The 94191-nt window shown below is 64.3% G+C and carries 97 protein-coding genes and 1 tRNA gene (1 of these 98 cut by a window edge); 45 read left to right on the top strand and 53 right to left on the bottom strand.

Features of this window, described 5'->3' with window-relative positions; translation table 11 throughout:
- Positions 1-226, top strand: a 226-nt coding sequence (locus BLP76_RS12860; RefSeq protein ID WP_171904403.1) for a transposase, incomplete at its 5' end; no start/stop codon positions are given.
- Positions 227-591: 365 nt separating this feature from the next.
- Here BLP76_RS12860 and BLP76_RS12855 read toward each other — a convergent pair.
- The gene (locus BLP76_RS12855; RefSeq protein ID WP_092813723.1) at positions 592-1374 is read right to left on the bottom strand and encodes a response regulator; all 783 of its coding nucleotides are present in this window, start codon (positions 1372-1374) and stop codon (positions 592-594) included.
- 346 nt (positions 1375-1720) lie between these two features.
- Here BLP76_RS12855 and BLP76_RS12850 point away from each other — a divergent pair, with 346 nt between their 5' ends.
- The gene (locus BLP76_RS12850) at positions 1721-2212 is read left to right on the top strand and encodes a GFA family protein (RefSeq protein WP_092813815.1); all 492 of its coding nucleotides are present in this window, start codon (positions 1721-1723) and stop codon (positions 2210-2212) included.
- Positions 2213-2294: 82 nt separating this feature from the next.
- Here the strand turns inward: BLP76_RS12850 and hutU are convergent, their stop codons facing one another.
- The 4 genes from hutU to hutI are packed head-to-tail and all read right to left on the bottom strand — an operon-like array spanning position 2295 to position 7532.
- Positions 2295-3965 carry a urocanate hydratase gene (hutU, locus tag BLP76_RS12845; protein ID WP_092813720.1) on the bottom strand — a complete coding sequence of 557 codons (1671 nt, stop codon included), beginning with the start codon at positions 3963-3965 and terminating at the stop codon, positions 2295-2297.
- 4 nt (positions 3966-3969) lie between these two features.
- A complete protein-coding gene (gene hutG, locus BLP76_RS12840; protein WP_092813717.1) occupies positions 3970-4773 on the bottom strand; it encodes an N-formylglutamate deformylase in 804 nt (267 codons plus the stop codon).
- A 3-nt stretch (positions 4774-4776) separates the two neighbouring features.
- Complete coding sequence (hutH, locus tag BLP76_RS12835) at positions 4777-6318, bottom strand: histidine ammonia-lyase (protein WP_092813714.1); 1542 nt, start codon at positions 6316-6318, stop codon at positions 4777-4779.
- A complete protein-coding gene (gene hutI / locus BLP76_RS12830; RefSeq protein ID WP_092813711.1) occupies positions 6315-7532 on the bottom strand; it encodes an imidazolonepropionase in 1218 nt (405 codons plus the stop codon). The genes hutH and hutI overlap by 4 nt, the downstream gene beginning before the upstream one ends.
- 59 nt (positions 7533-7591) lie before the next feature.
- On the opposite strand from hutI, the gene BLP76_RS12825 reads away from it, so the two are divergent.
- Entirely contained in the window at positions 7592-8944 is a 1353-nt protein-coding gene (locus tag BLP76_RS12825) for a formimidoylglutamate deiminase (protein ID WP_092813708.1), read from the top strand.
- Complete coding sequence (hutC, locus tag BLP76_RS12820; RefSeq protein ID WP_092813705.1) at positions 8941-9672, top strand: histidine utilization repressor; 732 nt, start codon at positions 8941-8943, stop codon at positions 9670-9672. Before BLP76_RS12825 ends, hutC begins: the two co-directional genes overlap by 4 nt.
- A 42-nt stretch (positions 9673-9714) precedes the next feature.
- Here the strand turns inward: hutC and BLP76_RS12815 are convergent, their stop codons facing one another.
- From BLP76_RS12815 to BLP76_RS12795, 4 genes are all read right to left on the bottom strand, one after another.
- On the bottom strand, positions 9715-10242 hold the full coding sequence (locus BLP76_RS12815) for an AAA family ATPase (protein ID WP_092813702.1): 528 nt from the start codon (positions 10240-10242) through the stop codon (positions 9715-9717).
- 71 nt (positions 10243-10313) lie between these two features.
- Positions 10314-11900, bottom strand: coding sequence for an ABC-F family ATP-binding cassette domain-containing protein (locus BLP76_RS12810; RefSeq protein ID WP_092813699.1), 1587 nt, complete (start codon positions 11898-11900; stop codon positions 10314-10316).
- 239 nt (positions 11901-12139) lie between these two features.
- A tRNA-Ala gene (locus BLP76_RS12800) sits at positions 12140-12215 on the bottom strand.
- Positions 12216-12383: 168 nt separating this feature from the next.
- A complete protein-coding gene (locus tag BLP76_RS12795; RefSeq protein ID WP_092813692.1) occupies positions 12384-12821 on the bottom strand; it encodes a TIGR02300 family protein in 438 nt (145 codons plus the stop codon).
- Between the two features lie 220 nt (positions 12822-13041).
- On the opposite strand from BLP76_RS12795, the gene aroA reads away from it, so the two are divergent.
- The 8 genes from aroA to BLP76_RS12755 all read left to right on the top strand — a co-directional run bounded on the left by aroA (position 13042) and on the right by BLP76_RS12755 (position 23294).
- Positions 13042-14409, top strand: coding sequence for a 3-phosphoshikimate 1-carboxyvinyltransferase (gene aroA, locus BLP76_RS12790; RefSeq protein ID WP_092813689.1), 1368 nt, complete (start codon positions 13042-13044; stop codon positions 14407-14409).
- Positions 14406-15065 carry a (d)CMP kinase gene (cmk, locus tag BLP76_RS12785; RefSeq protein WP_092813686.1) on the top strand — a complete coding sequence of 220 codons (660 nt, stop codon included), beginning with the start codon at positions 14406-14408 and terminating at the stop codon, positions 15063-15065. Before aroA ends, cmk begins: the two co-directional genes overlap by 4 nt.
- A gap of 187 nt (positions 15066-15252) precedes the next feature.
- The gene (rpsA, locus tag BLP76_RS12780) at positions 15253-16971 is read left to right on the top strand and encodes a 30S ribosomal protein S1 (protein WP_409977007.1); all 1719 of its coding nucleotides are present in this window, start codon (positions 15253-15255) and stop codon (positions 16969-16971) included.
- 172 nt (positions 16972-17143) lie between these two features.
- Entirely contained in the window at positions 17144-17884 is a 741-nt protein-coding gene (otsB, locus tag BLP76_RS12775) for a trehalose-phosphatase (protein WP_092813680.1), read from the top strand.
- A gap of 100 nt (positions 17885-17984) precedes the next feature.
- Positions 17985-19529, top strand: a complete 1545-nt coding sequence (locus BLP76_RS12770) for an alpha,alpha-trehalose-phosphate synthase (UDP-forming) (RefSeq protein ID WP_092813677.1) — start codon at positions 17985-17987, stop codon at positions 19527-19529.
- A 329-nt stretch (positions 19530-19858) separates the two neighbouring features.
- Positions 19859-20863: a DctP family TRAP transporter solute-binding subunit gene (locus tag BLP76_RS12765; protein ID WP_092813674.1), complete on the top strand. Its 1005-nt coding sequence runs from the start codon at positions 19859-19861 to the stop codon at positions 20861-20863.
- A gap of 112 nt (positions 20864-20975) precedes the next feature.
- A complete protein-coding gene (locus BLP76_RS12760) occupies positions 20976-21683 on the top strand; it encodes a TRAP transporter small permease (protein ID WP_092813671.1) in 708 nt (235 codons plus the stop codon).
- Positions 21684-21695: 12 nt separating this feature from the next.
- Complete coding sequence (locus tag BLP76_RS12755; RefSeq protein WP_092813668.1) at positions 21696-23294, top strand: TRAP transporter large permease; 1599 nt, start codon at positions 21696-21698, stop codon at positions 23292-23294.
- Here the strand turns inward: BLP76_RS12755 and BLP76_RS12750 are convergent.
- Entirely contained in the window at positions 23284-24480 is a 1197-nt protein-coding gene (locus BLP76_RS12750) for a pyridoxal phosphate-dependent aminotransferase (RefSeq protein WP_092813666.1), read from the bottom strand. The two genes, BLP76_RS12755 and BLP76_RS12750, sit on opposite strands and share 11 nt — an antisense overlap.
- Before the next feature lie 109 nt (positions 24481-24589).
- On the opposite strand from BLP76_RS12750, the gene BLP76_RS12745 reads away from it, so the two are divergent.
- The 5 genes from BLP76_RS12745 to denD are packed head-to-tail and all read left to right on the top strand — an operon-like array spanning position 24590 to position 27780.
- Positions 24590-24832, top strand: a complete 243-nt coding sequence (locus BLP76_RS12745) for a type II toxin-antitoxin system Phd/YefM family antitoxin (protein ID WP_092813663.1) — start codon at positions 24590-24592, stop codon at positions 24830-24832.
- Positions 24829-25242 carry a type II toxin-antitoxin system VapC family toxin gene (locus BLP76_RS12740; protein WP_092813660.1) on the top strand — a complete coding sequence of 138 codons (414 nt, stop codon included), beginning with the start codon at positions 24829-24831 and terminating at the stop codon, positions 25240-25242. The genes BLP76_RS12745 and BLP76_RS12740 overlap by 4 nt, the downstream gene beginning before the upstream one ends.
- 15 nt (positions 25243-25257) lie before the next feature.
- Positions 25258-26082 carry an isocitrate lyase/PEP mutase family protein gene (locus tag BLP76_RS12735; protein WP_092813657.1) on the top strand — a complete coding sequence of 275 codons (825 nt, stop codon included), beginning with the start codon at positions 25258-25260 and terminating at the stop codon, positions 26080-26082.
- The gene (locus BLP76_RS12730; protein ID WP_092813812.1) at positions 26075-26752 is read left to right on the top strand and encodes a GNAT family N-acetyltransferase; all 678 of its coding nucleotides are present in this window, start codon (positions 26075-26077) and stop codon (positions 26750-26752) included. Before BLP76_RS12735 ends, BLP76_RS12730 begins: the two co-directional genes overlap by 8 nt.
- Positions 26753-26796: 44 nt before the next feature.
- The gene (denD, locus tag BLP76_RS12725) at positions 26797-27780 is read left to right on the top strand and encodes a D-erythronate dehydrogenase (RefSeq protein WP_092813654.1); all 984 of its coding nucleotides are present in this window, start codon (positions 26797-26799) and stop codon (positions 27778-27780) included.
- Positions 27781-27872: 92 nt separating this feature from the next.
- Here the strand turns inward: denD and BLP76_RS12720 are convergent, their stop codons facing one another.
- Positions 27873-28823, bottom strand: coding sequence for an aldo/keto reductase (locus tag BLP76_RS12720; RefSeq protein WP_092813809.1), 951 nt, complete (start codon positions 28821-28823; stop codon positions 27873-27875).
- Between the two features lie 276 nt (positions 28824-29099).
- A complete protein-coding gene (locus BLP76_RS12715; RefSeq protein ID WP_092813651.1) occupies positions 29100-30023 on the bottom strand; it encodes a polyprenyl synthetase family protein in 924 nt (307 codons plus the stop codon).
- A 52-nt stretch (positions 30024-30075) separates the two neighbouring features.
- Here BLP76_RS12715 and mtgA point away from each other — a divergent pair, with 52 nt between their 5' ends.
- The 3 genes from mtgA (at position 30076) to BLP76_RS12700 (ending at position 33120) form a co-directional block, all read left to right on the top strand.
- Entirely contained in the window at positions 30076-30816 is a 741-nt protein-coding gene (mtgA, locus tag BLP76_RS12710) for a monofunctional biosynthetic peptidoglycan transglycosylase (protein ID WP_200170608.1), read from the top strand.
- A gap of 133 nt (positions 30817-30949) precedes the next feature.
- A complete protein-coding gene (gene rpmF / locus BLP76_RS12705; RefSeq protein WP_092813648.1) occupies positions 30950-31135 on the top strand; it encodes a 50S ribosomal protein L32 in 186 nt (61 codons plus the stop codon).
- Between the two features lie 266 nt (positions 31136-31401).
- A complete protein-coding gene (locus BLP76_RS12700) occupies positions 31402-33120 on the top strand; it encodes a diguanylate cyclase domain-containing protein (protein WP_092813645.1) in 1719 nt (572 codons plus the stop codon).
- A gap of 159 nt (positions 33121-33279) precedes the next feature.
- Here BLP76_RS12700 and phaR read toward each other — a convergent pair whose 3' ends face one another.
- Positions 33280-33861, bottom strand: coding sequence for a polyhydroxyalkanoate synthesis repressor PhaR (gene phaR, locus BLP76_RS12695; protein ID WP_092813642.1), 582 nt, complete (start codon positions 33859-33861; stop codon positions 33280-33282).
- A gap of 278 nt (positions 33862-34139) precedes the next feature.
- On the opposite strand from phaR, the gene BLP76_RS12690 reads away from it, so the two are divergent.
- From BLP76_RS12690 to yddG, 4 genes are all read left to right on the top strand, one after another.
- Positions 34140-35315, top strand: a complete 1176-nt coding sequence (locus tag BLP76_RS12690) for an acetyl-CoA C-acetyltransferase (protein ID WP_092813639.1) — start codon at positions 34140-34142, stop codon at positions 35313-35315.
- A 245-nt stretch (positions 35316-35560) separates the two neighbouring features.
- Positions 35561-36286, top strand: coding sequence for a beta-ketoacyl-ACP reductase (gene phbB / locus BLP76_RS12685; protein ID WP_092813636.1), 726 nt, complete (start codon positions 35561-35563; stop codon positions 36284-36286).
- 71 nt (positions 36287-36357) lie between these two features.
- Entirely contained in the window at positions 36358-37299 is a 942-nt protein-coding gene (locus BLP76_RS12680; RefSeq protein WP_092813632.1) for a YihY/virulence factor BrkB family protein, read from the top strand.
- 11 nt (positions 37300-37310) lie between these two features.
- The gene (gene yddG, locus BLP76_RS12675) at positions 37311-38225 is read left to right on the top strand and encodes an aromatic amino acid exporter YddG (protein ID WP_092813629.1); all 915 of its coding nucleotides are present in this window, start codon (positions 37311-37313) and stop codon (positions 38223-38225) included.
- On the opposite strand, the gene BLP76_RS12670 is transcribed toward yddG, so the two are convergent.
- Positions 38174-38605, bottom strand: a complete 432-nt coding sequence (locus tag BLP76_RS12670) for a cupin domain-containing protein (RefSeq protein ID WP_092813627.1) — start codon at positions 38603-38605, stop codon at positions 38174-38176. The two genes, yddG and BLP76_RS12670, sit on opposite strands and share 52 nt — an antisense overlap.
- A 46-nt stretch (positions 38606-38651) precedes the next feature.
- On the bottom strand, positions 38652-39422 hold the full coding sequence (gloB, locus tag BLP76_RS12665; protein WP_092813624.1) for a hydroxyacylglutathione hydrolase: 771 nt from the start codon (positions 39420-39422) through the stop codon (positions 38652-38654).
- A 182-nt stretch (positions 39423-39604) separates the two neighbouring features.
- On the opposite strand from gloB, the gene BLP76_RS12660 reads away from it, so the two are divergent.
- Positions 39605-40345, top strand: coding sequence for a class I SAM-dependent methyltransferase (locus tag BLP76_RS12660; protein ID WP_092813621.1), 741 nt, complete (start codon positions 39605-39607; stop codon positions 40343-40345).
- A 19-nt stretch (positions 40346-40364) separates the two neighbouring features.
- Here the strand turns inward: BLP76_RS12660 and metW are convergent, their stop codons facing one another.
- Positions 40365-41003 (bottom strand): methionine biosynthesis protein MetW, encoded by a 639-nt coding sequence (metW, locus tag BLP76_RS12655; protein ID WP_420867634.1) that lies wholly within the window; start codon positions 41001-41003, stop codon positions 40365-40367.
- Positions 41000-42172, bottom strand: coding sequence for a homoserine O-acetyltransferase MetX (metX, locus tag BLP76_RS12650; protein WP_092813618.1), 1173 nt, complete (start codon positions 42170-42172; stop codon positions 41000-41002). Before metX ends, metW begins: the two co-directional genes overlap by 4 nt.
- Before the next feature lie 136 nt (positions 42173-42308).
- On the opposite strand from metX, the gene BLP76_RS12645 reads away from it, so the two are divergent.
- From BLP76_RS12645 to BLP76_RS12635, 3 genes are read left to right on the top strand one after another with little or no spacing between them, the layout of a single operon-like run.
- Positions 42309-43142, top strand: a complete 834-nt coding sequence (locus BLP76_RS12645; RefSeq protein WP_092813615.1) for a chorismate mutase — start codon at positions 42309-42311, stop codon at positions 43140-43142.
- Positions 43139-44230, top strand: a complete 1092-nt coding sequence (gene hisC, locus BLP76_RS12640; protein ID WP_092813611.1) for a histidinol-phosphate transaminase — start codon at positions 43139-43141, stop codon at positions 44228-44230. The genes BLP76_RS12645 and hisC overlap by 4 nt, the downstream gene beginning before the upstream one ends.
- A 13-nt stretch (positions 44231-44243) precedes the next feature.
- Entirely contained in the window at positions 44244-45152 is a 909-nt protein-coding gene (locus BLP76_RS12635; RefSeq protein ID WP_092813608.1) for a prephenate/arogenate dehydrogenase family protein, read from the top strand.
- A 3-nt stretch (positions 45153-45155) separates the two neighbouring features.
- Here BLP76_RS12635 and BLP76_RS12630 read toward each other — a convergent pair whose 3' ends face one another.
- Entirely contained in the window at positions 45156-46130 is a 975-nt protein-coding gene (locus BLP76_RS12630) for a DUF2125 domain-containing protein (RefSeq protein ID WP_092813605.1), read from the bottom strand.
- Positions 46131-46190: 60 nt separating this feature from the next.
- On the opposite strand from BLP76_RS12630, the gene BLP76_RS12625 reads away from it, so the two are divergent.
- The gene (locus BLP76_RS12625; protein WP_092813602.1) at positions 46191-46775 is read left to right on the top strand and encodes a gamma-glutamylcyclotransferase; all 585 of its coding nucleotides are present in this window, start codon (positions 46191-46193) and stop codon (positions 46773-46775) included.
- Here BLP76_RS12625 and BLP76_RS12620 read toward each other — a convergent pair.
- The 6 genes from BLP76_RS12620 to ftsE all read right to left on the bottom strand — a co-directional run bounded on the left by BLP76_RS12620 (position 46757) and on the right by ftsE (position 51692).
- The gene (locus BLP76_RS12620; protein WP_139163748.1) at positions 46757-47116 is read right to left on the bottom strand and encodes a hypothetical protein; all 360 of its coding nucleotides are present in this window, start codon (positions 47114-47116) and stop codon (positions 46757-46759) included. The genes BLP76_RS12625 and BLP76_RS12620 overlap by 19 nt on opposite strands.
- A 30-nt stretch (positions 47117-47146) precedes the next feature.
- Positions 47147-47914, bottom strand: coding sequence for a lysophospholipid acyltransferase family protein (locus tag BLP76_RS12615; protein ID WP_092813595.1), 768 nt, complete (start codon positions 47912-47914; stop codon positions 47147-47149).
- Between the two features lie 198 nt (positions 47915-48112).
- Positions 48113-49084 carry an SLAC1 anion channel family protein gene (locus BLP76_RS12610; RefSeq protein ID WP_092813592.1) on the bottom strand — a complete coding sequence of 324 codons (972 nt, stop codon included), beginning with the start codon at positions 49082-49084 and terminating at the stop codon, positions 48113-48115.
- Positions 49085-49292: 208 nt separating this feature from the next.
- Positions 49293-49928 carry a YdcF family protein gene (locus BLP76_RS12605; RefSeq protein WP_092813589.1) on the bottom strand — a complete coding sequence of 212 codons (636 nt, stop codon included), beginning with the start codon at positions 49926-49928 and terminating at the stop codon, positions 49293-49295.
- A gap of 65 nt (positions 49929-49993) precedes the next feature.
- Positions 49994-51037: a cell division protein FtsX gene (locus BLP76_RS12600; protein ID WP_092813585.1), complete on the bottom strand. Its 1044-nt coding sequence runs from the start codon at positions 51035-51037 to the stop codon at positions 49994-49996.
- A complete protein-coding gene (gene ftsE / locus BLP76_RS12595) occupies positions 51027-51692 on the bottom strand; it encodes a cell division ATP-binding protein FtsE (protein WP_092813800.1) in 666 nt (221 codons plus the stop codon). The genes BLP76_RS12600 and ftsE overlap by 11 nt, the downstream gene beginning before the upstream one ends.
- A 164-nt stretch (positions 51693-51856) precedes the next feature.
- Between ftsE and BLP76_RS12590 the strand changes: the two genes are divergently transcribed.
- Genes BLP76_RS12590 through BLP76_RS12580 form a run of 3 tightly spaced genes read left to right on the top strand, consistent with a single transcriptional unit; the run spans position 51857 to position 53589 of the window.
- Positions 51857-52645: a hypothetical protein gene (locus BLP76_RS12590; RefSeq protein ID WP_092813582.1), complete on the top strand. Its 789-nt coding sequence runs from the start codon at positions 51857-51859 to the stop codon at positions 52643-52645.
- Positions 52642-53199 (top strand): hypoxanthine phosphoribosyltransferase, encoded by a 558-nt coding sequence (gene hpt / locus BLP76_RS12585; protein ID WP_092813580.1) that lies wholly within the window; start codon positions 52642-52644, stop codon positions 53197-53199. Before BLP76_RS12590 ends, hpt begins: the two co-directional genes overlap by 4 nt.
- Positions 53200-53211: 12 nt before the next feature.
- The gene (locus BLP76_RS12580) at positions 53212-53589 is read left to right on the top strand and encodes a response regulator (protein ID WP_092813577.1); all 378 of its coding nucleotides are present in this window, start codon (positions 53212-53214) and stop codon (positions 53587-53589) included.
- A gap of 177 nt (positions 53590-53766) precedes the next feature.
- On the opposite strand, the gene BLP76_RS12575 is transcribed toward BLP76_RS12580, so the two are convergent.
- From BLP76_RS12575 to argH, 4 genes are all read right to left on the bottom strand, one after another.
- Positions 53767-56493 (bottom strand): TIGR02302 family protein, encoded by a 2727-nt coding sequence (locus BLP76_RS12575; protein ID WP_092813574.1) that lies wholly within the window; start codon positions 56491-56493, stop codon positions 53767-53769.
- A 213-nt stretch (positions 56494-56706) separates the two neighbouring features.
- Positions 56707-57981: a diaminopimelate decarboxylase gene (lysA, locus tag BLP76_RS12570; RefSeq protein ID WP_092813571.1), complete on the bottom strand. Its 1275-nt coding sequence runs from the start codon at positions 57979-57981 to the stop codon at positions 56707-56709.
- A gap of 40 nt (positions 57982-58021) precedes the next feature.
- Positions 58022-58303, bottom strand: coding sequence for an LPS translocon maturation chaperone LptM (gene lptM / locus BLP76_RS12565; RefSeq protein ID WP_092813568.1), 282 nt, complete (start codon positions 58301-58303; stop codon positions 58022-58024).
- A 23-nt stretch (positions 58304-58326) separates the two neighbouring features.
- Positions 58327-59757, bottom strand: a complete 1431-nt coding sequence (argH, locus tag BLP76_RS12560; protein ID WP_092813565.1) for an argininosuccinate lyase — start codon at positions 59755-59757, stop codon at positions 58327-58329.
- 40 nt (positions 59758-59797) lie between these two features.
- On the opposite strand from argH, the gene tlpA reads away from it, so the two are divergent.
- Positions 59798-60490: a thiol:disulfide interchange protein TlpA gene (gene tlpA, locus BLP76_RS12555; protein ID WP_092813561.1), complete on the top strand. Its 693-nt coding sequence runs from the start codon at positions 59798-59800 to the stop codon at positions 60488-60490.
- 60 nt (positions 60491-60550) lie between these two features.
- Here the strand turns inward: tlpA and BLP76_RS12550 are convergent, their stop codons facing one another.
- A complete protein-coding gene (locus tag BLP76_RS12550) occupies positions 60551-61453 on the bottom strand; it encodes a LysR family transcriptional regulator (RefSeq protein ID WP_170130471.1) in 903 nt (300 codons plus the stop codon).
- 166 nt (positions 61454-61619) lie between these two features.
- Between BLP76_RS12550 and BLP76_RS12545 the strand changes: the two genes are divergently transcribed.
- The 3 genes from BLP76_RS12545 (at position 61620) to BLP76_RS12535 (ending at position 63405) form a co-directional block, all read left to right on the top strand.
- Complete coding sequence (locus BLP76_RS12545; protein WP_092813555.1) at positions 61620-61931, top strand: YjiS-like domain-containing protein; 312 nt, start codon at positions 61620-61622, stop codon at positions 61929-61931.
- Positions 61932-62069: 138 nt separating this feature from the next.
- Complete coding sequence (locus tag BLP76_RS12540) at positions 62070-62948, top strand: PfkB family carbohydrate kinase (RefSeq protein ID WP_092813552.1); 879 nt, start codon at positions 62070-62072, stop codon at positions 62946-62948.
- Positions 62949-63063: 115 nt separating this feature from the next.
- Positions 63064-63405 (top strand): DUF2147 domain-containing protein, encoded by a 342-nt coding sequence (locus BLP76_RS12535; protein ID WP_092813549.1) that lies wholly within the window; start codon positions 63064-63066, stop codon positions 63403-63405.
- Here BLP76_RS12535 and BLP76_RS12530 read toward each other — a convergent pair.
- The 9 genes from BLP76_RS12530 to BLP76_RS12490 form a co-directional block, all read right to left on the bottom strand.
- Complete coding sequence (locus BLP76_RS12530; RefSeq protein WP_092813546.1) at positions 63402-64157, bottom strand: pyroglutamyl-peptidase I; 756 nt, start codon at positions 64155-64157, stop codon at positions 63402-63404. The two genes, BLP76_RS12535 and BLP76_RS12530, sit on opposite strands and share 4 nt — an antisense overlap.
- Positions 64157-65188: an aspartate-semialdehyde dehydrogenase gene (locus tag BLP76_RS12525; RefSeq protein ID WP_092813543.1), complete on the bottom strand. Its 1032-nt coding sequence runs from the start codon at positions 65186-65188 to the stop codon at positions 64157-64159. Before BLP76_RS12525 ends, BLP76_RS12530 begins: the two co-directional genes overlap by 1 nt.
- 139 nt (positions 65189-65327) lie before the next feature.
- Positions 65328-66569, bottom strand: a complete 1242-nt coding sequence (locus tag BLP76_RS12520; RefSeq protein WP_139163747.1) for a GNAT family N-acetyltransferase — start codon at positions 66567-66569, stop codon at positions 65328-65330.
- Between the two features lie 176 nt (positions 66570-66745).
- A complete protein-coding gene (gene leuB, locus BLP76_RS12515; protein WP_092813537.1) occupies positions 66746-67870 on the bottom strand; it encodes a 3-isopropylmalate dehydrogenase in 1125 nt (374 codons plus the stop codon).
- 67 nt (positions 67871-67937) lie between these two features.
- Positions 67938-69968: a sensor histidine kinase gene (locus BLP76_RS12510; RefSeq protein WP_092813534.1), complete on the bottom strand. Its 2031-nt coding sequence runs from the start codon at positions 69966-69968 to the stop codon at positions 67938-67940.
- 217 nt (positions 69969-70185) lie between these two features.
- Positions 70186-71394, bottom strand: a complete 1209-nt coding sequence (locus tag BLP76_RS12505) for a lytic murein transglycosylase (RefSeq protein WP_171904402.1) — start codon at positions 71392-71394, stop codon at positions 70186-70188.
- Positions 71395-71653: 259 nt separating this feature from the next.
- A complete protein-coding gene (leuD, locus tag BLP76_RS12500) occupies positions 71654-72259 on the bottom strand; it encodes a 3-isopropylmalate dehydratase small subunit (protein WP_092813532.1) in 606 nt (201 codons plus the stop codon).
- 99 nt (positions 72260-72358) lie between these two features.
- Complete coding sequence (locus tag BLP76_RS12495; RefSeq protein WP_092813529.1) at positions 72359-72757, bottom strand: metallopeptidase family protein; 399 nt, start codon at positions 72755-72757, stop codon at positions 72359-72361.
- A gap of 24 nt (positions 72758-72781) precedes the next feature.
- A complete protein-coding gene (locus BLP76_RS12490; RefSeq protein ID WP_092813794.1) occupies positions 72782-73036 on the bottom strand; it encodes a hypothetical protein in 255 nt (84 codons plus the stop codon).
- Positions 73037-73407: 371 nt separating this feature from the next.
- Here BLP76_RS12490 and BLP76_RS12485 point away from each other — a divergent pair, with 371 nt between their 5' ends.
- Positions 73408-73779, top strand: coding sequence for a hypothetical protein (locus BLP76_RS12485; protein ID WP_092813526.1), 372 nt, complete (start codon positions 73408-73410; stop codon positions 73777-73779).
- Positions 73780-74018: 239 nt separating this feature from the next.
- Entirely contained in the window at positions 74019-74291 is a 273-nt protein-coding gene (locus tag BLP76_RS12480) for a hypothetical protein (RefSeq protein ID WP_092813523.1), read from the top strand.
- 215 nt (positions 74292-74506) lie between these two features.
- On the opposite strand, the gene leuC is transcribed toward BLP76_RS12480, so the two are convergent.
- Positions 74507-75913, bottom strand: a complete 1407-nt coding sequence (leuC, locus tag BLP76_RS12475; RefSeq protein WP_092813520.1) for a 3-isopropylmalate dehydratase large subunit — start codon at positions 75911-75913, stop codon at positions 74507-74509.
- 42 nt (positions 75914-75955) lie between these two features.
- Entirely contained in the window at positions 75956-76114 is a 159-nt protein-coding gene (locus BLP76_RS18805; RefSeq protein ID WP_170130472.1) for a hypothetical protein, read from the bottom strand.
- A 217-nt stretch (positions 76115-76331) separates the two neighbouring features.
- On the opposite strand from BLP76_RS18805, the gene BLP76_RS12470 reads away from it, so the two are divergent.
- On the top strand, positions 76332-77084 hold the full coding sequence (locus tag BLP76_RS12470; RefSeq protein ID WP_092813517.1) for a phosphodiester glycosidase family protein: 753 nt from the start codon (positions 76332-76334) through the stop codon (positions 77082-77084).
- A 45-nt stretch (positions 77085-77129) separates the two neighbouring features.
- Here the strand turns inward: BLP76_RS12470 and BLP76_RS12465 are convergent, their stop codons facing one another.
- The 6 genes from BLP76_RS12465 to rplS all read right to left on the bottom strand — a co-directional run bounded on the left by BLP76_RS12465 (position 77130) and on the right by rplS (position 83169).
- Entirely contained in the window at positions 77130-77861 is a 732-nt protein-coding gene (locus BLP76_RS12465; protein ID WP_200170610.1) for an ABC transporter ATP-binding protein, read from the bottom strand.
- Between the two features lie 101 nt (positions 77862-77962).
- Positions 77963-78721, bottom strand: coding sequence for an ABC transporter ATP-binding protein (locus tag BLP76_RS12460; protein ID WP_092813511.1), 759 nt, complete (start codon positions 78719-78721; stop codon positions 77963-77965).
- Positions 78722-78732: 11 nt separating this feature from the next.
- Positions 78733-79866: a branched-chain amino acid ABC transporter permease gene (locus BLP76_RS12455; protein WP_092813791.1), complete on the bottom strand. Its 1134-nt coding sequence runs from the start codon at positions 79864-79866 to the stop codon at positions 78733-78735.
- A gap of 107 nt (positions 79867-79973) precedes the next feature.
- A complete protein-coding gene (locus BLP76_RS12450) occupies positions 79974-80990 on the bottom strand; it encodes a branched-chain amino acid ABC transporter permease (RefSeq protein WP_092813508.1) in 1017 nt (338 codons plus the stop codon).
- A 95-nt stretch (positions 80991-81085) separates the two neighbouring features.
- The gene (locus BLP76_RS12445) at positions 81086-82438 is read right to left on the bottom strand and encodes a substrate-binding protein (RefSeq protein WP_092813505.1); all 1353 of its coding nucleotides are present in this window, start codon (positions 82436-82438) and stop codon (positions 81086-81088) included.
- Positions 82439-82704: 266 nt separating this feature from the next.
- Positions 82705-83169, bottom strand: coding sequence for a 50S ribosomal protein L19 (gene rplS, locus BLP76_RS12440; RefSeq protein ID WP_092813502.1), 465 nt, complete (start codon positions 83167-83169; stop codon positions 82705-82707).
- 322 nt (positions 83170-83491) lie between these two features.
- Between rplS and BLP76_RS12435 the strand changes: the two genes are divergently transcribed.
- A complete protein-coding gene (locus BLP76_RS12435) occupies positions 83492-84241 on the top strand; it encodes a sulfite exporter TauE/SafE family protein (protein WP_092813499.1) in 750 nt (249 codons plus the stop codon).
- A gap of 77 nt (positions 84242-84318) precedes the next feature.
- On the opposite strand, the gene BLP76_RS18630 is transcribed toward BLP76_RS12435, so the two are convergent.
- The 7 genes from BLP76_RS18630 to BLP76_RS12405 form a co-directional block, all read right to left on the bottom strand.
- Positions 84319-84849: a hypothetical protein gene (locus BLP76_RS18630; RefSeq protein ID WP_139163746.1), complete on the bottom strand. Its 531-nt coding sequence runs from the start codon at positions 84847-84849 to the stop codon at positions 84319-84321.
- A gap of 93 nt (positions 84850-84942) precedes the next feature.
- Positions 84943-85638 (bottom strand): tRNA (guanosine(37)-N1)-methyltransferase TrmD, encoded by a 696-nt coding sequence (gene trmD / locus BLP76_RS12430; RefSeq protein ID WP_092813496.1) that lies wholly within the window; start codon positions 85636-85638, stop codon positions 84943-84945.
- A 12-nt stretch (positions 85639-85650) separates the two neighbouring features.
- Entirely contained in the window at positions 85651-85950 is a 300-nt protein-coding gene (locus BLP76_RS12425; RefSeq protein WP_092813493.1) for a putative quinol monooxygenase, read from the bottom strand.
- Positions 85947-86564 carry a ribosome maturation factor RimM gene (gene rimM / locus BLP76_RS12420; protein WP_092813490.1) on the bottom strand — a complete coding sequence of 206 codons (618 nt, stop codon included), beginning with the start codon at positions 86562-86564 and terminating at the stop codon, positions 85947-85949. The genes BLP76_RS12425 and rimM overlap by 4 nt, the downstream gene beginning before the upstream one ends.
- A 33-nt stretch (positions 86565-86597) precedes the next feature.
- The gene (gene rpsP / locus BLP76_RS12415; RefSeq protein WP_092813487.1) at positions 86598-86981 is read right to left on the bottom strand and encodes a 30S ribosomal protein S16; all 384 of its coding nucleotides are present in this window, start codon (positions 86979-86981) and stop codon (positions 86598-86600) included.
- A 24-nt stretch (positions 86982-87005) separates the two neighbouring features.
- On the bottom strand, positions 87006-88526 hold the full coding sequence (gene ffh / locus BLP76_RS12410) for a signal recognition particle protein (RefSeq protein WP_092813483.1): 1521 nt from the start codon (positions 88524-88526) through the stop codon (positions 87006-87008).
- Positions 88527-88674: 148 nt separating this feature from the next.
- Complete coding sequence (locus BLP76_RS12405; RefSeq protein WP_170130473.1) at positions 88675-89640, bottom strand: LysR substrate-binding domain-containing protein; 966 nt, start codon at positions 89638-89640, stop codon at positions 88675-88677.
- Positions 89641-89749: 109 nt separating this feature from the next.
- Between BLP76_RS12405 and BLP76_RS12400 the strand changes: the two genes are divergently transcribed.
- From BLP76_RS12400 to BLP76_RS12380, 5 genes are all read left to right on the top strand, one after another.
- Positions 89750-90781 (top strand): ABC transporter substrate-binding protein, encoded by a 1032-nt coding sequence (locus tag BLP76_RS12400; protein ID WP_092813788.1) that lies wholly within the window; start codon positions 89750-89752, stop codon positions 90779-90781.
- Positions 90782-90852: 71 nt separating this feature from the next.
- Complete coding sequence (locus tag BLP76_RS12395; protein ID WP_092813477.1) at positions 90853-91917, top strand: ABC transporter ATP-binding protein; 1065 nt, start codon at positions 90853-90855, stop codon at positions 91915-91917.
- Positions 91914-92774 (top strand): ABC transporter permease, encoded by an 861-nt coding sequence (locus BLP76_RS12390; RefSeq protein WP_092813474.1) that lies wholly within the window; start codon positions 91914-91916, stop codon positions 92772-92774. Before BLP76_RS12395 ends, BLP76_RS12390 begins: the two co-directional genes overlap by 4 nt.
- Positions 92771-93571, top strand: coding sequence for an ABC transporter permease (locus BLP76_RS12385; protein WP_092813471.1), 801 nt, complete (start codon positions 92771-92773; stop codon positions 93569-93571). Before BLP76_RS12390 ends, BLP76_RS12385 begins: the two co-directional genes overlap by 4 nt.
- Positions 93568-94191: the 5' portion of an NAD(P)/FAD-dependent oxidoreductase gene (locus BLP76_RS12380; RefSeq protein WP_092813468.1), read on the top strand. The gene runs 486 nt beyond the window's last position; only the first 624 of its 1110 coding nucleotides appear in the window; the start codon lies at positions 93568-93570; its stop codon lies beyond the right edge, outside the window. Before BLP76_RS12385 ends, BLP76_RS12380 begins: the two co-directional genes overlap by 4 nt.

The raw sequence follows: 94191 nt of genomic DNA, 5'->3' as shown, positions 1-94191 counted from the left end.
GACCGATGCCCATCGCCTGACACCCTGGGGCAAAGCGATCTACAAGCGGCGCAAGGAGACGGTGGAACGCTCCTTTGCCGATGCAAAGCAGCTCCATGGCCACCGCTACGCCCGGTTCCGAAGTCTGAGCCGCGTCTCCAGCCAGTGCCTGCTCGCCGCCGCCGCTCAGAACATCAAGAAGATGGCCATCGCACTCAGCCGGATGCCGGCTCCGAGCCCCGCATGAGGGCCCCCAGCATCCGCTTCGACGTAGACAGACAAAATCGAGCAGCGATCCGCATCACCACAAAAAACAAACCCCGCCAAAAATGACGGGGTTCGTCAGCAGTCTGCGGCCTCCCGGAGGAGGCCTGTTCTTTGCTGCTTCTGCTGCTTTGAAAGTTGACGGAAACAGCGGACGCTGGGGCAAAGGGGGGAAGAGGAGGCGCGCCCGCCGTTTCCGTAACTCTTACTTATGGACCCACAACGGGGGGCTTGAAGGAAGGTTCCGAAAAAAAACGACGGGCTGCGATTTTTTTTTGCGAAGGCCGCCTGCAGCGCGCGCGCCCTCGCGCCGGTCGGGGTTTTGAGCCCCCTCTGGTCGCCTCGCAACTAGCTCGCGCGGCGCTCGAAAAACAAAGCCTGGCTGATCACAGCCTTCACCGTGTCCGGCTGGAACGGCTTGGTGATGAGGAAGGCCGGCTCCGGCCGCTCGCCGGTCAAAAGCCGCTCCGGATAGGCGGTGATGAAGACGACGGGCACGGAAAACGACTGCAGCATTTCGTTGACGGCATCGAGACCGGAGCTGCCGTCGGCGAGCTGAATATCGGCGAGAACGAGCCCCGGGCGATGCTCTTCCACCGCCTTGATGGCTTCCGAATGCGTGCGGGCGACACCGGTCACGCTGTGGCCGAGCGTCTTCACCAGGGTCTCGATGTCCATGGCGATCAGCGGCTCGTCCTCGATGATGAGAACGTCGGTCGCCACCTGCTCGGCGATTTCGCGTCCGGCCTGGTCGACGAGGCGGGAAACCTCCTCTTCCGACTTGCCGAGAATTTCGGCCGTCTCGCCGGCGGAGAAATCTTCCACCGACATCAACAGAAAGGCCTGGCGCGGCAGCGGCGTGATCGCCTCGAGCCGCCGCACGGACGGGTCGCCAACCGGATCGACCGTGTCTTCCTTCAGATTGATATCGACCGAATTCCAGTAGCGGCAGAAGGCTTTGAAGAGCTCGACGCGCGGGTCGTTGTCGGAATTGAAGGAATCGGGATCCTCGACGAGCGCCTCCAGCACGGAAACCACATAGGCATCTCCGCTCTTCTGCCCGCCCGTCAATGCGCGGGCGAAGCGACGCAGATAAGGAAGGTGGGGCGCGGTGTTGGCGACTAGCGACATGTCATCATCCTGAATGGAACAAAGAGGTTGCGGACAATCAAAGCGTCACCGGCAAAGGCTGCATGAGGTCCGTCCTCTGGGGTGCTGCAACGCGTCGTTATGAAATGATTGTGGCAAGAGTTGCAAGGAGGCAAGGCGCCAAACGCCGCGAAATCATTGACTTTGCCGGCTTCCGAACCGCGGCGAGAACGCCTGGGCGGGAGAAGCAACGCCAAGAGCTGCAACGCCAGAGGCGCAACGCCGCCGGGCGGCACACAAAGGCAGCATAAGAAGCGGATCCCCTCGCGGCGTCGGCTCAGCGTCCTAGATGCCGGAGAGAAACAAGGTTCTTTGCAAGGATGTTGCCATGCCGATGACCCTGAAAGGCTCGTGCCGCTGCGGCGCGGTGCACTTTTCCGTCGAAAGCCACACGCCCCAGCCCTACCAGCTCTGCTATTGCTCCATCTGCCGCAAGACGGCGGGAGGCGGCGGTTACGCCATCAATCTCGGCGGCCTTGCCGCGACGCTGAAAGTGGACGGTCGCGAGGCGATCAAGGTCTTCCGCGCCGAAATCGACCGCGGCGGCCATTGCGAGGTCTCGACAGGCGAACGCAATTTCTGCCGCCATTGCGCCACCGCGCTCTGGCTTTTCGACCCGACTTGGCCGGAGCTCATCCATCCCTTCGCCTCGGCAATCGACAGCGAGCTGCCGATCCCGCCGGAGCGCGTGCATCTGATGCTCGGCTCGAAGGCGAACTGGGTGGTGCCGGATATCGGCCCGAACGATCAGACTTTTGAGGGCTACCCGGAGGAATCGCTCGAAGGCTGGCACAAGAGCCGCGGCCTCTGGGTGGAGTGACGATCCGCCAGGCCCCTGAAACGGCGCGCAAAGAAAAGGCGGGCCGCAGCCCGCCTCCTCGAAGTCTGATGAGCTGAAAGCCTCAGCTGCCCAAAATCCCGGGCAGCTTCAGGCCTTTCTCGCGGGCGCATGCGAGCGCGTCCTCATAGCCCGCATCCGCGTGGCGCATGACGCCGGTCGCCGGATCGTTCCACAGAACCCGGGCGATGCGCCGCGCGGCCGCTTCGGTTCCATCGCAAACGATCACCTGGCCGGAATGCTGCGACCAGCCCATGCCGACGCCGCCGCCATGATGGATCGACACCCAGGTCGCCCCGGAAGCGCAGTTGAGAAGCGCGTTGAGGAGCGGCCAGTCGGAAACGGCGTCCGAGCCGTCCCGCATCGATTCCGTCTCGCGGTTCGGCGAGGCGACGGAACCGGAATCGAGATGGTCGCGGCCGATGACGACCGGCGCTTCGAGCTCGCCCTTCGCCACCATCTCGTTGAAGGCGAGACCGAGCCGGTCGCGGTCGCCGAGCCCGACCCAGCAGATGCGTGACGGCAGGCCCTGGAAGTGGATGCGCTCCTTGGCCATGTCGAGCCAGTTGTGCAGGTGCTTGTCGTCCGGCAGGAGCTCCTTCACCTTCTCATCGGTCTTGAAGATGTCCTCAGGGTTGCCGGAAAGCGCGGCCCAGCGGAATGGCCCGATGCCGCGACAGAAGAGCGGGCGGATATAGGCCGGCACGAAACCCGGAAAGTCGAACGCGCGCTCAAGCCCCACTTCCTTGGCACGCTGGCGAATGTTGTTGCCGTAATCGACGACCGGCACGCCCTGGTCCCACCAGCCGAGCATGGCTTCCACCTGCGCCCGCATGGAGTCTTTCGCCGCCTTTTCGACGCCGTCAGGGTCGCTCTCGCGCCGCTCTTCCCATTCGCCGAGCGTCCAGCCCGCCGGCAGATAACCATTGAGCGGATCATGCGCCGAGGTCTGGTCGGTCACCGCATCCGGGCGCACGCCGCGCCGCAGGAGCTCCGGAAAGACCTCTGCGGCATTGCCGAGAAGCCCGACGGAGATCGCCTTCTTCTCTTCGGCGGCGCGCTCGATCATGGCGAGAGCCTCGTCGAGGTCCTGCGTCATCTCATCGACATAGCCGGTGCGCTTGCGGAACTCGATGCGGCTTTGCTGGCATTCGACGGCCAGCATGGAGGCGCCGGCCATGGTGGCGGCGAGCGGCTGCGCGCCGCCCATGCCGCCGAGCCCGCCGGTCAGGATCCAGCGGCCGGAGAGATCGCCGCCGTAATGCTGGCGGCCCATCTCCACAAACGTCTCGTAGGTGCCCTGAACGATGCCCTGCGTGCCGATATAGATCCACGAGCCCGCCGTCATCTGGCCGTACATCATCAGCCCGGCCCGATCGAGCTTGTTGAAATGCTCCCAATTGGCGAAGGCCGGCACGAGATTGGAATTGGCGATCAAAACCCGCGGCGCGTCTTCATGCGTGCGGAAGACGCCGACCGGCTTGCCGGATTGGATGAGCAGCGTCTCGTCGGCTTCGAGCTCCTTCAGCGTCGACACGATGCGGTCGAACGATTCCCAGTCGCGTGCCGCACGCCCGATGCCGCCATAAACGACGAGGCTTTCCGGCTTTTCGGCAACCTCCTGGTCGAGATTGTTCATCAGCATGCGCATCGGCGCTTCGGTCAGCCAGGATTTGGCCGTGAGCTCGGTTCCCCGCGGGCTTGAGATTTTGCGGGCGTTGTCGAGACGGTTCATGTGCTCAGCTCTGTTCCTTGGTTTTGGCCGCCACGAGGAGAGCGGTCAGGGCTTTCGTCAGAACGGACCGCAAGGCCTCGGCCTTTTCCTCGTTCCAGGCGACGGGGTCTTCGTCCATGTAGCCGCGGCAGGCGATCTCCATCTGCAGCGCGTGCACACGCTCTTCCGGGCGGCCGTAATGGCGGGTGATCCAGCCGCCCTTGAAGCGGCCGTTGACGATGCTCGGGAAATCCGACGCCGCGCAGACATCGGCGACGGCCGTTTGCATTTCGGGCGCGCAGCTCGCCCCCTCGTTTGTGCCGAGATTGAAGACCGGCAATTCACCGTCGAAGAGACGGGGAATGACCGAGCGGATGGAATGGCAGTCATAGAGAACGGCAAAACCGTGCCGGCTCTTCGCGCGGGCGATCTCAGCGTCGAGCGCTGCGTGATAGGGCGCAAACCAGGTCTCGCGGCGGACATCGATCTCCGCCGCCTCCGGCTCTTCACCCGGGCGATAAAGCGGCTCGCCGTCGAAGGTTTCGGTCGGCACCAGCCCCGTCGTCGCCTGCCCGGGATAGAGAGAAGCACCGGACGGGTCGCGATTGACGTCGATGACGCTGCGCGACATCACCGTGTGGACGATGCTCGCATCGAGCTGCTTGGCAATCGGGCCATAGAGCCGGTCGATCCACCAATCGGTGTCGAGGATGGCCCGCTCGCGGCTGACGAGACGTGTCTCGAGCTCCGGCGGGATCGCCGTGCCGGTATGCGGGAAAGACAGGATGAGCGGTGAGCCGCCGCGTCCGACGGTGATGAAATCGCGCAAGGGTCAAGCCTCCAGATCGGGAAATGCCACGTCCCGGCATGCCTCAAGCGCCGCACCCGCTTCCACGAGGCCCGCCGCCGCACCGAGATCGGGAGCAAGATAGCGATCATCCTCAAGCGCCGGCACCGCATCCCGCAGCCGCGCCAGCGCCTTCTGCAAGGCGGGCGAGGTGTGAAGCGGCGCACGAAGCTCCACGCCCTGCGCCGCCACCAGCCATTCGATGCCGATGATGCGCGAGAGATTATGATTCATGGGACCGAGCCGCCGCGCCCCGTGCGCCGCCATGGAGACATGGTCTTCCTGGTCGGCACTCGTCGGCGTGGAATCCGTCGAGCAAGGATTGGCGCGCTGCTTGTTCTCGCTCATCAACGCCGCAGCGGTGACTTCCGCGATCATGAAGCCCGAATTCAAACCGGGCTTCGGCGTCAGGAAGGCGGGAAGGCCGAAGGAGAGCGTCGGATTGACCAGCATGGCAATGCGCCGCTGCGCGATCGAACCGAGTTCGGCGATCGCAAGCGCGATCTGGTCGGCCGCGAACGCCACCGGTTCGGCGTGGAAATTGCCGCCGGAGACGATGTCGCCGCTCTCGGTCAGAACGAGCGGATTGTCCGTCGCCGCATTCGCCTCGATACGAAGCGTGTGGCCGGCCTGGCGCAGAAGATCGAGACAGGCGCCGGCGACCTGCGGCTGACATCTGAGGCAGTAAGGGTCCTGCACGCGTTCATCGCCCTCGCGATGCGATTCGCGAATTTCCGAATCCGCCATCAGATTGCGCAGCGCCGCCGCCGCCGCGATCTGCCCGGGCTGGCCACGCAGCGTGTGCATTTCTTCGCGGAAGGGCGCGGCGGAGCCCATCGCGGCATCGGTGGAAAGCGCTCCGGTCACCAGCGACGTAAGACCCCCCCGCCAGGCGCCGAAGAGACCGGCAAGCGCCATCGCGGTCGAACATTGCGTGCCGTTGATGAGCGCGAGGCCTTCCTTCGGGCCGAGCACGACGGGCTGAAGGCCTGCGGCCCGCATGGCGGCGCCGCCTTCCATACGCGCACCGTCATAGACCGCTTCGCCCTCGCCGATCATCACCGCCGTCATATGGGCGAGCGGCGCGAGATCGCCGGAGGCGCCGACCGAGCCCTGCCGGGGCACGACGGGAACGACATTCTTCGCCATCATGTCTTCCAGACAGGCGATGATCTCCCAGCGCACGCCGGATGCGCCGCGCCCGAGCGACAGGAGCTTCAGGGCCATCATCAGCCGCACGATCGGCGCCGGCAGCACCTCGCCCACGCCGCAGCAATGCGACAAGATGAGATTGCGCTGCAGCTGCGCCGTGTCGGCGGGCGCGATGCGCGTCGAGGCGAGCTTTCCGAAGCCGGTATTGATGCCATAGACGGCGGCCTCGCCGGCGGCCGCCTTTTGCACCTGCTCCTGCGAGGCTTCCACCGCTGGGCGGCAGGCCCGATCGAGCTCCGCATCGAGACCGTCGCGGTAAAGGCGTTCAAGTTCGGCGAGCGTCACGGCGCCGGGCGTCAAAGTGAGCTGTGTCATCGTCCCTGCCTCACACGCTGCCAGAGCGGATTGAAGCCGATGCGGTAGGCAAGCTCGGCCGGATGCTCGATGTCGAAAATCGCAAGATCGCAGTCCTTTCCTTCGGCCAGCGTGCCGATCCGCGCCGCGCGCCCGAGGGCCTTCGCGGCTTCGCGGGTGACGCCGGCGATCGCCTCTTCCGGGGTGAGACGGAAGAGCGTGCAGGCCATGTTCATGGTGAGGGTCAACGAGGTCATCGGCGAGGTGCCGGGATTGCAATCGGTCGCGATCGCGATCGGCACGCCCGCCGCGCGCAAGGCGGCAACCGGCGGCGATTGTTTTTCGCGCAGGAAGTAATAGGCACCGGGCAAGAGCACGGCGACCGTGCCCGCCTTCGCCATCGCGGCAATGCCGTCATCGCCCAGATATTCCAGATGATCGGCCGACAGCGCGCCATAGCGTGCGGCCAGTGCGGCCCCGCCGAGATCGGACAGCTGTTCGGCATGGAGGCGGAGAGGCAGGCCGAAACTTTTGGCAGCATCGAAGACTCTGGCAATCTGCTCCGGCGAAAAGGCGATCCCCTCGCAGAAGCCGTCGACCGCATCGGCGAGCTTTTCCGCCGCCACAAGCGGCAGCTGCTTGTCGCAGACCTCAGCGATATAGGCGTCCTTGTCGCCCTCCGCTTCCGGCGGCAGCGCATGCGCGCCGAGGAAGGTGCGCACCACATCGACGTCCCGCAGCTCTGCGAGCCGGCCCGCGGCACGCAGCATCTTCACTTCGCTGTCGGGATTGAGCCCGTAGCCGGATTTCACCTCGATCGTCGTCACACCCTCGGCGAGAAGCGTATCGAGGCGCGGCAGCGCCGATTGGACGAGATCGTCTTCGGAGGCGGCCCGCGTGGCGGACACGGTCGAAACGATGCCGCCGCCGGCCTTGGCGATCGCCTCGTAGCTCTCGCCCTTCAGCCGCATTTCCCATTCCGCGGCGCGGTTGCCGCCGTGAACGAGATGCGTGTGGCAGTCGATGAGGCCCGGCAGAATGAACCGGCCTTCGCAGTCGATCGTTTCCTTGGGCGTGACGTCCGGCAGGTCGCTCTCGCGGCCGACGAAGACGATTTTGCCGTCTTTCGCGGCGAGCGCGCCGCCTTCGATGATGCCGAGCGCGCCATCACCCGATCCGGGTTCCAGCGTGGCGATGCGCGCATGGCCCCAGAGACGATCGACAGGTTCAGCCAAGCTCTTCCCTCGCTCTCATCATTTGTCTATACAAATAAGGATTAGCGAGGATAAAGCCGATGATCAAGCTCCGTTTCGACAAGGCTCTGTTGCCGACCGGTTGGGCCGAGAATGTTGCAATCGACGTCGCCGACGATGGCACGATCGCAAAAATCGAGACGGATCAGAGAGATACGAGCCCGTCCTCCGGCGTCGCCCTCCCCGGCCTGCCGAACCTGCACAGCCATTGTTTCCAGCGCGGCATGGCGGGGCTTGCCGAACGGCGCGGCGAGAGGGCCGATTCCTTCTGGACCTGGCGCGAGGTGATGTATTCCTTCCTGGAGCGCCTGACGCCGGATGATGTGGAGGCGATCGCCGCTCAGGCCTGCGTGGAAATGCTCGAAGGCGGTTTCACCGCGCTCGGTGAATTTCACTATCTCCACCATGCGCCGGGCGGGACCGCCTATGATGACATCGCCGAAATGGCCGGCCGCATCGTCGAGGCGACGCGCGCAACCGGCATCGGCCTCACGCTTCTTCCCGTCTTTTATGGCGAGAACGGCTTTGAAGGCGAGCCGCTGAGCCCGGCGCAGCTTCGCTTCGGCAACGACCCGGAACGCTTCGCCCGGCTTCTCGAAGCCTCCCGCACCCACCTCGCGACGCTCCCCGATGCCCAACTCGGCATCGCGCCGCATTCCTTGCGTGCCATCCGGCCGGAAATGTTCAACGACGTTCTGACGCTTTGTCCGTCCGGCCCGTTCCACATCCACGCCGCCGAACAGACGAAAGAAGTCGAGGAATGCGTGGCGGCCCTCGGCGCCCGTCCCGTCGAATGGCTCCTCGAAAATGCGGCGCTCGATCGCCGCTGGTGCCTCGTCCACGCCACGCATATGCTGCCGGAAGAAACCGAAGGGCTGGCGCGATCGGGCGCGGTGGCGGGCCTCTGCCCGATCACCGAGGCGAGCCTCGGCGACGGGATTTTCGACGGCACCCGCTTTCTGTCCGCCTCAGGCGCTTTCGGCGTCGGCAGCGACAGCAATGTCCTGATCAGCGCGGCAGAGGAACTGCGCATGCTGGAATATTCGCAGCGCCTCAAGGAGCGCGCGAGAAACGTCCTCGGCGAGCCCGCCCTCTCCACCGGCCGCCGGCTCTACGAGGGCGCTGCGACAGGCGGCGCCCAGGCGCTCGCTCGTCCGATCGGCCGTCTGAAAGTCGGATGTCGCGCCGACATCGTGGTCCTCGATCAAGACCATCCGACCCTCGTCGGGCGCGAGGACGATCGCCTTCTCGACAGCTACATCTTTACGGGCGGCCCGGCCGCGATCGCCGACGTCTATGTCGGCGGCGAGAAGAAGGTGGAATCCGGCCGTCACATTGCCCGCACCGAAATCCGGGCGCGCTTTGCCGAGACGATGCGCCGGCTCGTCCCATGACGGCGGAGTTGAAGCTCGACGGCGAAGGTCCGCTCCACGACCAGATCCGCCGGGCGATCGCCGATCCGATTCTCTCCGGCTCCTGGGAAGCGGGAAAGCGCATTCCGCCGGAAGTCAGCCTCATGGAGACTTTCGGCGCCTCGCGCATGACGGTGAACCGGGCGCTCAGAGCACTTGCCGATCAGGGCCTCATCGCCCGCCGGCGCCGTGTCGGCAGCTTCGTCGCCCCGCGCGCCGGCGAGCACGCCGTCACCTCGATCGGCGACATTCGCCACGAAATCGAGGCCCGGGGCGAGGATTACGGCTATGAATTGATGCAGCGGCAGGAAGCCCATGTCTCCGCGGCGATGAGCCTTGCGACAGGCGTCGCGGCGGAGACGCCAATCCTGCATCTCCATTGCCGGCATTTCGCAAGCTCAAAGCCCGCAGCCCTCGAAGACCGCTGGATCAATCTCGCCATCGTGCCGGAAGCCCGCGACATCCCGTTCGAGGATATTCCGCCGGGGCCCTGGCTTCTGGAAAACGTCTCCTACACCGAAGGCGAGCACCGCATTGCGGCCATCCGAGCCGGCAGCACCGCCGGCGGCCTGCTTGAGATCGCGGACGACGAGCCCTGCCTCAGCGTCGAGCGCCGCACCTGGCGCGGCAAGACCATGATCACCTTCGCCAACTTCGTCTATCCGGGCTCCAGCCACATCCTCTCCGGCCGCTTCCGCCAGGGAAGCTGACATACGCCGCCAGGATCGGCGCAACACCGGCACGCTTGCCGGTCACAGCCTCGCATGCTCCATGACGAAGGCCGCGCGGTCTTCGATGCTGACGCAAGGCAGGTGCACGACCTCGTAGCCGAGCTCCAGATAGGTTCTCTCCATCACCGCGCCGGTTTCCTGCGCTTCTGCGGCGTCCTGTTTGCGCTCCTCATCCTGCCCGAAGATCTCGGGCCACCAGGGCGCGAGAAAAACCCGCGGGTTGTACCGGTAGAGCTCAGCCGCCTTGCGCACATGATCGGGAACTCTGAGGCCGCAAAGGCGCAGATAACCCATCACGTCCGGCACGCCGCGATCCATCACGACCGGACCGGCGATGGCGAGGGCTTCGCGGTGGGAGCGCAATTCCCAAGAGAGCATGAGCTCCGCAAAGGCGTTCCGGTCCGCCCAGGGCAGAGCGGACCCGCCGATTTGAACCTGATCTTGAATGATCGCACGTCCAGCCTCCGGCATGGTGCGCAGCCCGGCCACCGCGAGCGCTCCGATAAGCGCGGTCTTTCCCGAGCCCGGCCCGCCGGTCACCACGAACATATGATCGCAAAAAGCCAAAGTCTCTCTCCTCCTCCAATGCTCATCGGTTGCACAAGCCGGTGCGAGATCGCTCAGCCGCCGGAAAGCTCCACCACCCGGTCGAGGCCGAGGCGCGCAAGAAACGCCCCGTCGTGGCTGACGACGAGGAGCGCGCCGTCATAGGCCTGGAGCGCATTCTCGAGGGCTTGAAGCGCATCGAAATCGAGATGGTTCGTCGGCTCGTCCAGAACGAGAAGGCCGGGCGGTTCGGCCTGACCGATGGTGCAGGCGAGGCCGGCGCGCAGGCGTTCGCCCCCGCTCAGGCTCCCCGCCTCCTGCAGCGCATCTTCGGCGCGGAAGCGAAACCGCGCCAGGGCCGCACGACATTGGTTCTCGTCCGCCTCAGAGTTCAACCGGCGGAAATTCTCCCGCAAGGAAAGCTCCGGACGCAGCAGGCTCACATGCTGGTCGAGAAACGCAAACGGCACGCAAAGATCGATATGACCGCTGAAGGGCTCGAGCCGACCGGTGATCAATTTGATCAGCGTGGTTTTGCCACAGCCGTTCGGCCCGGCGATCGCGACACGCTCAGGCCCGGTGATCGTCAGAGAGAAATCGCGAATGACCGGCCTTTCCGGCGCATAACCCCCGGTCACCGCATCGACCCGGAGGACGGTCTTGCCGCGGGGCAGACCGGTCGGGGCAAGCTCCATCGACAAGGGCCGCAGGATCTCGACAGACGCCCGCGCCTCGGCAAGCGTGTTCTTCGCCGTCTGAAGCCGTGCATCGCGCAGACGCGCATGTGCCCCGCCTGTCGCTTCGGCCCGCTCCTTTGCCGCATCCATCAGAATTTTGGGCTGGTCTTTCCTGGCACGGGACTTTCGTCCCCGGCTGTCCGTGCGCGCCTTGCGTTCGGCGGCCTGCTGCGCCCGTCGCCTCGTTTCGGCGAGCGTCTTCTCCGCATCCGCAAACGCGCGCTCCGCGGCCTCAGATTCGGCCGCCTTCTGCTCCCTGAAAGCGCTGTAATTTCCACCGTAGCGCACCGCTCCGAGCTGCGACAGCTCCACGATCGCATCCATCTCTTCGAGAAGCTCACGATCGTGGCTGACGATAAGGGCGCCGCTCCCCCAACCGCGGATGAGTTCGATCACCGCCTGCCGGCCTGCACGGTCGAGATTGTTCGTCGGCTCGTCGAGAAGCAGGAAATCAGGCGCCTCGAAGACGAGAGCGGCAAGGGCGACACGCGTCCGCTCACCTCCCGAAAGCGCCGCAAGCGGCGTGCGCGGATCGGCGTCGAGACCACAGCGGGAGAGTGCGGCCCGGATGCGCTCGGCAACCGTCCAATCGGCCCGAGCAAGCTCGTCGACACCGGCAAGCCCGGCTTCGGCACGATCGACCAGGTCCACGGCCGCGCCTTCGCCGAAGAAGTCCGCGATCGTCTCACCGCCGCCGACCGCCATCTCCTGGTGCATCAGACCGATCGTGCCATGGACATCGACATGACCCGATGTGGGACGCAATTCGCCCGCAATGAGCCGCAGGAGGGTCGTCTTGCCGATGCCGTTGCGCCCGACAATGCCGATACGTTCGCGGCCAAATCTCAGATGAAGGCCGCTGAAAAGCGGCGCGCTGTCAGGTGTGGACCAGGAAAGATCGGAAAGGGTGAGAAACACGGACATGGAAACAAACTTCTCGCAGCGAGACCGGAAGGGCGAAAACGGCGAGATTTTTGTCCATGTCGAAGCGGTTCCTGTCCTGTCGACATCAAGCGGGCGAAATCAGGCGGGCAAAGAACGGCAAGGCCCGCGGTCGATTGTCCCGAGAACGCTCGGGGTGATTCTCACAAACTCCTCCGTGCAGCCGATTCGGCGGGAGCGGAGGCGATGACGCATCGTAGAAAGAGAATCACATCGAAGAATGGTGGAGCCGAGGGGAATCGAACCCCTGACCTCGTGAATGCCATTCACGCGCTCTCCCAACTGAGCTACGGCCCCATTCTTTGGGATTGACCGATCACATGAGAGGATCGGCCTTCAGGCTGCCACCTTCGAGGCGGGAGCCTTGTTCGGCCGGGGAGCGATTGCCCTCCGACCGAAGCGGGCGGAAACTATGCGCGACGTCGACGTTTTGCAAGTCCCGAAAAACGCGAATTTTGCAGCGCCTCAGCGCTCCTCGTCTTCGTCGACGTCACCGAGGATGTCGGAGACGTCCTCATCGCCATCCTCATCGTCGTCGAGGAAGGTGTCATCGTCGTCGTCCCCGTCGATCTCCAACCCGTCGTCGTCGATCTCCGGAACGTCCTCGTCGTCGCTGTCGTCATCGGAAGACGTCGACTTCGTGGTCTCGCCATCTTCCTCGTCCTCGGCCTCTTCGAGGGAGACGACATCCACGTCCTCATCCTCCTCGTCGTCTTCCGCTTCGACGACGTCCTCGACCTCTTCTTCCTGCTCGGCCGCGGCCGCTTCTGCCGCCTTTTCGCGGGCGGACAGCTCATAGACGGTACCGCAATGCGGGCACACAATAGGATCACGATTGAGGTCGTAATACTTGGTGCCGCATTCCTGGCAAACGCGTTTGGTTCCAAGTTCTGGCTTGGCCACGTCGGCTAATCCTCGAATGTCAGAAAATCGCGGTCCCACTACCGGCCGGTGCTGCCCCTGTCAAACGCCTTCTCTGTGCATCTGTATCGCGCGGGGCGCCCACGGGGATGACCCCTGCCGGGGAGGATGCTAACGGGAGGGCGCCGGGGCATGCCCCGAAAGCGCTCCAGAATGCATCTGAGCGAGCACCTTGTCGCAGCATCATATGAGGACATCGCCCATGTCGGAAGCCGTTCCACGCCCGTCGACGGCACGTGCCTCCTCCGGTCTTTCGGGCCGCGTCACGGTGCCCGGCGACAAATCCATCTCGCACCGCTCCTTGATGTTCGGCGCGCTCGCTCTCGGCGAGACCAGGATCACGGGCCTGCTGGAAGCGGCCGATGTCCTCGCCACGGCCGCGGCCATGCGCAGCTTCGGCGCCAAGGTCGAGCGGCATTCCACCGGCGAATGGAGCCTCCACGGCCTCGGCACCGGCGGTTTTCTGGAGCCTGAAACCGCCCTCGACTTCGGCAATGCCGGCACCGGCGCGCGCCTCACCATGGCTCTCGCCGGCGCCCACCCCTTCGCCACGACCTTCCTCGGCGATGCGTCTTTGTCGCGCCGGCCGATGGGCCGCATCCTCGATCCGCTGCGTGAAATGGGCGTCGAGGTGATCGCCCGCTCCGGCGACCGCCTGCCTTTGACGCTCAAAGGCGCCTCGCCGATGGCGCCGATCGAATACCGCGTGCCCGTCCCCTCCGCTCAGGTCAAATCGGCCGTCCTCCTTGCAGGCCTCAACATCGCCGGCACCACGACGGTGATCGAACCCGTGCCGACGCGCGACCACACCGAAAAGATGCTCAAAGGATTTGGCGCCGATATCGAGGTGAAGACGACGGCGTCGGGCGAAACGGTGATCCGCCTTGAAGGCCTGCCCGAGCTCACGCCGCAGCCGATCGAAGTCCCGTCGGACCCGAGCTCCGCCGCCTTTTTGATCGTCGCCGGCCTCATCTGCCCCGATTCCGATATCGTCGTGGAAGGCGTTCTCCTCAACGAGCGCCGCACCGGCCTCTTGCAGGTGCTTCAGGACATGGGCGCCGATCTTTCGATCGAGAATGAGCGCGAGACGGGCGGCGAACGTCTGGGCGATGTGCGTGCCCGCACCTCACGTCTTAAAGGCGTGACGGTGCCGGCCGAACGCGCGCCCTCGATGATCGACGAATATCCGATCCTTGCCATCGCCGCCGCCTGCGCCGAAGGCAAGACGGTCATGCACGGGCTTGAGGAATTGCGCGTCAAGGAATCCGATCGCCTTGCCGCCGTCGCCGCCGGCCTCGCTGCGAACGGCGTCACCTGCGAAGAGGGCGAGGCGAGCCTCGCCGTCACCGGATGCAAGGTGCCGGGCGGCGGCAAGGTGCCGGGCGGCGCCACCGTCACCACACATCTCGATCACCGCATCGCCATGAGCTTCCTCGTTCTGGGCCTTGCGGCGGAAAAGCCGGTGACCGTCGACGACGCCAACATGATTGCAACGAGCTTCCCGAATTTCGAGGAAACTTTGCGAAAGCTCGGCGCCGATCTCAACGAACAGGAGCGGGCGCTGTCATGAGCAAGCCCCTCATCATCGCCATCGACGGCCCGGCCGCCTCCGGCAAGGGCACCCTCGCCCGCCGGCTTGCCGCCCATTACGGCCTGCGCCATCTCGATACCGGCCTCACCTACCGCGCCGTGGCGGCCGAGCTTCTGGCCTCCGGCGAGGACGAGCCGGATGTCGCCGCGGCGGTCGCCGCAGCCTCACGGCTCGATCTCGCGGCGATGGAGCGCGACCGCCTGGCCGCGCACGATATCGGCGAGGCAGCCTCGAAGATCGCCGTCATGGGCGAACTTCGCCGCGCCCTCGTCGAACGCCAGCGGCAATTCGCGGCCGAGCCGCCCGGCGCCGTGCTCGACGGGCGCGACATCGGCACGGTCGTCTGCCCCGATGCCGCCGCCAAGCTTTTCGTGACGGCAAAGCCCGAGGAACGCGCCCGCCGCCGCACAGAGGAACTGCGCGGCCGCGGACAGGATGTCGACTACGAGGCTGTCCTTGAAGATCTCAAGCGGCGCGACGCGCGCGACATGCAGCGAGCCGATTCGCCGCTGCGTCCCGCAGACGACGCCCACTTGATCGATACTAGCGCAATGACTATAGAAGCGGCATTCCGCGCAGCTGTCGCGATTATTGATCGAGCCGTTTCGGCCCGTAGCGAGGCATGCCCTTCTTGAGGGTGTGCCTTTAGGGCTATCTGGAGATCGTTAAGACGGCGCGCGGGGGAACCGCGCCGTTTCGTCCCGATGCGCCAACCGCTTAGATGCGGGGGAGGACGCGGCCAGAGCAACACGAACCGATGGCGCTGTGACCCGCAGGCGAGCCTAAGAGCCGCCCCAGATGCGGGCCCTAACAGGAGCATGAATGGCCAGTATGCAACAGGCTGCCCCGCAGCCGAGCCGTGAAGATTTTGCGGCCCTACTCGAACAATCCTTTGCCGACGCCGATGTCCAGGAGGGCACGGTTGTCGATGGGACTGTGGTCGCCATCGAAAAGGACATGGCCGTTATCGATGTCGGCCTGAAGGTCGAAGGCCGGGTGCCGCTGAAGGAATTCGGCGTTCGTGGCCGCGACGGCGAGTTGAAGCCGGGCGACCGGGTCGAGGTCTATCTGGAGCGCGTGGAAAACGCGCTCGGCGAGGCCATGCTGTCGCGCGAAAAGGCGCGTCGCGAGGAAAGCTGGGTCCGTCTTGAAGAGAGCTTCGAGAAGAACGACACCGTTCAGGGCACCATTTTCAACCAGGTGAAGGGCGGCTTCACGGTCGATCTCGATGGCGCCGTGGCGTTCCTGCCGCGCTCTCAGGTCGATGTGCGCCCGGTGAAGGATGTCGGCCCCTTGATGCAGACGCCGCAGCCCTTCCGCATCCTGAAGATGGACAAGCGGCGCGGCAACATCGTCGTCTCCCGCCGGTCCGTGCTTGAAGACACGCTCGCCGAGCAGCGCTCGGAGCTCGTCGCCAAGCTGAAGGAAGGCCAGGTCGTCGACGGCGTGGTCAAGAACATCACCGAATACGGTGCCTTCGTCGATCTCGGCGGCATCGACGGCCTCCTGCATGTCACCGACATGGCATGGCGGCGCGTCAATCACCCCTCCGAGATCCTGGCGATCGGCGAGACGGTGAAGGTGCAGATCATCCGCATCAACCCGGAGACCTTCCGTATCTCGCTCGGCATGAAGCAGCTCGAGGCGGATCCCTGGGAAGGCATCGAGGTGAAGTATCCGGTCAACGCCAAGTTCACCGGCCGCGTCACCAACATCACCGATTACGGCGCCTTCGTGGAGCTGGAGCCGGGCATCGAAGGCCTGATCCACGTCTCCGAGATGAGCTGGACCAAGAAGAACGTCCATCCGGGCAAGATCGTCTCCACCTCTCAGGAGGTCGAGGTGATGGTGCTCGAGGTCGATCCTCAGAAGCGTCGCATCTCGCTCGGCCTCAAGCAGGCCATGGGCAATCCTTGGGAAGAGTTCGCCGACAACCATCCGGTTGGCACGCTCGTCGAAGGCGAAGTCAAGAACAAGACCGAGTTCGGCCTGTTCCTCGGCCTCGACAACGACGTCGACGGCATGGTGCACCTCTCCGACCTCTCCTGGGACCGCCAGGGCGAAGAGGCGATGGAGGAGTACAAGAAGGGCGAGATGGTCAAGGCCGTCGTCCTGGAAGTCGACGTCGACAAGGAGCGCATCTCGCTCGGCATCAAGCAGGTCGAAGGCGATCCGTTTGCCGAGGCCGTTGAGGGCATCCGCAAGGGCGCCATCGTCACCGGCGAGATCGTCGAGGTGAAGGATTCCGGTATCGAGGTGAAGATCGCCGATACCGAGATGACCGCCTTCATCCGCCGCGCCGAGCTGGCGCGTGATCGTTCCGAGCAGCGCCCCGAGCGCTTTGCCGCCGGCGAGAAGGTCGATGCCCGCGTCACCAACATCGACAAGAAGGCGCGCCGTATCGCGCTGTCGATCAAGGCGCTGGAGATCGCCGAAGAGAAGGAAGCGGTTGCCCAGTACGGCTCGACCGATTCCGGCGCTTCGCTTGGCGACATCCTGGGTGCCGCGCTGAAGAAGCGCAACGCCGAGGAAAAAAATTAAGGGCGACGAATAAGCCCTTTGACGACAACTACTTGCCGGTCTTGAGACCGGCTCAAGAAATCGACCCGCGGCCGTCCTGGCCGCGGGTTTTTTCATGGTCGGAGCACAGTCAATCCTTTGCTGCAGCGCAACCAAATTTGACGCAGTTGCGCAAACACGCTACCCATTGGTCATGGGCGATCTTTCGAAACCACCCTTTCTCGACAAGACCCTCCACGCTCTCTTCCTCGATTTCGACGGCACCCTCGTCGGTTTTGCAGACGATCCCGATGGGATTACTCTGGAGCCCGGCACGCTTGAGCGCCTGAGCGCTCTGGAAGAACGCCAGGGCGGCGCCGTCGCCCTGATCAGCGGGCGGGCCCTTTCTTCAATCGACCGTTTTCTTGCACCGCTCGCCTTTCCGGCGGCCGGCGTGCACGGTCAGGAAGTGCGCTACACGGCGGGCGGCGAAGTCGTCACGGCACCGCCGCCTGATGATCTCGCCACGGCGCGCGCACGGCTTCAGGCCGCGATCGGGCCGGGCGACAAGCTCCGCATCGAAGACAAGGAGACGGCGCTCGTCGTGCATTACCGCACCGCGCCGGAAGAGGCGGACCGCGCCGAAAGGCTCGGCGAGGAGGCGGTGGCGGGCTGTTCGGATCTGCGGCTCGTCAAGGGCCATGCGATCGTCGAAATCCGGCCCGCGGGCGTCGACAAGGGCAAGGCGATCGAAAAACTGATGCAGCGCGAGCCTTTCGCCGGCCGCAAGGCGGTTTTCATCGGCGATGACACCACCGACGAGGACGGCTTCGAATGGGTCGCCTCGGCCGGAGGCTTCGGCATCAAGGTCGGTTCGGGAGAGACGACCGCGAAATATCGCCTCGACGACGTCGCCGCGGTTCACCGCTGGCTCGACGCCGTCGCACGCCAATGAAAAGTGCGTGACCAAAGGAACTTAAGAAGCAGTTCGGGGGTTCTGCCGAAAACATGATGACAATGACGAAACGCGCAATGACGGAGGCGAAAGCAGGCTCATGAGACGTCTCGTAGTCGTGTCGAATCGGGTAGGGCCGTTGCATGACGGCGGCAAAGCTGGCGGTTTGGCCGTGGGTCTGGGAGATGCGCTGCGTACGCGCGGCGGCATCTGGTTCGGTTGGTCAGGCGAAAAGAGCGACGAGGGCACGTTTGGCCCGCTCAAGATCGAAGACCACGACAAGGTACGCCTTGCCACCATCGACCTCACCCCTGAAGACGCCGAAGAATTTTACGGCGGCTATGCCAACCAGACGTTGTGGCCCCTCCTCCATTACCGCCTCGATCTCGCAAATTTCGATCAGCGCTATGAAAACGCCTACCGGCGTGTGAACGAGCGCATGGCGGCCCGCCTGACGCCGCAGCTTCAGCCGGGCGACATGGTCTGGGTCCACGATTACCACTACATCGTCCTGGGCGAACGCCTGCGCGAATCGGGCTTCACCGGCCCCCTCGCCTACTTCCTGCACGTCCCCTTCCCGAGCCCGGAGATCATGACCGCTCTGCCGAACTCGCAGAGCATCGTGCGCTCCCTCACCGCCTATGACGTGATCGGCTTCCAGACGGATTCCGATCGGCGGAACTTCGCCCGCTATGTCGTCGAAGAGCTCGGCGGACGCGAACTTCCCAATGACGAACTGGAAGCCTATGGGCGCACGTTCCGCGCCTCCACCTTCCCGATCGGCATCGACACGCAGAGCTTTGCGGAATTCGCCGTCAGCGACGAAGCCCAGGAGCATGAGGCGCAGCTGAAGGTGCTGTTGCGCGACCGCCACCAGATCATCGGCGTCGACCGTCTCGATTATTCCAAGGGCATCCCGGAACGCTTCCGCGGCTTTGAGCGGCTTCTGGAGGATTATCCGGAAAACCGCGGTCGGGTCAGCCTGATGCAGGTCGCGCCGCTGTCGCGTTCCGATCTCGAAGCCTATTCGGACCTCAGGAGCGAGCTTGAAGAGCTCGCCGGCCACATCAACGGCGCCTTCTCGGCGCTCGATTGGGTGCCGATCCGCATCATGACGCGCGGCTTCACGAGGCGGGCTCTGGCCGGCATCTATCGGGCCAGCCGCGTCGGCCTCGTCACGCCCTTGCGCGACGGAATGAACCTCGTCGCCAAGGAATATGTCGCGGCTCAAAATCCCGACGATCCGGGCGTTCTCGTCCTGTCGCGCTTTGCCGGCGCGGTGAAGGAGATGCCCGAGGCGCTGATCGTCAATCCGTACGACACGGCCTCCCTCGCGAGGGCCCTGCAGCAGGCGCTCAACATGTCACGCGAGGAGCGCAAGGAGCGCTGGCAGGCGATGTTCGATCGCATCAGCAAGGGCACGGCCCAGGCTTGGTGCGACGCCATCCTGAAGGCCCTTGAAGAACGCGCCGACAAGAAGGTGCAGGTGCGCTCCGCACCGACCGCCTCGGGCAAGAGGCCGAATGCGGTGGAGCCGAAACGTGCCCGCGCCGGGGAGAACTTCCCGACGCTGCCCAAGGGCGCACGACCTCATGCCGATGAGCCGAAGCGGCCCTTCCCCTATCTCGGAAGCCGCGTGCTTTAACGCGCTACACAGACCAACTGTCGCAGGCACAAAGGTGGGTCTTGAGGTCAATCCTCAAGGCCCACAAGTGCTTTCGAGACCCCGCAAACGTATATCCGCCGCGCCTCAGACCACCCGCGACGCCCTCTCCCGTTTCTGCCTTAATGCCTGAAAGCGTTTCATTTCCGGGCGCGTCTTCGACTTTGTGGCTAGGACAATTGGTCTAGCCAATCCACAAGAGCCAATCGTATAAGGGCCGGGGCAACGTAACGGCCCGGCAGCAGGAGACTTGCGCCGGGCCTTGCTCTTGCGCTTGTCTTCAAAAGTCAGAAGTTCAGGGAGGAACTCCAATGAATAAGCTCCTCGGCGGTCTCGCCGCAGTAGCAATGCTGGCGGCTGCCGGCCCGGCATTCGCGCAGGACGCCTGCGACGATGGCGAAATGGTCATCAAGTTCAGCCATGTCGTCGCCGCGCAGGGTCACCCGAAGGGTGAAATGGCGGCCGCCTTGGCCGAGCGCGTCAACAAGGAGATGGACGGCACCGCCTGCATGCAGGTGTTTCCGAATTCTCAGCTTTTCGACGACGACAAGGTGATGGAAGCGCTGCTTCTCGGCGACGTACAGCTTGCCGCGCCGTCCCTGGCGAAGTTCGAGGCCTACACCACGAAATATCGCATCTGGGACTTCCCGTTCCTGTTCCCCAACATGGATGCGGTGAACAAGTTCTCCAACAGCGAGGAAGGCGAGAAGCTTCTCCACGCGATCGAGGACAAGGGCTTCATCGGCCTCGGCTACATCTACAACGGTCTGAAGCAGTTCTCGGCCAACAAGCCACTGATGAAGCCGGAAGACGCCAAGGGCCTGAAATTCCGCATCCAGACCTCCGATGTCGCCGAGGCGATGATCGAGGCGCTCGGCGCCAATGCCCAGAAGCTCGCCTTCTCGGAAGTCTATGGCGCGCTGCAGACGGGTGTCGTCGACGGTCAGGAGAATTCCTGGTCCAACATCTACACCCAGAAGTTCTTTGAGGTGCAGGACGGCATCACCGAAACGAACCACCAGCTTCTGACCTATCTGGCGGTCACGTCGACGGAATGGCTGGACAGCCTTGAGCCCGACGTGCGCGACCAGTTCCTGTCGATCTTCAAGGAGGTGAGCGACGAGTACAATGCGCGCGCCGAGGAGATCAACGAAGAGGCCAAGCAGAAGATCATCAACGCGGGCGGCACCGTGCGCGAGCTGACGCCTGAAGAGCGTCAGGCCTGGGTCGACGCCATGAAGCCGGTCTGGGATCAGTTCCGCGACGATGTCGGCCAGGACGTGATCGACGCCGCCGTCGCCGCCGGCAACAGCTGATCTGAGCCGATCTGCGCCCCGCCCGCCGGGGCGCAGACTTCCGCCCGGCCGGCACGCGCTGGCCGGCACCGGTCGTCGTCTGAGACGACCGCCCGCCCCGGAGGGAAAGCCCATGCGCACGAGGGCCAAGCGCTTTGTCACCCACCTGGAAGAGAGCTTCATCGCGCTTCTCCTGGCGGCGATGACGCTCACCCAGTTCACCCAGGTCGTCGCCCGCTACGTTTTCCATTCCGGCTGGACCGGCGCGCTTGAATTCACCCGCATCCTCTTCGCCTGGCTCATCCTCTTCGGCATGGCCTATGGCGTGAAGATCGGCGCGCATCTCGGCGTCGACGTCGTGATCCGGGCGCTGCCGCGGCCATTGTTCAAAGTGGCGGCGATTTTCGGCGCCCTCACGGTGCTGCTCTATGCCGTGATCCTGCTTTATTCCGACTGGCTGCAATATCTGGGCGCCAATTCGAAGGGCGGCGCCATCGCCTATTGGACGCGTTTCTACCATCTGCCCCTCGGCCTCGACGATCTTCGCTATCCCGTCTGGGTTCAGGAGACTTTCGGCGCGCCGGAACGCGTGCAGCGCTGGGTCGCCTATCTCATGCTGCCGATCGGCCTTTTCCTTCTCGTCCTGCGCTCTCTCCAGGCGACGGTCGCCATCGTCGCCGGGCGCCGTGAACTCATCGTCGCCGCCCATGAAGCCGAAGAGCTCGTCGCCGAGAACGAAGGCTTTCTCGACGACGACGACGACGAGGAAGAGCCGTTCGAAGGCTCCATCACCCACACGCATCCGCACGGCTACGGCCGACGCCCCCACGATCCTCGCTAGAGCCGCGCCGATATGGAATCCTCGATCCTTTTTGTGCTCGTCCTCGCCCTTCTGTTTCTGGGCGTGCCGATCGCCATCGCGCTTGGCCTGTCGAGCGTCATCGTCATCGCCTTCTTCTCCACCGATTCCATGTCCTCGGTGGCGCTGCAGCTTTTCACCGCCTCGCAGAATTACACGCTCCTCGCCATCCCGTTCTTCATCCTGGCATCGGCGTTCCTGTCGACCGGTGGCGTCGCGCAGCGCATCATCCGCTTCGCCGTCGCGACCGTCGGCCATATGCGCGGCGGCCTCGCCATGGCCTCCGTCCTCGCCTGCATGCTGTTTGCCGCGCTCTCAGGCTCCTCGCCCGCGACCGTGGTAGCGATCGGCACGATCGCCATCGCGGCCATGCGCCAGACCGGCTATTCCAAGGAATTCGCCGCCGGCATCATCGCCAATGCCGGAACGCTCGGCATCCTGATCCCGCCCTCGATCGTCATGGTCGTCTATGCGGCGGCAACCGACGTCTCGGTCGGGCGCATGTTCCTCGCCGGCGTCATTCCGGGTCTTCTCGCCGGCGTCATGCTGATGGTCGGCATCTACATCAACGCCCGCATCCGCGGGCTGCAGCCCCAGCCTTTTCCGGGCTTTGGCGAGATCCTCTCCGCCGGCAAGGATGCGGCGGCCGGCCTCTTCCTGATCGTCGTCATCCTGGGCGGCATCTATGGCGGTGCCTTCACCCCGACGGAGGCTGCAGCTGTCGCCGCCGTCTACGCCTTCCTGGTCGCGCTTTTCGTCTATCGCGACATGGGTCCCCTGAAGGGCCGCAAATGGGTGCGCGAGGAGGACGGGCACGCCGCACGCAACGGCTTCCTCGGCGTCGTCTACGCCTTCACGCTCTACGTCACGATCCTGATCTTCGGCTTCTTCCTGGTGCCGGATTCCACGCTTCAGACGCGTCAGATGTTGGCGATCAGCGTCTCTCTGGTGGCGCTCGTCGCCTACCTCGCCTGGCGCGAAGGGACGAGCGCGCCGAAGGCGCTGCTGGCGAGCCTGCCGGTCTGGGCCCGCGGTCTCAAAGACATCGTCCTCGGCTTTCCGGCCGCCTGCTTCCATCGCGACACGCGCAAGGTGCTCGTCGACAGCGGCAAGACGACGATCATGCTGATGTTCATCATCGTCAACGCGCTCCTCTTCGCCCATGTGCTGACGTCAGAACGCATTCCGCAGACGATCACCGACTGGATGCTGGGAGCCGGCTTCAACTGGTTCACCTTCCTCATCGCGGTCAACCTGCTGCTTCTTCTCGGCGGTCAGTTCATGGAGCCGTCGGGCCTGCTGCTGATCGTGGCGCCCGTGGTCTTCCCGATCGCCATTCAGCTCGGCGTCGATCCGATCCATCTCGGCATCATCATGATCGTCAACATGGAGATCGGCATGATCACCCCGCCGATCGGGCTCAACCTCTTCGTGACCTCCGGCATAACGGGGATGAATCTCGTGCGCGTGGTGAAGGCGGCGCTCCCCTTCACCGGCATCTTGATGATCTTCCTGGTGATCGTGACCTACGTGCCGTGGATCTCGACTTTCCTGCCGACGATCCTGATGGGGCCGGAGCTCGTCACGCGCTGATCTGGCGGGCCTTGGCGCCCGTCAGAAAATCGCCGATCCGATCGACCGCACGGCGGATGTTCTCCTCCGAATTGGCGTAGGAGACGCGCACATAGCCTTCGCCGTGGACGCCGAAATCCGGCCCGCCGATCAACGCGACGCCCGCCTCTTCCAGAAGCGCGGACGCGAGCGGCTTCGCCTTGAAGCCCGTCTTGGAAATATTCGGAAAGGCATAGAAGGCGCCTTTCGGCGTGATGCAGGAGACGCCCGGCAGTTCGTTCAAAAGCTCGGTGACGACGCCGCGCCGGCGATCGAAAGCGGCGATCATCTCGTCTGCCGCATCCTGCGGTCCGTCGATCGCGGCAATCCCGGCATATTGCGCCGGGGCGTTGACGCAGGACCAGGCGTTGACGGCGAGCTTCCTCACCTTGTCGTAAAGCGCATCCGGCCAGATCGACCAGCCCATGCGCCAGCCGGTCATCGCCCAGGTCTTCGACCAGCCGTTGAGAAGAATGAGACGGTCGCCGATCTCCGGATAGGCGAGAAGCGAGACATGGCTCTCACCGTCATAGACCATCTGATCGTAGATCTCGTCGGAGAGGATGGCGATGTCGGGCCTCTCGGCAAGCCCCGCCACCAGCTTGTCGATCTCCGCCTTCGGCGTCACGCCGCCGGTCGGATTGGCCGGCGAATTGAGGATGACGAGCCGCGTGTCGGGCGTCAGCAGCGACAAAGTCTCCTCGGCTGAAAAGGCGAAACCGTTCTCCTCGCGGATCGGCACCGGCACCGGCCGCGCGCCGGTGAACTCGATCATCGAGCGATAGATCGGAAAACCCGGATCGGGATAGAGGATGTCCGCGCCCGGCTCGCCGAACATCAAGATCGCGGCAAACATCGTCACCTTGCCCCCCGGCACGATCATCACGTTTCCTGGCGAGACCTCGACGCCGGTGGTGGCGAGCACGCGCCGCGCCACCGCCTCCCGCAAAGGCAGGATGCCGGTCGCATCCGTATAGCCATGCGCCCCGTCCTTGAGCGCCTTCACCGCCGCCTCGACAATATGTTCGGGCGTTTTGAAATCCGGCTGGCCGATGCCGAGATTGACGATGTCGCGGCCTTCAGCGGCGAGCGCCCCGGCCCGCGCCAGGACGGCAAAGGCATTCTCTTCGCCGATGCGATCGAAGCCGGAAATGGTCGTGAGGGTCATGGAAACGCGCTTTCAGCTGGCGTGAAACGGACGAGCACTTATAGACACGCCGTCTTGTTGAACCAATGCGCCACGCTTATTCTAACAGGCATAGCCTATTGGGTGTCTGATGCGACAGACTGGGACTTTTGAGGCGAAGAATACACTTGGCAGCCTCCTGGACCGTGTCGAGAAGGGCGAAGAAATCGTCATCACGCGGCAGGGCCGGCCGGTTGCGCGTCTCATCCGCGAAACAGGCACGTCCAACCGGGATCAAATCCGCGCCGCAGTTGCCGACATCCTGGAACAGGGCAGGCAGGCCTCGCTCGGCGGATTGAACATACAAGATCTCGTCAGTGAAGGACGACGTTGAGCCTCGTCCTCGACAGCTCAGTTGCACTCTCCTGGTTCTTCAAGGACGAACAGACCGAGATATCCCGCGTGCTGCTTGAGCGCGTCGCCGCCGAAGCGGCCGTTGTCCCCTCTCTCTGGCGCTACGAGATTGCGAACGCGCTGCAGACGGCCATACGTCGACAGCGGATCGACACAGCATTCCGCGATCGGGCGCTAACCAATCTTGCGGCCCTTCCGATCGAGATCGATCCAGAATGCGACGACCAGGCCTGGACGGCGAGCACGACGCTTGCGGAGCGCCATCGGCTCACCGTCTATGATGCGGCATATCTCGAGCTCGCCCAGCGCCGCAGCCTGCCACTCGCGACATTCGACACGGACCTCATTGCTGCCGCCGGTGCGGAAATGGTACCCCTGGCCACGATGTGACCCAAGGGGGGCGAGATGAGCGACAAAGCCGCCACGTTCCGTGCTCTGCACGCCCGCGACAAGCTCTTCATCATGCCCAATCCCTGGGATGCGGGCACGGCAAAGCTCCTCGCCGATCTCGGCTTTGAGGCGCTTGCCACCTCTTCGGCCGCGCTCGCCTGGTCGCTCGGGCGCCCGGATGCCGCCGGCCGTGTGAGCCGGCGGGAGGCACTCGCCCATGCGCAATCGATCGTTTCGGCGACCTCTCTGCCGGTCAACGGCGATCTCGAATCGGGCTACGGCGACACGCCGGAAGAGGTTGGCGAAACCATCCGTCAGGCGATCGATTGCGGTCTCGCCGGCTGTTCGATCGAAGATCTAGATCAAGACGAGCTTTATCCGCTCGACGAGGCACTCCGCCGTTTCGAAGCCGCCAAAGAGGCCGCTGCGAAGGCCAATCCCGATTTCGTCCTGACCGGCCGCACCGAGACTTTTCTCGTCCGCCACGCTGATCCCATCAACGAAGCGGTGAAGCGTCTGCGCGCCTTCGAGGCTGCCGGGGCCGACGTCGTCTATGCGCCGGGCATCACCACGAAAGAGGAGGTGGAAGCCATCGCCGGCGCCGTCTCCGTTCCCGTCAACGTCCTGGGCGGCGTCGGCGGCATCTCCGACGACATCGCGGCCCTCGAAGCGCTCGGCGTGCGCCGTATCTCGATCGGCTCCGGCCTCAATAAGGTGGCACTCGGGGCCTTTCTCGACGCCGCCAATGCCCTCACCCACCGCCGCTTCGCCTTCTCCGCAGCGGCAAAATCCTCCACCCTCGACGGCGCTTTCTCACATTCTCTCGACGATGATGACTGATCTTACTTCCTGGTCTCCCCGCGCCCTCCCGGGCAACAAGGTGCTGGAGGGTCGGCGCGTTCGGCTCGAGCCGCTCGTCTGGTCGGCGCACCGCCAAGGTCTTTTTTCCGCGCTCGGCGGCGCCGCCCATGCCGCCATCTGGCGCTATATGGCGATCGGCCCTTTCGCGTCGGCCGACATCATGGAGCGCGTCTTCTCCGAGGCGATCACCGAAGGCGGCTGGCGCACGCTCGTCATCCGCCGCCTCTCCGACGGCAAGATCGTCGGCATGGCGAGTTATATGCGCAACCGCCCCGATCACGGCTCGACCGAAGTCGGCTCCATCGCCTATTCGCCGCTTCTGCAAAACAGCGCCGGCGGGACCGAGGCGATGGCGCTGATGGCGAGCCACGTCTTCGACGATCTGCGCTATCGCCGCTACGAATGGAAATGCGACGCAGCCAATGCCGCCTCCCGAAGTGCGGCTGAAAGGCTCGGCTTCACCTTCGAAGGCATCTTCCGCCAGGATCTGGTGATGAAGGGCCGCAACCGCGACACGGCCTGGTTCTCCATCATCGACAGCGAATGGCCGGCGCGCCGCGCCGCGCTCACCTCCTGGCTCGATCCGAAGAATTTTGACGAAGACGGGAAACAACTTCGCCGCCTTCAGGATTTCCGCAAGACGGCGTGAGGAAGGCTGCCCGCCCGGGCGGCCCAGAAAAACAAGGAGCCGCCATGCACATTCTCATCACCGGTGCCGCCGGCATGATCGGACGCAAGATTGCCGAGAACCTCGTCACAACGGGCTCGCTCGGCGGCAGGCCGGTGACCAAGATCACGCTTCAGGACATCGTCGAGCCGCACACTTACGGTTCTGAGGAAACCGCGATCTTCCCGGTCGTCGGGGATATGACCGATCATGCCCTGATCGAGCATGTGATGGCTGAACGCCCGGACGTCGTCATCCATCTCGCGGCCGTCGTCTCCGGCGAGGCGGAGGCCGACCTCGACAAAGGCTATCGCGTCAATCTCGATGGCACGCGGGCGCTTCTGGAAGCGATCCGCCGCGCCAATTACGCGCCCCGCGTCGTCTTCGCCTCCTCGATCGCCGTCTACGGACCGCCCTTCGCGGATCCGATCCCGGACGATGTCGAACTGCACCCCCTCACGAGCTACGGCACGGCAAAGGCGATGGGCGAATTGCTCGTCAGCGATTACAGCCGCCGCGGGATCCTCGATGGCATCTCGCTGCGCCTGCCGACGATCTGCGTGCGCCCCGGCAAACCGAACCGCGCCGCATCCGGCTTCTTCTCCTCGATCATCCGCGAGCCGTTGAAGGGCGAAGAGACGGTCCTTCCGGTCGGCGAGGATGTCCGGCACTTTTTCGCAAGCCCGCGCTCGGCGGTAGACTTTTTCCTCCACGCGGCAACGATGGATACGGAAGCGCTCAAAGGCCACCGCGCGCTCGCCATGCCAGGCGTCAGTGCCAGCGTGGGCGAGGAAATCGCCGCGCTCCGGGAGATCGGCGGCGACAAGGTCGTCGCGCTCATTCGCAAAGAGCCGGACGCGACGATCCAAGGCTTCGTCCACAATTGGCCGGCGAACATTGCGGCCCGCCGCGCCCGCGACCACGGCTTTGAGGCCGAGAGCGATTTCGCGGGCATCGTGCGCGCCCATATCGAGGACGAGCACGGCGGCAAGCCGCCAATCCTCGCCTGACGCGGCTCCCTGACGCTTTTGAGGATCAGAGAACCGCCATCGGTTCTCTGATCCCCGTCACCCCATGAAACCCAGGCCGAGAGGCCCCGGCCTCAGCGGCTCGCCTCGTCCAGCGTGCGGACATCCTCGGCCGAAAGCTGCAACTCCGCCGCCTTGGCGAGGCTCTGCAGCTGCTCGCGGCTCGTTGCACTGGCAATCGGCGCCGTCACGCCCTTTCGCGCGATCACCCAGGCAAGCGCCACCTCGGCCGGCTTCGCCTCATGGGCCGCGCCCACTTTGTCGAGCGCATCGAGAATGCGCATGCCGCGATCATCGAGATATTTTTCGACACCGGCGCCGCGCTTGCTCTTCGAGAGATCCTCTTTGGAGCGGTACTTGCCCGAAAGGAAACCGGAAGCGAGGCTGAAATAGGTCACGACACCGATCTCTTCGCGCATGACGAGATCGCGCAATGCCCCGTCGAATTTCGAGCGATCGTAGAGATTGTATTCCGGCTGCAGCACGTCGTAGCGCGGCAGGCCCTTGTCTTCGGCCACCTTCAGCGCTTCGCCAAGCTGCGCGGCGTCGAGATTGGAGGCCCCGACGGCACGGATCTTGCCCGCCTTCAGAAGCTTGTCATAGGCGCCGAGCGTCTCCTCATAGGGCGTGTCGGCATCCGGCCAGTGCGAGAAATAAAGGTCGATATGATCGGTGTTGAGACGTGCGAGCGAATCCTCGACCGCCTGCGTGATCCAGCGCTCCGACAGGCCCTTCTTGCCCTCGCCCATCTCCGAGCCGACCTTGGTGAAGAGAACGATCTTGTCGCGCCGTGACGGGTCGGCCTTCAGCCATTTGCCGATGATCGCTTCCGATTCACCGCCCTTGTTGCCGTCCACCCAGGCCGAATAGACATCCGCCGTATCGATCGTGTTGAGGCCGAGATCGAGCATCCTGTCGAGAAGGTCGAAGCTCGTCGCCTCGTCCGCCGTCCATCCGAAGACGTTGCCGCCGAAGACGACGGGAGAAATCTCAAGCCCGGTTCGTCCCAAAAGCCGCTTGTTCATCTGAAAACTCCATTGCTGGCGGCCGGCATCGAGCTGATCGATGCGGCCGCAAAATGTCCGATGGCAAGAGAGATAGACCGCCCCAGCGGTTACGGAACCGACCGCCCCATTAAAAAAATTCAACAAAAACGCTCCTCACAAAATCCGCAGGAACGTTGTTGCCGGGCGCGTAGAGCCGCGCCCTGGCCGGCCGAAGAGACCCGCCTCAGGCCCCGAACGCCATGCCAGACGAACGCCATGCCGGGCGAACGCCGCAGCAGGCGGAATCTCGACAGCTCAGTGGCTGCGCTGGGCGATGAAGCGGGCGGCCGCCACCAGCGTTTCGCCGCGTTCGCCGTAGCGGCCCATCATCGTCTCCGCCTCGGCGATGGTGGCATCGAGAAGCCGGCGTGCTTCCTCCGCGCCCAGAAGATGCACGAGCGTCGCCTTGCCGGCCGCCTCGTCCTTGCCCGTCGCCTTGCCGGCCTCCTCGCTCGTCGATTGCTTGTCGATGAGATCGTCGGCGATCTGGAAGGCAAGGCCGAGCGCCGCACCGAAATCGCGCGCCACGGCCCGATCCTCCCCGCCCGCACCGGCGAGGCAGGCACCCATCTCGCAGGAGACGGCAATGAGCGCCCCGGTCTTCATGGCCTGCAGATTGCGCACCTGATCGGCGGTCAGCGTCGCATGTTCGGCGGCGAGATCGAGCATCTGGCCGCCCGCCATGCCGCCCGCCCCGGTCGCCTTCGCAAGCATCAAGACGAGTTCGGAACGCACCATGGCATCCGCATGCGTCTCAGGATCGGCGAGAAGCTGGAACGACAAAGTGAGAAGCGTGTCGCCGGCGAGAATGGCCGTCGCCTCGTCGAAGGCGCGGTGCACGGTCGGCAGACCGCGACGAAGATCGTCATTGTCCATCGCCGGCAGATCGTCGTGGATGAGCGAATAGGTGTGCAGGCATTCAACCGCCGCACCGGCCCGGAGAAACTCGTCGTCGCTGCCGAAAAGGCGCGCCGTTTCGCTGAGGAGGAAGGGTCTGAGCCGCTTGCCGCCGGCAAGAAGCGCATGGCGCATGGCCGCAATGAGGCGCTCCGGCGCGGCCCCGACGGCATCGAGCCGCTCAGGCTGTAAGACGGCGTCGAGCTCGCCGTTGAGGCGCTCGACAAACGCGGTGTGGACCGGAAGAAAGCGGCTGGGATTTGCTGATGTTGTGATTGTCATGATTTTGCAGCAAGCAGGAAGGTGAGGACGGCACAGAGATCAGTTGCAGGCAATGACGGAAGAAAGCAACGCGACAGCACCCCGCGGGGCGGAGCCGGAGGAGATGCGGCCACGCAAGCGGCGCCGATCCTGGTTTCGTCGTCTCGTCCTGACGCTCCTCCTTGTCCTGTGCCTGCCGCTTTTTCTCATTCCGATCTATTCCATCGTCAACCCGCCGGTAACCACGCTGATGCTGGTCAAGCGTCTCGGCGGCGCGCCAATTGAGCGCAGATGGGTCCCCCTCGACGATATCTCCCCCAATCTCGTCAATGCGGTGGTGATGGCCGAGGACGCAAAATTCTGCCGCCATCACGGCATCGATCTCGGCGAATTGCGCGCCGCCTGGCGCGAGGCGCAGAAAGGCGGCGAAATGCGCGGCGCCAGCACCATCACCATGCAGACGGTCAAGAACCTGTTTTTGTGGCCGAGCCGCTCTTACGTCCGCAAGGCGGTGGAATTTCCGCTCGCACTCTATGCCGATTTCGTCCTGTCGAAGCGGCGCATTCTGGAAATCTACCTGAATGTCGTCGAATGGGACCGCGGCATCTACGGCGCCGAGGCTGCGGCCCAGCATTATTTCAACCGCCCTGCGGCAAGCCTCACACGAGCCGAAGGGGCACGTCTCGCCGCAACCCTGCCGGCCCCGGACCTGCGCAACCCGGCCAATCCCGGCCCGGTGACGCGCGATCTCGCCAGGCTCTTTGCCCGTCGCGCCGCCGCGGCCGGGCCGCATATCGACTGCCTGAAGAAGTAGTTGCGCGCTATTTTCATCGAACCGCTGGCCAAAACGCCTTTGAAGGGTTATATGGCCGCCAAACGTCGAGCCTGCATGTCGCGGGCCGTCCGGCTATGGGCGTTGCCCGCTAAATCCATTCACGGAGCTTGAAATGGCTGTTCCGAAAAGAAAAACCACGCCGATGAAGCGCGGCTTCCGGCGTTCCGCAGACGGGCTGAAGCAGCCCGCCTATGTCGAAGACAAGGATTCCGGCGAACTTCGCCGCCCGCATCATATCGACCTGAAGTCCGGCAAGTACCGCGGACGTCAGATCCTCGAGCCGAAGGCATCCGTCTAACGGTTCGATTTCGGGCTCAAAGCTCGAAAGTTTTGTGAAGGCCGGCCTCGCGCCGGCCTTTTCTTTATTTGGGTCTTTCGCATCCGGTCGTTTCGCGCTCGGGCCAGCCCGTCTCCGGATGCGGGCGTCGCCGAAACTCTGCCGCCTGCGACCCTCCGCCTCATGCCGGGGAACGAGACAGAACAATCCGGTTACGTTTCTTAACCGGCGATTTATCCGGCTCTGCCACAATTGCCTCTGGTCGCGGGGGAAAAGGGCCGGCGGGATTGGCAAAACGCAGCACGAAGAATGTCGCGGGTTCGCGTGGCGACTACGTGCCGGATACAACGCCGGTGGTGGCCGCACCGCCCGCATCTCAGCATCCCGCAGCCGGTGCCACCGCACAGGCGATCCTGACCGAAATCGGCGAAACCGTCTACGAGTGGGATCTCGCCACCGATAAGCTGCGCTGGGCGAGCAACGCGGCCGGCGCCCTCGGCATTCCCAATCTCCGCAAGATCGAAAACGGCCGCGATTTCGAGACCCTCGTCGATCCCGACAGTCTGATGAACCGCACCCAGGCGGTGCGCCACGCGATCGCCGTCGATTACGGCGACGGCGTGCCTTACGAAGTCACCTACGCTTTGCGCGTCGGCAGCGAAGGCAACAAGCGCAAGATCTGGGTCCGTGACCGGGGTCGCTGGTACGGCAACCACGAAGGCGAGCCGGTTCTCGCCCGTGGCGCGGTCCGCGTGCAACCAGCCGGTCCCGGCGATCAGCAAGAGGCCGAAAGGCCCCGCTTCTTTAAGGAGCGCGCCAATTTTCTGCGGCTCTTGGAAGACACGCTCGCCGTCTCCCAGCACTACGCCGTTCCCTTCATCCTCGCCGTCGTCTCGATCGACAATCTCAAACTGGCGTCCGAGACCTACGGGCCGCAGATCATCGACCCGATCCTGCAGGAATTCTCCACCACGATCGAAAAGACCGTGCGCGACACGGATGTGGTCGGCGAACTCGCCGAGGGCGAGATCGGCATCATCTTGAACCGCATCGATCCACAGGAGGCGGAGACGGCCGTTCAGCGCATCGCCGAGCGCATGATGACGGTCACCGTCCCGCTGCGCGACCGTGTCGTCGTGCCGGTCGTCTCCGTCGGCGCGCTCGTCGTCTCCGGCACCGAAGCCGACAGCATGCGCGATTGTCTCGACGCCGTGCGCCGCGCACTCACGCGCGCCCAGAAGGCCGGCGGCGGCCATCTCGTCATCGACAGGGCCGACGAGCCCGGCATCGGCGAGCCCCAGAAGGCGCGCGAAGACGATGTCGACGAGCTTCTGCGCACCGTGCGCGAAGGCCGCCTCATCCTGTCGCAGATCCCCGTGCGCGATGCTGAGACCGGCAAGACGGTCTTTCTGCATCTTGCACCGCATCTTTTGAACGAGGACGGTGACCTCGTCCCCGCCACCAAGGCCGTCGACCGCGCCGAAGGATTGGGCTTCGCGCAGCTCGTCGACATGCGCCTCCTTTATCTGGCGCGTGAACGCCTCGCAGCCGCGCCGAAGCAGCGTTTCTGCCTCGGCGTCTCCACCGGCGCGCTGTTGAACGAAGTCTGGCTCGCCAATCTGGAGCGCATCCTGCGCGAGACCTCGGGCGCCCCGGACCGCCTCATCGTCGCCGTGCCTTTCGACACGCTGCTCGCCCGCGGCGAGGAGGCCGCGGAACTCGTGGAGAGCGTGCGCAGCCTGGGCGCGAAACTTGCCGTACGCCGTTTCGATGGCCGCTTCTGGGATGCGCGGCCTTTGGGGCAGATGGGGATCGAATTCCTGGAGCTTGCGCTTGCGCAACTGCGCCTGGATGAGGCGGAAGCCGAGGAGCGCGCCTGGAAGAGCACGGCCGATCTCGTCGCAGCGATGGGACTGAAGGCCCTCGTCTCCGGCACCGCATCCGCGGAGGAAGAGGCGCGCTTGGCAAAAGCCGGCTTCCCTCTCATCGAAAAGAAGCCGGCCTGATTTCGTCCCACTGATTGCCCGAACTGCGCGGCACCGCCGCAAAAGCTCCGGTGCGGCCCCAGATCAGAGAGATCGGACCGGAGAGATCGGGCCGGCCAAATCGGACCGGCCAAATCGGACCGGGAAGATCAGCTCAGGATCCCGCGCCGCAACAATCGCCTATTGCTTGCGCTCGCTCGCGATCGTCTCGATCGTGCGCTGCATCTCGCGAAGCTGTTCGCGCAGCGCCTCGATCTCCTCCGCCTGGCCTTCCGCCGTGCGCGGTGCCGTCCGTGCGGAAGCCCCCGAACCCGCCTGCGGGAAAGGCGTGAACATGCGCATCGCCTCGGTGAACATGTCCATATTGCGCCGCGCCTGCTCTTCCATTGCGCCGAAGGTATCGCCCTTGAGCGCCCGGCTCATCTGGTCGCGCAGCTTGTCCTGGTTGCGGCCGAAGGCCGACAACGAGGTTTCGAGGTAGGTGGGCAGGAAGGTCTGCATGCTGTCGCCGTAATACCGGATCAGCTGACGCAGAAAGGCGATCGGCAAAAGATGCTGGCCCTTGTTTTCCTGCTCGAAGATGATTTGGCCGAGGACGCCACGTGTAATGTCCTCGCCTGTCTTGGCATCGGTGACAGTAAAATCTTCGCCGGCCTTCACCATCTCGGCGAGATCTTCCAACGTCACATAGGTCGAGGTGCCTGTGTGGTAGAGACGCCGATTGGCGTATTTCTTGATAACGGTTGGGGTCTCTTGGCTCATGCAGTGCTGGTTTCCGCTTTGGAACTCATTCGCCTTCAGAGGGCAGGATAACGGGAAATAGGCAGTCGTTGCCAATTCTTTTTGCAGCGCCCAACAGCGCGAAGGCCACGCTTTGCCTGAAATCCCCACCCTTTTGCGCAAAAGCCCGGCTCTACCCCTCGTTGACAGCCCAGCCCGCCGCGCTCTTTAACTTTGTATTGGCGGGCCGACGAATGCTGCTTTTTTTGCCTTAGCGATCGACAATCGCCCCATGAACAGGCCCGAAAGAGGAGGAGCTTTTGCCCAATATCGTTATTGCGAGTGCCGCACGCACCCCGGTTGCATCGTTCAACGGCGCCTTTGCCAGCGTGCCGGCGCACGATCTCGGCGCGGTGGCCATCAAGGGCGCGTTGGAACGTGCCGGCGTGGCGCCGGAGGAGGTGACGGAAGTCATCCTCGGACAGATCCTCACCGCTGCTCAGGGTCAGAATCCGGCCCGCCAGGCCTCAATGGCCGCCGGCTGCCCGAAAGAGACGACGGCCTGGGGCATCAATCAGCTCTGCGGTTCCGGCCTGCGCGCCGTCGCGCTCGGCATGCAGCAGATCGCCCAGGGGGATGCCGATATCATCGTGGCCGGCGGCCAGGAATCCATGTCGATGGCCCCGCATGCGGCCTATCTCCGGCAGGGCGTGAAGATGGGCGACTACAAGATGGTCGATACCATGCTGAGGGACGGGCTCCTCGATGCCTTCAACGGCTACCATATGGGCGTGACGGCCGAGAACGTCGCCCGTCAGTGGCAGATCACCCGCGAACAGCAGGACAGTTTCGCCGTCGCCTCGCAGAACAAGGCCGAAGCCGCGCAAAAGGCCGGCCGCTTCAAGGATGAGATCGTCCCCGTCACCGTGAAGGGCCGCAAGGGCGACACGGTCGTCGAAGACGACGAATATATCCGCGCCGGAACGACGATCGACAAGGTCTCCGCCCTGCGCCCGGCCTTCGACAAGGAAGGCTCCGTCACCGCCGGCAACGCCTCCGGCATCAACGACGGTGCCGCAGCCACCGTCATCATGACGGCGGAAATGGCCGAAAAACGCGGCATCGAGCCGCTTGCCCGCATCGTCTCCTGGGCGACTGCCGGCGTCGATCCGGCGGTGATGGGCACGGGCCCGATCCCGGCCTCGCGCCGGGCCTTGGAAAAGGCCGGCTGGACGATTGAAGATCTCGATCTCGTGGAGGCCAACGAGGCCTTTGCCGCGCAGGCCTGTGCGGTCAACAAGGATCTCGGCTGGAACACGGAGATCGTCAACGTCAATGGCGGCGCCATCGCCATCGGCCATCCGGTCGGCGCCTCCGGCGCGCGCGTCTTGACGACACTCCTCTTCGAGATGCAGCGCCGCGACGCCAAGAAGGGGCTCGCCACCTTGTGCATCGGCGGCGGCATGGGCATCGCCATGTGCGTGGAGCGTCCTTAAGCGCCATCACGCCCCGCCGCGCAGGCGCGGCGGGCGATCGCGCAAATCCGTGATTGACGGAGGCGCCTCTCCGGCGCCTCCGCGGGCATTCGTCATGGCGCCGCGCGAAATGTATATTCTTAGCACAAAGAAATTTCACGCGTGTTATGCATGAATGCCCTTGCTCTGAGGAAGGTTTTCGTCATCCTGTGAACATATCGAAACGGTAACGAGCTCTTAGAGGAGCCACTGACGGGGGGAAATACATGGCACGGACTGCGTTAGTCACAGGCGGGACCCGCGGCATCGGCGCCGCCATTGCAAAGGCACTGAAAGATGCCGGCTATCAAGTCGCGGCGAATTATTGCGGCAACGACGAAAAGGCCGCTTCCTTCAAGGAAGAGACCGACATTCCCGTCTTCAAATGGGACGTCTCCAACGAAGAGGCCTGCGCCCAGGGCGTGCGCCAGGTCGAAGAAGAGCTCGGGCCCATCGACATTCTGGTCAACAATGCCGGCATCACCCGCGATGCCATGTTTCACAAGATGACCGGCGAGCAATGGCACAAGGTGATCGAGACCAATCTCGGATCGCTCTTCAACATGTCTCGCCCGGTCTGGGACGGCATGCGCGAGCGCGGCTTTGGCCGCATCATCAACATCTCGTCGATCAACGGCCAACGCGGCCAGATCGGCCAGGTGAATTATTCCGCCTCGAAGGCCGGCGAGCTCGGCTTCACCAAGGCGCTCGCCCAGGAAGGCGCGCGCAAGGGCATCACCGTCAACGCCATCACCCCGGGCTACATCGCCACCGAGATGATCAAGGCCGTGCCTCAGGAAGTGATGGACAAGCAAATTTTGCCGCAAATCCCCATCGGCCGCCTCGGCGAACCGGAGGAAGTCGCCCGCATCGTCGTCTTTCTCGCATCCGATGATGCCGGCTTCATCACCGGCTCGACCTTGACGGCCAACGGTGGCCAGTACATGCCCTGATAGATCGGCTGCAGACGGCAAGGGCATGCGGTCGTTCAGGTTTCACGACCCGCCCTTGCTGATGGGCTATCATGGCAATTGGCGACAGCAAGGAGATCTGGCCCGTTCGTCTGGTCCGACTGATCTGGCGCGCCATCCGCTTTCTGTGGCGCGTCAATCTCAACGCCATCTCCGGGCTGTTGCGCCATGACGGCATCATGCTGGCGAGCGCCATCGCCTTTTCGCTGATCTTTGCGCTCTTTCCGTTTCTCCTGTTCCTGATTGCGCTCGCCGGCGTCTTCGGCGGCCAGGAACTCGCCGATTATCTCACCCGGGAAGCCTTCCACGTCATGCCCGAGCACATGGTGAGAACCATCGAGCCGGAGGTGAACCGGGTGCTCGACAGCCGCAATGGCGGCCTCATCACCATCGGCCTTCTGGTCACGCTCGTCTCCATCACCGGCGCCGTGGAGGCCGTACGCGAAGCCCTCAACAAGGCCTATCGCTGTTCCGATCGGCGCAATTTTCTGCATCGCTATGGCGGCAGCGTCATCTTCGTCTTCCTCGGCATGGCGTTTTTGATCATCGTCTCGGCGCTCGGTGTCGCCCTGCCGATCTGGCTCGCCGTGGTGCGCGCCTATTTCCCCGATCAGGCGCTCTATCAGGAGATGATCTCCGTCGGCGGCCGCGTGATCCTCTTCCTGGTCATGGTCGCGATGCTGACCTCCGTGCACATCTTCCTTCCGGCCAACCACCGCCGCGTGCGCGTCCTCGCCTCGGGCGTCATCCTGACGGTCGCGCTCTGGTGGGTGGCGGGACGCATCTTCTCCTTCTATGTCTCCGTCTTCGCCAATTATTCCGCCACCTATGCCGGCCTCGGCGGCATCGTTGCCTTGATGTTCTTCCTCTATATCCAGGCGCTCATCTTCCAGTATGGAGCGGAGCTCAACCGTGCCATTGATGACGAGATCACCAACCGCAAGGAAACCTGGATGATGCGCCACCAACTCAAACTGCCCTTCGGTCGGCGCTGAGGAGCTGCCGCATGAGCCGATCCCTCGCCACCGCGCTTGGCACGACCGCCATCTTGATGTGGGCTTTGCTGGCCCTCTTCACCGCCGCGAGCGGCGATGTTCCGCCCTTCCAGCTCGCCGCCCTCACCTTCACGGTCGGCACCGCGATCGGCTTCATCTGGCTTTGGGCCAAGGGCCGGTTTCATGAATTGCGGCAGCCGCTCTCCGTCTGGGTCTTCGGCACGGTCGGCCTCTTCGGCTATCACGCGCTCTATTTCACCGCGCTCAGAAACGCCCCGCCGGTGGAAGCGGGCCTCATCGCCTATCTCTGGCCGCTTCTGATCGTCGTCTTTTCGGCGCTTCTGCCGGGTGAAAAGCTGCGCTGGTATCATCTCGTGGGCGCGCTTCTCGGCCTCTCCGGCACGGTGCTCATCGTCACGCGCGGCGAGAGCCTGAGCTTCGATCCGCGCTACACGCTCGGCTATGTCGCAGCGCTTGGCTGCGCCCTCACCTGGTCGAGCTATTCCGTGCTGTCGCGCCGCCTCGCCTCGGTGCCGACCGGCATCGTCGCCGGCTATTGCCTGACGACGGCGATCGGGGCGGCGATCGCGCATCTTCTCTTCGAGACGACGGTATGGCCGGCAGACGGGGGCGAATGGCTTGCCGTCCTCGGCCTCGGCCTGATGCCTGTCGGCGCGGCCTTCTATGTCTGGGACATCGGCGTGAAGCGCGGCGACATCCAGCTCCTCGGCGTGACGAGCTATGCCGCGCCGCTTCTCTCCACGATCATCCTGATTGCGGCCGGCTACGGCGTGCTGACGCCGCAGATCGCCATCGCCGCCCTCCTCATCACCGGCGGCGCCCTTCTTGCCGCAAGGGGCGGGCGCCTCTCGCGTCAGAGACCGGGTTCGAACCCGGCTTCCGCCAGCTCGAACGCCTCGAACTGAAAGCCGGGCGCCACGCTGCATCCGACGAGCGTCCAGGCGCCGAGACTTTCCGCCGCCTGCCAGGCAAAGGCGGGCACCACGCATTGCGGTCGCTCGCCGGCGAGGAGATCGGGGCCAAGGCGATGCCGACGCCGCGTCATCCCCTCTTCGGCGATCTCGAGCGCGAGCGGCGCTCCGGCGTAATAATGCCAGGCCTCACTCGCATCGATCCGGTGCCAGTGCGAGCGCTCGCCCGCCGCCAGAAGGAAATAGATGAGCGTGCCGGCGGGCCGCCCGCCAGCCTCCCTCTCATCTCGAAAAGTCTCCAGAAAATGCCCGCCTTCCGGATGCGGCGTGAGCTTGAGGAGCGCAATCACCTCCTCCGCGCTCAGGCCCTCCATCCGACCGCCGGCCCGGTCTTCTCCCGGCATCGTTTCCGCCCGTCGCTCAGAAATTGTCCTTGCGCTTGCGCGTCTCCGCAAAGACAGCGACAGGCTCCTCGCCTTCCATGCCGATCGCCTTCTGGAATTCCGGATCATCGGCCCGCAGGAACGGATTGGTCGCCTTTTCGAGCGCGATCGTCGTCGGCAGCGTCGCCTGGCCGTCCTGGCGCAGCGCTTCGACTTCCGTCTTCCGCTCGGCGAGCTTTTCGTTGTCGGGATCGACGCTGACGGCGAATTCCGCGTTGGCGAGCGTATATTCGTGCCCGCAATAGACGACGGTCTCGTCCGGCAGCGCGCGCAGCTTCTGAAGAGAAGTCCACATCTGCTCGGCCGAGCCTTCGAAGACCCGACCGCAGCCGAGCGCAAACAGCGTATCGCCGGCGAAGGCGACGCCATCTTCAGTGAAATAATAGGCGAGATGGTCGAGCGTATGCCCGGGCGTCTCCAGCACCTGGATGGTGCGGCCGGCCCATTTGAACGTCTCGCCGTCCTCCACCGTCTTGTCGTAGAGGCCGGTCGCGGCGGCACTCTTGCGCGGACCGATGGTGCGCGCGGAAAACGTCTCGCGCAGCGCCGGCACGCCCTCGATATGGTCGAAATGCTTGTGGGTCACGAAAATATCTGTGAGCACCCAGCCGCGCGCCTGCAGCGCCTCGATGATGGGATCGGCTTCGGGCGCATCGATGGCCGCCGTCGCCCCCGAATCAGGGTCATGCACCAGCACGGCATAATTGTCCGAACGGGCCGGAAACTGAACGATTTCGAGTGCCGCCAAGGCGTTCTCCTTCTCGATTGGGTTGCGCTGGACGCTCGGTGTTGGCGTTAGGTGTTGGCGAGCGGCCAGTATAGGACGATATTTCCCGCCATGAAGCCGTGAGCAAGGCATGCTAGACGATGGGGCGCAGTTTAATCCCAGTGCCACGGCGCTGACGGAGGAAGGTCTGGCAGGTTCTCGTGATGCATCTTGACGTCGTCGATCTGCGCGAATTCTACGCAAGCCTTCTCGGCAGAATGGTGACGCGGCATGTGCGCGACAGCATGCACCGGCTGATCAATGTCGGGCCGAGCGATCGCGTCCTGGGTCTTGGCTTCGCCACCCCCTATCTCGGCCCGCAGCTCGGTCGGGCCGAACGTGTCTTCGCCTTCATGCCGGCACCGCAGGGCGTCATGGAATGGCCCTGCGCCAGCCGTTCGGCGACGGCCCTCGTGGAGGAGACCTGCCTGCCCCTGCCCGATGCCGCCATCGATCTCGCCATTCTCGTCCATGCGCTCGAAACCTCGTCGCAACCGCCGGAACTGATGGCGGAGATGCGCCGCGTTCTCACCAACAACGGCCGCGTCTTCATCGTCGTTCCCAATCGCCAGGGCGCCTGGGCACGCGTCGAGACCTCGCCCTTCGGCTATGGCCGCCCCTATTCGCGCAGCCAGCTGAAATCGCTCCTGCAGGAAACCGGCTTCAACGTCACCGCTTGGACGACCGCGCTCCATATGTGGCCGACGCAAAGCCGCTCGCTCCTCAGCCTGTCGCCCGCCATCGAAAAGCTCGGCCGCAATCTCTGGCCAGCGTTTTCCGGCGTCACCTGCGTCTATGCGCAAAAGGTGGTGATGCCGGCGACGACGGTAAAGGCGAAACGGGCGTTCCGCCCGGCGCTGAAGCCGGCGCTTCAGCCGGGCGTCGGCATGATCGACGCGACCTGAGCTCAGGCCTCGCGGAAACCTAACCGCGGCTTAAAACGAACACCGCCTGCTCGCCGAAGAGGTTCCAGATCGTCCAGGGCGCCGTCTGCGTCATCCGCTTGCCTTCCCCGTAAAGACAGACCGCATCCTCGATCTTGGCATCGATCTCGCCCGTCAGGGTGAGAAAATCCTTGATCGTGCAGAAATGGATATTCGGCGTGTCGTACCAGCTATAGGGCAGGTTGGAGGTGATCGGCATCCGTCCCCAGACCATGAACTGGCTGCGGATGCGCCAATTGCCGAAATTCGGGAACGACACGATCGCCCGCCGGCCGATGCGCAGAAGATTCTCCACGACCGTGCGCGGATTGCGCGTCGCCTGCAGCGTCTGGCTCAAAATGGCAAAATCGAAGGCGCCGTCCGGGTAGGTTTCGAGATCGCGGTCCGCGTCGCCCTGAATGACGGATAGCCCCTCGGCCACCGCCTGATTCACGCCCCTTTGCGACAATTCGATGCCGCGCCCGTCGACGCCCTTTTCCTGGGCGAGGAGCTTCAGAAGCGCCCCGTCGCCGCAGCCGACATCGAGAACCCGCGAACCGGGACTGACGAAGCCGGCGATGACACGCAGATCGACGCGGTCCGGATCCGCCGCCATGGTCGCCAATTGCATCTCGCTCATTCCGCCAGCCCCCTGACCCGTGCTGCACCGCGCAGAAAGCCGGAGACGGTGCGAAACAGCTCCGGCTCGTCGAGCAGGAAGGCGTCGTGGCCGCGATCCGTCTCCACCTCCACGAAGGAGACATTGGCACCCGACGCATTGAGCGAATGCACGATCGAACGGTTCTCGGCCGTCGGAAACAGCCAGTCGCTGCTGAAGGAGATCACGCAAAAGCGCGACGTGGCCCCCCGGAAAGCATCCGCCAGCCGCCCGCGATAATCCTTGGCCAGGTCGAAATAATCCATCGCCCGCGTCAGATAGAGATAGGAGTTCGCGTCGAAGCGCTCGACGAAGGTCATCCCCTGGTGGCGCAGATAGGATTCGATCTGGAAATCGGCATCGAAGCCGAAGGTCAGCGCCTCGCGGTCCTGCAGATGCCGGCCGAATTTGTGGTGCAGCGCGCTCTCCGACAGATAGGTGATGTGCGCCGCCATGCGCGCCACGGCGAGTCCCTTCGCCGGCCGCTTGCCGAGCGTCAGATATTTGCCGCCGCACCAATCGGGATCGGCCATCACCGCCTGCCGGCCGACTTCGTTGAAACCGATATTCTGCGAGGTGTGGCGCGGCGCGGTCGCGATCGGGATCGCGGCAAAGACGCGCTCGGGATAGCTGACGGCCCATTGCAGGACCTGCATGCCGCCCATCGAGCCGCCGACCACCGCAAACAATTTCTCGATGCCGAGCTCGTCGACGAGCCGCGCCTGCGCCCGCACCATGTCACGCACGGTGATGACCGGCAGATCGAGCGCATAGGGCTCGCCGTTCGCAGGATTCGACGAGGCGGGTCCCGTTGAACCCATGCAGCCGCCGAGCACATTTGCGCAGATGACGAAATAGCGGTCCGTGTCGATCGGCCGGCCCGGCCCCACCATCAAGGACCACCAGCCGGCCTTGCCGGTCACCGGATGCTCGTTGGCGACATGCTGATCGCCGGTCAGCGCATGGCAGACCAGAATGGCGTTCGATTTGTCGGCGTTGAGCGTCCCGTAGACCTGATAGGCGATCTGAAAGCTCGGCAGCGCATCGCCGCCGTCGAGCGCAAGGGTCTCCGCAAAAGCCATGCAGAGGCTTGAAGGGCAATCCACCTGCCGGGCAGCGGCGGTGGCGTGATTTGGCACACCGGCATCCATAGCGACGTTCCTTCGGTGGTTGAGCGGCTTAGGAAGCGAGCTTCGCGCCTGTCAATCTTTTCTTTGCGTCCGGCCGGCCGGCTCGCTATGCAGCGAAGCGAAGAAACCCGCCGCTTATTGAGACCGGATACCACCCATGAGCGCCATGGCACCCGACGCGCTTGCCAAAATCCGCCAGCGTATCGACGACATCGACGAAGAGGTCCATCGCCTCCTGATCGAACGCAGCGCCGTGATCGACGAACTCATCCATATCAAGGGAACGAGCGCGCCGGGAGCGGCCTTCCGCCCCGACCGGGAAGCGCACATGATGCGGGCGCTCGTCATGCGTCACGAAGGCATTCTGCCGCTTGCGACCGTCGAGCACATCTGGCGCGAGGTGATCTCCACCTTCACCGCGATGCAGGCACCCTTCCGCATCTTGATCGGCCAGTCGACGGACCCCGCCGCCCTGCAGGATCTCGTGCGCTTTCAGTTCGGCTTTTCCGTGCCGGCAGAGGCGGCCGCGAGCGACGCCGACGCCCTTGCCGCTTTGCGCCGCGACGGCGATCTCATCGCCATCTTGTCTCCCCACTCGCCCGGACGCTGGTGGCGGGATTTCGACGGTGAGGATCTGCAGATCTTCGCGCGTCTGCCCTTCATCATCGCTCCGAACCATCCCGTCCAGGCCGAAGCCTATGTCGCCGGCCCCAAGCTTTCCGTGCCGCCGGAGGCCGATATTCGGCTTTGGCGCATGCAGGCGACGGGGGCTTTCGAAAAAACTCTGTCCGCGTTCAACGCCCGCATCGTCACGCGCGAAGACGACGAGATCCTCGTCGAAATTTCGGGCGCGATCTCCCACGCCGCTTTGTGCGCGGAAGCTGCAAAACGCGGCGCGACCTTTTCCGAGCCCGTGGAGCTCGGCTCCTTCGCCGCACCGATCCATTTCGTCGGCCAGGAGGAAGAACAGACGGAAGAAGACCAGGTATGAGCACCAAGGCTCTCACGCCCCGCAAAGGCGTCCTCGATATCGCCGCCTATGTGCCGGGCGATAGCGGGGATGGCGGCCGGGAGACGTTCAAACTCTCCTCCAACGAAACCCCGCTTGGCCCGAGCCCGGCGGCGGTGGAAGCGTTTCGTTCGCTCGCCGGCGACCTGCATCTTTATCCCGACGGCTCGGCCCGCAAGCTGCGCGAGGCGATCGCCGCCACTCATGGTCTCAATCCCGACCGCATCCTCTGCGGCAACGGCTCCGACGAGATCCTGACGCTTGCCGCCCAGACATTCCTCTCGCCGGGCGACGAGGCGATCTATCCGCAGTACGGATTTCTCGTCTACCGCATCGCCATCCTGTCGGCCGGCGCAACGCCGGTCGTGGCGCCGGAAAAAGACCTCACCGTCGACGTCGATGCGATCCTCGCCTGCGTCACGGAGAAGACGCGGCTCGTCTATCTCGCCAATCCGAGCAACCCGACGGGCACCTATCTGCCCTTCTCGGAGATCCGCCGCCTGCAGCGCGGCCTCCCGGCGAACGTCCTTCTCGTCCTCGATGCTGCCTATGCCGAATATGTCCGGCGCAACGATTACGAGAGCGGCATCGAGCTGGCCGGCGAAGCGCCGAACGTCCTGATGACGCGCACCTTCTCCAAGATCTACGGGCTCGCCGCGCTCAGGATCGGCTGGGCCTATGGTCCGGCCCCGGTCATCGAGCTCCTCAACCGCACGCGCGGCCCCTTCAACGTGTCGGCGCCCTCGCTTGCCGCCGGTGCGGCGGCGATGGCCGACCGCGCCCATGTCGAGACGGCGATCGCCCACAACGAAAAATGGCTGCCCTGGGTGAGCGAAGAACTTGAAAAGCTCGGCCTGTCAGTGACGCCGAGCGCCGGCAATTTCATCCTCATCCACTTCCCTGACACTGCGGAAAAGAATGCCGAAGCCGCCGATAAGGCTCTGCGGGCCGAAGGCTGCATTCTGCGCCGGGTGGCGGGCTATGGTCTTCCCAACGCACTGCGCATGAGCATCGGCACGGAAGCGGCCAACCGTAAGGTGGTGGACGTGCTCACCCGCTTCTTCGCCTGATCCATTTCCCATCATGTTCAAACGTCTTTGTCTCATCGGTATCGGTCTCATCGGCTCGTCGATCGCCCTGCGGGCGCGCAAGGAGGGCCTGGTCGAGGAGATCGCCATCCAGAGCCGGCGCCAGGAAACCGTCGACGCGGCGGCGCGCCGCGGTCTTGGCGACACCTATACGACCGACCCCGCGGAAGCGGTCAAAGGCGCCGATCTCGTCATTTTGTGCGTGCCGGTCGGTGCCGTGGGCGACATCACAGAGGCCATCGCTCCGCATCTTGAGCCGGGTGCGATCGTCTCCGACGTCGGCTCCGTCAAAGGCGCGGTCGTCGCCGCGATGCAGCCGCACCTGCCCGACCACGTCGATTTCGTGCCCGCCCATCCGATTGCCGGCACCGAGCATTCCGGACCGGATGCGGGCTTTCCGGAACTCTTCGACGGGCGCTGGTGCGTTCTGACCCCGCCCGCCGGGACCAATCCGGAGGCCGTTGAGAAGCTCAAAGCCTTCTGGGAACGGCTCGGCTCGCATGTCGAGACGATGGAGCCCAGCCATCACGACATGGTCCTCGCCATCACCAGCCATGTGCCGCATCTCATCGCCTACAACATCGTCGGCACCGCCGCCGATCTGGAAACGGTCACGGAATCGGAGGTGATGAAATTCGCCGCCGGCGGCTTTCGCGATTTCACCCGCATCGCCGCCTCCGATCCGACCATGTGGCGCGACATCTTCCTCACCAACCGCGAAGCGGTTCTGGAGATGCTCGCGCGCTTCAACGAGGATCTGACGGCCCTGCAGCGGGCGATCCGCTGGGGCGACGGCGACACGCTCTTCGATCTCTTCACGCGCACCCGTGCAATCCGCCGCGGCATCATCGAGGCCGGCCAGGAAACGGCCGATCCGGATTTCGGCCGCCAGAAAAAAGTCTGAGCGTCAAAAGAGCGGCGGCACGCGCCCGAGGTTGATGAAGGCGATGCGCGCCGCGCCCCGGTCGAGGCTGATCGTGAGGCGTCTCGCCGGAAGCCCGTCCACTTCCGCCGGCACGCCGATGCCGGAAATCGCTGCCAGCACCAGCTGACCCGGCTCTCGGATGCCGTCCGGCATCTCATTGATCGTGCGCGACAGGGCTTCGATGCCGGTGATGGTGACATCGAGCTGACCGGAAACGAGCCCGTCGGGGCCGATCCGCAAGGGCCCTGAAGCCAGCACCCGGGCACCTCCGGTCTTGAGCTCCGCACTCATCTGCCGCAATTCGAGCCCGGTCTCGCGCAGGCCCGGAAGTGCGCTCAACACAGACTCCGGCGCGGCCGCAACATCGGCGGCAAGCGCCAGATCGCTCGCGGGCAGGGTGAGATCGTCTTTGGTGACGCTGAGGCCGCGCAACGCCACCTGCACCGAGGTGCCGTCCTGCGCCTCCGTAGGCTTCACCAGCGCCTGTCCGCGATCGAGGCCGGCCGTCACCGCGCCCTGTGTCGTGCGCCCGCCCATGACATCGACCTTGGCGCGCTTGAGCCCACCTCCTCCGAACCCGGTCATCAGCGTGGCATCGGCGAATTCGAGTTTCAAAGGCTCGGCGAGATAAGGCGCCTTGATTGTGAGCGGGCTCGTCAACTCCGTTTCGACCTGCTGCGGGCGTTCCGCCCGTACGGTGGCCGCAAGTGCCGGCGTCGCCGCCTCAGTCCCGGCGGAGGTGAATTCGACGGGCTGCGAGCAGCTGAGCCTCAGACGGAAGGGAAAGCCGCCGATTTGCCGGCCCGGGCAGGACATGACGACGCCGCGCCGCGCCTGATCGGCGAGAAAGGTATCGACCTGCCGATCGGCATAGGTCGCAAGCGCGTACCACCCCGCCGACCAGAGACCCGCCAGGATGACGGCGGTGATCGCCAGGACGGTCATGATGCGTCGCATTCAGGCTTCTCCCTCACGGCCGTTGCGGTCGGCCGGCGCAACTGATAGCTCCAGCCCGCGATGACGCAAGTTCCTTCACACGAAGATTTCTGGGTTTTCGGCTACGGGTCCCTCATGTGGAACCCGGGCTTTCCGCATATCGAGGTCAAACCGGCGCGTCTCATCGGCGCCCACCGCTCGCTCTGCGTCTATTCCTACGTGCACCGCGGCACCGAAGAACGGCCGGGCCTGGTGCTCGGTCTCGATCGCGGCGGCAGTTGCCGGGGCCTCGCCTTCAAGGTGCAGGCAACGGACCGCGAAGCCGTTGTCGAATATCTTCGCGCCCGCGAACAGGTCACGCGGGTCTACAAGGAAGCCGTCCGGCCGGTCGTCTTCGCGGAGGGGCGCGGCCATGCCCTCGTCTACCTCGTCGATCGCACGCACCAGCAATATGCCGGCGTTCTCGATGCCCCCCACCAGCTTGAGATCGTCCGTCACGCGCACGGGCAATCCGGGCCGAACACCGACTACGTCGTCAGCACGGCGCAGCATCTGCGCGACATGGGCGTCGTCGACCGCCATCTCTTCTGGCTGGCCGAAGAATTGGAGCCTCATCGCCCCGCGGTGACGGGCGAAAGCGGCGGCAATCAGGCGGCGACGCAGTAACCGTCGCCGCGGCGCTTTTCCGGAGGGGTTTCCGAAGAGCTCAGATCGTCGCTCACCAATTGTCTGGAGCGGCCTGACCCGGCAAGAAAATGCGCATAGAAGACCACGCCATCGGCGGCGAATCCCAAAATATCCGCAGGCTCGACAGCATCGTCGCTTCCGACCCAGCAAAGCGCGCCATCCTTCACGCACAAAACGACGGCGTCTTTCACGCTGAGGACATGTTCCAAATCGAGTCTGCTGAAGAGATAGCGTCGACCCGAAGCCCCCGACCAATAGAGATACCGGTCGGAAACACCCTGCTCCCGCACCACGTGCGGCAGTGATGACTTAACGGTCACGAAAACCTTCCACCTCGCTGCCGCGTCGGTTCAAGTCACCTCGGCGACATGCTCTTCGACAATTATGCGCCGCGTCGCGGGATCGCGTTCGCGTGCCTCCTGCATCAACTCGTTGGTTTTATCTTCAATACATTGCTGAAGTTTTGCGGCGAAGGTGGCGGAATCAAGGCCAGGCTCGATTGGCGGCAGAACTTCGACGCGAACTGTACCGGAGATATGGGCGATGGACCGCCTCGGCCAGTAAAGGCCGGCATTGAGTGCCACCGGCACCACGGGAACCTGAAGTTCCTTGTAAAGGTGCACGACGCCGTAGCGGTAATTCGGCGGCGCAAGTGGCGCCCGCCGCGTCCCTTCGGGAAAGATGATGACCTGAAAACCTTTGGCGACGCGGTCCTTGGCGTGTTCGGTAATCGAAAACAGCGCCTTGGAGCGGCTCCCCCGGTCGACGGGAATATGGCCGTACTTCTTCATGTACCAGCCGAGAAGCGGGATCCACATGAGCTCGCGCTTCAGAATATAGGCGGGCTTGTCCAGCATATAGACGAGCCGCATCGTCTCCCATGTCGATTGATGCTTGGCCGCGACGATGCAGCCGCCCTTCGGAATGTTCTCCAGCCCGCGCACGTCTTCCTTCACGCCGCAGATGAGCCGGTGCCAGAAGAGCGAGGAGGCGGTCCAGAACTTCGTCACCCAGATGCCGTAGCGCTGCGGCAGGAGCAGCATCGGCGAGAACAGGATCGCCTGGACGGCGAAGTTCACATAGAAAACAACGTTGAACAGGATGGAGCGCGCGTACATGGCCAGCCTCTAAAGCCTCGCCCAAGCGGGGCGCAACCGGAGTGGCGCGCCCTGGCCTCCACGTCAAGTCACCGGGCCGCCAAGTCATCGGCCACCAAAGTCGTCGGCCACCAAAGTCGTCGGGCCGCCAAATCGCCGAGCCCCCGGACCGCCCGATCATCGGACCGGAGCGCCGACGCCCAAAGTTCACACCCAGCCCTATTCCGGACGACAGATTTCCTTTCCCTGGATCGCCAGGGCCGTGCGCAGCGCCAGCACGGCGACGATCGCGCAAAGGAGACCCGCAAGCACGAATCCGACCCACAGATGAAAGGCGGATCCCGCCGTCTCCGCAAAGAGAAGCGAGGCGACGGCCAGAGCCGCGACCGGAAACGACAGCGCCCACCAGGAGAGCGCGAACGGCAGCCGCGCGAGCTTCGGCACCTGCGTCACCACGACGAGCGCGAAGACATAGCCGACATTGATCAGGATGCGCGCAAAGGCGTCGACCTCTCCCTCGAGCCGGAAATAGGCGATGAAGGCGACGGCCGGCGGTGCGATCAGGATGACGAGCGTCGGCACCAGCCGCCCCGGCAGCGGATCGTGGAAGATCAGCCGGTTGACGACCAGGGTCAGAAGCACGAGCCAGAAGATCAGCCCGGCGGAAAAGAACAGCCAGCTCACCTCCACGAAGCCGAATTCCACGCCTGCCAGCGGGACGATGATGTTGCCGACGGCCGGAATGAACCAGGCCGGATTGAGATGCACATGTTCGAACGGGCGGTGCCCGATCCAATTGGCGATGACGCTGAGCGACAGGACGCCCTGGGCCGCCGCCCCCGCGATCCACACGGGCCTTGCGACCTCCGGCCAGACCGGCGCGGCGGCCGTCGCCATCAACAGCAGCGAAATCGAGATCGTCGGGAAGAAGGCGATGCGCACCGGATGCGCCCATTCCTCCACCACATCGCGCGGATGAAAGCTGAGTTTCAGTGCGTATTGCAGCGCGATCACGGCAAACACCGCGACCGTCCCATAAAGCGCCCATGAGGAGATCCGCCCGTCGAGGGCAAGCGCGTGCTCGCAGGCACGCAGCGTCAATGTGAGGCCCGAAAGCCCCATCACGATGGCAAAGAAGCTGATCGGAAACTGGCCGAGCCTCGAATGTCCAGGCAAAGAGATATCGCTCATCGAATACCACCCCCTGCGGCATTGGAAGTGATGACCTCAGTCCCGAACCCCGGCAAACCTCGCCGCAGAGCTCTGTTGGATCAATCGCTTCTAAGCTGCTGTGACAATTTGCACCCCTGCCGGGAGACGCTGCCCGGAGACGCTGGCGGCAGACGTTGTCGGGGGGGGGCGCTGCGGGGAGAGCCGCCGGCCACCGAAGAGCGCGTGCTCAGCGCAGCTTCACGACGAGGTATTTGAGATATTCGCGGAACAGGATGAGGAAGATTTCCTTGCGCTGCGCCCAGTCGCCGAGATCGAGGCCCGGCCGACGCACCGGATAGGGAACGAGCCGCACATCGGGGATTTCACCCCGCAATTCCGCGATCGAGCGCGGCATGTGATAGGCGCTGGTGACGACGATCAGCGAGCGGTAGCCGTGATGGCGCACCCAGTCGCGCGTCTCCTCCGCATTGCCGCGCGTGTCACGAGCGGCTTTGCCGAGATCGACGCAGCAGCGGAAGAGATCGGAGCTTTCCGACGCCACCGCATTGGCGATCGATTGCTTGCTGTTGTCCGCATAGACGCCTGAGATCAGAAGCCGCTGGCCGGCGCCGGCGCGCAGCAGCTCGACACCGCCCTCCACCCGCGCCGACCCGCCGGTGAGCGCCACGATCGCGTCGGCCTGGGGCGCGGCCGGCGGGCGCGCGGAGGCGACCTGCTGAGCGAAGATGAGGAAGCCGCCGACGAAGAACAGGCCGATGAGGAAGACGGCAAAGACGACGACGCGGATCAGCCGCCGCCCGATCGAGCGGCGCGGGCGCGGAGATTTCGCCTCGCTCTTCTCAGCCAGCGTCTCGCGGGACATCAACGACCTTTGCTGCCAAAGCTTGATCGAGGCTTCCTGGTCTGCTTCGCACCCATTGGCAACGTCTATCCGATCTGTGACAGCGTTCGCCGCACGGTCGAGCGGGCCGTCGCGGCAATGATCACGGCGATCGCCACCACCGTGATGACGGAGCCGATATAGGCCGGCGGCCCGATCGTGAGGCCGCCAAGCAGGCTTCTGAGCTGCGCCTCTTCCGGCGTCGGCCCTTCGACGCCGCCGATGAGCGACAGAAGTGCAAAGAGCGCGATGGCGGCGATGCCGCCGAGACCGGCCCCTTTCAGTCCGAGCACCAGAAAATGCCGCTGGAACTCACCCGCCACATAGGAATCTTCGGCGCCGACGAAATGCAGAACCTCGATCACATCTTTGTTGCCGGCCATGGCGCCGCGCGTGGCGAAGACGACGCAAAGCGCCGTCGCCGTCATCACCAGCGCAACGATGCCGAGCCCGGCGAAGGTGATCGCCTGCGCCATGCGTGCCAGACGTTTGAGCCAGACGCCGTGATCGTCGAGGCTCGCCCCCGGCACTTCGTCGCGCAATTGCCGCGCCAGGCTCGAAAGATCGACATTGCCATCGAGCCGCACCGCGATGAGCCGCGGAACCGGCAATTCGACCGGATCGAAATCGCTGCCGAGCCACGGCTCCAGAAGCGCCTTCGAATCGCTCTCGCTGACCGGCTCGGCGGACAGGACGCCCGGCGTCGCCTCGGCGATCTCCTCCGCCCGCGCCATCGATTGCGCCACGTCGTGACCGCCCGTGACACTCACCTGGATCGTGACCTCGGCCGCGATCTGGCGCTCCCAGCCGCGCGCCCGGTCGGAAACGACGGAGACGGAGGCGACCGAAAGGCACGACAGAAAGCTCATGATCGCGACAAGCACGAGAAGCGCGCGTCCGGCGACGGAGCGCGGCGGCACGATCGGGTTTTCCTCACGCGGTTCCTCGATCGGCCCGGAGCTGACCGAAACGCCGGGGCGACGCAGCTCCGCGTCGAGATCATCGAGCGGCGCGGCCGCCTGCGGGGCCCGCCGGCGCACGAGCCTTGGCCGCTTCAAGCGGCGCTTCTGTCGGCCAGGCTCAGACGACATCGTGGATTTCCATCAGACCTGAATTGAGAATGAGGCGACGCGCATCGTACTGATCCATCAACGCGAGATCGTGGGTGGCGATCACGATGGACGTGCCGAGCCGGTTGAGCTCGATGAAGAGCCGCAACAGGCGTCGCGCCAGCGGCGGATCGACATTACCGGTCGGCTCGTCGGCGAGGAGAATTTCAGGCCGCGTGATGACGGCTCGGGCAATCGCGGCGCGTTGCTTCTCGCCGCCCGAGAGAACCGGCGGATGCACCCACATCTTGTCGCCGAGCCCCACCCATTCGAGAAGCTCGGTGACGTCGTGGCGGTAGCTTGAATCCGGATGTCCGAGCACGCGCAAGGGAAGCGCGACATTCTCATAAGTGGTGAGATGTTCCAGAAGCCGGAAATCCTGGAAAACGATGCCGATCCGGCGCCGCAGCACCGGCACGGTCGTCCGGCTCGCCGTCGCCGCGTCCTGGCCAAAGATCTCCACCATGCCGCGTGTCGGTTTCAAGGACAGGAAGAGAAGCCGCAAAAGCGAGCTCTTGCCGGCACCCGACGGCCCCGTGACATATTGGAAGGAGCCGGGCTCGATCGCAAAGGTCACGTCGCGCAGGATCTCCGGCCCGAGCCCGTAGCGCAGCCCGACATTGTCGAAGCGGATCAGGGGCTCATACCCGTGCGCCATTCGTTCTTCCATGCGTCCTTTCACAACCGCGGCTGTGGCCGCCGAAGCACACCATCATCTTCGCCCATCTGCCTTGCCGCCCGTTAAGCTGACGTTAACGATGTTCGGCAACAAGTCGGTGGGCATGGTAAACGGAGTCCTGCATGCCCGAATGCCACGCGGGCGACAAGCGACCCGCCGGGGAACTCGAACTTGAATGCCCTGGCTGCGGCGCGCGCGAGCACCTGCAGACGGCATCGCTCGATGCCGCAACGAAGCTCATCGTCTGCGGCTATTGCGGCGAGACTTGGAAGGCCAATAACGACCTGCATCGGGCCCTCCTTCCCGCCTTCCCGGCCGCCTTCCCGGCCTTCGCCGTCAAACCGATCGCGGCCTCCCCGCTGCCGTCGGCCGGAACCGCGAAGATCTGGGAAGAAGAGCCCCAGCCGGCACCGGGCCGTTCGCGCTTCGTCGATGACGAGACGCCGGTGCAAAAATCTGAATGGAAAGGCATGGCCCTTCCCGTTCTCAGCGCCCTGTCGCTCGCCTTTCTGGTCCTCTTCGTCCTTGCACGACCTGCAATCGTCAAGGCGGCGCCCGATCTCGCCGGCCTCTACGGCCTGGCCGGGCTTCAAGTGAGCGCCGATCCCGTCGCCTTCGAGGCGGTCAATGTCTATCGCGCAGAAATGGCGGGACAAAACGCCCTTCTCGTCACCGGCCGGCTCGTCAGCCTTGACCACCGCCCGCAGCCGTTGCAACCGGTCTCCATGGAGATCTACAGCGCCTCAGGCGAGAAACTGGCAAACCGCGCCATGGAAGCCCCCGCCCCGGAAATCGCACCGCGCGAGCGGCTGTCCTTCGCCTACACCCTGACCGACACCCCGGCCAATGCCGCGAGGATCGAACTTCGCTTCGCCGATCCGTTCGTCCAAACCGCTGTTGCCGGGTCATGACCCCGATCACGACGGCGCATATCCGGCCGCTCTTTTCCGCCGAAGAGATCGATCGCCGCATCAACGAGCTCGCCGAGGCGATCTGCGCCACGAATCCGGAAGGTCTTCTGGCGATCATCGTCTTGAAAGGCGGCTTCGTCTTCGGCGCTGATCTCGCCCGCGCCATGTCGCGCCGCGGCGTGACGATGGAGATCGAGTTCATCTCGCTCTCCTCCTATGGCGCCCGCCTGAAGACGAGCGGCGAAGTGCGCATCCTGCGCGACATCGGCTGTCCCGTCGCCGGACGCGACGTCCTCATCATCGATGACGTGCTCGATTCCGGGCTCACCGTACGTTTTGCGCGCGAATTGATGGCGACGCGCGGGGCTCGCCGCGTCCAGGTGGCGGTCATGATCGACAAACCCGAAGGCCGGAAGGCAGAAATCGAAGCTGATTACGTTGGGTTTACCTGTCCCGACTATTTTGTAGTCGGTTACGGCATGGATGCAGGCCATGCCCATCGCGAACTCCCTTTTGTCGGCGTGGTCGAAAGCGACGAGGAGGGAGCCAATTAGCGGGGAAGGGTAATGCGTATTCTCCTGACGGAAGACGATGATTCCGTCCGAGCTTTCGTCAGCCGCGCGCTGGAACTGGATGGCCATAGCGTCGAGACGGCGTGTGATGGCCTGGAAGCCATGGACCGACTTCTCGCCAGCGATGGCGAATTCGATCTGCTCGTGAGCGACGTGAAGATGCCGCTCATGGATGGCATCGATCTCGCCCACAGCGCCGCGCGCAAATGGCCGGGCCTCCCGATTCTCCTGATGACCGGCTTCGCCGATCAGCGCGAACGCGCCGATGATCTTCAGAAGGTCATTCGCGACGTCCTCACCAAGCCCTTCACGCTTCAGGAAATCCGCACCGCGGTCAGCGTCGCGGGTGCTGAAAAGCAGCAGGTCGCCTGATCTGCCACGGCGAGAACCGCCGAGCTTCCTTTATTCTCGACGACGCGCGGCTTTTCCGGTTCGCTTCACGGCGCTCCGCGTTCATTTGCGCGGCCTGGGGCGCGCGGTCTAGGGCGCGAGCTCCAAGTCGCGCCCTCTCTGGCAGGCTGTCACGTCGTTCTCTAAGAACCCGCGCCTTCAATCGCGCTGCAGCAACCGCTCCAGGTAATCGAGCTCATAGCTCGGCCGAAAGCGCTCGCCGAGGCGTTCGCGGATGGCGTTGAGGATGCGTCTTGCGCGCTCCACGTCGAATTCGTCGGGGATGCGCACATCCTCGCCGAGCTGCGGCCCTTGCGCCCGTTGCGGCCGACCGAGCGGGTCCGTCTGACCCTGCGGATTGCCGCCGCGGCCGACCCGCTGCTGCCCGCCCTGGCCCTGTTGGCCCATCATCTCGCTCATCATCTGCTGCATGCCTTCGCGCATCGCCTGCAGCGCCTCGCCCTGCGGGCCGATGGCCTGACCGGGCTCGCCGTCTCCGAGTGAGCCAGTCGCCTCGCCCATCGCCCGCCCGGCGCGGTCGAGGGCGCGCTCGCCTTGGCCCATCTGGCCTTCGCCCCCCTGCCCCGGCTCGCCGCCAGGTTGCTGGCCCTGGCCCTGCTGCTTGCGAAGCTTGTCGAGGAGCGCCTGCAGCTGCTCCTGCAGATTGCCCTGGTTCTGTTGCAGCTGGCGCATCATCTCCGCCATCTCCGAGGGAGACATCTCGCCTTCGCCGGATCTCTGCCCCGGCCGCTGCCCCTGATCGAGGCTGAACGTATCGTCCATCAACCGCTGCTGCTCGCGCATCAGCCGGCCGAGTTCCTCCATCTGCTGCATCATCTGGCCCATTTCGCCGCTTTGCATCTGCTGCTGCATGCGCTGGGCCATCTGCATGTTGTCGAGCATCTCCTGGAGCTGGCTCAAAAGCTCCTGCGCCGCTTCCTTGTCGCCGAGCCGCGCCAGATCTTCGATGCGGTCGAGCATGCGTTCGAGATCCTGCTGCGACAGAACCTGCGCGTTCGGATCGATCGGCATCAATTTCTGCGGATCGGAGCGCGCCATCTGCTCGGCCATGCTGCGCATGACGTCGTTCATCGCCTGTCGCAGCTCTTCGGTGAGCCGCGAAATCTCTTCCTCCGAGGCACCCTCGGCGAGCGCCTGTTCGAGCGCCTCGCGCGCCTCCGCAAGCCGCTCCTGCGCCTCCGACAATTCTCCATCCTCGATGAGGACCGCCATCTCCCAGAGATAATCGAGCATCGAGCGGAGCTCGTCGTCGCTCTCGGCCGCCCGCATCCGCTGATAAGCGACTGTGAGGCCGAGATAGATGCCGGAATCCTTGACGAAATCGCCCGGCCGGATGGTCATCGCGTCGAGCACCTGCACGACGCGGTCCTTGCTGCGCGCATCGAGGGCAAGCTCGCGCCTTTGCTCGATCAGCGCCTTGGCGATCGGGTTGCGGAACGGCCGCGCCGGCAGCGTCATGGCACCATCATCGGCCGGCCGTCCTTCCTGGCCCGCGGCGTCGCGCACCACGGCGTCGGCGACAACCGGCATGCCGGCATAAGGATGCTCTTCCAGGCGCCCCGATGCCTTGGCACTGTTGTCTTCCTTGCGCCCGCGCCCCGTGCGGATTGCGATCGACGGCGGCTCGACCAGAGGATGCGCACCCGTCTCAGGCGGCGTCTGCGGCCGGAACGTGACGTTACCGTCGCTCACGCCGTAATCATCCTCCACCGTGAACGCCATGGTGAAGGAGCCGGACCGATTGACGGTGACCTCGCCGCGCCGGATCGTCGGCGGCCGGTCTGGAATGATGCGGAAGGCGTAATGTTCGCTGGCCCGCCCGGCCTCGACCGAGACGGAGCCGTCGCTTTCAAGCGTCGTCGTGTAACTGCGGATCGCCTGTTCGTCACGCGAGCCTGTCTTGTTTGCGCCCGCCCCCGGAGCCGCCGCTTGCGGCTGCGCGCCGGGTGTGGAAGCCCCGGCGTCCTCGTCGGCCGCAAGCGCCGTCGGGCCGCCGGGTCCGTCGAGCGTGACGACGGCCGGTTCGCTCGAAGCGACGCGCACGGTGAGGCGGCTTCCCTGCGGCACCCGCACCTCCGTCACCTCCCCGGCGTTCTCGCCCGGCCTCTCGCCCTGTCTTTCACCACGGCGCGACAGATAGACGGGGGCAGCGCCCGTATAGGTCGGCGGATCGACCCAGGCGTCGATGCGGGCCGGCACCCCGGTCGAAAGATGCGTCGAGACGGGCCGGAAGGCATCGGCAAGCCGCGGCCCATGCTCGCCCCAGCCGACAAAGAACGCCACGAAGAGCAAGACGGGGACCACGAAGCGCAAGGCGTTCGGATCGCGCCGCACCATGTCGGGGCGCGGCGGCCCGGCGCGCATCGCAGCCAGGGACGCCATCAATCGCCGGCGATGCGCGGCCCACAGAGCCTCCGCCGCCGGCCCTTCGGAAACGGTGGAGAGCGTATCCCGCAAGCCGCTCGCCGGCCGATGGGAGACGGGCGAATTCCGCTCCACCCGCTTCAAGGCGGCGGCCTGGCTCGGCCAGGGCGTCCGCAAGATCCAGACGAATGCTGCAATCGCGGCAATGCCCAAGCCAAGGAGAATGCCGCCGCGCACCCAATCGCCGACGAAGCCCCAGACGCCGAGCCACGAGAGCGCGAAGAACAGGGCGACGATCGACAGAAGCGGAACGAGCCGCGGCCAGGCCGCCTCCCAGAAGAGCGCGAGCCGGGCGCGGCGCGTGAGGCGGGAAAGCCGCTGTTCGGCGAACTGCGCCCGCGCCTCGTCAGGCGTCTTCTCGCCGGCGCTCATCTCCTCGCCAGTGAAATCGTCGCCTGGCCCAGTATCTCTGCCTGGAATCGTCTTCGGCGCATCGCTCACGGCCAGTTCCTTATCTTGCCGGCCTCGCCATTTTGCCGGCCCCGACGGCAACCTCGGCCGCCACGCATCCGACCAGGGTCAGAGACCGCGTCGCAAGGACGGGTTGCGTCCGATCGTCACAAGTATAGCGGACAACGAATGAGCGGAAAGGACAAGGGCGAAGCATGGCCACATCAAGGCCTTGCGCGAGATTTGACGTCTTCGTGATCTCGCTCAGGCGTCGTCCGGCATGAGCCAGGACGGCACGCGGTCGAGACCGATCAGCTCCTCGTAGCTGTGCCGCGCCCGCACCAGCGCGTAGTCATGTCCATGCACCAGCACTTCCGGCACCAGACGGCGCGTATTGTAAGTGCCGGCCTGCACCGCGCCATAGGCGCCGGCGGAGAAGACGGCGAGGAGATCGCCCGCTTCCGGCCGCGGCATGCGCACATTCTTGCCGAGGAAATCGCCGGTCTCGCAGACCGGGCCGACGACGTCGCAGACGATCGTCTCCGCATCGCTTTCTTGCGCCGGCGCAATCCGATGATAGGCCTCGTAGAGGGTCGGGCGAATGAGATCGTTCATCGCTGCATCGACGATGACGAAATTCTTCCCCTCGCCCGCCTTCACATAGATGACTTCGCTCACCAAAAGCCCGGCATTGCCGGCAATGAGGCGCCCGGGCTCGAAGATCACGGTGGCGCCGAGCGCATTCATGTGGCGGCGCACGATCTCGGCATAGTTCGACGGCAGCGGCGGCGCCGCCTTGTCCTCGTCATAGGGAATGCCGAGCCCGCCGCCGAGATCGACATGCTCGATCTCGTGACCGTCTTCGCGCAGCACCACGACGAGTTCCGCGAGCCGGCGGAAGGCCGCGTCGAAAGGCTGAAGCTCGGTGATCTGGCTACCGATATGCATATCGATGCCGATGACCTTGAGCCCCGGCATTTTGGCAGCTTCCGCGTAGACAGCACGCGCCCGGTCCGCCGGAATGCCGAACTTGTTTTCCTTGCGCCCGGTCGCGATCTTGTCGTGCGTGCCGGCATCGACGTCGGGATTGATGCGCAGGCTCACCGGCGCCACCTGCCCGGCTTCGACGGCAAGCCGGGAGAGAAGGGCGAGCTCCGGCTCCGATTCCACATTGAAGCAATGGATGCCGGCCTGAAGCGCGAAACGCAGCTCATGGGCCGTCTTGCCGACGCCGGAGAACATGATCTTCTCCGCCGGAATCCCGGCCGCCAGCGCCCGCCGCAACTCACCTTCCGAAACCACATCGGCCCCGGCGCCGAGGCGCGCCAGCGTGGCGATCACCGCCTGATTGGAATTCGCCTTCAAGGCGTAACAGACGCGGTGCGGCAGGTCTGCGAAGGCTTCCTCGAAGACCTGATAATGCCGGGTCAGGGTCGCCGTCGAATAGCAATAGAACGGCGTGCCGACTGCCGCGGCGATTTCCGGGATCGGCACGTCTTCGGCGTGAAGCACGCCGCCGCGATAGGAAAAATGATGCAAAGCTTCGCCCTTCCCTGGCGCCCTGCCTAGATCAGCGGACTTAGATCAGCGGATCGAGGATGAAGCGGCGCCCGCCATGGGCCTTCTCCGCTTCCTCGGCACGACGCGTGGCGATGTCGCCATCCTTGTCGTTCGCCGCCGGCTCGTCGAGCCTGGTCAGATCATCGAAATTGCGATCGGTGGAGCCCGGATTGCCGATGTCGCCGCGCGGTGTCACCGCTTCGGGCGCACCGGGAGGCGGCTGCAGCGCACCGCGGCGCCCGCAGCCGGCAACCACCGTTGCCGTCATCATCAAAACCACAGCTAAGCGCAGCCAGGCCATCGCGAACCTCTTCCTTTCGCGGACTATAACGAGCCCTCGGGCGAAAGCGCAGTGGCTTTTGCAAGAGCCTCCTCCTCGGCGAGCCGAGCCTGCCATTCGCTGGCGCGCTGGCGCACATTGTCGGGGGCGGTGCCGCCTTCGCTCACGCGGCTCGCGACCGAGGCATCGACGGACAAGACGTCGAACACGCTCGCATCGAGCTTCGGATAGACCTTGCGCAGCGCCTCGATCGGCATCTCGCCGAGATCGACGTCGAGCGCTTCGGCCTCGGCCACGATCCGGCCGGTGATGTGATGCGCCTCGCGGAACGGCAGCCCCGCCTCGCGCACCAGCCAATCGGCGAGATCGGTCGCCGTCGAAAAACCGATGCCTGCGGCCTCGCGCAAACGCGCTTCGTTCGGCTGCAGATCGGCGACCATGCCGGCCATCGCCGCAAGCGACAGGGACAGCGACGGCAGGGCGTCAAAAACCTGCTCTTTGTCTTCCTGCATGTCCTTGGAATAGGCGAGCGGCAGACCCTTCATCACCACCATCAGCGCATTCATCGCCCCGATGATGCGCCCGGCCTTGGCCCGCACCAGCTCCGCCGCATCCGGATTGCGCTTCTGCGGCATGATCGAGGAGCCGGTGGTGAACTTGTCGGAGAGCTTGACGAAGCGGAACTGCGCCGACGACCAGATGACGATCTCTTCGGCAAAGCGCGACAGATGGATCGCACAGATCGAGGCGTCCGAGAGCGCCTCCATGGCGAAATCGCGATCGGAGACGGCGTCGAGCGAATTGGCGGCGGGCCGGTCGAAACCGAGCGCGGCTGCTGTCATCTTCCGATCGATCGGAAAGGCGGTGCCGGCAAGGGCTGCAGCGCCGAGCGGACATTCGTTGAGGCGGGCGCGGCAATCGCGGAAGCGGCTCCTGTCGCGTGCGAACATCTCCACATAGGCGAGCATGTGATGGCCGAAGGTCACCGGCTGCGCGCTTTGCAGATGCGTGAAGCCCGGCATCACGGTGCCGGCATGCTTTGCCGCCTTCGTCACGAGCGCCTTCATCAAGGCGAGGATCTGGCGATCGAGATCGTCGAGCGCGTCACGCACCCACAGCCGGAAATCGGTCGCCACCTGATCGTTGCGCGAGCGCGCCGTATGCAGACGCCCCGCCGCATCGCCGATCAATTCCGCGAGACGTGCCTCGACATTCATATGAATGTCTTCCAGGTTCCGCGAGAAGGTAAAGCGGCCTTCCTCGATCTCGGCCGCGATCTGGTCGAGACCGTCGATGATCTTGCGGGCATCCTCCGTCGAAATAATGCCGGCTTTCGCCAGCATCTCGGCATGGGCTTTGGAGCCGGCGATATCCTGGCTCGCAAGAGCCCGGTCGAAATCGATGGAAGCGTTGATCTCTTCCATGATGGCGTCCGGGCTTTCGGAAAAGCGGCCGCCCCACATGCGGTTGGACATCAGTTGATCGCAGTCTTTTGAAGATGAAGATTCGGAGCAGATTACAGTGAAACGCACTTATCTGGCCTTCGGTACGTTCGCAGTGATCGTCCTCGGCTTTGGACTCGCCCTATACGGGATTCCCGGCAATGGCAATGATGCGGCCGGCGAACTGGGCGCCAATTGCCAGGCGGCCGTTGAGGCAGGTGCACGCCTCGACCCGGTGATCGGCGGCGAAGTGGCGGCCTTCATCCCGGCCAGCAGACCGCAGGATCTGAGCGCCCTCACCTTTACCGGCGCGGACGGAAGCGAGCAGAGCCTCGCCGATCTCTCCGGCCGTTTGAAGCTCGTCAATCTCTGGGCCACCTGGTGCGCCCCCTGCCGTGAAGAAATGCCGGCGCTCGATGCGCTCGAAGGCGATCTCGGCAGCGACGACTTTTCCGTCGTGCCGATCAACATCGACACCTCCGGGCCGGAGCGGCCGCGCCAGTTCCTCGACGAGATCGGCGTCGAGCATCTGCCGCTCCTCACCGACAAATCCATGGACATCTTCAACAAGATGAAGGCGATGGGGCTCGCCGTCGGCCTGCCGGTGACGGCGCTCGTCGACGGCAATGGCTGCCTCGTCGGCCATATGAACGGCCCGGCGGAATGGAATTCGGACGACGGCACGCAGCTGATCAAGGCGGCTCTCGACGGCACCGCCCAAACGACCCGTGATGCCCCTTCGGCGGCAGCGCCTGCAGGTTCCTAAACCTCTTCCGAGCACCTCGCGGGCTCCCTGACCTTTTCCTCAGCGCAAGGCGGTGAAATCCTACGCCGCCTTGCCGAGGCTCATGCCGGTGGCGGGGACGCTCGCCGGGGCGAAACTCTCCGCCACATGGTCCGACAGCGCCATGACGAGCGGATCATTCTCGTCGCGCGCGATGAAGGAGATCGCATAGGTGCCGAGATCCGGCAGCCCCGTATCGGCACCGAGAAGCACGAGATCGCCGCGCGCCAGCGACGCCGGCAGCGGCGCGATGGCAAGATCGCCGGCAACGGCTGCGATCTGACCGGCGGCCGATGCGCTCTGATAGGCGACGCGGTGCCGGAAGCCCGCTTTGTTCAAGGCCGCCACGGAGCGCTTGCGCCAGCAGCAATCGGGATTGGCGACGGCGACCGGCAGAGGCTCGCGCCGATAGGCCGTGCCTCCGCGCGCCCCGAGCCAGACGAGCTGTTCCTCATGCACCTGCCGGCGGAGGAACTGCGCGTCCGAAATGTCCGCATTGGTGACGAGCCCGCTGTCGATGTCGCCGCGTTCCAGATAGACGCGCACCTTCGCCGAGATGTCGCAGATGACGTTGACCTGCACGCGCGGATGCGTGCGGGCGAAACTCCTCAAAACCCGCGGCAGGAAGGCGCTCGCATATTCGTCCGGCGTACCGACGGTGATTGAGCCTTCGAGGTCGGGTTGCTTCAGCCGACCCCAGAGCTCGGCATGCATCTGCAGGATGCGGCGCGCATCCGGCAGCATCGATTCCCCGAAAGCGGTCAAGGCGACGCGCCGTGAATCGCGGTCGAAGAGCCGCCGTCCGACGAGGTCTTCGAGCTTCTTCACCTGCATGGAGACGGCCGAGGGCGTACGCCCCGCCCGTTCGGCGGCGACGGAGAAACTTCCGGTATCGGCAATCGCGACAAATGTACGCAGAAGATCGGCATCCAGGATCGGCTGCATGACGCGCCTCATGATTCAATGAAACTGAACCGAAATGTAAAACCTTTTCGTTTGATTGATCAATAGGGAAAGACGAAATGAGGGTCATGGACGGTACGACACGGTGTCCCGCCGCCATTCCCTGAACCGGGTTTCGGAAGACCCGATTTTCCGTTTGGAGGCAGCAATGCTCAACAATCTTTCTCACAATCCGGCGGTCCGACCCGCCGCATCAGGCGATCTCGCCGCCCGCGCCGGCGCCTTCCTGCAGCCGCTCGCAAACACGCTCCTGCGTCTTGCGCGTGCCATCAAGGGACGCCGTGCCGCCTATCGGCTTGCCACCCTCGACGACCAGATGCTGCAGGATATCGGCCTGACGCGTTTTGAGGTCGAAAGCGCTCTCGCAATGCCGCTGTCTGCTGATCCGAATGCGGAATTGGTCCGCCGCCGCGCCGATCGGATTGCAAGCCAGCGTCGCCGCGGTGTTCGCACGCGCTGACGTGAGGCGCTCGCCTCAACCCCAAAAAGCCCCGTTTGATCTCTAGAAGCCCGTCGCATTGCGGCGGGCTTCTTGCTCTTCTGGGCCGCCTTGGTTCAGATGGCCCTGATTCTCCCTGCCTCATCTTGAAGGAATGCAATGGCTTCCTCCGGCCGGATTATTCTGATTTCCAGCCATGTCGCCGCCGGCGCCGTCGGCAACCGCATCATGGGTTTCACGTTGGAGCGGCTCGGCATGGAGACGGTCGATATCCCGACCGTACTTCTGCCGCATCATCCGGGCTTCGGCCTCGGCCGCCCGATCCTGGCGAGCGCCGCCGATTTCGCAGCCCTTCTCGCCGGCGTCGCCACACGCTTTTCCGAGCGCCCGCCGCTCGCCGTCGCCACCGGCTATTTCGGCCGCGCCGAACATGTGAAAGAGACGGCCCACTTCATCGCCGGCTTGAAAGAGCGCTTTCCGGGTCTCGTTTATCTCTGCGATCCGGTGATGGGCGATTCCGACCGCCTCTATGTGCCGGAGCCGGTGGCGGAGGCGATCCGCGACCATCTCCTGCCGCTCGCCGACATCGCCACCCCGAACGTCTTCGAATTCGGCTGGCTGACGGGGACGAAGCCCGAGCCCGACCCGACCGCGCTCGTCGCCGACGCACGCCGTCTCGGCCCGGCCGAAGTCATCGTCACCTCGGCGCCGGCCCTGATGCGCGGGCGCATGGCGGCCGTGCTCGTCAAGCCGAACGAGACGATCCTCGCCGAACACCCCGTCGTGGAAAATCCGGCGAAGGGTGCGGGCGATCTTTTTTCAGCGCTTTATCTCGGCCGCAAGATCCTCGGCGCCTCCTCTGAAGAAGCGCTCGCCTTCGCGGCGGCCGGCACGGCCGACCTCTTCGCCGTCACCAAACAGCTCGGCCGCGATGAGCTTGCGTTTGCGGAAGGACAGGACGTGATGCTCCGGCCAAATCTCGGCCGCATCGCGTTGCGGCGCATCGCCGAAGCGAAAGGCCCAATAAGCCTGGCGTAAAACCTGTTCATAACTGCGAAAACTTCCGCAACGGCAGCCGGGCGGCCCGCGAAAATCGCGGTTTTCTTTGTCTCAACTCCTCCCCATAGTGACAAAAAACTTGGGAGGAGACGTCATGAAGATCAAAACCATCGCGCTCATCGCGGCCCTTGTCGCGTGGCCGGCCCTTGCCGCAGCCGACCCTCTGGAAGGCAATTGGGTCGCCGCCACTGGCAACACGGTGCGCATCAGCTCCTGCGGCGACGCCTTTTGCATGAAGGTGACGAGCGGCCCCAACAAGGGCAAAGAGATCGGCCGCATGAAGGGCTCGGACGGCAAGTACAAGGGAACGGTCGTCAATCCGGAAGACGACAAGACCTATTCCGGCTCCGCCACCCTCACCTCCGCGAACAGCCTGAAACTCAAGGGCTGTGCGCTCGGCATCTTCTGCAAGACGCAGAACTGGCAGCGGCGCTAGTCGCGATCGAAGCTCGAGCCGGCGCGCTCCCGCCACGCTGCGATGGCGGTCTCAAGAACGAGACGCGCGCCGGCCAGCATCACCTCGTCGGCAAGGCAGGTCGGCCCCGCCACGCCATCGTCTGGAACACCGTCAGGAACCGCGGCAGGAACACCGTCAGGAACGGCGGCATCCGGTGCGGAATCGCAGAACGGCAGATGGATGAACCCCGCCATGACGAGGCGGCCGGCCTCGGCCGCATAGCGGCCGGAGCGATAGAAGATGGCATTGCAGAGATAATCGCCGGCATCGTCGGAAAAATCGGCCGGAATGCCGGCGCCTGACAGCGCCGCATGGATGCGCCGCAACGGCAGCGAGCCGCGCCAGGAGGGTGGCCCCGCCTCTTCCAGCTCCGCCGATGGCGGCAGAGCGCCCCGCACGTCGGGACGCGCCAGCCTCGCATTGCGGGCGACACGTTCGAGCCGAAAGCCGCGCGCCCCGGCCGCCACACCGAAATGCACGACGACATCCGGATGGTGCGTCTGCCAGAGGAGGTCGAGTGTGTTCGGCCCCTCCTGCCAGTCGGTCGCGAGAATGGCGGTGCGCAAATCGGCATCGAGGCGAGGCCCGCCCGCCTTGTCGGCGAGCCGCTCCACCAGCCAGGCGCTCGGATTGGTCGCAACGCCCGGGAACGGGCCGAAGCCCGTCACCAGGAGACGCGGCCGGTCCGCTTTGTCACCGCCGCTCGCCCCTCTCCCCGTCGCGCCCGCCATCAGGCGGCCTTGCGGTTCTCCAGGAGCTTGCGGTTCACCAGAAGTTCGGCGATCTGCACGGTGTTGAGAGCCGCACCCTTGCGCAGATTGTCGGCCACGACCCACATGGAAAGACCGGAATCGACCGTCGGATCCTCGCGGATGCGGGAGATATAGGTGGCGTCCTCGCCGGCGCACTCATAAGGCGTCATGTAGCCGCCCGGCTCGTGCTTATCGATGACGAGACAGCCCGGCGCTTCGCGCAGGATGTTGCGCGCCTCTTCGGCGGAAAGCTCTTCCTCGAACTCGATATTGACGGCTTCGGAATGGCTGACGAAAACCGGCACGCGCACGCAGGTGGCCGAAAGCTTGATCTTCGGATCGAGGATCTTCTTCGTCTCCGCCACCATCTTCCATTCCTCCTTGGTCGTGCCGTCTTCCATGAAGACGTCGATATGGGGAATGCAGTTGAAGGCGATGCGCTTCGGGAACTTCTTCGTCTCGATCGGGTCGGCGACGAAGACGGCGCGCGTCTGGTTGAAGAGCTCGTCCATCGCGTCCTTGCCGGCGCCGGAAACCGACTGATAGGTCGCAACGACCACGCGCTTGATCTTGGCGCGCTCATGCAACGGCTTCAGCGCCACGACGAGCTGGATGGTGGAGCAGTTCGGATTGGCGATGATGTTCTTCTTGGCGAAGCCGGCAACCGCGTCGGCATTCACTTCCGGCACGATCAGCGGCACGTCCGGATCGGTGCGCCAGGCCGAGGAATTGTCGATGACGACGCAGCCCTTGGCGGCGATTTTCGGTGCCCATTCCAGAGACACCGAGCCACCCGCCGACATCAGCGCGATATCGGCATTGGCGAAATCGAAATGTTCGAGTGCCTGCACCTTCAGCGTCTTGTCGCCGAAGGAAACTTCCGTGCCCTGGCTGCGCCGGGAGGCGAGCGCCACGACTTCGTCGGCGGGGAAACCGCGTTCATCGAGAATGTCGAGCATTTCCCGCCCGACATTGCCGGTCGCACCTACGACAGCGATCCTGTAACCCATGTCTAGCTCCTCTCTCCCCGAAAACAAAGCATCTCTCCCCCGCCCCGGGGAGAGATCGGGGCGGAGCGATTAGCCGGTCGTCTTCGTCTTGGCTGTGCTCATCATGGTGGCGGAGGTTTTATCGCAGGTGCGCACAATGTCAATTGTGTGTCGCGGCCGGGCGGTCCCGGCGCGCCTGCGCGGGCAGGCGTTTCAGCCGGACATAAAGGCTGCGCAGATCGCGCCGCCTCGCCCGATACGTTTCCTCGAGCCACACCGCGCTCTTCAGCCATTTGCGTGCGGAGCCGACGGCAACGACGATGTCGGCCATCGCCCGCTCTTGCGGCCACAGACCCGGAACGAGTGTCGCGGCATCGATGCTGCAGGTGTCGACAAAAGCAAGTTCGCCCTGCGCCTGGAGGGCTGCGGCGCTCTCGGCCTCCAGGACGAAGCCGGGAGAACAGCGCGCAAGATCGCTGGCATAGGCTTTCTTGAAGCCCCAGGCGCCATCGCCGGCGCGCAGATAAAGCGTCATCGAAATGCGCCGCCCGTCGAGCTCCAAAGCGTGGACGATCAGATTCCCGCTGGCGCTTCCCGCCTCCACCATCTTTTCGAAGAAGGCGCGCTCCTGCGGCCGGCAGGCGATCGCCGTTCCCATCTCTCCCTTCCAGCCACTCGCTTCGAGCGTCAGGAAATCGTCCGCCCAGGCGGAAGGCGGCTGCGCACTCAGATCGACGAAGGAAAGCTCTCCGAGTTCCTGAAGCCGGCGTTTGCGCCGCTGCATACCGCGCCGTTTCTTGCCCGATTGCATCGCCTCCAGCCCACCGGAGCCGAGATGGAGAGAGGCGCGCACCAGCCGGGCGACCACAGCGGCCTGAAGCGTCTGATCCTCTTCGTTGAGAAGCCCGTCGATGACGGGGCTTGTCTCCTCCACGTCGCGCAGACGCAGGAAGGCGATCCCTTCATGCTTCAGCCAGGCGCCGAGCTTCGTCCGGAAGAGAGCTTCGCTGCCGCGGCGCACCAATGGCGTGCCGTCGAAATCGTGAATGTGCATAAAGCGATTGGCCACACGGCCGATGCCCGGGATCGGCGCAGAAACGGTCAGGGGCAGAAGACCGATGAGCCCATGATCGTCGGCAAACGCGACGAGCTTGACCTTCCCCGGCCGCACCAGGCGCTGAAGCGCCGCTTCGACGAAAAAAGGCTCCGCAAAGGCGTTGGGCGTCCCGGCCTCGGCGGCCAATTTCCGCCAGTCGCGGCGGAACTCCGCCGTCACCGTCTGGCGGACGTCGCCCACCACCTCCACGGCAGAACAAGCATTTCTCTCGGAAAACACCTGCATGCTTTGAGGGGCGGCCATATCGGCGGATGATGTGCGTGGCGAAGCATTGGCGCTGCTCATGCCACGCAACCTCGCGGGCAAGCCCCCCCGCAACGACGTCTGTCTTCACCCGCCATCGAATCCCCCCTGAAGCGCGCAACCTCACATTGTCGGAGGGGAAAATTTTATGCAATTTCCCCGTCCGATTGCAGTTAACTCAAGGGTAACTCAAAAAGACATCTGGCGAAGGACGCCCCTCAGGCGCCGTGCATCAGCTTCAGGAAGCGTTCGCGGATCGCCTGGCCCATGCCCTTGGTGCCGACCTCGGTGAGGCCGTTGCCGCCGCCACGCGGCAGGATATCGCGCGTCCTCAAGCCTTCGTCGAGCACGTCGGCGATCGCCTGATCGAGCTTGTCGGCCTCGCTGATCATGCCGAAGGAATATCTGAGCGCCATGCCGAAGGATGCGAACATCGCGATCGGATTGGCGACCTCGGTGCCGGCGATGTCCGGGGCGGAGCCATGCACCGGCTCGTACATGGCCTTGCGGCGCCCGGTCGCCTGATCGGGCGCGCCGAGCGAAGCCGACGGCAGCATGCCGAGCGAGCCGGTCAGCATGGCGGCGACGTCCGACAGCATGTCGCCGAAGAGATTGTCGGTGACGATGACGTCGAACTGCTTCGGCCAGCGCACGAGCTGCATGCCGCCGGCATCGGCGAGCACGTGATCGAGCGTGATGTCGGGATATTCGCCGGCGATCCGGGTCGCGACCTCGTTCCACAACAGGCCGGACTTCATGACATTGCGCTTTTCCATCGAGGTGACGCGCTTCTGCCGCGTGCGGGCGAGATCGCAGGCGACGCGCACGATGCGCTCGATCTCGTAGGTGTCGTAGATCTGCGTATCGATCGCCCGCTTCTGGCCGTTGCCGAGATCCTTGATCTCCTTCGGCTCGCCGAAATAAACGCCGCCCGTGAGCTCGCGCACGATGAGAACGTCGAGGCCTTCCACCACGTCGCGCTTCAGCGACGAGGCATCGGCGAGCGCCGGATAGCAGATGGCCGGGCGCAGATTGGCGAAGAGGCCGAGATCCTTGCGCAGGCGCAGAAGCCCCGCTTCCGGGCGCACCTCATAGGGAACCCCGTCCCATTTCGGCCCGCCGACGGCGCCGAAGAGAACCGCGTCGCTGGCGAGCGCCTTGTCCATGGTGGCGTCGCTGACCGCCACACCTTCGGCGTCGTAGGCTGCACCGCCCACCAGGCCGTCCTCGCATTCGAAAGAGCCGATGCCTTCGGCGTTCATCCAATCGATGAGAGCCTTCACCTCGGCCATGATTTCCGGGCCGATGCCGTCACCGGCGAGAAGCAGGAGCTTGTGCGTCATTTGAAGATCCGTCGTGATGAGGTCTGTCAGCTAGCCGCTCACCGGCCGCGGCGCAAGCCATGCAGGCTCACGCAACGTCATCTGCCGGCTCGTCGGCGGGAAGGACCATGTTGAGCGTCACCACCACACCCTCGTTGCGCCAGTCGATGTGATAGGTCGCATGATACTGGGCGATGATCTGTTCCACCATCTTCGTGCCGAAGCCGCGCTTGTCGTCCGCCGGCTTCTGCGGCACCGGCCCGCCGGTTTCCCGCCAGACGAGGTGCAGCACCCTCGGCCCCTCCTCGTCGAGCGTCCAACTCAGCTCGACGCGCCCGGCCTCCGCCCTGAGCGCGCCGTATTTCGCGGCATTGGTGGCGAGTTCGTGGAGGATGAGGCCGAGCGCAGTAGCGACTTCGCCGCCCAACCGCACCCTGACCCCCGAGACGTCGATGCGGGCCTCGCCGTCGCCCGCATAAGGCGCCAGCACCAGCTCGGCGAGGCGCGTGAGATCGGCGATGCTGCCGGCGCGGCCGGGATGCCCCTGGGTCGCCGAATGCGCTTTCGAGAGCGCATCGATGCGCCGGCGCGTCGTGCTCGCGAGATCCTCCACCGAACGCGCCGAGCGGGCCCCGAGCGACAGAACGGCGGAGACGACGGCGAAGACGTTCTTGACCCGGTGGTTGAGCTCCCGCGTCAAAAGCTCCGCCTGCCGGTTTGCACGTTCGAGCTTGTCCGCCTGCTGAGCCCTCAGCTCTGCCTCCTCGCGCAACTGCGCATTGGCGTGATTGAGCTCCCGCGTGCGTTCCTCGACCCGCGCCTCGAGCTCGCGTGAGGCCGCACGCAGCTCGTCGGTCAAAGCCTGGTTTTCCGCATTGCGCCGGTTCAGCCATTCCGTCATGCGCCCGAAGGCGAAACCCGTCCGCTGCAGCTCGCGGTAATGCGTGCGCAACGGCGGCATCGGCGAAATGTCACCGCCGCTGATCCGGTCGGCCTGCCCCGCCAGCGCGCCGACGGGCCGCGTGATGGAGCGGGCGATGGCAAGACCGATCATCGCCGTCACCGCGGCAACCAGCGCCGCAAGCAGGACGCCGTTGCGGCGATTGTCCTTGATCGCGCCGAGGAAGTCGTTCTCCGGCACATAGGTGATCACCGTCCACGGCCAGCGCGTCCCGGGCAGTGACGATGCGACGGCGTGATAGGTCTCCCTGCCGAAAGTGAAGCTCGCCGCGCGTTCCTTCAGGCCGTCTCTTCCCGCCTGCGCGGTGTTGAACGAGGCCGCCGCCGCCTTCGCCAGCGGATCGTCGAGCTCGTCGATGCGGGTGAAGCGCAAAATGTCGCCCGAGGTGCCGCGCGTCTTGATCTTCGCAGGCTCCGGATGGGCGATCACGTCGCCGCTGTCGCTGAGAATGAAGGCGCTGCCATGCTGGCCGATCTGAAGATCGGCGAGAAAGGTCGACAGGGCCGAAATCTCGATATCGATGCCGACGACGCCCCGCAGCTCGCCGCCCGTGCCCGTCACCGGCGTCGCCACGGTGATGCCGGGCTCCTGCGAGGAAAAGAAGATATAGGGATCGGTCCAGGTGACGCCGCCGGCCTCCACCGCCCGGCCGTACCAGGGCCGGGTGCGTGGATCGTATCCGTCGCCCGGATCGCTGCGATGGGCGGCGACGGTATAATCCCCGTCGCGCCAATAGAGCTCCACGTCGCGGCGCTGCGGCCGGTTGGCGATGGTCTTGATGCGAAACGGCGCGCCCGCGACGCTCGCGTCGCGGTTCACAAAGACGAAATCGCCGTTGGTGTTGCCGTAGAAGATGCCGGCGAACTGGCTGTGGGATCGCAGCTGCTCGAAAAAATAGCGCTCCATGGCGCCTTCGTTTTCGCTGCTGACGACCTCCTGGCGCGCCAGGCGCTGCGACAGGTCGGCGGCCGCCTCGGCAGGCGCGAGAAAGGCGACCGTGTGGTTGATGGTGCTGCGCGCGACATCTCCCATGAGATCGCGCGCATGCTGCAGCAGCACCCTCTCGGAGGTGACGTAGGAAAGGAAGAGGACGGCGACGACCGCAACGAATTGCAGGCCCGCAAGCGACAGCGCCAGAACACTGCGGATGGAAAACATGGCCTCTCCCCTTGGCCCGGCTATCCGCCTAGCATCGAAGAGGCGCAGTGACAATTCCGGAGGTCACCCTGCGGTAACCGCCCGACCGCATCGGGGAAAGACGCTTATGCCCGAGGGCGAGAAACGCCCTCAGCGCCCGCCAGAGCGCGTGAAACGCGCCCAACACCACCCGAGCGCGTGAAACGCGCCCAACGCCGCCGGAGAGCGCGAAACGCCCTCAGCGCCCTCCGAGCTTGCGGTAGATCTTGCCGCCCGGCCGTCCGGTCGGCTCCATGCCGAAACGCTGCTCCGCCTTCTTGATCGCATCGCGCGTCATCGGCCCGACCTTCCCGTCGACCTCGCCGACATCATAGCCCTGCGCGAGAAGAAGCCGCTGCAACTCGAAGCGCTCGGCACGCGACAGGGGCGGGTCGTCCGTCGGCCAGGCCGTGCGCAGCCCCGGATAGCCGGCCATGCGATCGGCGAGATGGGAGATGGCGAGCGCGTAGGATTCCGCCTGGTTGTAGGAATAGATCGCATCGAAGTTGCGGAAAACGAGAAAGCCCGGCCCGCGCGGCCCCGACGGCAGCAGCAGACCCGCCTGGCTGCCGCCCGAAAGATGCGCGCCGTCCGCTCGTATCACGCCGCGCTTCGCCCAGGTCGACAGGGACGCCTTGCGGCTTCGGCCCGTCGGTCCTTTATAGCTCGCGGGCACCTTTACCTCGATCATATAGGCCTCGCCCGGCCGCCAGCCGGCACGGCGCAGGTAATTCGCCGTCGAGCCCAGGGCATCGGGCACGGACTTCACGAGATCGCGCCGTCCGTCGCCGTCGAAATCGACGGCGAGCCGCTCATAGGTCGAAGGGATGAACTGCGTCTGCCCGAAGGCGCCCGCCCAGGACCCGTAGAGCTCGTCGAGGTCGAGATCGCCGCGCTGCACGAGCTTCAGAGCGGAGATGAGCTCGCCGCGGAAGAACTTCGTCCGGCTGCCGTGGCAGGCGACATTGGCGAGCGCATGCGGCAGGAAATCGTCGCCCGCATCCTGGCCGAAATTGCTCTCCACGCCCCAGATCGCCGCAATGACGTAGCGGTTGACGCCGTAGCGTTCCTCCGCCGCGCGCAGCACCCGATCGTAGCGCCGCATCATCGTCTTGCCGTCGGCGATGCGCTCCTCGTCGACAAGGAAGCCGAGATAATCCCAGATCGGCGTTTTGAATTCCGGTTGCGCCCGCGATTTGCGCAAGACCTCGTCGTCGACGCGAGCCCCGTCGAGCGCCCGTGCGGCAAGCCGCGGGCTGACGCCGGCGGCAACCGCCGCCTGCTTCAGGCTCTGAACGCAGGAAGAAAAGCTCGCGGCCGATGCGGGCATCGGGGCGAAGGAAAAACCGAAAGCGAGCGTCGCTCCGACAAGAGCGCGCGCAGCCAGTCCGGGGATTGCGGTCCGCATCTGCACTCCTCAGTGGTCGCAGAAAAATTGTACGCGGTCTCAGCGCGGATGAGAATCCGCGTGCACGTCCCGGGAGCCTCGCTCACCGCAGTTTGAAAATGGTTAACGAAATCAAAATTGCCGGTGAAATCGTCGTTATCACGGCAACTTGAGAGAAACGGACGCCCTTCCGGCGGCGCAGAGGCGCCTCCCCTCCAGAGGTGTCTCAGGGACGTCCCGCGGACGCCCCGAAACGCGTCATCGTCCCGTCAGCGGAGCGTCAGACCCAGGGACGGTCTTCCGTCATCTGGCCTTCGAAACCGGTGATCTTCTCGGATTTCTCCAGCGTCAGGCCGATATCGTCGAGACCGTTGAGCAGGCAATGCTTGCGGAAGGCATCGATTTCGAACTCGATCTTGCCGCCATCCGGGCCGCGGACTTCCTGCTTCTCCAGATCCACGGTCAACGTCGCATTGGCGCCGCGCGAGGCGTCGTCGAGAAGCTTGTCGAGATCGTCCGGCGAGACGATGATCGGCAGAATGCCGTTCTTGAAGCAATTGTTGTAGAAAATATCGGCGAACGAGGTGGAGATCACGCAGGTGATGCCGAAATCCTTGAGCGCCCAGGGCGCGTGCTCGCGCGACGAGCCGCAGCCGAAATTGTCGCCCGCCACGAGAATCTTGGCGTTGCGATAGGCCGGCTTGTTGAGAACGAAATCCTCGTTCTCCGAGCCGTCGTCGTTGAAGCGCATCTCGTAGAAAAGCGACGCGCCGAGCCCGGTCCGCTTGATCGTCTTCAGAAACTGCTTCGGAATGATCATGTCGGTGTCGATATTGATGATCGGCATCGGCGCGGCGACGCCGGTCAGGGTCGTGAACTTTTCCATTCGCAGGTTCCTTTCGAAGTCCCCTTCAATGCTTCGCCGGCGCGTTCCGGTCAAGATCTTACAGGTCTGATCTTGGACCGCCTCCCGCGCATGCCTTCCTCAATCGGCCGCCTCGATCTCTTCCATATCGTCGTCGGAGAGGCCGAAATGGTGGCCGATCTCATGCACGAGGACATGGGCGATGATGTCTTCCAGCCGCTCGTCGTGGTCCTGCCAATAGGCGAGGATCGCCTGCCGGTAGAGCCACACCCGGTTCGGCATCAGCCCGGAATAGGGCGTGGCCGGCGCATGCGCGAGGCCGATGCCTTCAAAGAGCCCGAGAAGCTCCAAAGGATGCGTGAGCCCGACGGCGGCGAGCGATTCCCGGTCGGCGCGCTCGGCGACGCGGATCTGGATGTCGCCTGTCAGCGCCCGAAACTCCTCCGGCAGCCCGTCATAGGCGGCAAGCGCAATGCGCTCGAACTCTTCAAGGTCGGGGATCGATGAAAAGGCGGTCATGGCGCGGCACCGGCGAAATGGACGTCAGCGCGTCAGATAGGTGCTGACGAGGTACCATAAAAGCCACATCACGAAGACGATGGAGAGCCCACGCCCGACCCTGCGGCCCCACACTTCGACGCGGTCGTTTGCCGGCGCGTCGGCTCCGGCCAGATGGTCCTTCGCCCGGCCGGCGGCGCGGGCAAGGGACGACGTGCCGACAGCCTCGCTGTCGCGGTGCACGCGCTCGAGCGCTTCGCGTGCCTCCCGGCTTCTCTTCGCCTCGCGATCCTCACTCACGGATGACCTCCAGATGCCCCGCAGATGTCCGGCGGGTGAACCTGCGCATGTGCGGCTCTCGACCTTCCCGCAGGATTTCGGCCACATCTTTCGCACCAGAGAAACCCGAAGACCACGCCCGCCGGCAAGCCCCACCCTCTATCTCCCGCGTCTCCCGCGCCCGCCCAGGGCGCGCGAACTCACATTTTACGCTTGAGTTCCAAACACTTAGCCGTCTCATCGATCACAATTTTTTCAGCGAACCGTCTCCAGGTCTCCACGTTGTTTCGGCGAGGCAACGCCAACATCGCCTCTCCCGTGCCGTCTGATCCCTCATGCGATCGATCGGGCGGGAACCCGCAACGAGAGGCAAACGATTAAGGAGCTATTCCATGAATATCGCCAAGCTGACCGCCGTTTCCATGACCGCCATGATGGTGGGCGTGAGCGCCGCCAACGCTGAAATGATCCTGCGCAAGGACGCTCAGGACAACAAGGTGATCGTCAACACCGAGACCGAGCAGGAAGCCCGCATCTATGGCCCGGGTGAGACCTCTGGCGAGCGCCCGGAAACCTGCGAGACCGGCAATTACTACACGATGATGGACAACGACCGCGAGGTCTACGTGTCCTGTGACGACGACAAGACGATGTACTCGGGGTCGATGGATTCGGCGTCTTCGGACTCGAACATGGCCGGCGAGGAAAGCCGTGACCGTCCGCTCGAGCCTTATGCTCCGGGCACCGAAGGCACCAACAACTAAGCTCCCTTCGGCAGAGCTTTAAGAGCCTTCCCGCAATTTGCGGGTGATGACAGGCGGGGCCGCGGCCCCGCCTGTTTTTTTTGCGCGGCCTTTCGCCAAGAAGCCCGGCCCACCCAAGCGCGGCCCGGGCCCGGCATGCCGAGGACCTCCCCCCGGTCCACTCCCGATCAGCCCCACCGATTCTCGGGGAACCGGAGCCAATCGCACCTGTTTTCTCACGAAAGCCAGAGGAGACAGTAATGAGCGAAGCGCACAAATTGACCCGGCACGAAGACATCAAAAAATGGGTCGAAGAGCGCGGCGGTAAACCTGCGATGGTCTCCGCAACGGCCACGGAGGGCGACGGCGTCGGCGTGCTTCGGATCGATTTCGGCGATTCTGACGAGGGCCTGGAGCCGATCACCTGGGAGACCTGGTTCGAAACCTTCGAGGGCGGCAACCTGGCGCTTCTCGTCCAGAACGAAACGGCCGGCGGCCGCACCAGCCGCTTCAACAAGATCGTGCATCGCTGAGCCCGGGGCGTCACCACACCGACGCGCCACCACGCAGATGGCCTGACGCAGCAATGGGCTGACACACCGAAAAGCCCTGAGCGAACCCGAAAAATCCCCAACGAAAAAGGGCCGCCCGAGGGACGGCCCGTTCCGCATTCAGATCCCTGAGAGCTCAGGGCGAGCGGGTCTCAATATCCCCAAACTCGTGGCCCCAAGTTCAGGGGGCCCCAAATTCAGTGGCCCCAGTCGCGGATATCGACGAAGCGCCCGGCGATCGCCGCCGCGGCCGCCATGGCCGGCGACACGAGATGCGTGCGGCCCTTGAAGCCCTGGCGTCCCTCGAAATTGCGGTTCGAGGTGGAGGCGCAGCGCTCCTCCGGCGCCAGCTTGTCGGCGTTCATGGCAAGGCACATGGAACAGCCCGGCTCGCGCCATTCAAAGCCCGCGGCGAGGAAGATCTTGTCGAGACCTTCCGCTTCCGCCTGGGCTTTCACGAGGCCCGATCCCGGAACCACCATGGCATTGACGCTCTCGGCGACCTTGCGGCCTTCGGCAACCTTGGCGGCGGCCCTCAGATCCTCGATGCGGCCATTGGTGCACGAGCCGATGAAGACGCGGTCGAGCGTGATGTCGGTCATCTTCGTGCCCGGCGTCAGACCCATATATTTGAGCGCCCGCCACTTTGAAGCGCGCTTGTTCTCATCGGTGATGTCGTCCGGGTTCGGCACCGCGCCGAGAACCGAGATGACATCTTCCGGCGATGAACCCCAGGTCACGATCGGCGGCAGATTGGCGGCATCGAGCCGGACTTCCCGGTCGAAATGCGCCCCCTCGTCGGAAGGCAGGCTCTCCCAATAGGCGCGCGCCATATCCCAGGCGGTGCCCGTCGGGGCCCGCGGCCGGTCGGCGATATAGGCATAGGTCGTTTCGTCGGGCGCGATCATGCCGGCGCGGGCACCGCCCTCGATCGACATGTTGCACACCGTCATGCGGCCTTCCATCGACAGGGCGCGGATCGCCTCACCGGCATATTCGATGACATGGCCGGTGCCGCCGGCCGTGCCGATCTCGCCGATGATCGCGAGGATGATGTCCTTCGCCGTCACGCCGTCCGGCAGCTTGCCGTCGACGGTGACGCGCATGTTCTTCGCCTTCGACTGGATGAGCGTCTGCGTGGCGAGCACATGCTCCACTTCCGACGTGCCGATGCCGTGCGCGAGCGCCCCGAAGGCGCCATGCGTCGAGGTGTGGCTGTCGCCGCACACGATCGTCATGCCGGGCAGCGTGAAGCCCTGCTCCGGCCCGATGATGTGGACGATGCCCTGCCGCATATCGAGTTCGTTGTAATACTCGATGCCGAAATCGGCCGCGTTCGTGGCGAGCGTGTCGACCTGCAGCGCCGATTCCGGATCGTCGATGCCTTTCGAGCGGTCGGTCGTCGGCACGTTGTGATCGACGACGGCGAGCGTCTTGTCGGGGGCGTGCACCTTGCGGCCGGCAATCCTGAGGCCCTCGAAGGCCTGCGGGCTCGTCACTTCGTGCACGAGATGACGGTCGATATAGAGGAGGCAGGTGCCGTCGGGCTGGCTGTCGACCAGATGGTCATCCCAGATTTTGTCGTAAAGCGTTCTCGGTTTCATGGGTCTACTCGGTTGTGATCGCAAAAAGGGGAAAGGGCGCCGTCAGGCGCGCGTAAGCGATCCATCGGAGGCGAAAAGACGCGCAAAAAACCGCCAGGGCAGACGCGCATGGTCGTCGATCGCCGCAAAAGCGTGCGTGGAATGGAAGATGGCCCCGATCGCTCCGTGCGATCCGGCCTTGGGCGTTTCGTTCGACGACATGGCGCTGCATATAGCAACTCGGCCCGCTTCTCTCAATTCTTTCATCCCGCACAATTGCGTAAGTTCGTTCCTGGCCGGCTCTTGCGGCTGATGACCGGCGGCGACCCTTCGCCCGTGCCGCCCCGTCGCACCGTGCAGCCCTCCCCTCCGTGCCGACGTCCCGGGATGGCTTCCTGTGCCGGGATGACTTCGCCGCCGGTCCGGGCTAACCGGAGGCATGCGCAGATTTCTTTCCCTGCTCCTTGCGGGCCTCACCATTCCCTCCGCCCTTCTCGGCCCGGCCTTTGCCGCCGGCCAGAATTGCGAGATCGCGCGCGACGGCGCGCGCTCCTATGCCGTCTGCCGCTTCAATCCCGCAACCGACGACGTCCGCCTTTATCTGAACGACGCGTCGGGCAAACCCTATGGCTCGTTCCGGGCCTTGAAATCGGCGCTCGAAAGCGAGGGCAAGCGCCTCGTCTTCGCCATGAACGGCGGCATGTATCACGAGGATTTCTCGCCCGTCGGCCTTTATGTCGAAGGCGGCCGCACCGCGAAGAGCGCCAACACCAACAAGGGCCCCGGCAATTTTCACATGCTGCCGAACGGCATCTTCTGGATCGGCGGCGGCAAGGCGGGGGTGCTTGAGACTGAGGCTTATCTGCGCCGCAAGCCCCCGGCGGATTTCGCCACCCAGTCGGGTCCGATGCTCCTCATCGACGGCAAGCGCCATGCGCGCTTCCTGAAGGACAGCAACAGCGCCAAGAAACGCAACGGCGTCTGTGTCACCCAAAAAGGCGAGATCGTCTTCGCCGTCTCCGAAGGTCCGGTGACGTTCTGGGAGTTTTCAGGCTTCTTCAAGGACCGGATCGGCTGCGACAACGCGCTGTTTCTCGACGGCTCGATATCGAGCCTCTACGCGCCGGAACTTCGCCGTGCCGACGGTTTCTTCCCGCTCGGTCCGATCATCGCGGTCACTGCGGAAAAATAAGCGGCCGCCGGTAACAACCCGCGGCCGCCGGGATCGCCAGACGGATCACACCGCCAGATATTCGTGCCTCAGGTCTTCGTTTTCGAGGACCTCCTTCGCCGTCCCCTCATAGACGACCTCGCCCATGTCGAGGATCATCGCGCGGTCGGCGAGCTGCAGGGCGGCGATGGCGTTCTGTTCCACGATCACCGTGGTGATGCCGATCTCCTTGATCTCGGCGACGATCTTTTCGATTTCGCGCACGATGACGGGCGCGAGCCCTTCATAGGGCTCGTCGAGGAGAAGCAGCTTCAGATCGCGCACCAGCGCCCGGGCGACCGCCAGCATCTGCTGTTCGCCGCCCGACATCGTCGTGGCTTCCTGGTTGCGCCGCTCGGCAAGCCTCGGAAAGCGCTCGTAGACCTCTTCGATCTCCCAGCCGCGCGGCTCCTCGATGCGGGCGAGGACGAGGTTTTCTTCCACGGTCAGGCCCGGAATGATGCGCCGATCCTCCGGCACCAGAACGACGCCCGCACGGGCCGCCTGATAATCGACCATCTTGTGCAGCGCCTGATCCTTGAGCCAGATCTCGCCCTGCCTGAGTTCCGGATTGCTGGCGCGGGCGATCGTGCGCAAGGTCGAGGTCTTGCCGGCGCCGTTGCGCCCGAGAAGCGCGAGCACTTCCCTCTCCTTGATGGAGAAGCTGACGCCCTGCACGATATAGCTCTCGCCGTAATAGGCATGCAGGTTCCGGCACGAAAAGAAGGCGTCTTCCTCGTGGCCCGTCCGCTCGATCATCGTGTTGGCCTGTGCGGAGCCCGGCGTCTGCGGGTTCGCCGCCGTCGACGCCTTGGGATCGATCGGGGTCGCCTCGCTTGTCCCGGTCATCATGGCGTTCATCAATGCGCTCCTCCCAAATAGGCTTCCTGCACGCGCGGGCTGCCGCGCACTTCGTCGGGCGTTCCCTCGGCGATGATCTTGCCCTGCGCCAGAACCGAGATGCGGTCGGCGAGCGAGAACACGACATGCATGTCGTGCTCGATGATCACCTTGGTCATGCCGCGCTCCTTGATCTGCTTGAGAAGATCGATGGTGCGGTTGGTGTCGTGCCGCGACATGCCCGCCGTCGGCTCGTCGAGAAGCAGAAGCTTCGGATGCTGGATGAGGCACATGGCGAGTTCGAGGCGGCGCTTGTCGCCGCGCGACAGGCTGGAGGCGAGCTTGGCGTAGAACTGCAAGAGCCCGACATCCTCCAGAAGCTTCTCCGCCTCATCGCGCAGATCCGTCTCCTTTTCGAGTGAGGAGAGCGCGCTCATGCGGAACGTGCCGTCGCGCTTGGCGAAGGCCGGCACCATGACGTTCTGCAGAAGCGAGAGATCGGGAAAGATCTCCGGCGTCTGGAAGACGCGTGCCACGCCGAGCTGGTTGATCTCGTAGGGCGGCCGCCCGGTGATGAGATGGCCATCGAAGGTGACGGTGCCGGAATCGGGCGGCAAGCGCCCGATGCACACATTGAGAAGCGTCGATTTGCCGGCGCCGTTCGGCCCGATGATGGCGTGGGTTTTGCCCTTCTCCACCTGGAGCTCGATGTCGGTGAGGGCGCGAAGGCCCCCAAAGCTCTTTTGCACTTCCGACACATGCAGGACTGCGTTGTTCATCTGTCAGCCTTTCACTCTGCAGCCTGCAGATCGGTCTGCGACTTCGATCCGCGCCCATGCCCGCGCAGGAAGCGGTAGGTCCGCCGGATGCCTTCCATGATGCCGCCGGGCAGGAAGATGACGATCACCATGAAGAGAAGGCCGAGCGTCAGATGCCATCCCTCGCCGACGAAGGGGCTCAGAATAGTGACGACGAATTCCTGGACACTGTGCGGCAGGAACGAGAAGGCGGAAGCGAGCGCGCTGTCGTTCAGGGCCGAGAAGATGTTCTCGAAATATTTGATGATGGCCGCCCCGAGGATCGGTCCGGAAATGGTGCCGGCACCGCCGAGAATGGTCATCAGCACGACCTCGCCCGAGGCCGTCCACTGCATGCGTTCCGCACCGGCCAGAGGATCGGTGATGGCAAGGAGCGCCCCGGCAAGCCCCGCATACATGCCGGAGATGATGAAGATCGTCAGCATGTAGGGACGCGGGTTGAAGCCCGTATAGATCATGCGGTTCTGGTTCGATTTGATGGCCCGCAGCATCATGCCGTAGGGCGAGCGCATGATCCGAAGCGCGATGTAGAAGGCGATGATGAGAAGCGCCGCGCACAGATAAAAGCCCGGATAGCCGACCATGCGCTCCCCGAAGAGCGAGCCGAGGAGCACGCCCTGGTGTTCCGTCCCGAAGGCGGCATCGAGATAGCGTGGATCGTCGCGAAGGACGCGCAGGCCGGTCTCGCCATTGGTGATCGGCGTCAAGACCGAATAGGCGAGATTGTAGCACATCTGGGCAAGCGCCAGCGTCAGGATCGAGAAGTAGATCCCCGACCGTCTGAGGCTGATGAAGCCGATGACGACGGCGAGAACCCCGGCGACGAGCATCGCGAAGAGGACCGCCGGGATGATGTTCATGGTGAAGAGCTTGAACGACCACACCGCCGCATAGGAGCCGACGCCGAGAAAGGCGGCATGCCCGAAGGAGAGGTAGCCCGTCAGGCCGAAGAGCAGATTGAAGCCGAGCGCGAAGATGCCGTAGATCGCGAACTTCTGCATGAGGTCCGGATAGGCGGCGCCGAGCGGCTGCAGCCACCAGGGCATGGCAAGGATGATGATCGTGAAGGCGACGATGGCGATCCAGTCCTTGTCGACCGGCGTCATCGGCTTCGTTTCGGGCCCCCGCGGCGGCAATTGCCGGGTGGAGACTTCGAAATCCGGATCGGAAATCGCGGCCTTGCGGATTTTTTGGATGACTTTTTTGACCATGCTTAGGTCTCCATGATCCCGGAGCGGCCCATCAAACCGCGCGGGCGCACCAAGAGGATCACGACGGCGACGAGATAGATGATGATCTGATCGATGCCCGGCAGGATCGATTTCACCTCCGTCATGGAGGCGAAGGATTGCAGGATGCCGAGAAGGAAGCCTGCCGCGACGGCGCCGCCGAGCGACCCCATGCCGCCGACCACGACGACGACGAAGGAGATCACCAGGAAGTCCATGCCGAGATGGTAGTTGGGCGCGAGAATCGGCGCGTACATCGCGCCGGCAAGGCCTGCGACGATCGCCGCCAGCGCGAACACGATGATGAAGCGCTTTTCGATGTCGATGCCGAGAAGCCCGACCGTCTCGCGGTCGCGCATGCCCGCCCGAACCGTCATGCCGAAGGTGGTGAGCTGCAGGAAGGCGAAGACGGCGGCGAGAATGACGAGAGAAAAGCCGAGATAGACGAGGCGCCACCACGGATAGGAGATCGCCGGGCCGAGGCCGAACCATTCGCCGATCGAGGCGGAGCCGGCAACGGCGGGCGGCGCCGGCACCGGCACCGGATTGGCGCCGAAGATCGCCTTGATGATCTCCTGCAGCACGATCGCGAGGCCGAAGGTGACGAGGATCTGCTCGGCATGGCTGCGCTTGTAGAAATGCCGGATGAGGCCGCGCTCCATGACGACGCCGACGAGGAGCATGACGGGGATCGTCAGGAGGATGGAAAGCGGCACCGAATAATCGATGATGATCCGCCCCGTATCGCCGAGCCAGCTCTCCAGATACGGGACTTCCTTATAGGCTTCGAAGAAGGTGATGCTCTCGTCGCGAACCCGCGTCGACAGGGTCAGAAGCTTCTGCATGGTCACGGCGCAGAAGGCGCCGAGCATGAAGAGCGCCCCATGGGCGAAGTTGACGACACCGAGCGTCCCGAAGACGAGCGTCAGGCCGAGCGCGATGAGCGCATAGGCGGCGCCTTTGTCGAGACCGTTCAAAATTTGAAGAATAAGCGCGTCCATATCCCCTCCAACCCGCTCGCAAAGCGGGTCGATCAGGCATCAACGGGGGGAGGAAGCCGACCGCACAAAGGCGGTCGGCACCGGTTGCTTGGGCTTTAGCAGCCCTGGACCTCGTAGGGACCGAGCTCGCCGCCGAAGATCGACGGGTCGTAGGTCACCTGCTCGGTCGGCACCACTTCGACGACTTCCAGGATGTCGAACTGGTTGGAGGGGTTTTCCTTGCCCTTCACGACGAGCACCGGCTTGAAGCACTGGTGGTCTTCGGCGCGATAGAGCGTCTTGCCGTTGCCGAGGCCTTCGAACTCGAAGCCTTCCAGCGCCTTGATCACCGCCGGCGGCGTGAACTCGCCCGCCGTCTCGCAGGCATTGGCGTAGAGGATGGTCTGGGCGTAGCAGGTCTGCGCCGCCTGCGACGGCGGCTGGCCGTATTCCTGGCCGAACGACTTCGCAAAGGCCTTGGTGCCGTCGTTGTCGAGCTGCCAGTTCCAGTTGGCGGTGCCGAGAATGCCCTTCACGGCCTCGCCGGCGCCCATCGCCATCAGCTCCGAATAGAGCGGCACGACGATCTGGAAATCTTTGCCGTTCACCTGCTTCTCGCGCATGCCGAACTGCACCGCCTGGCGCAGCGAGTTCACCATGTCGGAACCGTAATGGTTGAGGATCAACACGTCGGCGCCCGAATTCAGGACCGGCGTCAGATACTGCGAGAAATCGCCGGCGCCGAGCGGCGTACGGACGGTCTGAACCGTCTCCCAGCCGAGCTTTTCGGTGGCGTCCTTGATCGATTCTTCCTGCGTCCAGCCCCAGGTGTAGTCGGCCGTCAGATGATAGGCCTTGCGGTCCTTGCCGTATTCCTGGGCGAGGATCGGGCCGAGCGCCTGGCCCGACATATAGGCGTTGAAGAAGTGGCGGAAGCCGTAGCGGCGCTTGTCCTTGCCGGTCGTGTCGTTGGAATGCGTAAGGCCGGCCATGAAGATCACGCCGGTTTCCTGGCACAGCGACTGCACCGCGACCGCGACGCCCGACGAGGAACCGCCGGAGATCATCAAGGCGCCGTCCTTCTCGATCATGCGCTTGGCTGACGCGCGGGCGGCGTCCGACTTCGTCTGCGTGTCGCCCGATACATAGGCGACCTTCTTGCCGAGAATGCCGTTGCCCTTGAGGTTCGACGGCTTGAAAGTGTTGAGCGCGCCGCCGTCGCCTTCACCGTTCAGATGCTTGACGGCGAGCTGGAAGGCCTTGAGTTCATCGAGGCCCTCATCGGCGTAGGGCCCCGTCTGCGGCACGTTGAAACCGAGCGTGACCGTGTCGCCCGTCGGCATGTTGCAGTATTCGGCCGCATACGCACCCTTGATGAAGAAATGCGGGGCCGCGAGTACGCTCGCGCCGGCAGCGGAGGCCTTGAGGAGGCTGCGGCGAGACAGACTCGTCCTATCGTTGGTGCTCATGAGCGTTCATTCCTCCAGTATATTTTTCAATTCGTTGGCGGCGGACCGCATTCGGGCGACGCTGGTTCGCCATGCGTTTCGGTATAGGTCCCATGCACCCACCGCAATACTACTTTCGATGGTCCGCGCCGTTCCGACAAGGCTCGGTTGCACTGCCGCAAAATTTTCTGAAGGACAAACGTTCGATCGCGCAAATAAAAAGGCGCCCCGCGGGGCGCCTTTGAATGTCGCGGCCCGATAAAACGGACCGGAATAAAAGCTGAAGCTCAGGCTTCGGCGTTTTCTGCCTTGGCCGCTTCCTTGGCTTCCTTGACGGCTGCACGCTCGGCGGCTGCGATTTCTCGCGCCTCGTCGTTCAACCGCTTGGCGCGCACGCGCGCATCTTCGGCGATACGTGCCGACTTGCCGCGACGGCCGCGCAGATAATAGAGCTTCGCGCGCCGCACCTTGCCGCGCCGCACAACTTCGAGCTTTTCGATCAGCGGAGAATAAACCGGGAAGACGCGCTCAACGCCCTCGCCGTACGAGATCTTCCGCACCGTGAAGCTCTCGTGAAGACCGCCGCCGGAGCGCGCGATAACGACGCCCTCATAGGCCTGCAGACGGGTGCGGTTGCCGTCCGTCACACGCACATGTACGCGGACCGTGTCGCCCGCCTCGAACTCCGGAATGACACGCCGATCGACGATCGTCGCCATCTCCGCCTGCTCGATCTCTTGGATCGCGTTCATCTCTCAAACCTCTTCGTCGCGCGCTGGTTTGTTTCGACGTATCGTTTCACGACGAAACGACCGTTGCGCGGCTTTGTTTCGCACATCGGATCGGAAGTTGGCGGCCATATACACGCTCTCTGGCCTCATGTCGACGCCCCCGGCATGCAAAAACGACGCTGCGGCGAGACTCTGCGGCTCCGACCCGCCCCCGATGACACCTTTCATCTCTTGTCACAATGGCGGACTTGCCTTTTGCGCTCCGGTACAGACAGGTTTAGGACGTGCGCCGCCAACAAACGGCCATCCACCCGCCCCACACCGCTACGACGAAACCTGCGCCATGTCTCTTCTCGACATTCTTCTGCTCGTCCTCGCCGGTTTCGTCTCCGGTGCCATCAATGCCGTTGCCGGTGGCGGCACCTTCATCGCCTTCGGCGCGCTCACCCTCGTCGGCGTACCCCCGATCACCGCGAACGCCACGAGCTCCATCACCCAGTTCCCGGGTTATGTCACCTCGACGCTCGCCTATCGCAGCGAATTGCGAAAGATTGGCCGTGCCGCCCTTCCCTATCTCGTCGTCTCCGTCTTCGGCGGGCTCATCGGCGCGCTCGTGCTTTTGGCGCTCGACAACCCGCAATTCCGCGCCATGGTGCCCTGGCTCCTCATCGGGGCAACGGCACTTTTCGCCGCTGGTCCGCGCATGACGCGCGCGCTGAAAGCACGCGACCTGCATGCGCCGCGCCCGCTCGCCTGGACGATCCAGTTCGTCGTGGCGATCTATGGCGGCTTCTTCGGCGCCGGCATGGGCATCATGATGCTCGCCTCGCTCGGGCTCACCGAGGGCGATGATTTTCATCGCATCAACGCCATCAAGACGCTTTTATCGGTGGTCATCGCCATCATCGCGATCGCCGTCTTCGTCCAGGGCGGCATCGTCGATTGGAGCGCCGGGTCGGTGATGCTCGTCGCCGTCGCGCTCGGCGGCTATCTCGGCGTCGCCGCGGCACGCAAATTCCCGCAGACCTATGTCCGCGGCTTCGTCATCGCCGTCGGCCTCGTCCTCACCGTCTATTATTTCGTGACGGGCTGAGGGCGCTGTAGTTTCCTAGTGCTTCATTCGCGCGCAACCGATAACCCATACCCTAAAGGACCACCATCAACAAAGGCTCACGCAGACTCGTTGCCCCGCAGAAATACATATGACCCCCTCTTTCGCCGCTTATCACTGAAACCAGAGAGTAATTCGTGAGAGAGCTTCTCCCATTCGTCGTCCAGCACCTTTCTCGATGCCCCATAAAAACCTTCCTCTTCGCAATCATCAAACGACGACGTCAACATTGAATTCATAATACACAATATTTTTTTATGGCTCTTTTTATCTGTATCTAAACATAAAGATGCATAACTATATATTGACCTTGCTTTGCTTATTACCCTTTGAGACTCGATTTCAATATCACATCGCAATTTAATATTATCTCGAAACAAATAATCATTTTTTTGAGCACATAGCGATCGATAAAGCTTCAGAATCCCAACGAATTCAGAAAGCTCTTCTCGAAGATCATTAATCCAGCGCAGCCTAAATTCAGCTAATTTTGCTGTCGACAGGTTTCGAATCTGAAACCATACCGAAAAAAATGCTATGATTGCAGCTGCAATAGCAGCTGCGGCGGCAAAATAAGACGCATCGGGCATAACATCACCGAAACACTAAAGACACCTTTGTTTAGGAACTTCAAAACAACAAATCAGACACGCAACAACAAGAGGACATAACGCCTCGCGTCTCTACTTTTCTTCCGACGCCTCAAGCAGATCCGGGCGTCTCTCGCGCGTCAGCCTGAGCGCCTCCGCGCGCCGCCATTCGGCGACCTTGCCGTGATGGCCTGAGGTCAGGACCTGCGGGATCTCGCGGCCCTCGAATTCCTGCGGCCGCGTATATTGCGGATATTCCAGAAGCCCGTTTTCAAAACTCTCTTCAGAGGCCGATTCCGCCTTGCCCATGACGCCGGGCAGAAGCCGCACGACGGCATCGAGAAGAGCAAGTGCTGCAATCTCGCCGCCCGAGAGAATGAAATCGCCGACAGAGACCTCTTCAAGGCCTCGCGCCTCGATGACGCGCTCGTCGATGCCCTCAAACCGCCCGCAGACGATGACGAGGCCGGGGCCTTCGGCCCAGCCCTTCACCATCTGCTGGCTCAGCGGTCGTCCGCGCGGGCTCATCAGAAGGCGCGGGCGCGGATCGCCATCGGGCGCCGCGGCATCGATCGCCGCCGCCATCACGTCCGCGCGCATCACCATGCCCGGCCCGCCGCCGGCCGGCGTGTCGTCGACCATGCGGTGCGTGCCGATACCATGCTCGCGGATCTGCCGCGCCTCGAGCGCGAAACGGCCCGCCTCGAGCGCCCGCCCGGCCAGCGAGATGCCGAGCGGCCCCGGAAACATTTCGGGAAAGAGCGTGAGAACGCTCGCCTTGAAGCTCATTCCGGACCGGTCCTAGACCGGTTCGCCGTCATCGGCGGCATAGGCTTTGACGCTCCGTCCGGAAACGACGATCGCAGACAGCGCCTGGCGCCATTCCGCCATATGCGCGGTCTTGAAATGGGCCGCGAGCGCCTCGCGGCTTTCCCATTTCTCGAACACGCGCACGAGCCCCGCCACCTCGAGATCGAAGGCGAAGGTGTAGAGGAGGCAGCCCGTCTCCTGCCGCGTCGCGGCCATCACCTTTTGCGCCGCCGGCAGAAAGGCGTCGCGCTTATCCTCGGGAATACGAAATTCGCCGGCGACGATGATCATGCTCTGTCCTCTTCCGCCGGGCCTTCGCCTGCGTCCCCTGTCTGCGGGGCCTCTTCCTGCGCATCTTCACTCGCCGCGTCGTCTTCCCGCACCTCGATCTCGTCGGGCAGGACGACGACGATGCGCCCGCCACCAAGATCGATGGAGGGAACCACCTCGCGCGTGAAGGAGACGAGTAGGCTCTCGCCTCGCTCCGGCTTCACTTCGAGGATATCGCCGCCGCCGAAATCGTGCACGGCGACGACCCGCCCGAGCGGCGAACCGTCGGGCGCCTCGGCCGCAAGGCCGATCAGATCGGCGTAATAGAACTCGTCTTCGTCAGGCACCGGCAGCGCCGCGCGCGCAACGAAGAGCATCGTGCCGTTGAGCGCCTCGGCCGCATTGCGGTCCGACACGCCCTTGAAGCGGGCGACGACCATGTCGCCCTTGTCGGCACGCAGCTCCTTGATGGAGAAACTCCGCCCGTCCGACGCGAGAAGCGGCGAATAGTCGGCGAGCGCCAGGGGATCGGCGGTGAAGGTTTTCACCCGCACCTCGCCTCTGACGCCATGCGCCCGGCCGATCTTTGCGACGATGAGGCGGTCTCCCGCCGCACGATCTTGCGTAACCGCCATCGGCCCGTCCTGCCGTACCGGCAAAGCGGCGGATTACTCCGCCGCTTCCTCGGCAGGCGCCTCGGCGGCAGCCTTCGCCTCTTCTTCGGCCTGGCGGCGCATTTCGAGGCGCTCCTTGGCCTTGGCGCCGAGCTCGGCCTTCTTCGGGTTGTTGCGCGCCGGACGCTTGGCAAGGCCGGCAGCGTCGAGGAAGCGCAAGACGCGATCGGTCGGCTGGGCACCCTGCGACAGCCAGTATTCGACGCGCTCGGTGTTGAGCACGACGCGCTCGGCATGATCCTTCGGGAGAAGCGGATTGTAGGTGCCGACACGCTCGATGTAGCGGCCATCGCGCGGGGAGCGCTCGTCGGCGGCCACGACCCGGTAGAACGGGCGCTTCTTGCTGCCGCCGCGGGACAATCTCAGTTTCACAGTCATTTCAGTCTTCCTTGCGTTTGAACCTTATTTCTTCTTGCCGCGGCCAAGACCGGGAAGCCCCGGCAGACCGCCCATCCCGCCTCCCATTCCAGGAAGGCCCGGCAATCCTTTGGGCAGGCCGCCCGGCATACCGCCGAGACCGCCTGAGAGCCCGCCGGGCATGCCGCCCGGCAAACCGCCCTTCTGCATTTCTTCCAGCATGGCCGGATCGGGCTGTGCGCCCCCGAAGAGACCCGCCATCTTCTTGTTGCGGCCGAGCTTCTTCATCATGTCCGACATCTGCCGGTGCATCTTGAGGAGCTTGTTGACGTCCTGCACCTCGACGCCGGAGCCCGCCGCCACGCGCTTCTTGCGGCTCGCATTCATCACCGCTGGCTTCTGCCGCTCCTGGCGCGTCATCGACGAGATGATGGCGAGCTGGCGTTTCACGACGCTGTCGTCGATTCCGGCTGCAGCCACCTGCTTCTTCATTTTGCCGATGCCCGGCATCATGCTCATGATGCCCGACATGCCGCCGATCTTTTCCATCTGACGAAGCTGTTCGGCGAAATCCTCGAGGTCGAACTCGCCCTTCTTCATCTTCTGGGCGGTCTTGAGGGCCTTCTCCTGGTCGATCTGCTCCGAGGCCCGTTCGACGAGCGAGACGATGTCGCCCATGCCGAGAATGCGGTCGGCGATGCGCGACGGATGGAAGGCCTCGATCGCGTCGATCTTTTCGCCGGTGCCGATGAGCTTGATCGGCTTGCCGGTGACGGCGCGCATGGAAAGTGCCGCGCCGCCGCGCCCGTCGCCGTCGATACGGGTCAGGACGATGCCCGTCACCGCGCAGCGCTCGTTGAAGGAACGCGCCACATTGACGGCGTCCTGGCCGGTCAGAGCATCGGCGACGAGGAGGATTTCATGCGGATTTGAAGCCCGCTTCACCTCCTCCATCTCGATCATCAAGGGCTCGTCGATATGCGTGCGGCCCGCCGTATCGAGCATGACCACGTCGTAGCCGCCGAGCCGTGCCGCATTCTGCGCCCGCTTGGCGATGTCGACCGGCCCCTGCCCTTCGATGATCGGCAAGGTCGCGACGCCGATCTGTTCGCCGAGCACCTTGAGCTGCTCCTGCGCGGCCGGCCGGCGGGTGTCGAGCGAGGCCATCAAGACCTTTTTCTTCTCCCGCTCCGACAGGCGCTTGGCGATCTTCGCCGTCGAGGTCGTCTTACCCGAGCCCTGCAGACCGACCATCATGATGGCGACGGGCGGTGCGGCGTGGAGATTGATCTCCGAGGCTTCCTCGCCCAGCATCTCGACGAGCTGGTCGTGCACGATCTTGACGACCATCTGCCCCGGCTTGACGGAGCGCACGACTTCGGCGCCGACGGCGCGCTCGCGCACCTTCTCGGTGAAGGCGCGCACCACTTCGAGTGCGACGTCCGCTTCCAGAAGGGCTCGCCGCACTTCTCGCAGCGCTTCCGAGACGTCCTTCTCGGAAAGTGCTCCGCGGCCGGTGATCTTGTCGAAGATGCCTGACAGGCGATCTGATAGGGTATCGAACATGGCGCGTCTCGAGCGTTCAATGCAAATTGCATCCGCGGGCGAACCTTCGCTGGCGGATGGTGACCTCCGGAATCCCGTTCCGGTCGGCGGGTCGTAAATCTGGCTCTTTTATAGAGTGTCGCTCACCTAAGCGGCAGCGCGCCACAAGTCAAGGATGCGTCGCGCCCGCAAACCGCGAATCGGCGGCCGGGTCGCAGCCCAGCGTGCCGTGCAGCTCCGCCTCCAGCTCCTCCACCGCGCCCCGGATCTCGTCCATCAGCTCGAGCGCCAGCTGCGACAGCTCCTGATAGGTGGACGTCAAAAGCCAGGTCGTCATGGCGATCGGCTCGGTGAGCGGGCGGAACACGACATCCGGAAAGCCCGCCTCGAACGACACGAGCGAGGGCACGATCGCCACCCCGCAGCCGGATGCCACCATGCTGCAGGCCGCATCGGCCATCTGCACTTCGGCTGCCGGCCGCATCGCCAGCCCCGCACGCTGAAACGCCTCATCGATGAGCGGATAGGAAAGATCGTCCCGCCCGAGCGCCACGAGACGCTCCTCGGCGATCATTTCAAGCGAGATCGCCGCCTTGCGCGCCAGAGGATGCTCGCGGCGCAGGGCGCAGATCATGGAGATGCTCGTAAACGGCTCGCAATGCAGCGCCGGGTTGCTCGTCGGCACGAGCGAGATGCCGAAATCCGCCGCCCGCGTGATCATCGAATTCTCCACGCTGCGAGAGGTGCGCGTGAAGAGGGACAAAAGCACATCGGGCCGATCACATAAAAGGGCGCCCACCTTGCGCGGGATGAGCCGCATGCTGATCGCGGGAAAGGCGACGATGGAGATCTCGCCGCGCTGCAATTCGCGGATGGCGCGCGCCGCCTCGTGCACGCGCGTCAGGCCTTGCTCCAGCTTGGAGGTTTCGACGAACAATTGCCGCGCCTCCGGCGTCGGCACGACGCGGCGCTTGGTGCGGGTGAAGAGCGGCAGGTCGCAGGCCACTTCGAAGGCGTGCAGCAACTTGCTCACCGCCGGCTGGCTAACGAACAATCCTTCCGCCGCTTTGGTGACGGACCCGGCCTTCATGACGGCGTTGAAGGCTTCGACCTGCCGTATATTGGGCTTCGCCAAGGCGCACCTCATAACCTTTGGGAATGAGGTGTACATATAATCTCATTTGAAACACCCGGAAAACGCCCATTCAATGATCATGTCTCAAAAGAATACAGAGGGGTTCTCAATGAAACCGGTCATCATGGCGCTTGCAGCCGCAAGCTCCCTCCTAGCCGTTCAGACTGCACAGGCGCAGGATACCCTCGTCGTCGGCGGTTATGGCGGCTCTTTCGAAACCTTGATGAAGGAAGTCGTCTTCCCCGAATTTGAGAAGACGCATGACGTGACGATCCAGTTCGTCGCCGGCAATTCCACCGAAAACCTTGCGCGCCTTCAGGCGCAGAAGGGCAATCAGGAACTCGACGTCGTCATCCTCGACGACGGCCCGATGTATCAGGCCGACGCCCTCGGCTTCTGCGCCCCGATGAGCAAGGGGGCGGTCTTCGACGACGTCTACGATCTCGCCAAGCTCGGCCCCAATTCCATCGGCGTCGGCTTCGTCGCGACCGGTTTCACCTACAACACCGAATGGTTCGAGCGCGAAGGCTGGGATCCCCCCGCAAGCTGGGAAGACCTGAAGGATCCGAAATATGAAGGCATCCTGTCGATCCCGCCGATCAGCAACACCTATGGTCTGCACACCCTCATCATGATGGCGCGCCTCAACGGCGGCGGTGAGAAGGACATCGATCCGGGCTTTGAGGTGATGGCCGATGAGGTCGCGCCGAACGTGCTCGTCTTCGAGCCGTCCTCGGGCAAGATGTCGGAGCTCTTCCAGTCGCAGGAAATCGCCCTGTCGATCTGGGGTTCGGGCCGCACCAAGTCGCTCGCCGATACGGGCTTCCCGGCAAAATTCGCCTATCCGAAGGAAGGCGCCGTCGCCCTCATGCTCGCCGCCTGCCCTGTCGTCGACAGCAACGTTTCCGAGGCCGCCAACGAGTTCATCCAATACCTTCTGACGCCGGAAATTCAGGTGAAGCTCGCCGACGTCATGGGCTCCGGCCCGGTCAACCGCAAAGCGGAACTGACCGAAGAGCAGGCCTCCTTCCTGCCCTATGGACCTGAGCAGATCGAAAACCTCGTCGCCGTCGACTGGGATACGATCAACCCGAACCGCGAAGAATGGACCAAGCGCTGGGCGCGCGAGGTCGAACGCTGAGTTGAACGGCACTGCGGGAGTGCGCTGCACTCCCGCCTCCGCCCCCACCTGCCGGCTTTGCGAGTTCACAGATGCCTTTCCTTCAGCTTAGCGGCCTGACCAAGCGCTTCGGCGACGTCGTGGCCGTCGAAGATTTTTCGCTCGCCGTCGAGAAAGGCGAGTTCGTCTCCCTCCTCGGTCCCTCCGGCTGCGGCAAGACCACGACGCTGCAGATGATCGCCGGCTTCGAGCAGCCGACCTCCGGACACATCATGCTCAATGGTCGCCACCTGGAAGAGGTGCCGGCGCGCAACCGCGGGCTGGGCATCGTCTTCCAGACCTATGCGCTCTTCCCGCATATGACGGTGGAAGAAAACGTCGCCTTCGGCCTGGAGATGCGCGGCATCGACAAGAAGGAACGTGCGCGCAAGGTCGCCGGAGCGCTGGAGCTCGTACAGCTTGCCCATCTCGCCAAGCGCTATCCCCGGGCGATGTCCGGCGGCCAGCGCCAGCGCGTGGCACTCGCCCGGGCCCTCGTGATCGAACCGGAGCTTCTCCTCCTCGACGAGCCTCTCTCCAATCTCGACGCCAAGCTGCGCGAGGAAATGCAGCTCGAATTGCGGCGCATCCAGCAGGAGGCGGGCGTGACGACGCTTCTCGTCACCCACGATCAGAACGAGGCGATGGCGCTCTCAGACCGCGTCGCGGTCATGCATCACGGTCGGCTGATGCAGCAAGAAACGCCCTTCCACGTCTACGAAAACCCGAAATCCTCCTTCATCTCGACCTTCCTCGGCAAGACCAACAGCCTCACAGCCACGCTGAAGACGACGAATGACGAAGGCTCCGCTCTCGTCTGCAACGGCATGGAGCTTGCCGGTCCGCCCGCCCATCTGCGGCCCGGCCCGATTACCGTCTCCTTGCGGCCGGAACGCATCGAGATCGTCGAGGCGGGCGAGGCCGTCGTCTCTGGCCCGGTGATCGAGCGCATCTTCCTCGGCGACCAATGGCTCTTCCGCATCGAAACGCCGATCGGACCTCTCCTCGTCGTGCGCCGCAACCGCGGCCAGCGCGAGCCCGAGCACGGCGAGACCGTGCATCTCGCCTGGACGCCCCATCATCTGCGCCTCCTGCCGAAGGAGGATGAAGCGGCATGACACGTCGATCGCGTTCCCGGCCCTGGATCCTGAGCGCCCCGGCGCTCCTCCTCTTTCTCGTGCTCCTCCTCGTGCCGCTGGCGATGACCTTCATCCTCAGCTTCCACAGCTTCTCCTTCTATGGCGGCATCACCCCGACCTTCTCGCTGGAGAATTATATCGAGGTCCTGAGCGACGGTTATTTCTACGAGATTTTCGGGCGCACCTTCGCGATCGCGCTCGCCACCACGCTCATCTGCGCCGCGATCGGCCTGCCACAGGCCTATTTCCTGTCGCGCATGCACCCGTTCTGGCGCTCGGTGATGCTCCTCGTCGTACTTGGCCCGCTCCTCATCTCCGTGGTGGTGCGCACGCTCGGCTGGGCGATCCTCCTCGGCAACAAGGGCGTCATCAACGACGCCTTGCGCGACCTTGGCCTCATCACCTCGCCGATCCGCATGATGTACACCTCGGGTGGCATCGTGCTCGCCCTCGTCCATGTCATGGTGCCGTTCATGATCCTCGCCATCTGGGCAGCCCTTCAGCGCACCGATCCGGCGACCGAAAGTGCCGCGGAATCGCTCGGCGCAAGGCCCTGGACCATCTTCCGCAGGATCGTCCTGCCGCAGGCGATGCCGGGCATCCTGTCGGGCTCCCTCATCGTCTTTTCGCTCTCGGCGAGCGCCTTCGCCACGCCGGCCATCCTCGGCGGGCGGCGCGTCAAGGTCGTCTCCACCACCGTCTATGACGAGTTTCTGAACACCTTGAACTGGCCGCTCGGCGCAGCGATCGCGATGCTTCTGCTCGTCTCGGTGCTCGCCATCATGGTCGGCTGGAACCGGCTCGTCGAACGCCGTTTCGCGGGGGTCTTCGAATGAGACACAACGGCCTCTTCGCCAAAGCCTTCAGCGTTCTTTTCGCCGTCTTCATGCTGGCGCCGCTCGTCGTCGTCATCGGCGTCTCCTTCACGCCGGAAGGCTTTCTGGAATTTCCGCCGAGTGGCCTGTCGCTGCGCTGGTTCCGGGCGATCCTCGACAATCCCGACTTCATCGAAGCGGCCTGGGTCAGCCTCCAGCTCGGCGTCGCCTCCGCGACCGTGTCCTCGATCTTCGCCGTGCCGGCAGCACTCGCCATCGGCCGCGGCCGCTTTCCCGGTCGCGACGCCCTTCAGGCGTTCTTCCTGTCGCCCTTGACGGTGCCGACCGTGGTTCTCGGCATCGCCTTCCTGCGCTTTCTCAGCTTCCTCAATGCCAACGGCACCTTCGTCGGGCTGATGCTCTGCCATGCGATCATCATCATGCCCTTCATCCTGCGCCTCGTTCTCGCCTCGGTGACCGGTCTCGACCGCTCCCAGGAACAGGCGGCGGTGTCGCTCGGCGCCTCCGATTGGACCGTCTTTCGCCGCGTCACCCTGCCGGCCATCATGCCCGGCGTGATCGGCGGCTGGGTCCTTGCTTTCATCACCAGCTTCGACGAACTCACCGTGACGGTGTTCATCGTCAGCCCCACCACAACGACATTGCCAGTGCGTCTCTTCTCCCACATCACCCAGACGACGGATCCCCTCGTCGCCTCCATTTCCACGGTCGCCATTCTCTTCACCGTGGGTCTCATGTTCCTCGTCGATCGCATCTACGGCCTCGATCGCCTCCTCATCGGCGAGGGTGCACGATGAAGGCCGACACCATCGTCATCGGCGGCGGCCTCGTCGGCGCCGCCATCGCCTATGGCCTCGCCCGCGAGGGCGAAAAGGTCGATCTCCTCGACGAGGGCGACGTCGCCTTTCGGGCCTCGCGCGGCAATTTCGGCCTCGTCTGGGTACAGACGAAGGGCCTCAAAATGCCCGAATATGCGCGCTGGACGCGCCGTTCGGCGGATGTGTGGCCGGAATTTTCCGACACCCTCCTGGAGGAGACGGGCGTCTCCACCGCCTATCACAAGCCGGGCGGCGTGCATGTCTGCGTCGACGAGGAGGAGCTTGAGGAACAGGTCAAGATCCTCAACCGCATGAACCAGGAGCATGGCGCGGAATATTACGGCGCCCGGGTTTTGAGCCGCGCCGAACTCGACGACATGCTGCCGGGCCTCGGCCCCGATGTCGTCGGCGGCACCTATTCGCCGCATGACGGCCACGCGAGCCCGCTCTATCTGATGCGCGCTCTGCATGCGGGCCTTCTGAAAAACGGCGGCCGCTATCATCCGAACGCCCGCGGCATCGAGATCGAGCGAGACGGTGGCCACTTTGCCGTGCGCACGCCAGCCGGCACCTTCACCGGCGCCAAGCTCGTGCTCGCC

It is taken from the genome of Afifella marina DSM 2698 (genome assembly GCF_900102695.1).
Lineage (GTDB): Bacteria > Pseudomonadota > Alphaproteobacteria > Rhizobiales > Afifellaceae > Afifella > Afifella marina.
The sequence above is the reverse complement of the archived record's forward strand: the minus strand, read 5'-3'. Positions and strand labels throughout refer to the sequence as shown.

Coding starts and splice junctions, on each gene's coding strand:
- BLP76_RS12855 (WP_092813723.1), bottom strand. CDS start 1,374: ATGTCGCTAGTCGCCAACACCGCGCCCCACCTTCCTTATCTGCGTCGC.
- BLP76_RS12850 (WP_092813815.1), top strand. CDS start 1,721: ATGCCGATGACCCTGAAAGGCTCGTGCCGCTGCGGCGCGGTGCACTTT.
- hutU (WP_092813720.1), bottom strand. CDS start 3,965: ATGAACCGTCTCGACAACGCCCGCAAAATCTCAAGCCCGCGGGGAACC.
- hutH (WP_092813714.1), bottom strand. CDS start 6,318: ATGACACAGCTCACTTTGACGCCCGGCGCCGTGACGCTCGCCGAACTT.
- BLP76_RS12825 (WP_092813708.1), top strand. CDS start 7,592: ATGATCAAGCTCCGTTTCGACAAGGCTCTGTTGCCGACCGGTTGGGCC.
- hutC (WP_092813705.1), top strand. CDS start 8,941: ATGACGGCGGAGTTGAAGCTCGACGGCGAAGGTCCGCTCCACGACCAG.
- BLP76_RS12815 (WP_092813702.1), bottom strand. CDS start 10,242: ATGTTCGTGGTGACCGGCGGGCCGGGCTCGGGAAAGACCGCGCTTATC.
- BLP76_RS12810 (WP_092813699.1), bottom strand. CDS start 11,900: ATGTCCGTGTTTCTCACCCTTTCCGATCTTTCCTGGTCCACACCTGAC.
- aroA (WP_092813689.1), top strand. CDS start 13,042: ATGTCGGAAGCCGTTCCACGCCCGTCGACGGCACGTGCCTCCTCCGGT.
- cmk (WP_092813686.1), top strand. CDS start 14,406: ATGAGCAAGCCCCTCATCATCGCCATCGACGGCCCGGCCGCCTCCGGC.
- rpsA (WP_409977007.1), top strand. CDS start 15,253: ATGGCCAGTATGCAACAGGCTGCCCCGCAGCCGAGCCGTGAAGATTTT.
- otsB (WP_092813680.1), top strand. CDS start 17,144: ATGGGCGATCTTTCGAAACCACCCTTTCTCGACAAGACCCTCCACGCT.
- BLP76_RS12770 (WP_092813677.1), top strand. CDS start 17,985: ATGAGACGTCTCGTAGTCGTGTCGAATCGGGTAGGGCCGTTGCATGAC.
- BLP76_RS12765 (WP_092813674.1), top strand. CDS start 19,859: ATGAATAAGCTCCTCGGCGGTCTCGCCGCAGTAGCAATGCTGGCGGCT.
- BLP76_RS12760 (WP_092813671.1), top strand. CDS start 20,976: ATGCGCACGAGGGCCAAGCGCTTTGTCACCCACCTGGAAGAGAGCTTC.
- BLP76_RS12755 (WP_092813668.1), top strand. CDS start 21,696: ATGGAATCCTCGATCCTTTTTGTGCTCGTCCTCGCCCTTCTGTTTCTG.
- BLP76_RS12750 (WP_092813666.1), bottom strand. CDS start 24,480: ATGACCCTCACGACCATTTCCGGCTTCGATCGCATCGGCGAAGAGAAT.
- BLP76_RS12745 (WP_092813663.1), top strand. CDS start 24,590: ATGCGACAGACTGGGACTTTTGAGGCGAAGAATACACTTGGCAGCCTC.
- BLP76_RS12735 (WP_092813657.1), top strand. CDS start 25,258: ATGAGCGACAAAGCCGCCACGTTCCGTGCTCTGCACGCCCGCGACAAG.
- BLP76_RS12730 (WP_092813812.1), top strand. CDS start 26,075: ATGACTGATCTTACTTCCTGGTCTCCCCGCGCCCTCCCGGGCAACAAG.
- denD (WP_092813654.1), top strand. CDS start 26,797: ATGCACATTCTCATCACCGGTGCCGCCGGCATGATCGGACGCAAGATT.
- BLP76_RS12720 (WP_092813809.1), bottom strand. CDS start 28,823: ATGAACAAGCGGCTTTTGGGACGAACCGGGCTTGAGATTTCTCCCGTC.
- BLP76_RS12715 (WP_092813651.1), bottom strand. CDS start 30,023: ATGACAATCACAACATCAGCAAATCCCAGCCGCTTTCTTCCGGTCCAC.
- mtgA (WP_200170608.1), top strand. CDS start 30,076: ATGACGGAAGAAAGCAACGCGACAGCACCCCGCGGGGCGGAGCCGGAG.
- rpmF (WP_092813648.1), top strand. CDS start 30,950: ATGGCTGTTCCGAAAAGAAAAACCACGCCGATGAAGCGCGGCTTCCGG.
- phaR (WP_092813642.1), bottom strand. CDS start 33,861: ATGAGCCAAGAGACCCCAACCGTTATCAAGAAATACGCCAATCGGCGT.
- phbB (WP_092813636.1), top strand. CDS start 35,561: ATGGCACGGACTGCGTTAGTCACAGGCGGGACCCGCGGCATCGGCGCC.
- BLP76_RS12680 (WP_092813632.1), top strand. CDS start 36,358: ATGGCAATTGGCGACAGCAAGGAGATCTGGCCCGTTCGTCTGGTCCGA.
- yddG (WP_092813629.1), top strand. CDS start 37,311: ATGAGCCGATCCCTCGCCACCGCGCTTGGCACGACCGCCATCTTGATG.
- BLP76_RS12670 (WP_092813627.1), bottom strand. CDS start 38,605: ATGGAGGGCCTGAGCGCGGAGGAGGTGATTGCGCTCCTCAAGCTCACG.
- BLP76_RS12660 (WP_092813621.1), top strand. CDS start 39,605: ATGCATCTTGACGTCGTCGATCTGCGCGAATTCTACGCAAGCCTTCTC.
- metW (WP_420867634.1), bottom strand. CDS start 41,003: ATGAGCGAGATGCAATTGGCGACCATGGCGGCGGATCCGGACCGCGTC.
- metX (WP_092813618.1), bottom strand. CDS start 42,172: ATGGATGCCGGTGTGCCAAATCACGCCACCGCCGCTGCCCGGCAGGTG.
- BLP76_RS12645 (WP_092813615.1), top strand. CDS start 42,309: ATGAGCGCCATGGCACCCGACGCGCTTGCCAAAATCCGCCAGCGTATC.
- hisC (WP_092813611.1), top strand. CDS start 43,139: ATGAGCACCAAGGCTCTCACGCCCCGCAAAGGCGTCCTCGATATCGCC.
- BLP76_RS12635 (WP_092813608.1), top strand. CDS start 44,244: ATGTTCAAACGTCTTTGTCTCATCGGTATCGGTCTCATCGGCTCGTCG.
- BLP76_RS12630 (WP_092813605.1), bottom strand. CDS start 46,130: ATGCGACGCATCATGACCGTCCTGGCGATCACCGCCGTCATCCTGGCG.
- BLP76_RS12625 (WP_092813602.1), top strand. CDS start 46,191: ATGACGCAAGTTCCTTCACACGAAGATTTCTGGGTTTTCGGCTACGGG.
- BLP76_RS12615 (WP_092813595.1), bottom strand. CDS start 47,914: ATGTACGCGCGCTCCATCCTGTTCAACGTTGTTTTCTATGTGAACTTC.
- BLP76_RS12610 (WP_092813592.1), bottom strand. CDS start 49,084: ATGAGCGATATCTCTTTGCCTGGACATTCGAGGCTCGGCCAGTTTCCG.
- BLP76_RS12605 (WP_092813589.1), bottom strand. CDS start 49,928: ATGTCCCGCGAGACGCTGGCTGAGAAGAGCGAGGCGAAATCTCCGCGC.
- BLP76_RS12600 (WP_092813585.1), bottom strand. CDS start 51,037: ATGTCGTCTGAGCCTGGCCGACAGAAGCGCCGCTTGAAGCGGCCAAGG.
- BLP76_RS12590 (WP_092813582.1), top strand. CDS start 51,857: ATGCCCGAATGCCACGCGGGCGACAAGCGACCCGCCGGGGAACTCGAA.
- hpt (WP_092813580.1), top strand. CDS start 52,642: ATGACCCCGATCACGACGGCGCATATCCGGCCGCTCTTTTCCGCCGAA.
- BLP76_RS12580 (WP_092813577.1), top strand. CDS start 53,212: ATGCGTATTCTCCTGACGGAAGACGATGATTCCGTCCGAGCTTTCGTC.
- lptM (WP_092813568.1), bottom strand. CDS start 58,303: ATGGCCTGGCTGCGCTTAGCTGTGGTTTTGATGATGACGGCAACGGTG.
- argH (WP_092813565.1), bottom strand. CDS start 59,757: ATGTCCAACCGCATGTGGGGCGGCCGCTTTTCCGAAAGCCCGGACGCC.
- BLP76_RS12550 (WP_170130471.1), bottom strand. CDS start 61,453: ATGCAGCCGATCCTGGATGCCGATCTTCTGCGTACATTTGTCGCGATT.
- BLP76_RS12545 (WP_092813555.1), top strand. CDS start 61,620: ATGCTCAACAATCTTTCTCACAATCCGGCGGTCCGACCCGCCGCATCA.
- BLP76_RS12540 (WP_092813552.1), top strand. CDS start 62,070: ATGGCTTCCTCCGGCCGGATTATTCTGATTTCCAGCCATGTCGCCGCC.
- BLP76_RS12535 (WP_092813549.1), top strand. CDS start 63,064: ATGAAGATCAAAACCATCGCGCTCATCGCGGCCCTTGTCGCGTGGCCG.
- BLP76_RS12530 (WP_092813546.1), bottom strand. CDS start 64,157: ATGGCGGGCGCGACGGGGAGAGGGGCGAGCGGCGGTGACAAAGCGGAC.
- BLP76_RS12525 (WP_092813543.1), bottom strand. CDS start 65,188: ATGGGTTACAGGATCGCTGTCGTAGGTGCGACCGGCAATGTCGGGCGG.
- BLP76_RS12520 (WP_139163747.1), bottom strand. CDS start 66,569: ATGAGCAGCGCCAATGCTTCGCCACGCACATCATCCGCCGATATGGCC.
- leuB (WP_092813537.1), bottom strand. CDS start 67,870: ATGACGCACAAGCTCCTGCTTCTCGCCGGTGACGGCATCGGCCCGGAA.
- BLP76_RS12510 (WP_092813534.1), bottom strand. CDS start 69,968: ATGTTTTCCATCCGCAGTGTTCTGGCGCTGTCGCTTGCGGGCCTGCAA.
- BLP76_RS12505 (WP_171904402.1), bottom strand. CDS start 71,394: ATGCGGACCGCAATCCCCGGACTGGCTGCGCGCGCTCTTGTCGGAGCG.
- leuD (WP_092813532.1), bottom strand. CDS start 72,259: ATGGAAAAGTTCACGACCCTGACCGGCGTCGCCGCGCCGATGCCGATC.
- BLP76_RS12495 (WP_092813529.1), bottom strand. CDS start 72,757: ATGACCGCCTTTTCATCGATCCCCGACCTTGAAGAGTTCGAGCGCATT.
- BLP76_RS12485 (WP_092813526.1), top strand. CDS start 73,408: ATGAATATCGCCAAGCTGACCGCCGTTTCCATGACCGCCATGATGGTG.
- BLP76_RS12480 (WP_092813523.1), top strand. CDS start 74,019: ATGAGCGAAGCGCACAAATTGACCCGGCACGAAGACATCAAAAAATGG.
- leuC (WP_092813520.1), bottom strand. CDS start 75,913: ATGAAACCGAGAACGCTTTACGACAAAATCTGGGATGACCATCTGGTC.
- BLP76_RS18805 (WP_170130472.1), bottom strand. CDS start 76,114: ATGTCGTCGAACGAAACGCCCAAGGCCGGATCGCACGGAGCGATCGGG.
- BLP76_RS12470 (WP_092813517.1), top strand. CDS start 76,332: ATGCGCAGATTTCTTTCCCTGCTCCTTGCGGGCCTCACCATTCCCTCC.
- BLP76_RS12465 (WP_200170610.1), bottom strand. CDS start 77,861: ATGATCGAGCGGACGGGCCACGAGGAAGACGCCTTCTTTTCGTGCCGG.
- BLP76_RS12460 (WP_092813511.1), bottom strand. CDS start 78,721: ATGAACAACGCAGTCCTGCATGTGTCGGAAGTGCAAAAGAGCTTTGGG.
- BLP76_RS12455 (WP_092813791.1), bottom strand. CDS start 79,866: ATGACGCCGGTCGACAAGGACTGGATCGCCATCGTCGCCTTCACGATC.
- BLP76_RS12450 (WP_092813508.1), bottom strand. CDS start 80,990: ATGGACGCGCTTATTCTTCAAATTTTGAACGGTCTCGACAAAGGCGCC.
- BLP76_RS12445 (WP_092813505.1), bottom strand. CDS start 82,438: ATGAGCACCAACGATAGGACGAGTCTGTCTCGCCGCAGCCTCCTCAAG.
- rplS (WP_092813502.1), bottom strand. CDS start 83,169: ATGAACGCGATCCAAGAGATCGAGCAGGCGGAGATGGCGACGATCGTC.
- BLP76_RS12435 (WP_092813499.1), top strand. CDS start 83,492: ATGTCTCTTCTCGACATTCTTCTGCTCGTCCTCGCCGGTTTCGTCTCC.
- BLP76_RS18630 (WP_139163746.1), bottom strand. CDS start 84,849: ATGCCCGATGCGTCTTATTTTGCCGCCGCAGCTGCTATTGCAGCTGCA.
- trmD (WP_092813496.1), bottom strand. CDS start 85,638: ATGAGCTTCAAGGCGAGCGTTCTCACGCTCTTTCCCGAAATGTTTCCG.
- BLP76_RS12425 (WP_092813493.1), bottom strand. CDS start 85,950: ATGATCATCGTCGCCGGCGAATTTCGTATTCCCGAGGATAAGCGCGAC.
- rimM (WP_092813490.1), bottom strand. CDS start 86,564: ATGGCGGTTACGCAAGATCGTGCGGCGGGAGACCGCCTCATCGTCGCA.
- rpsP (WP_092813487.1), bottom strand. CDS start 86,981: ATGACTGTGAAACTGAGATTGTCCCGCGGCGGCAGCAAGAAGCGCCCG.
- ffh (WP_092813483.1), bottom strand. CDS start 88,526: ATGTTCGATACCCTATCAGATCGCCTGTCAGGCATCTTCGACAAGATC.
- BLP76_RS12400 (WP_092813788.1), top strand. CDS start 89,750: ATGAAACCGGTCATCATGGCGCTTGCAGCCGCAAGCTCCCTCCTAGCC.
- BLP76_RS12395 (WP_092813477.1), top strand. CDS start 90,853: ATGCCTTTCCTTCAGCTTAGCGGCCTGACCAAGCGCTTCGGCGACGTC.
- BLP76_RS12390 (WP_092813474.1), top strand. CDS start 91,914: ATGACACGTCGATCGCGTTCCCGGCCCTGGATCCTGAGCGCCCCGGCG.
- BLP76_RS12385 (WP_092813471.1), top strand. CDS start 92,771: ATGAGACACAACGGCCTCTTCGCCAAAGCCTTCAGCGTTCTTTTCGCC.